This is a genomic window from Streptomyces sp. NPDC050418, assembly GCF_044458745.1.
Taxonomy (GTDB): domain Bacteria; phylum Actinomycetota; class Actinomycetes; order Streptomycetales; family Streptomycetaceae; genus Streptomyces.
The window spans coordinates 1-115343 of record NZ_JBITIG010000011.1 but is presented as its reverse complement, the minus strand read 5'-3'; the positions used below and the strand labels follow the sequence as shown (position 1 = coordinate 115343).

At 71.3% G+C, this 115343-nt stretch carries 95 protein-coding genes, 4 tRNA genes and 4 pseudogenes (1 of these 103 running past the window's edge); 27 read left to right on the top strand and 76 right to left on the bottom strand.

What is annotated here, in order from left to right; all coding sequences use genetic code 11:
* Positions 1–508, bottom strand: the 5' end (the start) of a protein-coding gene (locus ACIBI4_RS26180) for an AMP-dependent synthetase/ligase (RefSeq protein ID WP_399206487.1). 1382 nt of this gene lie to the left of the window's left edge; the window shows 508 of its 1890 coding nt (coding positions 1–508); its start codon is at positions 506–508; the stop codon falls past the left edge of the window.
* A 269-nt stretch (positions 509–777) separates the two neighbouring features.
* Positions 778–2640 (bottom strand): translation elongation factor 4, encoded by a 1863-nt coding sequence (gene lepA, locus ACIBI4_RS26175; RefSeq protein WP_399206485.1) that lies wholly within the window; start codon positions 2638–2640, stop codon positions 778–780.
* Positions 2641–2905: 265 nt separating this feature from the next.
* On the opposite strand from lepA, the gene rpsT reads away from it, so the two are divergent.
* A complete protein-coding gene (rpsT, locus tag ACIBI4_RS26170) occupies positions 2906–3172 on the top strand; it encodes a 30S ribosomal protein S20 (protein ID WP_399206484.1) in 267 nt (88 codons plus the stop codon).
* A 200-nt stretch (positions 3173–3372) separates the two neighbouring features.
* Here rpsT and holA read toward each other — a convergent pair whose 3' ends face one another.
* A complete protein-coding gene (holA, locus tag ACIBI4_RS26165; protein WP_399206483.1) occupies positions 3373–4362 on the bottom strand; it encodes a DNA polymerase III subunit delta in 990 nt (329 codons plus the stop codon).
* 161 nt (positions 4363–4523) lie between these two features.
* On the opposite strand from holA, the gene ACIBI4_RS26160 reads away from it, so the two are divergent.
* Both ACIBI4_RS26160 and ACIBI4_RS26155 read left to right on the top strand, forming a co-directional pair.
* A complete protein-coding gene (locus tag ACIBI4_RS26160) occupies positions 4524–5360 on the top strand; it encodes an alpha/beta fold hydrolase (protein WP_399206482.1) in 837 nt (278 codons plus the stop codon).
* A 9-nt stretch (positions 5361–5369) separates the two neighbouring features.
* Positions 5370–6155: pseudogene (locus ACIBI4_RS26155) on the top strand (helix-turn-helix domain-containing protein); the annotation flags it as partial.
* 125 nt (positions 6156–6280) lie between these two features.
* Here ACIBI4_RS26155 and ACIBI4_RS26150 read toward each other — a convergent pair.
* The 8 genes and pseudogenes from ACIBI4_RS26150 to leuS all read right to left on the bottom strand — a co-directional run bounded on the left by ACIBI4_RS26150 (position 6281) and on the right by leuS (position 17920).
* Positions 6281–6526 (bottom strand): hypothetical protein, encoded by a 246-nt coding sequence (locus ACIBI4_RS26150; RefSeq protein WP_399206481.1) that lies wholly within the window; start codon positions 6524–6526, stop codon positions 6281–6283.
* A 43-nt stretch (positions 6527–6569) separates the two neighbouring features.
* Complete coding sequence (locus ACIBI4_RS26145) at positions 6570–7475, bottom strand: YceI family protein (protein ID WP_399206480.1); 906 nt, start codon at positions 7473–7475, stop codon at positions 6570–6572.
* A 258-nt stretch (positions 7476–7733) separates the two neighbouring features.
* A pseudogene (locus ACIBI4_RS26140) lies at positions 7734–8387 on the bottom strand (arylamine N-acetyltransferase); the annotation flags it as partial.
* Between the two features lie 351 nt (positions 8388–8738).
* Positions 8739–11327 (bottom strand): annotated as a pseudogene (locus ACIBI4_RS26135) (ComEC/Rec2 family competence protein); the annotation flags it as partial.
* Positions 11328–11509: 182 nt separating this feature from the next.
* Positions 11510–12667, bottom strand: coding sequence for a helix-hairpin-helix domain-containing protein (locus ACIBI4_RS26130; protein WP_399206479.1), 1158 nt, complete (start codon positions 12665–12667; stop codon positions 11510–11512).
* Between the two features lie 405 nt (positions 12668–13072).
* Entirely contained in the window at positions 13073–13918 is an 846-nt protein-coding gene (locus ACIBI4_RS26125; protein WP_399206478.1) for a DegV family protein, read from the bottom strand.
* A 130-nt stretch (positions 13919–14048) separates the two neighbouring features.
* The gene (locus tag ACIBI4_RS26120; RefSeq protein ID WP_399206476.1) at positions 14049–14906 is read right to left on the bottom strand and encodes a hypothetical protein; all 858 of its coding nucleotides are present in this window, start codon (positions 14904–14906) and stop codon (positions 14049–14051) included.
* Between the two features lie 140 nt (positions 14907–15046).
* Positions 15047–17920: a leucine--tRNA ligase gene (gene leuS / locus ACIBI4_RS26115; RefSeq protein WP_399206475.1), complete on the bottom strand. Its 2874-nt coding sequence runs from the start codon at positions 17918–17920 to the stop codon at positions 15047–15049.
* A 387-nt stretch (positions 17921–18307) separates the two neighbouring features.
* Between leuS and ACIBI4_RS26110 the strand changes: the two genes are divergently transcribed.
* Together ACIBI4_RS26110 and ACIBI4_RS26105 are read left to right on the top strand one after the other, a co-directional pair.
* Entirely contained in the window at positions 18308–19807 is a 1500-nt protein-coding gene (locus tag ACIBI4_RS26110; protein ID WP_399206474.1) for a hypothetical protein, read from the top strand.
* Complete coding sequence (locus ACIBI4_RS26105) at positions 19804–21396, top strand: NADH-ubiquinone oxidoreductase-F iron-sulfur binding region domain-containing protein (RefSeq protein WP_399206473.1); 1593 nt, start codon at positions 19804–19806, stop codon at positions 21394–21396. The genes ACIBI4_RS26110 and ACIBI4_RS26105 overlap by 4 nt, the downstream gene beginning before the upstream one ends.
* A gap of 37 nt (positions 21397–21433) precedes the next feature.
* On the opposite strand, the gene ACIBI4_RS26100 is transcribed toward ACIBI4_RS26105, so the two are convergent.
* Positions 21434–22636 carry a sensor histidine kinase gene (locus ACIBI4_RS26100; protein ID WP_399206472.1) on the bottom strand — a complete coding sequence of 401 codons (1203 nt, stop codon included), beginning with the start codon at positions 22634–22636 and terminating at the stop codon, positions 21434–21436.
* Positions 22627–23289: a response regulator transcription factor gene (locus ACIBI4_RS26095; RefSeq protein ID WP_399206471.1), complete on the bottom strand. Its 663-nt coding sequence runs from the start codon at positions 23287–23289 to the stop codon at positions 22627–22629. Before ACIBI4_RS26095 ends, ACIBI4_RS26100 begins: the two co-directional genes overlap by 10 nt.
* A gap of 121 nt (positions 23290–23410) precedes the next feature.
* Between ACIBI4_RS26095 and ACIBI4_RS26090 the strand changes: the two genes are divergently transcribed.
* From ACIBI4_RS26090 to ACIBI4_RS26080, 3 genes are read left to right on the top strand one after another with little or no spacing between them, the layout of a single operon-like run.
* Entirely contained in the window at positions 23411–24637 is a 1227-nt protein-coding gene (locus ACIBI4_RS26090) for an ABC transporter permease (protein WP_399206470.1), read from the top strand.
* Positions 24638–24652: 15 nt separating this feature from the next.
* Complete coding sequence (locus ACIBI4_RS26085) at positions 24653–26041, top strand: ABC transporter permease (protein WP_399206469.1); 1389 nt, start codon at positions 24653–24655, stop codon at positions 26039–26041.
* A gap of 2 nt (positions 26042–26043) precedes the next feature.
* Positions 26044–26727 (top strand): ABC transporter ATP-binding protein, encoded by a 684-nt coding sequence (locus ACIBI4_RS26080; RefSeq protein WP_399206468.1) that lies wholly within the window; start codon positions 26044–26046, stop codon positions 26725–26727.
* Positions 26728–26759: 32 nt separating this feature from the next.
* Here ACIBI4_RS26080 and ACIBI4_RS26075 read toward each other — a convergent pair whose 3' ends face one another.
* The 4 genes from ACIBI4_RS26075 to ACIBI4_RS26060 form a co-directional block, all read right to left on the bottom strand.
* Positions 26760–27422 (bottom strand): hypothetical protein, encoded by a 663-nt coding sequence (locus ACIBI4_RS26075; RefSeq protein ID WP_399206467.1) that lies wholly within the window; start codon positions 27420–27422, stop codon positions 26760–26762.
* An 80-nt stretch (positions 27423–27502) separates the two neighbouring features.
* Positions 27503–28240: a rod shape-determining protein gene (locus tag ACIBI4_RS26070; RefSeq protein WP_399206645.1), complete on the bottom strand. Its 738-nt coding sequence runs from the start codon at positions 28238–28240 to the stop codon at positions 27503–27505.
* Positions 28241–28401: 161 nt separating this feature from the next.
* Positions 28402–28773: a TraR/DksA family transcriptional regulator gene (locus tag ACIBI4_RS26065; protein ID WP_399206466.1), complete on the bottom strand. Its 372-nt coding sequence runs from the start codon at positions 28771–28773 to the stop codon at positions 28402–28404.
* Between the two features lie 127 nt (positions 28774–28900).
* Positions 28901–29242 (bottom strand): TraR/DksA C4-type zinc finger protein, encoded by a 342-nt coding sequence (locus ACIBI4_RS26060; protein ID WP_399206465.1) that lies wholly within the window; start codon positions 29240–29242, stop codon positions 28901–28903.
* A 310-nt stretch (positions 29243–29552) separates the two neighbouring features.
* On the opposite strand from ACIBI4_RS26060, the gene ACIBI4_RS26055 reads away from it, so the two are divergent.
* From ACIBI4_RS26055 to secD, 3 genes are all read left to right on the top strand, one after another.
* Entirely contained in the window at positions 29553–30515 is a 963-nt protein-coding gene (locus ACIBI4_RS26055; RefSeq protein ID WP_399206644.1) for a sensor histidine kinase, read from the top strand.
* A 2-nt stretch (positions 30516–30517) separates the two neighbouring features.
* Positions 30518–31201, top strand: a complete 684-nt coding sequence (locus tag ACIBI4_RS26050; protein WP_399206464.1) for a response regulator — start codon at positions 30518–30520, stop codon at positions 31199–31201.
* Between the two features lie 780 nt (positions 31202–31981).
* Positions 31982–34174, top strand: coding sequence for a protein translocase subunit SecD (gene secD / locus ACIBI4_RS26045; protein WP_399206643.1), 2193 nt, complete (start codon positions 31982–31984; stop codon positions 34172–34174).
* 73 nt (positions 34175–34247) lie between these two features.
* Here secD and ACIBI4_RS26040 read toward each other — a convergent pair.
* A tRNA-Ala gene (locus tag ACIBI4_RS26040) sits at positions 34248–34320 on the bottom strand.
* A gap of 134 nt (positions 34321–34454) precedes the next feature.
* Between ACIBI4_RS26040 and ACIBI4_RS26035 the strand changes: the two genes are divergently transcribed.
* On the top strand, positions 34455–35756 hold the full coding sequence (locus tag ACIBI4_RS26035) for a glycosyltransferase 87 family protein (protein ID WP_399206463.1): 1302 nt from the start codon (positions 34455–34457) through the stop codon (positions 35754–35756).
* Here the strand turns inward: ACIBI4_RS26035 and ACIBI4_RS26030 are convergent.
* The 3 genes from ACIBI4_RS26030 to ACIBI4_RS26020 all read right to left on the bottom strand — a co-directional run bounded on the left by ACIBI4_RS26030 (position 35735) and on the right by ACIBI4_RS26020 (position 37669).
* On the bottom strand, positions 35735–35968 hold the full coding sequence (locus tag ACIBI4_RS26030) for a hypothetical protein (RefSeq protein ID WP_016643127.1): 234 nt from the start codon (positions 35966–35968) through the stop codon (positions 35735–35737). The genes ACIBI4_RS26035 and ACIBI4_RS26030 overlap by 22 nt on opposite strands.
* A gap of 9 nt (positions 35969–35977) precedes the next feature.
* The gene (locus ACIBI4_RS26025; protein ID WP_399206462.1) at positions 35978–36160 is read right to left on the bottom strand and encodes a hypothetical protein; all 183 of its coding nucleotides are present in this window, start codon (positions 36158–36160) and stop codon (positions 35978–35980) included.
* Between the two features lie 78 nt (positions 36161–36238).
* On the bottom strand, positions 36239–37669 hold the full coding sequence (locus ACIBI4_RS26020) for an MFS transporter (RefSeq protein ID WP_399206461.1): 1431 nt from the start codon (positions 37667–37669) through the stop codon (positions 36239–36241).
* Between the two features lie 103 nt (positions 37670–37772).
* Between ACIBI4_RS26020 and ACIBI4_RS26015 the strand changes: the two genes are divergently transcribed.
* The gene (locus tag ACIBI4_RS26015; RefSeq protein ID WP_399206460.1) at positions 37773–38642 is read left to right on the top strand and encodes a helix-turn-helix transcriptional regulator; all 870 of its coding nucleotides are present in this window, start codon (positions 37773–37775) and stop codon (positions 38640–38642) included.
* A gap of 74 nt (positions 38643–38716) precedes the next feature.
* Here ACIBI4_RS26015 and ACIBI4_RS26010 read toward each other — a convergent pair.
* From ACIBI4_RS26010 to ACIBI4_RS25980, 7 genes are all read right to left on the bottom strand, one after another.
* Positions 38717–38789, bottom strand: a tRNA-Ala gene (locus ACIBI4_RS26010).
* Positions 38790–38884: 95 nt separating this feature from the next.
* Positions 38885–39553 carry a histidine phosphatase family protein gene (locus ACIBI4_RS26005; protein WP_399206459.1) on the bottom strand — a complete coding sequence of 223 codons (669 nt, stop codon included), beginning with the start codon at positions 39551–39553 and terminating at the stop codon, positions 38885–38887.
* Positions 39550–39978: a ribosome silencing factor gene (gene rsfS / locus ACIBI4_RS26000; protein WP_399206458.1), complete on the bottom strand. Its 429-nt coding sequence runs from the start codon at positions 39976–39978 to the stop codon at positions 39550–39552. Before rsfS ends, ACIBI4_RS26005 begins: the two co-directional genes overlap by 4 nt.
* A 164-nt stretch (positions 39979–40142) precedes the next feature.
* Complete coding sequence (locus tag ACIBI4_RS25995) at positions 40143–41849, bottom strand: LytR C-terminal domain-containing protein (protein WP_399206456.1); 1707 nt, start codon at positions 41847–41849, stop codon at positions 40143–40145.
* A 17-nt stretch (positions 41850–41866) separates the two neighbouring features.
* Positions 41867–42508, bottom strand: coding sequence for a nicotinate-nucleotide adenylyltransferase (gene nadD / locus ACIBI4_RS25990; protein WP_399206455.1), 642 nt, complete (start codon positions 42506–42508; stop codon positions 41867–41869).
* 46 nt (positions 42509–42554) lie between these two features.
* Entirely contained in the window at positions 42555–42719 is a 165-nt protein-coding gene (locus tag ACIBI4_RS25985) for a hypothetical protein (RefSeq protein WP_399206454.1), read from the bottom strand.
* A gap of 129 nt (positions 42720–42848) precedes the next feature.
* Positions 42849–43001, bottom strand: a complete 153-nt coding sequence (locus tag ACIBI4_RS25980; protein WP_399206453.1) for a hypothetical protein — start codon at positions 42999–43001, stop codon at positions 42849–42851.
* A 172-nt stretch (positions 43002–43173) separates the two neighbouring features.
* Between ACIBI4_RS25980 and ACIBI4_RS25975 the strand changes: the two genes are divergently transcribed.
* Entirely contained in the window at positions 43174–44304 is a 1131-nt protein-coding gene (locus tag ACIBI4_RS25975; protein ID WP_399206452.1) for a M48 family metallopeptidase, read from the top strand.
* Between the two features lie 23 nt (positions 44305–44327).
* On the opposite strand, the gene ACIBI4_RS25970 is transcribed toward ACIBI4_RS25975, so the two are convergent.
* The 6 genes and pseudogenes from ACIBI4_RS25970 to ACIBI4_RS25945 form a co-directional block, all read right to left on the bottom strand.
* Positions 44328–45752: a glycosyltransferase family 39 protein gene (locus ACIBI4_RS25970; protein ID WP_399206451.1), complete on the bottom strand. Its 1425-nt coding sequence runs from the start codon at positions 45750–45752 to the stop codon at positions 44328–44330.
* 137 nt (positions 45753–45889) lie between these two features.
* Positions 45890–46579 carry a hypothetical protein gene (locus ACIBI4_RS25965; protein WP_399206450.1) on the bottom strand — a complete coding sequence of 230 codons (690 nt, stop codon included), beginning with the start codon at positions 46577–46579 and terminating at the stop codon, positions 45890–45892.
* Positions 46564–48162 (bottom strand): ABC transporter permease, encoded by a 1599-nt coding sequence (locus tag ACIBI4_RS25960; protein WP_399206449.1) that lies wholly within the window; start codon positions 48160–48162, stop codon positions 46564–46566. The genes ACIBI4_RS25965 and ACIBI4_RS25960 overlap by 16 nt, the downstream gene beginning before the upstream one ends.
* Positions 48159–49112, bottom strand: coding sequence for an ABC transporter ATP-binding protein (locus tag ACIBI4_RS25955; RefSeq protein WP_399206448.1), 954 nt, complete (start codon positions 49110–49112; stop codon positions 48159–48161). Before ACIBI4_RS25955 ends, ACIBI4_RS25960 begins: the two co-directional genes overlap by 4 nt.
* Positions 49109–49945, bottom strand: a complete 837-nt coding sequence (locus ACIBI4_RS25950) for an anti-sigma factor family protein (RefSeq protein WP_399206447.1) — start codon at positions 49943–49945, stop codon at positions 49109–49111. Before ACIBI4_RS25950 ends, ACIBI4_RS25955 begins: the two co-directional genes overlap by 4 nt.
* Positions 49946–50070: 125 nt before the next feature.
* Positions 50071–50652: pseudogene (locus ACIBI4_RS25945) on the bottom strand (RNA polymerase sigma factor); the annotation flags it as partial.
* Positions 50653–50978: 326 nt separating this feature from the next.
* Here ACIBI4_RS25945 and ACIBI4_RS25940 point away from each other — a divergent pair.
* Positions 50979–51350: a hypothetical protein gene (locus ACIBI4_RS25940; RefSeq protein ID WP_399206446.1), complete on the top strand. Its 372-nt coding sequence runs from the start codon at positions 50979–50981 to the stop codon at positions 51348–51350.
* Positions 51351–51520: 170 nt separating this feature from the next.
* Here the strand turns inward: ACIBI4_RS25940 and ACIBI4_RS25935 are convergent, their stop codons facing one another.
* The 5 genes from ACIBI4_RS25935 to proB form a co-directional block, all read right to left on the bottom strand.
* Complete coding sequence (locus tag ACIBI4_RS25935; RefSeq protein WP_399206445.1) at positions 51521–52603, bottom strand: hypothetical protein; 1083 nt, start codon at positions 52601–52603, stop codon at positions 51521–51523.
* A gap of 150 nt (positions 52604–52753) precedes the next feature.
* A complete protein-coding gene (locus ACIBI4_RS25930) occupies positions 52754–53386 on the bottom strand; it encodes a hypothetical protein (protein ID WP_399206444.1) in 633 nt (210 codons plus the stop codon).
* A 70-nt stretch (positions 53387–53456) separates the two neighbouring features.
* On the bottom strand, positions 53457–54749 hold the full coding sequence (locus ACIBI4_RS25925; RefSeq protein WP_399206443.1) for a glutamate-5-semialdehyde dehydrogenase: 1293 nt from the start codon (positions 54747–54749) through the stop codon (positions 53457–53459).
* A 61-nt stretch (positions 54750–54810) separates the two neighbouring features.
* Positions 54811–55212 carry a hypothetical protein gene (locus tag ACIBI4_RS25920; protein ID WP_399206442.1) on the bottom strand — a complete coding sequence of 134 codons (402 nt, stop codon included), beginning with the start codon at positions 55210–55212 and terminating at the stop codon, positions 54811–54813.
* Positions 55213–55474: 262 nt separating this feature from the next.
* The gene (gene proB, locus ACIBI4_RS25915; RefSeq protein ID WP_399206441.1) at positions 55475–56581 is read right to left on the bottom strand and encodes a glutamate 5-kinase; all 1107 of its coding nucleotides are present in this window, start codon (positions 56579–56581) and stop codon (positions 55475–55477) included.
* A 287-nt stretch (positions 56582–56868) separates the two neighbouring features.
* Between proB and ACIBI4_RS25910 the strand changes: the two genes are divergently transcribed.
* Positions 56869–58950 (top strand): hypothetical protein, encoded by a 2082-nt coding sequence (locus ACIBI4_RS25910; RefSeq protein WP_399206440.1) that lies wholly within the window; start codon positions 56869–56871, stop codon positions 58948–58950.
* A 118-nt stretch (positions 58951–59068) separates the two neighbouring features.
* Here the strand turns inward: ACIBI4_RS25910 and obgE are convergent, their stop codons facing one another.
* The 8 genes from obgE to ACIBI4_RS25870 all read right to left on the bottom strand — a co-directional run bounded on the left by obgE (position 59069) and on the right by ACIBI4_RS25870 (position 70839).
* Positions 59069–60514 (bottom strand): GTPase ObgE, encoded by a 1446-nt coding sequence (gene obgE / locus ACIBI4_RS25905; protein WP_399206438.1) that lies wholly within the window; start codon positions 60512–60514, stop codon positions 59069–59071.
* 145 nt (positions 60515–60659) lie between these two features.
* A complete protein-coding gene (gene rpmA, locus ACIBI4_RS25900) occupies positions 60660–60914 on the bottom strand; it encodes a 50S ribosomal protein L27 (protein ID WP_093613107.1) in 255 nt (84 codons plus the stop codon).
* A gap of 14 nt (positions 60915–60928) precedes the next feature.
* The gene (gene rplU, locus ACIBI4_RS25895; RefSeq protein ID WP_399206437.1) at positions 60929–61249 is read right to left on the bottom strand and encodes a 50S ribosomal protein L21; all 321 of its coding nucleotides are present in this window, start codon (positions 61247–61249) and stop codon (positions 60929–60931) included.
* 224 nt (positions 61250–61473) lie between these two features.
* Positions 61474–62850, bottom strand: coding sequence for a phospholipase D-like domain-containing protein (locus ACIBI4_RS25890; protein WP_399206436.1), 1377 nt, complete (start codon positions 62848–62850; stop codon positions 61474–61476).
* A 349-nt stretch (positions 62851–63199) separates the two neighbouring features.
* Entirely contained in the window at positions 63200–67174 is a 3975-nt protein-coding gene (locus ACIBI4_RS25885; RefSeq protein WP_399206435.1) for an Rne/Rng family ribonuclease, read from the bottom strand.
* Positions 67175–67442: 268 nt separating this feature from the next.
* A complete protein-coding gene (locus tag ACIBI4_RS25880) occupies positions 67443–68210 on the bottom strand; it encodes a TIGR03936 family radical SAM-associated protein (protein ID WP_399206434.1) in 768 nt (255 codons plus the stop codon).
* A 48-nt stretch (positions 68211–68258) separates the two neighbouring features.
* Entirely contained in the window at positions 68259–69566 is a 1308-nt protein-coding gene (locus tag ACIBI4_RS25875) for a hypothetical protein (RefSeq protein ID WP_399206433.1), read from the bottom strand.
* Between the two features lie 232 nt (positions 69567–69798).
* A complete protein-coding gene (locus tag ACIBI4_RS25870; protein WP_399206432.1) occupies positions 69799–70839 on the bottom strand; it encodes an amidohydrolase family protein in 1041 nt (346 codons plus the stop codon).
* A gap of 122 nt (positions 70840–70961) precedes the next feature.
* On the opposite strand from ACIBI4_RS25870, the gene ACIBI4_RS25865 reads away from it, so the two are divergent.
* A complete protein-coding gene (locus tag ACIBI4_RS25865) occupies positions 70962–71615 on the top strand; it encodes a LysE family translocator (protein WP_399206431.1) in 654 nt (217 codons plus the stop codon).
* Between the two features lie 61 nt (positions 71616–71676).
* Here ACIBI4_RS25865 and ACIBI4_RS25860 read toward each other — a convergent pair whose 3' ends face one another.
* The 11 genes from ACIBI4_RS25860 to ACIBI4_RS25810 form a co-directional block, all read right to left on the bottom strand.
* Positions 71677–72600: a hypothetical protein gene (locus ACIBI4_RS25860; RefSeq protein ID WP_399206430.1), complete on the bottom strand. Its 924-nt coding sequence runs from the start codon at positions 72598–72600 to the stop codon at positions 71677–71679.
* A 57-nt stretch (positions 72601–72657) separates the two neighbouring features.
* Positions 72658–74583 carry a TIGR03960 family B12-binding radical SAM protein gene (locus tag ACIBI4_RS25855; protein WP_399206429.1) on the bottom strand — a complete coding sequence of 642 codons (1926 nt, stop codon included), beginning with the start codon at positions 74581–74583 and terminating at the stop codon, positions 72658–72660.
* 59 nt (positions 74584–74642) lie between these two features.
* A complete protein-coding gene (locus tag ACIBI4_RS25850; protein WP_399206428.1) occupies positions 74643–76166 on the bottom strand; it encodes a CHAD domain-containing protein in 1524 nt (507 codons plus the stop codon).
* Positions 76167–76292: 126 nt separating this feature from the next.
* Entirely contained in the window at positions 76293–77480 is a 1188-nt protein-coding gene (rodA, locus tag ACIBI4_RS25845; protein WP_399206427.1) for a rod shape-determining protein RodA, read from the bottom strand.
* Positions 77480–79651 carry a penicillin-binding protein 2 gene (mrdA, locus tag ACIBI4_RS25840; protein ID WP_399206426.1) on the bottom strand — a complete coding sequence of 724 codons (2172 nt, stop codon included), beginning with the start codon at positions 79649–79651 and terminating at the stop codon, positions 77480–77482. The genes rodA and mrdA overlap by 1 nt, the downstream gene beginning before the upstream one ends.
* A complete protein-coding gene (gene mreD / locus ACIBI4_RS25835; protein ID WP_399206425.1) occupies positions 79648–80322 on the bottom strand; it encodes a rod shape-determining protein MreD in 675 nt (224 codons plus the stop codon). Before mreD ends, mrdA begins: the two co-directional genes overlap by 4 nt.
* A 5-nt stretch (positions 80323–80327) precedes the next feature.
* Positions 80328–81371 (bottom strand): rod shape-determining protein MreC, encoded by a 1044-nt coding sequence (gene mreC / locus ACIBI4_RS25830; RefSeq protein ID WP_399206424.1) that lies wholly within the window; start codon positions 81369–81371, stop codon positions 80328–80330.
* Positions 81372–81502: 131 nt separating this feature from the next.
* Entirely contained in the window at positions 81503–82522 is a 1020-nt protein-coding gene (locus ACIBI4_RS25825) for a rod shape-determining protein (protein ID WP_399206642.1), read from the bottom strand.
* A gap of 280 nt (positions 82523–82802) precedes the next feature.
* Complete coding sequence (ndk, locus tag ACIBI4_RS25820) at positions 82803–83216, bottom strand: nucleoside-diphosphate kinase (RefSeq protein ID WP_399206423.1); 414 nt, start codon at positions 83214–83216, stop codon at positions 82803–82805.
* 106 nt (positions 83217–83322) lie between these two features.
* Entirely contained in the window at positions 83323–83676 is a 354-nt protein-coding gene (locus ACIBI4_RS25815) for a DUF4233 domain-containing protein (protein WP_399206422.1), read from the bottom strand.
* Positions 83677–83681: 5 nt separating this feature from the next.
* Positions 83682–85214 (bottom strand): bifunctional folylpolyglutamate synthase/dihydrofolate synthase, encoded by a 1533-nt coding sequence (locus ACIBI4_RS25810; RefSeq protein WP_399206421.1) that lies wholly within the window; start codon positions 85212–85214, stop codon positions 83682–83684.
* A gap of 156 nt (positions 85215–85370) precedes the next feature.
* Between ACIBI4_RS25810 and ACIBI4_RS25805 the strand changes: the two genes are divergently transcribed.
* Positions 85371–86375: a rod shape-determining protein gene (locus tag ACIBI4_RS25805; RefSeq protein ID WP_399206420.1), complete on the top strand. Its 1005-nt coding sequence runs from the start codon at positions 85371–85373 to the stop codon at positions 86373–86375.
* Here the strand turns inward: ACIBI4_RS25805 and ACIBI4_RS25800 are convergent.
* Positions 86356–87534 carry a sensor histidine kinase gene (locus ACIBI4_RS25800; RefSeq protein ID WP_399206419.1) on the bottom strand — a complete coding sequence of 393 codons (1179 nt, stop codon included), beginning with the start codon at positions 87532–87534 and terminating at the stop codon, positions 86356–86358. The genes ACIBI4_RS25805 and ACIBI4_RS25800 overlap by 20 nt on opposite strands.
* A 193-nt stretch (positions 87535–87727) precedes the next feature.
* Here ACIBI4_RS25800 and ACIBI4_RS25795 point away from each other — a divergent pair, with 193 nt between their 5' ends.
* From ACIBI4_RS25795 to ACIBI4_RS25775, 5 genes are all read left to right on the top strand, one after another.
* The gene (locus ACIBI4_RS25795; RefSeq protein WP_399206418.1) at positions 87728–88372 is read left to right on the top strand and encodes a vitamin K epoxide reductase family protein; all 645 of its coding nucleotides are present in this window, start codon (positions 87728–87730) and stop codon (positions 88370–88372) included.
* Between the two features lie 50 nt (positions 88373–88422).
* Entirely contained in the window at positions 88423–89046 is a 624-nt protein-coding gene (locus ACIBI4_RS25790; protein ID WP_399206417.1) for a hypothetical protein, read from the top strand.
* Complete coding sequence (locus ACIBI4_RS25785; protein ID WP_399206416.1) at positions 89043–89762, top strand: response regulator transcription factor; 720 nt, start codon at positions 89043–89045, stop codon at positions 89760–89762. Before ACIBI4_RS25790 ends, ACIBI4_RS25785 begins: the two co-directional genes overlap by 4 nt.
* A 193-nt stretch (positions 89763–89955) precedes the next feature.
* Positions 89956–90999, top strand: coding sequence for a glycosyltransferase (locus tag ACIBI4_RS25780; RefSeq protein ID WP_399206415.1), 1044 nt, complete (start codon positions 89956–89958; stop codon positions 90997–90999).
* A 45-nt stretch (positions 91000–91044) separates the two neighbouring features.
* On the top strand, positions 91045–91209 hold the full coding sequence (locus tag ACIBI4_RS25775; RefSeq protein WP_399206414.1) for a hypothetical protein: 165 nt from the start codon (positions 91045–91047) through the stop codon (positions 91207–91209).
* 104 nt (positions 91210–91313) lie between these two features.
* Here the strand turns inward: ACIBI4_RS25775 and ACIBI4_RS25770 are convergent, their stop codons facing one another.
* Entirely contained in the window at positions 91314–93941 is a 2628-nt protein-coding gene (locus ACIBI4_RS25770) for a valine--tRNA ligase (RefSeq protein ID WP_399206413.1), read from the bottom strand.
* Positions 93942–94080: 139 nt separating this feature from the next.
* On the opposite strand from ACIBI4_RS25770, the gene ACIBI4_RS25765 reads away from it, so the two are divergent.
* Together ACIBI4_RS25765 and ACIBI4_RS25760 are read left to right on the top strand one after the other, a co-directional pair.
* Positions 94081–95067, top strand: coding sequence for a hypothetical protein (locus ACIBI4_RS25765; RefSeq protein WP_399206412.1), 987 nt, complete (start codon positions 94081–94083; stop codon positions 95065–95067).
* Between the two features lie 53 nt (positions 95068–95120).
* On the top strand, positions 95121–96134 hold the full coding sequence (locus tag ACIBI4_RS25760) for a hypothetical protein (protein WP_399206410.1): 1014 nt from the start codon (positions 95121–95123) through the stop codon (positions 96132–96134).
* Between the two features lie 86 nt (positions 96135–96220).
* On the opposite strand, the gene clpX is transcribed toward ACIBI4_RS25760, so the two are convergent.
* From clpX to ACIBI4_RS25735, 5 genes are all read right to left on the bottom strand, one after another.
* Positions 96221–97504 (bottom strand): ATP-dependent Clp protease ATP-binding subunit ClpX, encoded by a 1284-nt coding sequence (clpX, locus tag ACIBI4_RS25755; protein ID WP_399206409.1) that lies wholly within the window; start codon positions 97502–97504, stop codon positions 96221–96223.
* Positions 97505–97737: 233 nt separating this feature from the next.
* The gene (locus tag ACIBI4_RS25750) at positions 97738–98418 is read right to left on the bottom strand and encodes an ATP-dependent Clp protease proteolytic subunit (protein ID WP_399206408.1); all 681 of its coding nucleotides are present in this window, start codon (positions 98416–98418) and stop codon (positions 97738–97740) included.
* Between the two features lie 58 nt (positions 98419–98476).
* On the bottom strand, positions 98477–99094 hold the full coding sequence (locus tag ACIBI4_RS25745; protein ID WP_399206407.1) for an ATP-dependent Clp protease proteolytic subunit: 618 nt from the start codon (positions 99092–99094) through the stop codon (positions 98477–98479).
* 257 nt (positions 99095–99351) lie between these two features.
* Positions 99352–100749 carry a trigger factor gene (tig, locus tag ACIBI4_RS25740; RefSeq protein WP_399206406.1) on the bottom strand — a complete coding sequence of 466 codons (1398 nt, stop codon included), beginning with the start codon at positions 100747–100749 and terminating at the stop codon, positions 99352–99354.
* A 248-nt stretch (positions 100750–100997) separates the two neighbouring features.
* Positions 100998–101074, bottom strand: a tRNA-Pro gene (locus ACIBI4_RS25735).
* Positions 101075–101227: 153 nt separating this feature from the next.
* Between ACIBI4_RS25735 and ACIBI4_RS25730 the strand changes: the two genes are divergently transcribed.
* Positions 101228–101301: transfer RNA gene (locus ACIBI4_RS25730), tRNA-Gly, on the top strand.
* Between the two features lie 54 nt (positions 101302–101355).
* Here the strand turns inward: ACIBI4_RS25730 and ACIBI4_RS25725 are convergent.
* Both ACIBI4_RS25725 and ACIBI4_RS25720 read right to left on the bottom strand, forming a co-directional pair.
* Positions 101356–101598: a hypothetical protein gene (locus tag ACIBI4_RS25725; RefSeq protein ID WP_399206405.1), complete on the bottom strand. Its 243-nt coding sequence runs from the start codon at positions 101596–101598 to the stop codon at positions 101356–101358.
* Between the two features lie 65 nt (positions 101599–101663).
* Positions 101664–101858 (bottom strand): hypothetical protein, encoded by a 195-nt coding sequence (locus tag ACIBI4_RS25720; protein ID WP_399206404.1) that lies wholly within the window; start codon positions 101856–101858, stop codon positions 101664–101666.
* Between the two features lie 721 nt (positions 101859–102579).
* Between ACIBI4_RS25720 and ACIBI4_RS25715 the strand changes: the two genes are divergently transcribed.
* Positions 102580–103692: an acyltransferase family protein gene (locus tag ACIBI4_RS25715; RefSeq protein WP_399206403.1), complete on the top strand. Its 1113-nt coding sequence runs from the start codon at positions 102580–102582 to the stop codon at positions 103690–103692.
* Positions 103693–103792: 100 nt separating this feature from the next.
* Here the strand turns inward: ACIBI4_RS25715 and ACIBI4_RS25710 are convergent, their stop codons facing one another.
* The 9 genes from ACIBI4_RS25710 to ACIBI4_RS25670 all read right to left on the bottom strand — a co-directional run.
* Positions 103793–105181: a DUF6177 family protein gene (locus ACIBI4_RS25710; RefSeq protein WP_399206402.1), complete on the bottom strand. Its 1389-nt coding sequence runs from the start codon at positions 105179–105181 to the stop codon at positions 103793–103795.
* A 37-nt stretch (positions 105182–105218) separates the two neighbouring features.
* The gene (gene eccCa / locus ACIBI4_RS25705) at positions 105219–109202 is read right to left on the bottom strand and encodes a type VII secretion protein EccCa (RefSeq protein WP_399206400.1); all 3984 of its coding nucleotides are present in this window, start codon (positions 109200–109202) and stop codon (positions 105219–105221) included.
* A gap of 52 nt (positions 109203–109254) precedes the next feature.
* Entirely contained in the window at positions 109255–110460 is a 1206-nt protein-coding gene (locus ACIBI4_RS25700; RefSeq protein ID WP_399206641.1) for a MinD/ParA family protein, read from the bottom strand.
* 66 nt (positions 110461–110526) lie between these two features.
* Positions 110527–111879 (bottom strand): type VII secretion integral membrane protein EccD, encoded by a 1353-nt coding sequence (eccD, locus tag ACIBI4_RS25695; RefSeq protein WP_399206399.1) that lies wholly within the window; start codon positions 111877–111879, stop codon positions 110527–110529.
* A 13-nt stretch (positions 111880–111892) separates the two neighbouring features.
* Entirely contained in the window at positions 111893–112225 is a 333-nt protein-coding gene (locus tag ACIBI4_RS25690) for a hypothetical protein (RefSeq protein ID WP_399206398.1), read from the bottom strand.
* A gap of 68 nt (positions 112226–112293) precedes the next feature.
* Complete coding sequence (locus tag ACIBI4_RS25685) at positions 112294–112737, bottom strand: HD domain-containing protein (RefSeq protein ID WP_399206640.1); 444 nt, start codon at positions 112735–112737, stop codon at positions 112294–112296.
* A 137-nt stretch (positions 112738–112874) separates the two neighbouring features.
* Positions 112875–113402 (bottom strand): hypothetical protein, encoded by a 528-nt coding sequence (locus ACIBI4_RS25680; protein ID WP_399206397.1) that lies wholly within the window; start codon positions 113400–113402, stop codon positions 112875–112877.
* Between the two features lie 71 nt (positions 113403–113473).
* A complete protein-coding gene (locus ACIBI4_RS25675; protein WP_399206396.1) occupies positions 113474–113872 on the bottom strand; it encodes a hypothetical protein in 399 nt (132 codons plus the stop codon).
* 11 nt (positions 113873–113883) lie between these two features.
* On the bottom strand, positions 113884–115343 hold a 1460-nt coding region (locus ACIBI4_RS25670; protein WP_399206395.1), incomplete at its 5' end, for an ADP-ribosyltransferase.

The window sequence follows — 115343 nt, the reverse complement described above, 5'->3', positions numbered from 1 at the left end:
AGAGCACCCAGCCCTCCGGGTCGCCCTCGGCGGGCTGCGCGTCGGCGGCCTCGATCACCACGACGTGCTTGAGGTCGGGCAGTTCGGCCCGGCGCTCACGCGCCTTCGCCAGCTGCGCGGCGTCCTCGGCGATCAGCACCTGGCTCTCGGAGTCGCTCAGGATGTACGCGGCCTCCTCGGCGTTCGTCGAGGCGTAGACCGTGGTCGTGGCCGCGCCGGCGCAGAGAATGCCCAGGTCGGTGAGGATCCACTCGACGCGGGTGTTGGCGGCGAGCGCGACCCGCTGCTCCGGCTGTACGCCGAGGTCGAGCAGACCGGCGGCGACCGCGAAGACGCGCTCCGCGGCCTCGGCCCAGCTCAGGGACTTCCAGTCGTCGGGGCCCTGGCCGGAGGCCGGCGGCACCGGGTAGCGGTAGGCCTCCCCGTCCGGGGTCTGGGCCACGCGCTCAAGGAAGAGGTTCGCCACGGAAGGCGGGCGGTTCTCGATCAAGTTCTGTGTGTCGCTCACGACATCCTCCGGGCCCGCGACAGTGCGTGCGACTGATGCGACTGAGTGGCTGCTGGTGCGTACTGTGGTGTGCGTTGTTTAACTTGCGAGTAACTAACGAGCAGTGATCAGAGTAGAGGGCCCGGGCCCGGCGCGTAAGGGGCCTTGAGCTGTCAGTTCCTCACAGAACGGCAACGGGCCCGCGGCGCGGGTGCGCTGCGGGCCCGTGACGGGCGGGCGGTGTCCGGATGCCGGACCGCGAAGTCCGGAACGCCCGGTTCCGGGGCGCCCTACTTCTTCTTCGGGCTCTCGTCGCTGGAGAGCACCGCGATGAAGGCTTCCTGCGGCACCTCGACGGAGCCGACCATCTTCATCCGCTTCTTGCCTTCCTTCTGCTTCTCGAGGAGCTTCCGCTTACGGGAGATGTCACCGCCGTAGCACTTGGCGAGGACGTCCTTGCGGATGGCGCGGATGGTCTCGCGGGCGATGACCCGCGACCCGATGGCGGCCTGGATCGGCACCTCGAAGGCCTGCCGCGGGATGAGCTCGCGCAGCTTGGCGACGAGCCGCACGCCGTACGCGTACGCCGCGTCCTTGTGCGTGACGGCCGAGAAGGCGTCGACCTTGTCGCCGTGCAGCAGGATGTCCACCTTGACCAGGCTGGAGGCCTGCTCGCCGGTGGGCTCGTAGTCGAGCGAGGCATAGCCGCGGGTCTTGGACTTCAGCTGGTCGAAGAAGTCGAAGACGATCTCGGCGAGGGGCAGCGTGTAGCGGATCTCGACGCGGTCCTCGGAGAGGTAGTCCATGCCCAGCAGGGTGCCGCGGCGGGTCTGGCAGAGCTCCATGATCGAGCCGATGAACTCGCTCGGCGCGAGGATCGTGGCCCGTACGACCGGCTCGAAGACCTTGTCGATCTTGCCCTCGGGGAACTCGCTCGGGTTGGTGACCGTGTGCTCCGTGCCGTCCTCCATGATCACGCGGTAGACCACGTTGGGGGCGGTGGCGATCAGGTCGAGGCCGAACTCGCGCTCCAGGCGCTCGCGGATCACGTCCAGGTGCAGCAGACCGAGGAAGCCGACACGGAAGCCGAAGCCGAGGGCCGCGGAGGTCTCCGGCTCGTAGACGAGGGCGGCGTCGTTGAGCTGCAGCTTGTCGAGGGCCTCGCGCAGGTCCGGGTACTCGGAGCCGTCCAGCGGATACAGACCCGAGAAGACCATCGGCTTCGGGTCCTTGTAGCCGCCGAGGGCCTCCGTGGCGCCCTTCTGGAAGGAGGTGATCGTGTCACCGACCTTCGACTGGCGGACGTCCTTCACACCGGTGATCAGGTAGCCCACCTCGCCGACGCCGAGACCGTCGGAGGGCGTCATCTCGGGCGAGGAGACACCGATCTCCAGGAGCTCGTGGGTGGCGCCCGTCGACATCATGCGGATGCGCTCGCGCTTGTTGAGCTGGCCGTCCACGACACGGACGTACGTGACCACACCGCGGTACGAGTCGTAGACCGAGTCGAAGATCATCGCGCGGGCCGGGGCGTCCTTGACGCCGACCGGGGCCGGGACGTCACGGACGACGCGGTCGAGCAGCGCGTCCACGCCGACGCCGGTCTTCGCGGAGACCTTCAGAACGTCCTCGGGCTGGCAGCCGATGAGGTTCGCCAGCTCCTCGGAGAACTTCTCGGGCTGCGCGGCCGGCAGGTCGATCTTGTTGAGCACCGGGACGATGGTGAGGTCGTTCTCCATCGCCAGATACAGGTTGGCGAGGGTCTGCGCCTCGATGCCCTGCGCGGCGTCGACCAGGAGGATCGTGCCCTCACAGGCCGCGAGGGAGCGCGACACCTCGTACGTGAAGTCCACGTGGCCCGGGGTGTCGATCATGTTGAGGATGTGGGTCTTCCCCTGGTCCTCGCCCTCGGTGGGGGCCCAGGGCAGCCGGACCGCCTGGGACTTGATGGTGATGCCGCGCTCGCGCTCGATGTCCATGCGGTCGAGGTACTGAGCACGCATCTGCCGCTGCTCGACCACGCCCGTCAACTGGAGCATGCGGTCGGCGAGCGTGGACTTGCCGTGGTCGATGTGCGCGATGATGCAGAAATTGCGGATCAGCGCCGGGTCGGTACGGCTCGGCTCGGGCACATTCACAGGGGTCGCGGGCACGCAGGGTCCTGATTCTTGAGACGTCCGCAGCTCTGTGCGGCCTCGGGTCGGATCGATACGTAGCCTCCATCGTCCCACGAGCGCGGGGATGAGCCCGGCGGGGCCGGTCCGCGAGGGCCGGGAAGGCCCGGTTTGGGCCGGTCAGGGGACGGCTGGTACCGTGGGCAGCTGTGTCTTACTGCCCTCTCAGCAACGAGGCACGTCATCTAGAACCAGTCCTTCGGGGGTCTCTCCCGGGGACTACGAACCTGTAAAGGCTCTTTTCGTGGCGAACATCAAGTCCCAGATCAAGCGGAACAAGACGAACGAGAAGGCGCGCCTGCGCAACAAGGCCGTCAAGTCCTCGCTCAAGACCGCGATCCGCAAGACCCGTGAGGCGACCGCCGCCGGTGACGTCGAGAAGGCCACCACGGCCCTCCGCGAGGCCACCCGCAAGCTGGACAAGGCCGTCTCCAAGGGTGTCATCCACAAGAACCAGGCCGCCAACAAGAAGTCGGCGCTTGCTTCGAAGGTTGCCTCCCTCCAGGGCTGAGCTTCCGCTCAGGGGACGGGCTGAGGCCCGGCCCCACACCGCAAGACCTCGCGAACAACTTCGAGCCCTCTACCTCGAATCGCACAGATGACGCGGTCGCCACGCCGCGCGTATGCCCCCGGACCCACTCCGGGGGCATTGCTGTGTCCAGGGGCGGTCATCCGGCTGCGGGGCGAACGGCTCGCCCTTCCGGCTGTGGGTCAGCGGCCGCCGCGGGAGCGGGCCGCGCGGGCGATCGTGACGACCGCCTTCTCCAGCGCGTACTCCGGGTCGTCGCCGCCGCCCTTCACGCCCGCGTCCGCCTCGGCGACCGCGCGCAGGGCGACCGCGACGCCGTCCGGGGTCCAGCCGCGCATCTGCTGACGGACCCGGTCGATCTTCCAGGGCGGCATGCCCAGCTCACGGGCCAGGTCGGCGGGGCGGCCTCCGCGGGCCGAGGAGAGCTTGCCGATCGCCCGTACGCCCTGGGCCAGGGCGCTCGTGATCATCACCGGGGCGACGCCCGTGGACAGCGACCAGCGCAGGGCCTCCAGCGCCTCGGCCGCCCGGCCCTCCACCGCACGGTCGGCGACCGTGAAGCTCGACGCCTCGGCGCGGCCCGTGTAGTAGCGCCCGACGACCGCCTCGTCGATGGTGCCCTCGACATCCGCGACAAGCTGCGAGACCGCGCTCGCCAGCTCCCGCAGATCGCTGCCGATCGCGTCGACCAGGGACTGGCAGGCCTCCGGGGTGGCCGAGCGGCCGAGGGTGCGGAACTCGCTCCGTACGAACGAGAGCCGGTCCGCGGGCTTGGTCATCTTCGGGCAGGCAACCTCACGGGCACCGGCCTTGCGGGCCGCGTCGAGCAGCCCCTTTCCCTTGGCTCCGCCCGCGTGCAGCAGGACCAGGGTGATCTCCTCGGCGGGCGCCGCGAGGTAGGTCTTCACATCCTTGACCGTGTCCGCGGACAGGTCCTGCGCATTGCGTACGACGACGACCTTGCGCTCGGCGAACAGCGAGGGGCTCGTCAGCTCGGCGAGCGTGCCCGGCTGGAGCTGGTCGGGGGTGAGATCGCGGACGTCCGTGTCCGCGTCGACCGCGCGGGCCGCGGCGACGATCTGCTGCACGGCACGGTCGAGCAGCAGGTCCTCCTGGCCCACGGCGAGGGTGAAGGGCGCGAGCGGGTCGTCTTGAGCAGCGTTCCTGGCCATTGCGGTCAAGGATCCCACGGGGGACTGACAGTGCCGCACGACGGCGGGGCGGGCGGGCCTGGCGGGCCGGGTCCGGGGGCGGGTGGGTCTCGCGGGCGGGGTCTCACGGGCGGGGACATTTGTACAAGACCCGGTGCCCGGCGGGCGCGCACGCTCTCCGTATGACTGCTGACGAAGCCCGCATCCGGTGCGGGATGTACGTGACCCAGGACGGGCCGCGCGAGGCGGCGCCGCTGGTACTCCTGCACGGCTCCGGCGCGAGTGGCGCCTGCTGGGAGCCGATGGTCGCGCCGCTCGCGCAGCGGCGCCGTGTCGTACGGGTCGATCTGCCGGGCTGCGGCAGGTCGCCGTCCGCCCCGTCCTATGACGTTCCGCTCCAGGCCGGACGGGTGGCGGCGCTCCTCGACGAGCTCGGGCTCGCCGGTGCCGCGGTCGCCGGGCACTCCAGCGGCGGGTACGTGGCCACCGCGCTGGCCGAGCAGCGGCCCGATCTGGTCGGCTCGCTGACGCTGATCAGCAGCGGGCCCGCCCTCGACGCCCTGCTGCCCGAACCGCTCATTCTGCGGGTCCTGCTCGGGCCGCCGTTCGGTCCGCTGGTGTGGGGGCTGCGGACGGACGCCGTGATCCGCAAAGGGCTGCTCGCGACGACGGTGCGGCCCGCGGAGGTGCCGGCCGAGCTGGTCGCGGGGGTCAAGGGGATCTCGTACCGCACGTTCCGCAAGGTCCTGAAGGCGAACGGGGCGTACATCTCCGCACAGGACGTCCCCACGCGGCTCGCGGCGCTGGACGTTCCGGTGTACGTGATCTTCGGGAGCGCCGATCCGCGCTGGGACCCGGCGTCCGCGCTGCGGTACGGGAGCGTGCCAGGGGTGCGGATCGAGATGCTGCCCGGCGTCGGCCATCTGGCGCCGCTCGAAGCACCCCAGGAGACGGCCGAGCTGCTGCTCGCGTTCACCGCGTCCGGTTCCGGGATTCCGCCTGGTACGCGGGGAACCTAGGCTTGACGTATGGCCGCGGCAGTTGCGGTGGCGGGTGAGCCATCCATCGACTGGGCGTTGTGCGATGTCGTCGCACCGCGTCCCGCGGCGCGGTTGCCGGGCGTCGAGATGGCCGGGTTCTCGCTGCGGGTGCCCACGCCCGTCGACATCGCGATGGTGGCGCATCCCGCCGTCACACTGCTCGTCGATCTGAACGTCTCGGGTGACGGACTCATCATCGACGGCGCCGGGCACTCGCGGCACGGAAGCGTCGTGGTCGGGATGCTGCCCGGGGAAGTCCGGGTGAGCGGGCACCGTGGCGACTGTCTGCAGATCCGGCTCGAACCGGCCGTGGCCGCCGCGGTCTTCCGGGACGCCGACGGGCTGCTCGGCTCGGTGGTGTCCCTGGACGACCTGTGGGGCCGGGGCGCCGGCGACCGGGCCGAGGAGCGGTTGCGCGCGGCCGGGTCGTGGGAGGAACGGTTCGCGCTCGCGCGGCAGTTGCTCGTCGCACGGCTCGCCGGCGGGCGTACGGTCGATCCGGAGGTCGCGCACATCTGGGGGCGTACGCGCACCAGTTGCGGACAGGTCCGGGTCGACGGGCTCGCGGACGAGGTCGGCTGGAGCCGCAAACGGCTCTCGGCGCGCTTCCGGTCGCAGCTGGGCATCACGCCCAAGCTCGCGGCGCGTCTGGTGCGCTTCGACCGTGCCGTGCATCTGCTGGCGGCGGGGCGGACCGCGGCGGCGGTCGCGGCCGAGAGCGGGTACACCGACCAGTCGCATCTGCACCGCGAGGTCAGGGAGTTCTCGGGCCTCACACCGACGCGCGCGGCGGCGTCGCCCTGGCTGGAGATCGACGACGTGGCGTGGCCGGGGGCGTCGGCGGTGCGGGCTTCCGGCGCGCGGGGTCCGGGGGCGGAGGTGCCCGTGGCGCGGGCCGGTTACGGCTCCTCGCGCCAGCCCTCGAACTCGGCGGCGAACGCGTCGAGTTCCGCCGCGTCGAGTGCCTCGTCCTCGTCGACGAGGACCACCAGCCACTGGGCGTCCTCGGCGTCGTCCTCACCGGCGAGGGCATCCCGCACGAGCTGAGGCTCCTCCGCGCTGCCGAAGCGGGCGGGCAGGGCCTCGATCAGCTCTTCCGCGGTATCACGGTCCGGCAGCACCAGGACATGTCGTACGTCGCTCACCTGCCCATTCTCGCGCATCACCGGACCGTGGGCGGGGTGAGGGTCAGGACTTGGGGACGATCTGGACGTCGAGGTCGATCGTGATGCTGGGGCCGACCACCGCGATGCCGCGGGCGAGCATGGTCTGCCAGCTGACCGTGAAGTCGTCGCGGTGCAGCTCGGTGGTGGCGCGGCAGGCGGCGCGGGTCTCGCCCTCCATCCCGTTGCCGATGCCCAGGTACTCCGTGTCGAGGGTGACCGTGCGCGTCACGCCGTGCAGCGAGAGCGCGCCGGTGACGGCCCAGCGGGTGCCGCCGCGGTGCAGGAAGCGGTCGCTGTAGAACTCGAGCGTCGGATAGCGGTCGACGTCCAGGAAGTCGGCCGAGCGCAGATGGTCGTCGCGCATCTTGACGTTGGTGTCGATGGAGGAGGCGTCGATCACCACGTGCATCGCGGACTGCTCCATGCGGTCGGCTATACGGATCGCGCCGGCGAATGTGTTGAACCGGCCGTGGATCCGGGCGAGCCCGATGTGCCGCGCCGTGAACGCGATCGAGGAATGCGTCGGCTCCATCTCCCAGTCGCCCGGGTCGGGGAGCGCAGGGGGCGGCGAGACCTGGAGCATCACATCGCCCAGCGCCGCGTGACCGCTCGGCTCGACGGTGGCGCCGGAGCGGAAGGGCGCATAGCCGTCGGCGGAGACCGCGAGCCGGTACTCGCCCGCGGGGACGGAGGCCACGAACGAGCCGTACGGGTCCGCCTCACCGGAGACGACCTTGCGGCCCATGGCGTCGGTCACGGCGAACTCGGCGCCGCGCACCGGCTCGCTGACCGGGTCGAGCACGCGGCAGCTGAGCAGGCCTCCGTTGGACGGCACGGTGAGCGCGCCGGCGGGGGCGAGTCCGCCCTGGTGGACACGTGCCCTGCGACGGCCCATGCGGTCCGAACGGTTGCCGAGGCGGCCGAACATCGTGTGTCCCCCTGAACGACTTGTCAGTCTGCTGTGTTCCGTCGGCGTGTGCGGGTGCCCGAGCGGATGCCCGAGCGGGTGCCGACGATGCATTCGACCATCTGTGCGGCTTTCGGGGCAACACGGGGTCACATCGCGGGAATGTGCGGGTGGGGCGGCACTGGGGGTTACTGGTGAGTTCGGGTGAATTTGCCGTTCCGGTTGTGGCGGGGCCAAGCGGGGTCGCGTGCGGGCGCGTGAGGTCGGTCTGGTGGTCGGTCAGGTGGTCGTGGGGTCCTTCGGCAGGTGGTCGAGGGGCATGCCGAAGTGGTCGCGGTAGGCCGCCAACACCTCGGCGTCGGTGGCCAGTTCGGCCGTACGGCGCCGGCCGTCCTCCGTGACGGTCAGCTTCCTGCCGCTGAGGGTGGTGCGTCCCCGGTCCGTACGGAGGGAGCACACCAGCGAGCGCGTGAAGTGCGAGTCGGGCGACGTGCGGTGGTACCAGGCGCCGGCCGTGAAGTCGCGCAGCGCACGCGGCCGCGGGTCGAGCACGAACTGCGCCTTGCCGTCCTGGAACAGATCGAGATCGCCCCCGGCAGCCTCGGCGATCCGGAACACCCCGTCCGGGTCGCGCTGCTCACCCCGCTCGCCGTAGACGAGCGGATGCAGGCTGTGCGCGCCGAAGCCGACGTCGGCCAGCCACACACCGCCGTCCACGTCACACACCCGCAGCGCCAGGTGGTCGTACGGGATGCCGGGACGTCCCTGACCGTCGTACACCCGTGCCTGCAGCAGCGTCACGTCGAAGCCGAGCGCGGTGAGCAGGGCGGCGAAGGCGCCGTTGAGTTCGTAGCAGAAGCCGCCGCGACGGGCGTCGACGATCTTCGCGACCAGTGCCTCGGACTCCAGCCGGATCTCCTCTCCCAGATGGATCGACAGGTTCTCGAAGGGGACGCTGCGCAGATGCCGCTCCTGCAGCAACCGCAGCGCCTCGGCGTCGGGCCGGCGCGGGCGGTCGGCCCCGATGCGGCGCAGATACGCCTCGACGCGGTCGTCGCCGAGACGGCTCTCGCCATGGCGGTCCTCGCCGCCGCGGCCCCGGCTCCTGTGGTCCTCACCGTTGCTGTCCTCGATGGAGCGGTGATCCAAGGTCATGCGTCCAGTGTGACGCGCGGCGGGCTGGGGCGAGCGGCTGGTCGGGGGCGGAGGTGGGGTGGTGGCCGCTGAGGTAGAGGACTGTGGGGTGGAGGCCGCTGGTGTCGTGGGGGTGCCGTTGGTGGTGTGGACGTGGAGGGTTCTGCCGTTGCCGGTCACCGCCACCGCTCCGTCCATGTCCGTGCGCGCGACCGTCGTGCCGAAGGAACGCAGCGCCGTGAGGACCGCGGGTGACGGGTGGCCGTAACCGTTGTCCTGTCCCACACCGATCACGGCGAGGCGGGGCCGGGTGCGCTGCAGAAAGCGTGGGTCCTGATGGGGCGACCCGTGATGCGGGACCTTGAGGACGTCCACCGGCGGAAGCCCGGGATACGCCTTCAACAGGGCCTGCTGGGAAGGGGGTTCGAGGTCGCCGGGGAGCAGCAGCGTCAGACCGGCCGTACGGACGAGGAGGGTGACGCTGGCGTCGTTCGCCTCCTGCGGCGGGACCACGCCCGGCGGGTGCACGGCTCCCGGACGGTCGGCCGGCGGCCACAGGACCTGCCAGCGGACCGGTCCCGCCCGCCGCCGCTCCCCCGCCCGCGCGGCCACCACGGGAACGCCCTGCTTCTCCGCCTCGGCCCGCACGAACGCGGCCTGTCCGGGCGGGTCCTGCAAACCGGTCGTCTGGATCGCCCCGACGGAGCGACCCTTCAGTACGCCGGGAAGGCCGGCGACGTGATCCGCGTGGAAGTGTGTGAGGAGGACGAGCGGGATACGGGTCACGCCGAGCGCGTGCAGACAGCGGTCCACGAGCCGCGGATCGGGCCCGGCGTCGACGACCACGGCCGTACCGGGCCCCGTGGCGAGCACGGACGCGTCGCCCTGACCGACATCGCACATCACGAACCGCCAGTCGGGCGGCGGCCAGCCGGTCAGGACCCGGGTGAGCGGGGCGGGCCGCAGGACGGCGAGCACCAGGAGCGAGGCGCACACGATCAGTGCGGCGGGGTGGCGCAGGACGCGCCGTGCCAGGGGCAGCAGTGCGAGCACCAGTGCGGCGAGGAGCAGTCCGCCGGTCCAGCCGTCGGGCCAGTCCGCCTGTGCGCCGGGTTGCTCGGCGCCCGTACGGGCCACCGACGCGACCCATTCCGTGGGCCAACCCGCGCACCAGGCCAGGGCTTTGGCGGCGGGCATCGCGAACGGGGCGAGCGCGAGCGTGGCGAAGCCGAGCACGGTGGCGGGGGCCACCGCGAGTTCGGCCAGGAGATTGCAGGGGATCGCGACGAGGCTGACGCGGGAGGAGATCACGACGACCACGGGCGCGCAAACGGCCTGCGCCGATCCGGCGGCGGCGAGCGCCTCCGCGAGCCGGGGCGGGACGCCACGGCGTTGCAGCGCGGCGCTCCAGCCCGGCGCGATGACCAGGAGCGCCCCGGTGGCGAGCACCGAGAGAAGGAAGCCGTAACTGTGCGACAGCCAGGGGTCGTAGAGGAGCAGGAGCAAGGCGGCCGCGGCGAGGGCGGGCAGGAGGGAGCGGCGGCGGCCGGTCGCGATGGCGAGGAGGGCGATCGCCCCGCAGGCCGCCGCGCGCAGCACGCTGGGGTCGGGGCGGCAGACGACGACGAACGCCAGCGTCAGCACTCCGCCGCATACCGCCGTGGTCCGCAGCGACAGGCCGAGCCGGGGTGCGAGGCCACGGCGTTCGGCGCGCATCGCCAACGCGGGCGGTCCGATGAGGAGTACGAGGACGATGGTGAGGTTGCTGCCCGAGACGGCGAGCAGATGAGTGAGGTCCGTGGCCCGGAAGGCGTCCTCCAGGTCGGGCGGCACTCGGGTCGTGTCGCCCACGACGAGACCCGGGAGCAGGGCGCGGGCGTCGGCGGAGAGCGGGTCGGTGGCCTCACGCAGCCCTGCCCGCAACTCGCCCGCGGTCCGCTGCAGGGCACTGGGCGGCTCGATGACACGGGGCGGCTGCGCGCCGGGCACCCGCAGAACGGCCGCGATGCGGTCCGCTCCGCCGGGCAGTGGGGGTGAGAGAGGTGCGCGGAGGTGGACGCGAGTGGACGGGAGCAGGGACAACCACGGGGAGGTGATCGGTGGTTGGGCCGATGTCGTGCGGCCTCCGCCGGCGGCGGCGGGATCATGGCGGGCGATGACGAGGACAGGGGTGCGGGTGGTGACCGTGCCGCTCTCGGCGAAGGTCACGCGGCGGACGTCGGCGTCGAACACGATGCTGGGCGGCGCTTGCCGGTCGCCGTTGACTCGTGGCCGCGCGACGCGGGGATCCGAGGTGACCGTCAGCTCGACGGTCACCGTGGTGTAGCTGCCCGCGAGCTCCGGAATCGGCCCCTGATACAGACCGGCCGAATGCAGTCCGGCGGAGAGCGCACCGCCCGCCGCGCAGAGCAGTGCGGCGGCGGTGGCGAGCAGGGTGGGGGTACGGAGGTGGGTGCGGGTCTCGGGCTCGCGTGTCCGCGGGCGCCGAAGCTCCGCTTGCGTCCGCGGACCCTCCTTCGCCCGTGCCACCTGGCGCCGCCGCCTCAACTCCCAGCCCAGCAACGCCAGCCCAGCCACAAGAGCGACCACCGCCGCGGGCCAGATCGCGTCCATCGGGCGCCCGACCGCAAGGGCCGACGCGCCCCAGGTCGCGAGGGCGGGTGGGATCAGGCGGAGGTCCGCGGGGCCCTCCTGCCGCGGATGGGACGCGCCCAAGCGGTGCCCCGACTCGGCGTGCACCGCAGGGCGAGGCGTCACCGCGCCGCCATCCCGATCCGCCCCGATGGGGGGCACTCCCCCAACAGACCCTGCCCCGTTGCCCGCGCCGAGACGGTGCCCCGACGCAGCACGCACCACGGAACGTGGCGTCACCGCGCCGCCGTCCGGGTCCGCCCCACCACGAGGCACCGCACCCCACCGGCTCACGGCCGCACCGCGTCCTTGAGGTCCGCGAAGCGGCGATCTCCGATGCCGTTGACCTCTCTGAGTTCGTCCACCGAGCGGAAACCGCCGTTCTGCGTGCGGTAGTCGATGATGTGCTGGGCCAGGACCGGGCCGACGCCAGGCAGGGTGTCGAGCTGGTCCGCCGTCGCCGAGTTGAGGCTCACGGGGCCGGCGGGCGCCGCTCCCCCAGGTACCGCGGTGGAACCCGCGCCCTGCGCTCCGGGCGGTGCGCCGACCACGACCTGCTCACCGTCGACGAGCAGTCGCGCCCGGTTGAGACCCGACAGATCCGTCCCGGGTTTCGCGCCGCCCGCGGCACGCAGCGCATCCGCGACCCGGGAACCCAGGGGCAGACGATGCACACCCGGTTCCCGCACCTTGCCGCCGATGTCGACAACGAGCAGGCCACCGGCGCCCGTTGGATCTGCCGATCGATCCCCCGCCGCACCGCCGGGACCGTCCGCAGCACCCGCATCCCCACCCGTGTCCACATCCGCGGACACCGCCGGAGCCGCCCGGACGACATCCGGTGCGCCGACCGGCTGCGGCCGCCCCAGCCAGAAGTGCTGCACGGCGAACGCGGCGCCGGCGACCAGGAGCACCATGAGCACGATGACACTGCGCCGCTCCAGACCGCACCGGGTCTGCAGCCACAGCGGCAGCCGCTCCCGCACGGCCGAACGCCACCGCTCGGGGCGCCCGTTGTCCACGTCGGGTTCACCCCACGTGTCATCAGCCGCCGGGGCCGCCACCCAATCGGCGCCCTCCGCAGCCTGAGCACCAACACCAGCCCCCGCACCGGCACCCACACCCACACCCACCGAATCCAGCTCGCCGACCGCGGACGACGACGACCCCCGTACGCCTTCGTCCGCGGCCGTCCCCCGGCGGCGTACCACCGTGGTCGCACCCCGGCGGCGTACCACCGTGGTCGTGAGGTCCGAGCGCTCGCGGGTCCGGGCCGCGAAGGCTTCCGCGGCGCTCCGGTCGACGGCCCAGCGCGGAACGGCCGGACCGTCCCACCGCGGCAGGGAGGCCGCATCCACCGCAGAGTCCGGCGGCTGGTCGAAGAGGCGGGCCGCCCGGCGGCGCACCCGCTCGGCCGCCACGTGCTCGCGCCGCCGCCGGCGCCGCACACGGCGATGCCCCGCCCGGCCATCGGAGCCCACGCCACGGCCAGGACCGCTGGTGGGAGCTCCACCCGAAGCCACGAACGACGCGCGCGCAGAAGCCGAGGCGGGAGAGGGAGAGGGAGAGGGAGAGGCGAAGAAGGGCGAGGAGGAAGAGGGAGGCAGTGACGAAGAGGGAGGCCGTGACGAAGAGGGAGGCCGTGACGAAGAAGGAGGCCGTGACGAAGAAGGAGGCCGTGACGAAGAAGGAGGCCGTGACGAAGAAGGAGGCATGCCGACGACCGTAGGCATCGCCGCCACCACAAGTGGATCTTGCTCAATTCCCGTGGACAACCCACCGGTTGTGGAAAACTCCGCCACCCATGTGGGTGACCGCGACGGCGGCCAACGCCGAGCCGGACCAGACCCGGCTCACCGAGCCGAAATCACCACACCCAGCAACCCGGGCCCCGTATGCGCCCCGATCACGGCCCCCACCTCACTGACATGCAGCTCCCCGAGCCCGGGCAACCGCGTCCGCAGCCGCTCGGCCAGTGCCGCCGCCCGTTCGGGGGCGGCGAGGTGGTGCACCGCGAGGTCCACGTGTGCGGCGCCCGCGCGGTCCGCGGCGATCTCCTCCAGGCGCGCGATGGCCTTGGACGCCGTCCGTACCTTCTCGAGCAACTCGATCCGTCCGCCGTCGAGTTGGAGCAGCGGCTTGACCGCGAGCGCCGAGCCGAGCAGTGCCTGGGCGGCGCCGATGCGGCCGCCGCGGCGCAGGTAGTCGAGCGTGTCGACGTAGAAGTAGGCCGACGTGGCCGCGGCGCGTTTCTGCGCGGCGGCCACCGCCTCGTCGAGCGTGCCGCCCGCCTCGGCCGCCTCCGCCGCCGACAGCGCGCAGAAGCCCAGCGCCATCGCGACCATGCCGGTGTCCACGACGCGTACGGGCACGGGCGCGTCCTTCGCGGCGACGACGGCCGCGTCGTACGTACCGGAGAACTCGGAGGACAGGTGCAGCGAGACGATGCCCTGCGCTCCGCTCGCGGCGACCTTGCGGTACGTCTGCGCGAACGTCTCCGGGCTCGGGCGCGAGGTCGTGACCGGGCGGCGCTTCTGCAGGGCCTGGGCCAGGGAGCGGGCGGAGATCTCCGTGCCCTCTTCGAGGGCCTGGTCGCCGAGGACGACGGTCAGCGGGACCGCCGTGATGCCGTGCCGTTCCATCGCCGGGGGCGGCAGGTAGGCCGTTGAATCCGTGACGATCGCGACATGGCGGGACATGAGCTGGAGATTACCTGGCGGGGTGTGAGTGGGCGCCCCCAGGGTCGGTGGGACCGCGAGGGCTTCGCCCTTGCACCCCGCATCCGGACTTCGTTCGGATCTGCTCAAGCGCCGCAGGGCTGATTGCGCCTTAAGGGCGCTCGTCCTCAAACGCCGGACGGGCTGAGTGGGGCTGCTTCTGCCAGGGGTACGTGGGCTGTGGTGCCGGGGGCTCGATCGCCTGCGGGCCGCCGTCGCCCTCGCCGGCCCGGTCCGGCCAGGTCTGCTCGGACGCGTCGCCCAGGCCGTCGACCAGCGTCGGCTCGGGCCACGCCCGCGGCGCCGGGGCGGGTGTGGGTGTGGGTGTGGGTGTGGGTGTGGGTGTGGGTGTGGGTGTGGGTGTGGGCTCACCCGCCGCGGGTGACGGGACCGAAGCGGCCGGAGCCGCCGAGCCCTCCGTCTCCCCACGATCCCAGTGCCGAAGCGCCCCCGACTCCACATCGATCTGCGTCCGCAGCGCCTCGAAGTCGTCGTCGGCGAACTTGCGCGCGCGGTCCTGCGCCGCGAAGCGCAGGGAGTCCGCCGCCTCGGTGATCCGTCCCGTGCGCTCGCGCAACTCCGGGAGCTGGGCGGACAGTCGCGCCTTGTCCGGCTCGCGCTCCAGGCGCTTGAGGTCCGCGTCGAGCTCCCAGCCGTGGACGCTGAGGCGCTCGAAGAGGCCGACCGATTCCTGCAGCGACGCGTCCTCGCCGACCGCCGCCTGCAGCGCATCCTGCGTGGCGCGCATCGAGGTGCGCAGCTTGAGCCGGAGCTGGGCGAGCTCGCCCGCCGGGCCGATCTGCGCGAAGGTACGCGCCCGGAGCTGGGTGTCCTCGACCTGTCGCCGGGCCTGCGTGATCGTGCGGTCCACTCCGCGCTTGGCGGCCTTCACGACCTTGACCGTGACGAACACGCCCAGCGCCACGAACAGCACGAAGAGCACCGCCAGTACGGCAAGTACTTCACCCATGAGGGGCTCCTAAGCAGCGGGACGACGCAACGGATGGGGCTACTTCCCACCGTAAACGCCCGAGGGCAGGCCGAGGGTTCCGCAGAACCCCCAACCTGCCCGTAGGGGATATCCCTAAAACCGGAGGAAATCCGGATCAATCACGCCGGAACGATGTTCACCAGCTTCGGCGCCCGCACGATCACCTTGCGGATCCCGGCACCGCCCAGCGCGGCCACGACCTTCTCGTCCGCCAGCGCCAGCGTCTCCAGCTCGCTGTCGGAGATCGACGGGGCGACCTCCAGGCGCGCCTTGACCTTGCCCTTGATCTGGACGACGCAGGTCACCGTCTCGTCGACCACGTACGCGGGGTCGGCGACCGGGAACTCGGCGTACACGACGGAGGCGTCGTGGCCCAGCTTGCGCCACAGCTCCTCGCCGACGTGCGGGGCCAGCGGCGCGACCATGCGCACCAGCTGGTCCGCCACGGAACGCGAGACGGGCGCGCCGGTCTTCGTCAGGTGGTTGTTCAGCTCCGTGATCTTGGCGATCGCGGTGTTGAAGCGCAGGCCCTCCAGGTCCTGGCGGACCCCGTCGATGGCCTTGTGCAGGGCGCGCAGCGTGGCCTCGTCCGGCTCGGTGTCCACGACGGTCACGGCGCCCGTGTCCTCGTCGACCACATTGCGCCACAGGCGCTGCAGCAGCCGGAACTGGCCGACGACGGCACGCGTGTCCCAGGGGCGCGAGACGTCCAGGGGGCCCATCGCCATCTCGTACAGGCGCAGGGTGTCCGCACCGTATTCGGCGCAGATGTCTTCCGGAGTCACCGAGTTCTTCAGGGACTTGCCCATCTTGCCCAGCTCGCGCTTGACCTGCTCGCCCTCGTAGTAGAAGGCGCCGTCGCGCTCCTCGACCTCGGTGGCCGGCACCGGGAAACCGCGGTCGTCGCGGTACACGTACGCCTGGATCATGCCCTGGTTGAACAGCCGGTGGAACGGCTCGGCGGCCGAGACGTGGCCCAGGTCGAACAGGACCTTGGACCAGAACCGCGCGTACAGCAGGTGCAGGACGGCGTGCTCCTGGCCGCCCACGTACAGGTCCACGCCGCCGTGCGGCTTCGTGTCGCGCGGGCCCATCCAGTAGCGCTCGACGTCGGGGTCGACCAGCTGCTCGCTGTTGTGCGGGTCCAGGTAGCGCATCTCGTACCAGCACGAACCGGCCCAGTTGGGCATGGTGTTGGTCTCGCGGCGGTACGTCTTCACACCGGCGCCGTCGCCCAGGTCCAGCTGGACGTTGACCCACTCCTCGTTGCGCGACAGCGGCGTCTCCGGGGAGGTGTCGGCGTCGTCCGGGTCGAAGGTGCGCGGCGAGTAGTCCTCGACCTCGGGCAGCTCCAGGGGCAGCATCGACTCGGGCAGCGGGTGGGCGATGCCGTCCTCGTCGTAGACGATCGGGAAGGGCTCGCCCCAGTAGCGCTGGCGGCTGAACAGCCAGTCGCGCAGCCGGAAGTTGACGGTGCCCTCGCCGACCCCCTTGCTCTCCATCCACTCGGTGATCTTCGCCTTGGCCTCGACGACGCCCAGGCCGTCCAGCGAGATCTCGTCGTTCGAGGAGTTGATGATCTTCGCCTCGTACGAGCCGAACGCGTCCTCCCACGTGGAGGTGTCCGTGCCGCGGCCGTCGGTGGGCTCGACGATGCACTGGATGGGCAGCTCGAAGGCGCGGGCGAACTCGAAGTCGCGCTGGTCACCGGCCGGTACGGCCATGATCGCGCCGGTGCCGTAGCCCATCAGGACATAGTCGGCGATGAAGACGGGGACCTGCTCGCCGTTGACCGGGTTGGTCGCGTAGGCGCCGATGAAGACACCGGTCTTGTCCTTGGCCTCGGCCTGCCGCTCGACGTCGGACTTGGACGCGGCCTGCTTGCGGTACGCGGCGACGGCCTCGGCGGGCGTGGCGTGGCCGCCGGTCCACACGTCGTGGGTGCCCTCGGGCCAGGCGGCCGGCGTGAACTTCTCGACCAGCGGGTGCTCGGGGGCCAGCACCATGTAGGTGGCGCCGAACAGGGTGTCGGGGCGCGTGGTGAAGACGGTGATGCGCTCGCCGTCGATCGGGAAGTCGACGCGCGCGCCCTCGGAGCGGCCGATCCAGTTGCGCTGCTGCAGCTTGATCGCCTCGGGCCAGTCCAGCTGGTCCAGGTCGTCGATCAGCCGGTCCGCGTACGCGGTGATCCGCATGTTCCACTGGCGCAGCTTGGCCTTGAACACCGGGAAGTTGCCGCGCTCGGAGCGGCCGTCGGCGGTGACCTCTTCGTTGGCCAGGACGGTGCCCAGGCCCGGGCACCAGTTGACGGGCGCGTCGGAGGCGTAGGCCAGGCGGAAGCCGCTCAGGACGTCGGCGCGCTCGGCGGCGCTCAGCTCACCCCACGCGCGGTCGGTGCCGGGCACGGCGCGCGTGCCGGCCTCGAACTGCGCGACCAGCTCGGCGATCGGCCGGGCCTTGCCGGCCTCCGTGTCGTACCAGGAGTTGAAGATCTGCAGGAAGATCCACTGGGTCCACTTGTAGTAGTCCGGGTCGATCGTGGCGATCGAGCGGCGCTTGTCGTGGCCCAGGCCCAGCCGGCGCAGCTGGGACTTCATGTTCTCCATGGCCGCTTCGGTGGACACCCGCGGGTGCGTGCCGGTGGCGACGGCGTGCTGCTCGGCGGGCAGGCCGAAGGCGTCGAAGCCCAGGGTGTGCAACACGTTGAACCCGGTCATGCGGTGGTACCGGGCGTAGACGTCGGTCGCGATGTAGCCCAGCGGGTGACCGACGTGCAGGCCCGCACCCGAGGGGTACGGGAACATGTCCATGATGAACTTCTCGGGCCGCGCGGCGATCTCGGCGTCGCCGGCCAGTTCACCCTTGGGGTTGGGCGCCTCGTACGTGCCGTTCGCATCCCAGAAGTCCTGCCAGCGCGCCTCGATGTCCGCGGCCATGGCCGCGGTGTAGCGGTGCGGGGCTGCGACTTCGGCAGCCGAATTCGTCTCGCTCATGATCCTTAGGGCTCCATCGATCGTCTCTGCAGCGGTTTCATCTGGCTTCGGCTGCGACGTACAGCCGAAATGAAAAAACCCCTCGCACAGGAGGGGACGCCGCGCTGATGCCGGTCCACGAATCGTCAGTGGCCGGTACTGATCAGCGCGGCTCGCTAAGCAGAAGGCGTACGGCACGCATGGCGTCAGGGTACCGCAGGGCCCGTGGCGCCCGCACCGGGCTTCCGGACGACGTGGTTACTCGGCGTACCGGTCTCTATCAGGACAGCGGGACGAGACCCTCGCCACTAGATAACAACCTAATAACTCAAACCTCGTACCACCCGGTATGAGGCGACCTAGCATGCGGCAGCGGGACTCGCTTTCGAACCGTTCGGAGTCATCCCCATGAACCCTCTCACCCCCCATATGCGTGGAGCGTTTTCCGGCGCCGCACTGCTCCTGATACCCCTCGTCGTGGTCGTCGGCAGCGACGGATTCCGTGCCGCGCTCGACTTCACCACCGGCGTGCTCAGCCTCGTCTCCCTGACCTGCAGCATCGCGTGGGGCCTGGTCGCCTCCGACCGGCTCTTCCTCTCGCCCCGGCAGCGGCTGATCGCACAGGGCGTGCACCGGGCGACCGCCATGGCCGCGCTCGGCTTCCTGCTGCTGCACGGCACCGTGAAGCTGGTGCTCGGCCATGTGTCCGCGGTCGGCGCCCTGATCCCGTTCGGCCTCGGCGTGACCGGCACGGACGGTCTGATCGGCTTCGGCTCGCTCGCCGGACTGCTGATGATCACCACCGGTGTCACGGGCGTGCTGCGCAGCTCCTTCGCCTCCCCCGCCAGAATCGCCGGACGCTGGCGCGCCCTGCACATGCTGGCCTACCCCGCGTGGTGCGCGGCCCTGGTGCACGGCCTGTACGCAGGCCGTGCACCCAAGCCGTGGGTCCTGGCGCTGTACTGCCTGTGCCTGGCCGGCGTCACCGGCGCGCTCGCGCTGCGCGCGGCGCCGCTGCCGGTCAAGCGCAAGGTCGCTGCACGCGTCCTCGCCCTCCTCGACGCGCAGACAGCACCCGTGCGCGGTGAACCCGTCGGGACACCGCGCAGAGAAGGCCCGCTGCCCGGCATGGACGCGCTGCCGCCGTCCGCCGAACCCGCGGCTTCCCGCCCTCAACTCCCCTCCCAGCCACGACGGTTGCCTCCCGCGTACGAGGGGCCGCAACGCGTGGCGGCGGAGGAACCCCGCAGGTACGCGGAGGAGTCGCTCCTCGGCGAGGAGCGGTCCCGGGCCGGTGACAGCATGGCGGCCGCGTACCGCGCGGTCTCCACGGCGCCCGGCGCGCGCCCCGTCCCGCTCCCGGACACCGCGTTCCGGGACACCGGGCTCCCGGAGTTCCCCGAGGAGCACGGCGGCCGCTGGCCCACTCCGTCCCCGCCGCCGCCCGGCGAGGCGGCCCGTCCGCCCGTCGCCGCGCCGCAGTACGGGACCGGGCCCCAGCCCGTCGTGAACGGCGAGCCCGTCCCCGGCTCGTACGGCACGGGCCCGATCCCCGCTTACGACACCGAGGTGACCGCACCCTCCGTCCCCACCCCCGTCCCGAGCAGCGAGGCACCCTTCTACGTGACCAGTGACCCCTACGACACGGGCTCGATGCCGCCGTACGGCGTGGGCCCGATCTCTCCGTACGACACCGGCGTGGGCCCGATCTCTCCGTACGACACGGGCGCGGACCGGACGCCGCTGCACGAGGCGCCGACCGAGACGTTCGCGAGCCCGGTCACGGGCCCGGTGGTGAGCCCGCTCGCGAGCCCCGTTCCGAACCCTGTCGCGAGCCCCTTCGAGGCGCCCTCCGCGGGTGAGCCGTGGTCCGCACCCGGTGCGCCGTCGACGGGGGGCCGTCGTTGAGCGCACCCCTGCCCGACGTGCCCGAGGTGCGGGTCGTCGGACTGCCGCAGCTCACCTCGGGGTTCGACCTCGTGGAGCGGCTCGATCTTGCGATGCATCTGAAGGTGCACGGGCCGCTGGAACCGATGGGCGGCGAGCGGCTCGCGCAGCTCGCCGACGACGTGGTGCTGCGCGGGCGCGGCGGCGCTGGCTTCCCGTTCGCCCGCAAGCTGCGGGCCGTCGCCGACGCGGCGATCCGGCGGGGCGTCCGTCCGGTCGTCGTCGTCAACGGCAGCGAGGACGAACCGGCCTGCCGCAAGGACACCGTCCTGATCAACCGCGCGCCGCATCTGATCCTCGACGGCGCCCTGCTCGCCGCCGAGGCGCTCGGCGCCCGCACGCTCGTCGTGGGCGTGACCCGCGACTCGACCGAGGCGTCGATGACCACCGCGCTGGCGGAGCGCGGCCTGTCCAACCGCCGCGGCTCCGCCCTGCGCGCCCGCGTGCAGCGCAATCCGGAACGCATGGTCACCGGCGAGGCCTCGGCCCTGGTCCGGTCCGCGGACGGCGGGCCGGCGCTGCCGCCGGGCCGCAAGGTACGGGCCGCGGAGTCCGGGGTCGGCGGCGCGCCGACGCTCCTGTCCAACGCCGAGACCTTCGCCCAGCTCGCGGTCGCCGCCCGCATCGGCCCGTCGCGCTACCGCGGCACGGGCCTGTACGACGAGCCCGGCACCGTACTCCTGACGCTGTCCGGCGCCGTCGCGCGTCCCATGGTCATCGAGGTGCCGACCGGTGTCCCGCTGCGGTACGTGCTGCAGCTGGCCGGGGCGCCACCGCTCCCCCAGGGCGTGCTGACCGGCGGCTACCACGGCAGCTGGCTCGACGCGATCGCCGCGCATGACGCGGTGGTCTCGCGCGCGTCCCTCGAAGCGCTCGGCGGGGCGCTCGGTGCGGGTGCGGTGCTGCCGATCGGGCCGGAGACGTGCGCGCTCGGCGAAGGGCTCAGAGTCGCGCAGTGGCTGGCGGACGAGAGCTCGGGCCAGTGCGGTCCGTGCCGGCTCGGCCTGCCCGCGGCGGCCGGCGGACTCGCGGACGTCCTCAACGGCGGCGGTCCCGCGGCGCTCGAAGCGCTGCGGGAGATCACCCGCGCGGTGAAGGGCCGCGGGGCGTGCAAGCACCCGGACGGTTCGGCGCGCTTCATCGCGTCCACGCTCTCGGCGTTCAAGGACGACCTCGCGATGCACGTCCTGAGCGGCGGCTGCGGCCGCGAGACCCGCGGCGTGCTGCCGCTGCCGCGCCCCGGCCAGGTCGACGCCGGAACACCGAGCGGTGAACGGCTCGTCGTGGACTGGACGTTGTGCCAGGGCCACGGCCTGTGCGCGGACGTCGTCCCCGAGCTGATCACGCTCGGCCCCGACGGCTTCCCCACGGTCGCCGACGCGGGCGTCCCGCTGGCCCTGCGCGGCCGCGCCCAGCGCGCGGTCCGCCGCTGCCCCGCGCTGGCGCTGCGCCTGGAACGCTCCGAGGCACGGCCCGCCTCACCACCGTCCCCGCGTGCTGCTCTTCCCAGTGCTCCGGGGCGCAGAGCGTTGGAGAGCGGCTGGAGTTGAGTCCGGGCAACCCGAGGCCCGTACCGCGAACGAAGCCTCAGCCCTCGAACACGACAGCGATCCGGAGACCGCCCCCGGCGCGCGCCGACGCCTCGGTCCGCGCGCCGTGGGCGTCGGCGATCGAGCGGACGATGGAGAGACCGAGGCCGTGACCGCTCGTGTGGGTCATCCGGTCCTGGGCCAGGCGCCGGAACGGTTCGAAGAGGTCGTCCACGCGGTCCGCGGGTACCTGCGGACCGGTGTTGGCGACGGTCAGCGACCGGCCGTCGAGCGTGACGTCCACACTGCCGCCCGCGTGGTTGTAGCGGATCGCGTTGCCGAGCAGGTTGGTGAGGAGGTGGCGCAGCAGCACCGGGTCGCCGGGCACGACGAGCGGCGGGCCCGTGACCGTCACGGTGATGTTCTTCTCGCGCGCGGGGGCGGCCAGTTCGGCGGCCGCCTGCCGGGCGAGGTCCGCGAGGTCGACGGGTGCGGTGTCCTCCAGGCCGCGGTCGCTGCGGGCGAGCAGGAGCAGGGCCGCGATCAGCTTCTCCGCGTCCCGGTTGGCGGCGAGCAGATCGTCCCGTACCTCCTCCAGACCCTCCGGGAGCGGGTCGGCGAGACCTACTTCGAGGCTCGTGCGCTGCACGGCGAGCGGGGTGCGCAGCTCGTGCGAGGCGTTGGCGACGAAGCGGCGCTGACTGTCGAAGGCCTTCTCCAGGCGGTCCAGCATGGTGTCGAAGGTGTCGGCGAGGCGGTGCAGTTCGTCGTCGGGGCCGGTCAGGGCGAGCCGTTCGTGCAGGTTCTGGTCGCTGATCCGGCGGGCGGACTCGGTCATCGCGGTGATCGGCCGCAGCGCACGCCCGGCCAGCCACCAGCCGAGCAGGCCCGCGAGCAGCGCCATGACGAGCAGACCGACCGCCGACCACAGCAGCATCTGCTGGAGTGCGGCGTCCTGCACGGCCTGGACGGTCTGCTCGGTCTTGCGGATCGCGATGCCGTCACCGGTGGCCGGGCCCCAGGGCGCCGTCGTGGCCCCCTGATCCGTCGGCCGCGGCCGGCCGGTGACCGGGCCGTCCATCGGCAGGATCTCCATGCCCTGCACCTTCTGCGCGGTGCCGTACCGGGCGAGCAGCACCACGAAGGCCAGGAGCGCGATCCCGGCCAGGAGGAACAGGCCGCCGAAGGCGACGGCGAGCCGCGCGCGGAAGGGGAGGCGGCGCAGGGTCAGGTGCCGGAACGGTCCGCGGGTCAGCCGCACAGCCGGTAGCCCTGTCCGGTGTCGGTGAGGATCAGACCGGGGTCGCCGAGCTTGCCGCGCAGCCGGCTGATGGTGGCGCGGACCGCGGTGGTGCGCGGGTCGAGGTGCTCGTCCCAGACGGTCCGTACGAGCTCGTCGTGCGCCACCGCGTCGCCGCCCGCCTCCATGAGGAGTTGCAGCACGGCGAACTCCTTGGGGGTCAGCTCCACGGTCCGCCCGCGCGCGGTCACCTCGCGCCGGTCGCGGTCGAGGGTGATGCCCGCGTGCCGCAGCACGTCCGGCGGCGGTTTGGGGACGCGGCGGCCGAGGGCGCGGATCCGGGCGACCAGCTCGGCGAAGTCGAAGGGCTTGGCCAAGTAGTCGTCGGCGCCGAGCCGTTCGAGCCCGTACACCTTGTCCTCCAGGGCGGCCGCCGAGGTCAGCATGAGGATGCGCGGCGGGTCGACGAGCTCCCGCAGCTTCCGGCAGACCTCGTCCCCGGTCATCACCGGCAGGTCCCGGTCGAGTACGAGGACGTCGTACTCGGTCAGCAGACACATCCGCTCGGCCTCGTCACCGGACCCGGCAACATCCACGGCCATGGCCTGCCGCCGCAGCCCGGCCGCGATCGTACGGGCGAGCACACGATGATCTTCGGCCACGAGAACCCTCATGTGCTCATGCAAGCAAGGGGGACGTTGCAGAGATATAAGCGGCTGGGCCATTCAGCCCGCCCTTATCCCTCCGTAACACCGCTTACGCCCCTGCAAACCCGCCCCTGGTCTGCTCGGGGCCATGAACTTCGTGAAACGGGCCGGGCTCAGTCTGGTGGCCCGCAAAGGGAAGACCGTGCTGATGCTCGGGGTCTTTCTCGTCGTGTGTGTGCTGCTGCTCGGCGGGTTTCTGCTGCAGGGCGCCATGGCCCGGCAGGAGGCGGCGGCGCAGCGGCTGATCGGGGTCGACGCCACCGTGCGCGCGGACGGTCTGACCGCCGCGCAGGCCGAACGGCTGGCCCGCACCCCGGGCGTCCAGCGCCACAACCCGCTGCTGCGGGGCGGCGCGCGTCTGCCGGACCGCAGGCTCGTCGAGTCCGGCGCACCGCGCCCGCCGGACAGCCGTCCGCAGCGGGACGGGCCGCGGCTTGTCGGGCTGCGGGACTCCGAGATGCTGCTCGACTTCGCCACCGGCCACAGCAAGGTCGTCGACGGACGGCCGCTCACACCGAGGGACACCGGCCGCAAGGTGGTGCTGATCAGTGAGCAACTGGCCGAGCTGAACGGCCTGTCCACCGGCGACCGCCTCACCCTGACCTCACCGGACGGAAAGCAGCGCGGGGCGTACGACGTCGTCGGCGTCTACCGCGACGACCGGGCCCGTATCCCCGACGCGTGGGTCGAGCCGTCCGAGATCGCGGCCAACCAGATCTACGCCCCGCTCGGCACCCTGCACCTGGACGGTCCGCTCGACGAGGCCGTCTTCAAGCTGGGCTCGCCCGAGCAGTCCGAACGGCTGCACGCGGCGGCCCGGCGGCTCCTGGGCGACGCCGGCTTCCGTTTCGACGTCAACGACAAGGCGTACCGCGACCAGGTCCAGCCGCTGCGACGCGTCGGTGCCTTCGCCGGTGCGCTGGTCCGGCTGATCGCCGGCGCGGGCACGGTGATCCTCGGCCTGATCGTCTCGCTCACGATCCGCGAACGCCGCGACGAGCTGGGGATGCTCCTGTCCCTGGGCGAGAAGAAGTGGAAGCTCGTCGGCCAGCACACGGTCGAGGCCGTCGCGGTCGCCCTTCCCGCGCTCGCGCTCGCCGCACTGGCCGGGACCGCGCTCGCCGGACCCGTATCGACGTATCTGCCGGGCCATACGGCGAACGCGCTGCTGCCACCCGCCGAGCTGCACCTCCGGGCAGCCGACCTCGGCCGGACCGCCGCGCTCGGGCTCGGCATCGCGCTGGTGGCCACGGCGGTCCCCGGCCTCGGCATCCTCCGCCTGCACCCCCGCTCGATCCTCACCGACACCGACTAGCCCGGAGAACCCCCTGTGAACTCCCTCAACTCCCTCAACTTCCTCAAACGCGCGGCCCTGAGCCTGTGGTCCCGCAGGACGAGAACCCTCACCACCTTCGGCGCCTTCGTCGTCATCTCCGTGATGGTGCTCGCGGGCGTGCTCATCAAGGACGCCACCGCCCGGGCCGCGGAGGCCGCGCAGCGGAAGATCGGCGCGGAGGTCACCCTCGGCGTCGACATGGACGCGCTCGCGTCGTCCGGACAGCTCCAGGCACCTCGCATAGGTACGGAGGTCATCGACCGGATCGGCCGGTCGCCACTGGTCGAGAAGTACACGTACCAATCGTTCAACGGCACGTCATTGCAAGGCGGCCTGAAGCTGCCCGGCACCCCGCTGTATCCCGAAGTACCGACCTCCACGCTGGCGTTCGGTGTACGGGACTCCTCGTTGCATCCGGACTTCGCGAGCGGCAAGTGGAAGCTCCTGTCAGGGAAGCCGGTCACCGCGGCGGACGAGAACAAGAAGGCCGTCCTCATCGAGGAACGTCTGGCCCGCAAGAACAAGCTCAAGGCCGGCGACACGATCACGCTCGGCGAGAACGACCCCGAGGGCAGGCGGACCGCCGAGTTCACCGTCCAGGGGATCTACCGCGACCCGTCGTCCGAGCCCGACCCCGAGTTCCAACTCGACCCGGGCAACCGCCTGTTCGTCACCCCGGGCGCCCTCGCGGCCCTGAACGGCGAGAAGAGCACGACGGTCGGCTCGGCCACGTTCCGGCTCAAGGACCCCGCCACGTACGAGCAGTTCGAGAAGGAGGCGGAAGACGCGGCGGGTGCCGCGTTCAAGGGCTTCGAGCTCGGCATCAACGACAAGGCGCTGCGCCAGATGACCGGCCCGCTCTCCTCGGTCTCCGGCACGGCGACCGCCGCGATGTGGCTGATCGGCGTCGCGGGCGCCGCGGTCCTCGCCCTGCTCGCGACGCTCGCGGTCAAGCAGCGCCGTACCGAGTTCGGTGTGCTGCTCTCGCTCGGTGAGCGCAAGGGGAAGCTGATCGCGCAACAGGCGGCGGAGACCCTCGTGGTGGCGGTGCTGGCGATCGGCCTCAGCTCGCTGTTCGCGCAGAGTCTGACCGAGCGGGCCGGTAACGCGCTCGTACGGGACGAGGCGAGCGCGGCGCAGCAGAAGCTGGACTCCTGGAAGCCGCCGCCGCCCGGCTCCACCGGCCTCGACCAGGGCATCGAACCCGGCGACGAGCCCGTCGCGGGCGCCGACCCGATCGACCGGATCACCGTACGGCTCGACGACGGCGCCCTCGCCACCGTCGCGGGCATCGGCCTCGCCATCGGTCTGCTCGCCACCGCTCTGCCCGCCGCCTCCGTTCTGCGGCTCTCTCCCCGCTCCATCCTGTCGAAGGGCAAGTGACCATGACCGCGACCACCCCGCCCGCCCTGGAACTCACCGGGATCGGCCATACGTACACCGGGCAGCGCCGCCGCACGACGGTGCTCAAGCAGATCGACTACCGCTTCGAACGCGGCGTCTTCTACACGATCCTGGGCCCCTCCGGCAGCGGGAAGACCACGCTCCTGTCGCTGGCCTCCGGCCTCGACGCGCCCACCACGGGCCGGATCGCCTTCGACGGCGTGGACCTGACGTCCATCGGCCTGGGCCGCTACCGCAACCGGCACGCGGCCACGATCTTCCAGCAGTACAACCTGCTCACCTATATGAACGCGGTGCAGAACGTCACCACCGCCATGGAGATCACCGGCGTACGCACCCGCCACAAGAAGGCGCGTGCCCTGGAGATCCTGGAGCGCCTCGGGATCGACCGGCAGCACGCCACCCGCAAGGTCCTGCAGCTCTCCGGCGGCCAGCAGCAGCGCGTCGCCATCGCCCGCGCGCTCGCCTGCGACGTGGACCTCCTCTTCGCGGACGAACCGACCGGCAACCTCGACGAGGACACCGCCGAGGGCATCATCCGTATCTTCCGCGAACTGGCCCACGAGCAGAACAAGTGCGTCGTGGTCGTCACGCACTCCCAGCAGCTGGCGTCGCGCTCGGACCGTACGCTCCGGTTGCGCCGCGGGAAGATCAGCTCCGACTGAGAGGCTGTTGGCAAACCCCGGCTGGGGCCGTCCTACGGCGAGATGCTCCACCGCGGCGCCGTCTCCGCCCAGGCTGCCTCCCATGCCCGGAGGTTGCGGCGTCGGATGCCGCGGCGCACGAGGCCGTACGCGGCGGCCGCGGTGAGCGGGACGGCGAGGGCGGCGATGATCGCCCAGCCCAGGGAGCGGCTGCGGATCTCGGCGGCGTTCAAGGGGTGTGCGGTGAGTGTTCCGTCCGCGGCGGTCCAGACGCGGACGGTGCTGCCCTCGGGCCGCCCCGGCGGCACCTCGGCCGTGGCCGTACGGGTGCGGCCCTGGGGGTCGGTGAAGCGGACCGCGACCGGGTAGCGGGCGTGTTCGGCCTCGGCGGAGCCGGGTTCGGGATGGCGTCGCGCGTCCTCGACGAGGACGGCGGTGGTGTACCGGCCGCCCATGGCCTGGATCCGCGCGGTCCGCGTGTAGTGGTCGTGCGCGGTGTCCGCCGCCAGGAGCACGGCGGACGGGGTGACCGCCGCCGCGGCCAGCACCAGGGCCGACCCGATCCACGCCTGCACCCGGTCGCTGCGGCGGCGCAGGGGGTTACCGCGCTTGCCGCACGCGCTGCCCACGCCACCCGCACCGCCGAGCCGCCGCCACCACCTCCGCAGGCGCCCCGGCTCACGGGACGTCGGGGGTGGCGGGATGTGGGCGGGCATGGGTCGTCCTCCTTACGGATGTGGGGAGGGAGGGCAGAGGGCGGGCATCGGCGGGCGTACGGGTACAGCGGAGCCGCGCCCTAGTGCGGATGCGCTCCCGCGCGAAGGGGTCCCGCGACACAGGGATGCGCGTGCGCGGACGCCAGGAGCTGCGCCGCGCCCCGTACGGCCGCGGTGTGCGGGGCCGGGACCACCCTCGGCGGCGCGTGCAGAAGGCCGTCGAACGGGCGGATGATCTCGGGGCGCAGGGCGCCGCCGCCGGCCAGGAGGACACCGCGGTGCAGCGCGTCGAGCGTGAGCGGGCTGCGGTCCTGGCGGAGCATCGCGGTCAGCATCTCGGCCACCGCCTCGGCGATCCGCCCGGGCGGGGTGGCGGCGTCCAGGTCCCCGGTGCCCAGGGGCGTACGGCGGGCGTCGACGATCGCGCCGTCGCCGAGCAGGACCGCCTCCGTGAGCTGCGCGCCGAGGTCCACGACCATCAGCGGCCGGGACAGGTCGGCGCCCGCGGCCACGGCGACGGCCCGCGCTGCGGGCACCGTCAGGACGCTGCGCGGCCGCAGCACGTCGAGGGCGGTGCGGATGTGGGCGCGGAAGGCGACACCGTCCAGGACCGGGGTCGTGACGATGACCATCGGGCGTACGCCGCGCGGCACCCGCGGCGTCAGGACCTGCTCCAGCATCCGGGCGCACGCGGGCGGGTCGACGATGGTGCCGCGCCGGACCGGCTGCGCGGCACCGGCGACGGTGGGTACGTCGAGCACCGCACCCGTTCCGGAGAGCCAGGCGCGGGTGCGCGCGCTGCCGGGGTCGAGCGCGATGCCGAAGCAGGTGGGGCACGCGGGCCAGTTCCGGTGCGACGCGGCGTCCGAAGCCGCGTACGGCCCGGCGGTGGTTGCCGCGTCCGGCCTCGCGGTGGTTCCCGCGGTGGTTCCCCCGGCGGTTCCCGTATACGGCCCGCCCCCGGACCGGCTGCGGCCGCTCACGAAGCCGCCCTCCCGACCCGCTGGCAGCGCCCGCAGTAGCGGGCCTGCGGCACGATCGCGAGGCGGTCCCGGTCGATCCCGCGCCCGCACAGGTGGCAGGCACCGTACGTGCCGTCGTCCATGCGCGCCAGGGCGGCCTCGACATCGGCGAGGACCATGCGCGCGGACGCGGCGAGCCGGACATGCACCTCCGCCTGCCCGGCCGTCTCCTGCCGCCCTTCGTCGCTGCGGGAGGCGAACGGCCCGGCGAGCTGCCGCAGTTGCTCGCGGCGGAACAGCCGCTGCTCCAGGAGGTTCTCGCGCAGCCGCGCGAGGTCGTCGGCGGCGAGGCGGGCCGTGGCCCGGTGGATGATCTGCTGGTTCACCACTTCACCCCTCAAGGCAGGGCGTCGGACGGTCGGTACGAAGGCCGGCCGGTACGCGGCCGGATGCGGCTGCGTACGGCGGCACACCGAGGGCATTCGGCGGGACGAGGAGGGCGTACGGCCACGGCGGTCACCCGGCCCGTCGCTGGCAGGCGACGCAGAGGCGGCTGTACGGGAGGATCTCCAGGCGCTCCGCGGGGATCGGCCTGGCGCAGTCCAGGCACGTTCCGTACGTCCCGTTCCCGATCCGAGCGAAGGCCTCGTCGATCTCCTTCAACGAGCGCCGCATCGCCTCGATCTGCTCGGACTGCAGCCGGTCGCCCGCTGTCTGTTCCATCTCGGTCAGCGCCTGCAGCTGCGCGAGCCGCGAGCCGCGGGCGTGGTCGAGCCGCCGCCGCGCCTCGACCAGCTGCGCCTCGGTGCGCGGGGTATCGGGCGACGGCGCCGCGGCGCGGGGGGTATCGAGCGACATGACCTGTCCCTTTCTGAAGGACGTGACCTGACGTCTGCGACGGACGTGAGGGGGTGAGCCGATGGACCCAACCCTGGCCGGGCGGCCCGCGGATACCTATCGGTCCCGGGCCCCATTTACGCTGGGCCGCAGGCTCCATACCCAGGCGCCATGGGTCTCGCGTACCCCGGGAAATGGGGCATGGAGCCCATCGACGGGCCCCGGGGAGCGGTCCACGCTGGCCGTAGGCTCACGTCGTACCCCCGCGTCAGGAACGTGCTGGGCTGCAAAGTGACAGGAAGCGAGAAGGAAAGGCGTGGGGGCGGTGGCGCTGTCCTTGTTCTGGCGGATCTTCGCCCTGAACGCCGTCGTGCTCGGCACCGCGACGGCCCTGCTGCTGTGGGCCCCGGTGACCGTCTCCGTCCCGGTGCTGCTCACCGAGGCGGTGATCCTCGTGGCCGGGCTCGGCGTGATGCTGGTCGCCAACGCCGCGCTCCTGCGGCTCGGGCTGGCCCCGCTGGGCCGCCTCACGCGCCTGATGACCACCGTGGACCTGCTGCGCCCCGGCCAGCGGCTGCCCGCGGCCGGCGGCGGTGAGGTCGCCGAGGTGATCCGCTCGTTCAACGCGATGCTGGAACGCCTGGAGCAGGAGCGGGCCGCCAGCAGCGCGCGGGCACTGCTCGCGCAGGAGAACGAACGCCGCCGTATCGCGCAGGAACTGCACGACGAGATCGGTCAGACGATGACTGCGGTCCTGCTGGTGCTCAAGCGCTCCGCGGACGTGGCTCCCGACCCGCTGCGCAAGGAGCTCCACGAGGCGCAGGAGTTCACCCGCGACAGCCTCGACGAGGTACGGCGCCTGGTGCGGCGGCTGCGTCCCGGTGTCCTGGACGACCTGGGACTCGTCAGCGCGATGACCTCGCTCACCGAGGACTTCGCCCTGCACACCGGGCTGCGGATCACGCGCCGGTTCGGCACGGGCCACGGCGCGCTGCCCGCCCTCGCCCCGGAGACCGAGCTGGTCCTGTACCGCGTCGCCCAGGAGTCGCTCACCAACGCGGCCCGGCACGCGGACGCCCGCGAGGTCACGGTCGCCCTGGAGCACGTGGGCGACAGCGTCGTCCTGACCGTCACCGACGACGGCACCGGCATCAAGGTCCCGCGCGAAGGCGCCGGCATCCGCGGTATGCGCGAGCGGGCCCTGCTGATCGCGGGCCGCCTCGACATCACCCCCGCGCCCGGCACCGGGACCCGGGTCCGGCTCAGCACCCCCGTTTCCAGGAAGCAGCCCTGACCATGTCCGATCTGACCCCGCCCGCGAGGGCGGACGTGCGCACCATCCGCATCCTGCTCGCCGACGACCACGCGCTGGTACGGCGCGGGGTGCGGCTCATCCTCGACCAGGAGCCCGACCTCGAAGTGGTCGCCGAGGCCGGTGACGGCGCCGAGGCGATCGAGCTCGCCCGCACCACCGACCTCGACCTGGCCGTCCTCGACATCGCGATGCCGCGTCTGACGGGTCTGCAGGCGGTACGGGAGCTGACGGCGCTCAAGCCGGGGCTGCGGGTCCTGATGCTCACGATGCACGACAACGAGCAGTACTTCTTCCAGGCCCTCAAGGCCGGCGCCAGCGGGTACGTCCTGAAGTCGGTGGCCGACCGGGACCTCGTCGCCGCCTGCCGGGCCGCGATGCGCGACGAGCCGTTCCTGTACCCGGGCGCGGTCACGGCCCTGATCCGCAACTACCTCGACCACGCGCGCCGCGGCAACGAGGCCCCGGACCAGATCCTCACCCCGCGCGAGGAGGAGGTGCTCAAGCTCGTGGCCGAGGGGCACTCCTCGAAGGAGATCGCCGATCTGCTCTTCATCAGCATCAAGACCGTCCAGCGCCACCGCGGCAACCTGCTGCAGAAGCTCGGCCTGCGCGACCGCCTGGAACTGACGCGGTACGCGATCCGGGTGGGCCTGATCGAGGCCTGACCCTCGCGCGGATCACGGATCGCATACGGCATCGATCGGCACGACTCACCGGAAGGGGGGCGGGACATGCACACCATCACGCGTACGACCCCCGGTCCCCGCGTCGCCGGCGCCACGCCACGATCCGCGCCTCACGCTGTCCTCCCGCTCCTGACCGCTCTCCTCCTGGCGCTGCTCACCGCCCTCGGACCGCTCTCCACGACAGCGACAGCTACAGCGGCAGCGACAACGACAACGGCAGGCCCCACCGACACCCGTACAACCGTGGCGGCCCAGGCCCCACCCCCCACCACCCCCCACGCCGCCGACGCCTGCGTCGCCGACCCCGAGTGCGGGATCCGGGCCGCGGCACGCCACGAGTCCCCCGGTGAACCTCCGCCCTCCCGCGGCCACTTCACCGCGGGCGGCAGGCACACCGCGCTCCCCGCACCCCGGCCCTTCCGGCTCACCACACCGGCCGCAGCCCTCCCGTGCCCGGACCCGCACGCCCCGCGCGCGGACCGGGGGCGAGCGCCTCCGGTGCCCTCCGGCACCTGACACCCCCAATCCAGAGCACCCCACAGCACCCCACCGGGCTCGCGCCGCCGTGCGCCGAGTCCCGCCGAGGTGCGCCCGCCGGAGGCCCCGTTGAACCGCCACGACGCCGTGGACGACCCACCGTTCACGCAACCCGAGATCCGCGAGAGCGCCGAACGCCGTCCGCGCGGCAAGCAGCGCAGAACCCCGACACCCCGCCGCGCCCTGCGCGCCAGGGCGCTGCTCGCCCTCGCCGTGCTCGCCATGTCCCTGTACATCGCCGTCACCACCCCCGTCCGCCTCGGACTCGATCTGCGCGGCGGCACCCAGATCGTCCTGGAGACCCGCTCGACCCCGGACACCGAAGCGGGCCCCGAGGCCACCGACCGCACCCTGGAGGTGCTGCGCGGCCGGATCGACGCGCTCGGCGTGGCCGAACCCACGCTCGTCCGCTCCGGCGAGCGGCGGATCATCGTCGAACTGCCGGGCGTCCAGGACCCGAAGCAGGCCGCCGAGGTGCTCGGCCGCACCGCCCAGCTCACGTTCCACCCCGTGCTCGGCACCGCCGACGGCCCCGACGACACCGCCCGCCCGCTGCCGAAGCGGCCCAAGGAACGCGTCCTGCCCGACGAGGACGGCACGCCGCTGCGCCTCGGCGGCGCTCAACTCACCGGCGAGCAGGTGAAGGAGGCCGAGGCCCTGATCGACCAGCAGGGCACCGGCGGCTGGCTGGTCACGGTCGACTTCGCGGGCGCCGGCACGACCGGCTGGTCCCGGCTGACGGGTGCGGCCGCCTGCCACCCGGCCGGGGATCCGCAGCGCCGGGTCGCGATCGTCCTCGACGGCAAGGTGATCTCCTCACCCCAGGTCGACCCGTCCGTCACCTGCGGCAAGGGCATCCCCGGCGGCTCCACGCAGATCACCGGCTCCTTCGCCGCGGACGAGGCCCGTGAGCTCGCGCTGCTCGTCAACGGGGGCGCCCTGCCCGTCCCCGTCGAGACCGTCGAACAGCGCACGGTCGGTGCGACCCTCGGCGCGGAGGCGATCACGGCCAGCGCGTGGGCGGCCGTCATCGGCACCGCGCTGACCGCGGTCTTCCTCACGGTCGTCTACCGGCTCCTGGGCGCCCTGGCGACAACGGCCCTGGCCTGCTACGGACTTGTCTCCTACGCCGCGCTGGCGGCCCTCGGCGCCACCCTGACCCTGCCGGGCCTCGCCGGCTTCGTCCTGGCGATCGGGATGGCCGTGGACGCCAACGTGCTCGTCTTCGAGCGGGCCCGCGAGGAGTACGCGGCCCGCCGCCGCCCCACCCCGCGCTCGGCCCTCTCCGCCGGGTTCCGCAAGGCGCTCAGCGCGATCACCGACTCCAACGTCACCACCCTGATCGCGGCCGCCCTGCTCTTCTTCCTCGCCTCGGGCCCCGTGAAGGGCTTCGGCGTCACTCTCGCCGTCGGTGTGCTCGCCTCGATGTTCAGCGCCCTGGTGATCACGCGGGTTCTCGCCGAGTACGCGGCGGCCACCCCGCTCGTCCGCCGGCGCCCCCGCCTCAGCGGCCTCGCGACCACGGGCGCGGTGCGCGACCGGATCACGCGCCGCGACCCGCAGCTGATGCGCCGCCCACGCCGCTGGCTGGCGGGCTCCGCCGTCCTGCTCGTCCTGGCGAGTGCGGGTCTCGTGGTGCGGGGCGTCGAGCTGGGGGTGGAGTTCACGGGCGGCCGCCTCATCGCGTACGCGACCGAAGGACCGGCCGACGCCGACCGCGTCCGCGCCTCGCTCGCGGACGCCGGGTTCCCGCACACGGTCGTGCAGGTCTCCGGCGACTCGGGTCTCACCGTGCGCGCCGGCACCCTGACCGACACGGAGGCGGACGAGGTCACGGCCGCCGTACGGGAGGCCGCCGACGGGGCGGACAAGGTGCGCGACGAACTGATCGGCCCGAGCCTCGGCCAGGAACTGCGCCAGGGTGCCCTGATCGCGCTCGCCGTCGCACTGGGTGCGCAACTCGTCTATCTGGCGGCGCGGTTCCGCCGGCAGTGGGGCACATCCGCCGTCGCGGCCCTCGCGCACGACGTGGTGATCCTCGTCGGGGTGTTCGCCTGGCTGGGGAAGCCGGTCGACGGCACGTTCGTGGCGGCGCTGCTCACGGTGATCGGCTACTCGGTCAACGACTCGGTGGTGCTCTTCGACCGGCTGCGGGAACTGGTCCGCGCGTCCCCGAAGGCTCCGCTGCCCGCACTGGCGAACCGGGCGATCCTGCAGACCCTGCCCCGGACCGTGAACACGGGCATGGGCGCGGCCTTCATCCTCACGGCCCTCGCGGTGCTCGGCGGCTCCTCGCTCACCGACTTCGCACTGGCCCTCCTCATCGGCCTCGCCGTCGGCACGTACTCCTCGGTCTTCGTCGCCACGCCGGTGGCGCTGGAGCTGGACGGGCGCCGTTCACGCGGGCGCCGCTGACGGCCGGCGCGGGATTCGGCTGAAACGCGAAGATCCCGTCCGATCGGATCGATCGGACGGGATCTTCGTGACGTGGAGCTAAGGAGAATTGAACTCCTGACCTCCTGCATGCCATGCAGGCGCTCTACCAACTGAGCTATAGCCCCTTGCTTTCGCCGCCCGGTTTCCCGCGGCGACTTCGACAACAGTACACGGTCCCCCCGGTGCTCCACCAAATCGTTTGGCGGGGCCATGATCACCGGCCGGGGCACGGTCCGCACAGCCGGTACTGTCGGGCGGCGTGACCTTCCTCGGACCCTCCGCCCCGCGCCGACTGCGGCTCGCGGCACTCGTGTGCCTGGTCTCGTTCACGGCGTTCTGGATCACCCAGCGCCTGGCGGGTGTGACGCTCCTCGACGTGATGGTCTACCGGGCCGAGGGCTGGACGGTCCGCAACGGCGGCGATCTGTACGCGATGGAGGCCACGGTCTCCAACCTCCCCACCACGTACCCGCCGTTCGCCGCTCTCCTGTTCACCCCGCTCACCCTGCTCGGCGTCCCGGAGATGCGGACGTTCGCGACGGGGTTCAACCTCGTCCTCGTCCTGGCCCTCGTGTACCTCTCGCTCCGCCTCATCGGGATCGAGGAGCGCGCGAAGCGCCTGGTCCCGGCGCTGTTCACCGCCGCGGGCCTCGTGTGGTGCGAGCCGGTGTGGACGACGCTGCGGTACGGGCAGATCAATCTGCTGCTCGCGGTCTTCGTGCTCTGGGACCTCACGCGCCGCGAGGGCAACCGCTGGGCGGGCGTCGGGACCGGGCTCGCCGCCGCGATCAAGCTGACGCCCGCGCTGTTCGCCGTCCTGCTCGCGCTCGCGGGCCTTGTCACCGCCGTGCGGCGGGTCCGGGCCGGGGAGCCGTGGTGGAACGGTCATCTGCGCCGCGCGGTCACGGCCACCGGCACGTTCGTCGCGGTCACCGTGGCCTCCGCGGTCGTGCTGCCGTACGACTCGAAGCGGTTCTGGACGGAGATGGTGTTCTCCGCGAGCCGCCCGGGCCAGGCCGAGGACACCGCGAACCAGTCCCTGCGCGGCGTCCTCGCGCGGCTGCTGCACACCGCCGACCCGGGCCTGTGGTGGGCGGCCGCGGCGGCCGTGGTGGCGGTGCTCGGCCTCACGGTGGCGGTGCGTTCGCTGCTCGCCGGGCGGGACGCGTGGGCGGTCACCGCCTGCGCCGTGACCGCCCTGCTGATCAGCCCGGTGTCCTGGTCGCACCACTGGGTGTGGGCGGTCCCGGTCCTGATGCTGCTCGCCACGGAGGCGCGGCGCCTGGGCAGCCGCGCCCTCAAGGCGGCGACCGCCGCGACGGCCCTGGTCTTCTTCTCGTACTCGCTGTGGTGGGTCCCGCACGCCGGCACCAGCACCACCGTGCGCCCCGAACTCGACCAGAACGCGGGCGAGTTCCTGCTCTCGGCCGGTTACGCGCTGGCCGGTCTGGGCTTCCTCGTGTTCGTGGCGCTACGGGACCGGCGCACCGCGTCCCGTACGGCGAAGGTGCCCGCGCAGAGCACGTCCGGGAGCGGGGCTCAGGCCGTCGCGAAGGAGTAGAAGCGCTTCAGGGTGCAGTGCTCGTCGAGCAGCCGGCCGTAGATCGGCTCGCCCTCCAGCTCACGGTACGTCTCGATCGGGTCGCCTTTTATGATCAGCGCCCGCGCGCATTCCTCGCACCAGTACTGGTAGTCGGGGTTGACCGGTTCCATGTCCCGGACGATCGGCGTGCCGCTGCCGCACCAGTCGCACTTCCTCCTGTGGGCGCCCATGTGCTTCGCTCAGCTCCAGCTGTGGCCGCAGGCCGTGCAGACGTAGGAGATCCCGCCGTTGTCCCCGAGCATCTGGGCGACATGGGCGGAACCGCAGGACGGACAGATCAGCGTGGTGCGGGTGGAGGGAAGGACCTGGGGCTCGCCCGTGTCGAGGAGGGTCACGACCCCCTCGATGACGCTCCCAGGCATGGTGCCACTCCCTCCCGTGGGACCGCCGACGTCCCCCGATCCCAGCCCGCTCGATTGTGCCACGGTCGCCCGGATGGGTCAGCGACGTACGCGTACCAGTCCGGACACGGCGCCCAGAAGCGCGGCCCCGGCCAGCGCGAATGCGGTCACGAGCGCGGCATCGGCGGATTCCGGGGCGCCGCCGGACGGCCCGGCGAGGAAGATCGTCCCGAACACGGCCACGCCGGAGAGCTGACCGAGCTGCAGCACGGTGGTCAGCAGTCCGCTGGCGTCGCCGGCATCCTCGGGCCGTACGGCGGCGAGGGTCCGTGTGAACGTCGGGCTGTACGCGAGCGACATCCCCGCACCGCCGGCCGCGAAGGCCACCGGGAGCCAGACACCGCCCGTGCCGCCGTCCCGCAGCAGGAGCCCGACGACGAGCGTCGAGGCGGCCGTGAGCACGAACCCGGCGGGGACCAGGGCGCGTTGCAGCGGCCCGGGCCACTTGCGCCAGGTCAGCCCGACCACCCCGAAGACGATCGCGCCGGGCGCGAACGTGAGCCCCGTGCGCAGCGCGCTCTGCCCGAGACCGCCCTGCAGATGCAGCGCGAGCACGAACATCAGGCCCGCGTTGCCCGCCATCACCAGGACGATCCGGGTCACCGCCGTCCCCATGCCCGGCACCCGCAGCACACGCGGCGCGATCAGCGGCGCGCCTCCGCGCAGGGCCAGCCTCCTCTCGTACGCGAGGAACAGCGCGAGCAGGACGGCGCTCGCGGCGAGCGAGAGCCAGGACCACAGCGGCCAGTCCTGCTCCTGCCCGAGCACGAGCGGCACGGTGAACAAGGAGACGGCACCCGCGAGCAGCAGCAGTCCGGGCAGGTCGAAGCCACGGGTGCGCGAGGGGGCGGAGTCGGCCGGCAGGATGCGCGGGCCGAGCACCAACAGGGCCAGTCCGACGGGCACGTTGACCAGGAACACGGGCCGCCAGCCCGCCCCGAACAGGTCGGCGCTCACCAGCACCCCGCCGAGCACCTGCCCGGCCGCCGCGCCACCGGCCAGGACGGCCGCGTACACCCCGAGGGCCCGTACCCGAGCCTCACCGGCGAAGTTCCGCTGGATCAGGCTGAGCACCTGCGGGATCATCACCGCCGCGCCCGCGCCCTGCGCGAGCCGGAAGGCGATCAGCTGCCCGGTGTCCTGCGCGAGGCCGCAGGCCAGCGAGGCGGCCGTGAACAGCGCGAGACCGGTCAGATACATCCGCCGGTGCCCGAACCGGTCGCCGAGCCGCGCCCCGGTGATCAGGAGCACGGCGTACGCGATGGTGTACCCGGCCACGACGAGCTGCAGCCCGGCGCCGCTCGCACCGAGCTCCTCGCGGATGGTGGTGGCGGCGACATTGACGATGAAGACGTCGAGCAGGGCCATGAACTGGGCCGCGAGCACGACCGCGAGCAGCCGCCCCGGGCGGACGGCCCGGTGATGGTCGGTGCTCCCGGCTTTACTGGGTGGTGCGGTGGTCGTCGTCATGACACCGAGCGTGACGACGTTGCGGTACGGGTAACGAGTGCCCGTCGATACGGGTACTGACAGCACCTGGCAAGGCGGGCGGAGCGGCCCGACCATAGGGGGCGTGACGATTGTGGCGACGGAACACGGGACGGGACGGCGGCGCCCGGAACTGGCGGCTTTCCTGCGCGGCCGACGGGCACGGGTGACCCCGGCCGACGTAGGCATGCCCGGCGGGCTGCGCCGCCGCACCCCGGGCCTGCGCCGCGAGGAGGTCGCGCAGCTCTCCGGGGTGGGCGTGACCTGGTACACGTGGCTGGAGCAGGGCCGCCCCATCAACGCGTCGGGGCAGGTGCTCGACGCGGTCGCCCGCACCCTGCGCCTCGACCGTTCCGAGCGGGAGCATCTGTACCACCTGGCGGAGGTCCCGCTGCCGCCCTCCGCCGAGGACGGCCCGGCGGACCTGCCCGAGGTGGGCGCCGAGATCCAGGGCATCCTCGACGCGCTCGACCCGCGTCCCGCGGTGGTCTACAACGCGCGGTACGACATCTTGGCGACCAACGCCGCGTATCGCGCGCTCTTCGCCTCACCGGCGATGCGGGCCACCGGCCGGCCGAACGTCCTGTGGTCGCTCTTCGTCGGCGCCGAGGAGGACTGCCCGGTGGTGTTCCGGGAGACCGAACTGCCGCTGATGGTCGCCCAGTTGCGCGGCGGCTACGGGCGGCACGTGGGCGAGCCCGCGTGGGAGTCCTTCATCCGCGATCTGTCGGCCGCCAGCCCGTACTTCACGAGCCTGTGGGCCAGCGGGGACGTGGTGACGCCGGGCCCCCGCGTGAAGACCTTCCGGCATCCCGCCGTGGGCGAACTGCGCCTGACGTCCGTGTCCCTCTCCATCAACGGCATGCCGGACTGCCGCATCGTGACGTACACCACGGCGGACGAGGCGAGCGCGGCCGCGCTCGCGACCATACGCAGCCTGCCCGGTGGCCCGTGAGCCGGCCGTCCGTACTCCGGCTTCCCGTAACGCAGAAATCCCGCCCTCCGAGGAGGACGGGATTTCCCGGGATGTGGAGCTAAGGAGAATTGAACTCCTGACCTCCTGCATGCCATGCAGGCGCTCTACCAACTGAGCTATAGCCCCTTGTGTTCTCCCGCTCGGCGGGCGAACAAGAAGAACTTTAGCCTGCCACCCGGCAGAAAGTGAAATCCGGGTCATGGGCCTCTGACCAGCAGGTCTCAGGTGTCGTCGCCGAGGACCGGCTCCGGCAGCGTGCCCGCGTTGTGCTCCAGGAGCCGCCAGCCGCGGGCGCCCTCGCCGAGGACCGACCAGCAGCAGTTGGACAGGCCGCCGAGGCCCTCCCACAGGTGCGCTTCGAGACCGAGCAGCCGCCCGATCGTGGTGCGGATCGTGCCGCCGTGGCTGACCACCACGAGGGTGCCGTTGTCGGGCAGCTTGTCCGCGTACTGCAGCACGACGGGTGCGGCCCGGTCGGCGACCTCGGTCTCCAGCTCACCGCCGCCGCGGCGCACGGGCTCGCCGCGCTTCCACGCCGCGTACTCCTCGCCGTACCGCTCGACGATCTCCTCGTGCGTGAGGCCCTGCCAGGCGCCGGCGAAGGTCTCGCGGAGCCCTTCCTCGTGCGTCACCTCGTGACCGGTCAGCGCGGCGAGCTCCGCGGCCGTGGCGGCGGCGCGGCTGAGGTCGGAGGCGACGATCGCGTCGGGCTTGAGGGAGGCGAGCAGCCGGGCGGCGCGCGCCGCCTGGGCGACGCCCTCCTCGGTCAGGTCGATGTCCGTGGTGCCCTGGAAGCGGCGCTCCAGGTTCCAGGCCGTCTGACCGTGCCGCCAGAGGATGACGCGGCGGTTGCGGCCGGCGGGCTGGTTGAGGACCGAGGGGACGGTCATCGCAGGTCCCCGGCGCTCTCCTCGGCCTGTGCGTGCTCCGCGCCCTTGCCGCGGGTCGCCTTGGCGTCCTCGGGCAGGTCGAGCTCGGGGCAGTCCTTCCAGAGGCGCTCCAGAGCGTAGAAGACCCGCTCCTCGCTGTGCTGGATGTGCACGACGATGTCGACGTAGTCGAGCAGGATCCAGCGCGCGTCGCGGTCGCCCTCGCGGCGGACCGGCTTGGCGCCCAGCTCCTTGCTCAGCTTCTCCTCGATCTCGTCGGAGATCGACTTGACCTGGCGGTCGTTGGGCGCGGAGGCCAGCAGGAAGGCGTCCGTGATCGACAGCACGTCGCTGACGTCGTAGGCGATGATGTCGTGCGCGAGCTTGTCGGCGGCCGCCTGGGCTGCCACGTTGATGAGCTCGATGGAACGGTCTGTCGCGGTCACTGCTCGGCTTTCCGGTCGGTGGTCAGGGCTGCGTTGCTGCAAGACCCGGAATCCGGGCGTGTTGCCCCTCCAGGATCGCACGACCCGTGGACCTCACCCCAGCCGATTGGTGCGGCGGCGTCCGGACCGGGCCGCCGTGGCGGTCCGGTCCAGTGCCCGCTGCCCTACTCCCCCTTGTAATCCGCTCCCAGGACCACACCGATGTCCGCGTTCCCTGCGACCTTGCCCTTCTTGACCGCGCCCGCGGGCAGCCCCAGGGTCTTGGCGACCTCCGCGGCCTCCGCCTTGCGGCTCGCGTCGGCGTAGGTGACCTGCGAGGCGGAGCCCGCCTTCGTGGTGCCGGAGACGACGGTCCAGCCGCCGTTGACGAGGTCGACCCGGGCGTTCTGCACGGCCTGCTGGTCACCGGAGAGGTTGATCCGGACCGCGGCGCCGGCGTCGGGGCTCTTCACGGAGCCGCCGAGCAGCTTGCCGACCACCTCGTCGGTGGCCTTCTCGCTGACGGTGCCGTCCTGCTGCACGGGCAGCACTTCGCTGTCGTAGTCGCCGCCCTTGGCGCGCTCGGAGAGCCGGGCCAGGAAGGCGCCCAGGTCCTTCTCGGTGAGCGGCGGCTCGATGATCTGGCCGAGCGTCTCGACGGTCGTGGTGGCCGCCTTCGGGTCGCTCGACATCTTGCGCAGAACGCCCTTCAGGACGGCGCCGAAGCGGTTGAGCTGCGCGGTCTCGTTCTCGCCGGGGGCGCGGTAGGTGGCGTACGCGACGGCCATCGGGCCGCTGAGCGTCTGCTCCTCGCCCTTGGTGACCAGCGGCGTCTGGCCCTTCTTCTTGGCCTTGGGGTCGGGCACGTCGGTGTTCGTGTCGATGTCGATGTTGCCGACGCTCTCCACGAGGTTGTTGAGGAACGGGGTGTCGAGGCGCCAGCTGCCCTCGATCTTGGTGCCGAGCAGCCCGTCCATCGCGTCGCGTGTCCCGCTGGAGCCGTCCTCGTCGACGGACTTGCCGAGCGTGGTGGCCTGGCCGTCCTCGTCGGTCACGGCGAGGGAGTTGGGCAGCAGAACCGTTGCGCCGCGTTCCGTGGTGGTGTTGTCGACGAGCAGTGCGGTGGAGGTGCCCTTGCCGTTGGTGTTGTGCAGGTGCACGACGATGACGTCGCGCTTCTGCGGCCCGTCCGCGGCCGCGTCGTCCTCGGACGAGGACATGAACGGCAGCTTGCCCTCGTACCAGAGGTAGCCGACCCCGCCGACGAGCGTGAGCGCCAGCACGACCATCAGCGCGACCATGCGGTTGCGGCCGCGGCGCTTGGCCTCCTCGCGGCGCTCGGTGCGCGACTCCGTGAACTTCAGCCAGTCGATGACGTCCTCGGAGTCGTCGTCCGGCTCCTCGATGAACGAGAACTGCTCGGTCCGGTAGTCGGGCGCCGAGGGCTCGACGGTCTCCTGCTGAGGCGTGTGCTGCTGAGGCGTGTGCTGCTGCGGCACCCAGGGTGCGGGCTCCTCGACGGAGACCCGGGGCTGCTCGCCGGTGCCGCTCGTTTGGCCGTACGGGTCGTACGGGTCGTACGCGGAGGGGATGCCGTTGCCGTACGAGGTGTTCGCGTCGTAACTTTCGGGCTGGTACGGGGAGTTGGCGCCCGTTTGGTCCGGATACCCGCCGCCGTAGCCGCCGGTGTCGTATCCGTACCCCTGTCCGCCCTGCTGGCCCTGCTGAGGGATCCCGGTCTGTGTGCCGTACGCGTCGTACCCGCCCTGGGGACTCTGCTGGGGCGCGACAGACTGATAGACCGGCTGGCCGTACTCGTCGTAGCCGACGATCTCGTACTGCTGACCCCCGTGCTGCTGGCTCGCATAAGGGTCGTACTGTCGGTCGTTCACCGGGTGCCCCTCTTAGCTCATTCGCTTCGGTAGAGCTCGCGCTTGTCGATGTACCGCACCACCCCGTCGGGCACCAGATACCAGACGGGATCCCCCTTGGCGACCCGCTCTCGGCAGTCCGTCGAGGAGATGGCCAGAGCGGGCACCTCCACGAGGGAGACCGAGCCATCCGGAAGGCCGGGGTCCGCCAGGGTATGCCCTGGACGTGTGACCCCGATGAAGTGGGCCAGGGAGAAGGTCTCCTCGGCGTTCTGCCAGGTCAGAATCTGGCTCAGCGCGTCGGCGCCGGTGATGAAGAACAGATCCGCGTCGGGATTGAGCTCACGCAGATCGCGCAGCGTGTCCTTGGTGAAGGTGGGACCGCCGCGGTCGATGTCGATCCGGCTCACCGAGAACTGCGGGTTCTCGGCCGTGGCGATGACCGTCATCAGATAGCGGTCCTCGGCCGGCGAGACGGTCTTGTGGCTCTTCTGCCACGGCTCGCCCGTCGGGACGAAGACGACCTCGTCCAGCTCGAACTGCGCCGCCACCTCGCTGGCTGCCACCAAGTGCCCGTGGTGGATCGGGTCGAAGGTGCCGCCCATGACGCCGAGACGACGCTTGCCGCCGCGGTCACCCGCACGGCGGGCGGGGCCGGTAGGCCTGTCCTGCTCTCCCATGCGAGCAGACCCTACCGGCCCGTCACGCGGACCCGTTCCCTTGCTTCTAGCGGTCGCGGTTGAAGCGCGTGGTGATGAAGAGCAGGAGCAGCAGCACGAACAGCGCGCCGCCGCCGATGAGGTAGGCGTTGAGGCTCTCGTGGTTGCCGCCGTGCTCGCCGCCCTCGGAGGCGAGGGTGGCCAGCTGGGCTGCGGTGGCGGTAAGGCTCATTCTCGACAGGACCTATCCGGGTGGGAACGGGGCTTGGTACAGCGATTCCGCGCACATCGTACGGGTGCACCTCACCGGCGATCACGCCGACTCAGGCGTACGGGGTCACCCGCGAGGTCATCCGACGGGTCAGTCGTCGTCGCCGCGCCGGTAGCCGCGCAGCAGGAACCAGGCGAGGAGTACCGCGCCGACGAGCGAGCCGGCGAGCACGATCCGCACGGTGTTGCCGGGACCCTGGTCCGCGGCGTGGGTGACGGCGAGCAGGGTGGTCGCGGGGTCCATGGGCGCATTGCTCCTTACGTGGCGATACGCCGTCCAAGCTAGACCCCGGGCCGCGCGGGGCCTCGTCCGGGTCGGGTGCGCGATGGAACCCTGACCGTACGCTGAGCGTTCACAAGGGGGACGAGAGAACTCGCACCGTGCATACCGCGCGCGGAACTTATGGGGGCCGTGAATGCCTGAGAGCACTGACAACGGAAATCACGAGAGCGGACATCACGAGAGCGGCGAGAATCTGCCGGGCCGCAACCGCCGGCGCTTCGCCGGGATCTCGTCCCGTGCGTATGAGCACCCGGCGGACCGCTCGGCCCTGGTTGCCCTGCGCAAGCTGAGCGGTTTCGACACCGTCTTCAAGGCCCTGAGCGCGCTGCTGCCGGAGCGCAGCCTGCGGCTGCTCTTCCTGTCGGACTCGGTCCGGGTGAGCGATGCCCAGTTCGCGCATCTCAATGTGATGCTGCGCGACGCCTGCTACATCCTGGACCTGGAGAAGGTCCCGCCGATGTATGTCACGCAGAACCCGGTGCCCAACGCGATGTGCATCGGTCTCGATGAGCCGATCATCGTCGTGACCACCGGCCTCGTGGAGCTGCTCGACGAGGAGGAGATGCGCGCGGTCGTGGGCCACGAGGTGGGCCACGCGCTGTCCGGGCACGCGGTGTACCGCACGATCCTGCTGTTCCTGACGAACCTCGCCCTGAAGGTCGCGTGGATCCCGCTGGGCAATGTCGCGATCATGGCGATCGTGACGGCGCTGCGCGAGTGGTTCCGCAAGTCGGAGCTGTCCGCGGACCGCGCGGGTCTGCTGGTCGGCCAGGACCTCCAGGCGTCGATGCGCGGTCTGATGAAGATCGCGGGCGGCAACCACCTGCACGAGATGAACGTGGACGCGTTCCTGGAGCAGGCCGAGGAGTACGAGGCGGGCGGCGACCTGCGCGACTCGGTGCTCAAGATCATGAACGTGCTGCCGCGCACCCACCCCTTCACCACCGTGCGCGCGGCCGAGCTGAAGAGGTGGGCGGAGTCCCGGGACTACCAGCGGATCATGGACGGCCACTACCCGCGGCGTGACGAGGACAAGGACACCTCGGTCTCCGACTCGTTCCGCCAGTCCGCCTCGTCGTACGCGAGCGATGTGAAGAGCTCGAAGGACCCGCTGATGAAGCTGGTCTCGGACATCGCGGGCGGCGCGGGCGACCTGGGCAGCCGGGTCCGCAGCAAGTTCGGCGGGGGCTCGGGCGGCTCGGGCGGCTCGGGCGAGAGCAACTCCGGTGACGGGGGCGGGAGTTCGGACAGCGACGGGAAGTAGCGGGTGACGTGGCCGGTGCCCGCTCAGCGCGGCACCGGCCTCGCCTGCCCGTCCCTCCGCTCGTACACACTCACCCTGCGCCCGCGCTCCACCGTGTCCGAGCGGCGGACGAAGTCCCCTTCGAGGGTGTGCCACTTGGCGCGGTCGCGGGCCGAGCACAGGGAGCGCGGCCCGGGGTCGGAGATCACCACGATGCGCCGGGCGCCCTTCATCGCCCGCGTGATGGCGTGCGGTGCGGCCTCGATTCCCTTCAACGTGCCGGAGTCCACGGGCCCTTGGGCCATCGCCAGATCCGTCATGCCGTCGAACGCTCCGGGTGAGACGAGCGAGGTGTCGCGGCGGGCCGCTGGTATGTAGAGCACCCCGTCCGCCCCGGCCCCGGCCCGGGCCACATGGTCCGCCGCGCTCAGAACGTCGTCGACCCGGCTGTCCGCCGTCCGCAGCGCGACCTCGTACGGCAGCAGCGCCAGGAGCGCCGCGCACGCGGTGAGGCCGGTGACGGTGCCGGGGTGCGCCCGGAGGCGGGCCGCGAAGGTCACGGTCAGAGCGCCGAGGAGCAGGGCGAGACCGGCGTACGAGAAGAGGACGTAGCGCGTCACGTACAGGGGCTTGAAGAGGGAGATGCCGAGCAGGCCGAGCTGCGGCACCGCGCACAGGGGCAGCGCGAGGGCGCCGAGCCCGAGCGGCACGTCCCGTCCGTCGCCGCGGGGGCCCGCGGCGGCCCGGGTGAGCGGCAGCAGCGCGCAGAGCGCGGCGACGCCCACCGTGCCGCCGGCGGCGAGGACGGTGGGCCAGGCGACCGGGTCTATCCAGGCGACCTGGGCCGCCTGCTCCCGGCTGAGGAGCACGAGCGGCAGCGCGCCGGCGAGGACGGCCCCGGCGGCCCGCGCCCATCCCGTAAGGCGGCGTCGGTCGGCGCGGATCCAGACGAGCGTGACGGCGTGGGCGGCCAGGGTGAAGAGCGCCATCCAGTTGAGGAGGGCGGCGACCAGGACGGCGGCCGCGTAGGCGGTCCAGCGCCGCCGCCCCGGCCGCTGGACCGCGCTCACCAGCAGGGATGTCGAGAGCACGACGAAGAAGAGGACGAAGGCGTACGGGCGGCCTTCCTGCGCGTGCTCCTGGACCGCGGGCATGAGCGCGAGCGCAAGGCCGGCCGCCCTCCCCACCCAGCGCCCGGCCAGCCGGGCGGCAAGCAGTGCGGTGAGCCCGCAGGCGCCCGCGGCCGCGAGGACCGACGGCAGGCGCAAGGTGACCAGACTGTCCCCGAAGAGCGCGAAGTTGACGTGCATCACCGCGTAGTAGAGGCCGTGGACGAGGTCCACCTGCCCGATCATGTGGAGGATCTCGCCCATCGAGCGGTGCGCCGCCTGCCAGGTCGCGGCCTCGTCCCGCCACATGCTGTGCTCGCGCTCGATACCCCAGAGCCCGAGGAAGAGGGCGAGGAGCACGGGCGGCAGGACAACTTTTCGGCGCGCCAGAACCGCACCTACGGCAGCAGACACAGCAGGGTTCCGTAACTGTCGGAGGTGAGGGGTCGTGAAGGAAGGGGGTGAACTGCCTTGTTACGAGTGCCGGTTGGGTGCCGCTAGCGGCGGCGTCCCGGCGCCCGGGGCAGCAGCAGCGCCGCCGTGATCAGCGCGACCGCGGCCGTCACGCGCCAGCGCCCGGCGGCGGCGTCCCACAGCGCCCCGTCCTCGGGCGTCGCGAAGAACGCCGCCTCCTGGGGCAGGAAGGTCAGCGCGACCACGACGACGAGGAGCCCGGCGGCCGCCACGAGTCCGCCGCCCTGCCCGAGCGTGAACCGCAGACCCACGAGGCCGAGCGCCACGGCGACCAGGGTCAGGGCCAGGGCCTCCACCGTCAGATCGCCGACGGGGAAGGCGGGGCGCAGTTCCGCCGTCACCGCGTGCCGTACGAGGAGGGCGTCGAGGAGCCAGAAGACCGCGAGCGCCGGAAGGACGACGGCAAGACGCACGGACCGGCGCAGCCACCACGGCGAGGGGCACGCCGTGGTGGTGGCCGACGCCGGGTCGTCCAGGGCGAAGGCCACCGCCAACGCCGTGAGCACCGCGGCGAGCTGGAGCAGGACCGATCCTGCGGCGAGGTCCAGGTCGAGCGAGAAGGCGGCCGGTACCGCGCACATCACCGTGGCGAGCGCCGCTGCGCACACGAGGGGGAGGATGCGCGCGGCCCGGAGTTCGTGGCGGGCCAGGTCCGCGGTGGGCCGTGCGGGGCGGCCCGGTACGACGGCCTCGGGAGTCACCTGGAGCCGCACATCGAGTCCTCTCCGTAGCCGTCCGTCTGGCCCTTGACGTCGAGACCGAGCAGCCGCGCGGCCTCCGTGGACGAGGTGTCCGCGGACGTGAGCTCGCTCCAGTGGGCCTTGGCCTTGCCGCCGACCTCGGCGGCCGGCAGGTCGAGCAGCCGGAACGCGAGGTCGACATCGGACTGTTCGGCCTCGACGGTGGTGACGGTGCCGAAGCCGACGAGGCCGCCGAAGCTGCGGTCGAGCCGGGACCGCAGGGCCGGTGCGGTCTGCGGGGTGGCCTGGGCCGCGAGCCACAGCGTGAGGACACTCCGGCCGCCGCACAGCAGGGCGTCCTGCGGACCCGAGCCGGCCGGTTCGCCGGTCACGACGCGGGCCGCGAAGGCCGTGGCGAAGCCGCCCGTGACGTCGTTCGCGAGGTCGGATCCGTCGCCCCACGCCGTACCGACCGCGATGGCGCCGGGCGTGCCGGCCTTGCGGTCGTCCTCGGTCCAGGCGTCGATCGGCGCGGTCGTCTGGCCGAGGCTCGACTCGGATACGGGGCTGATGTGCTGGCGCACCGTATAGCGCGGATCGCGGACGTCACCGGGCACGCGGCGCAGGATGCCTTCGGAGACGCGCGCCCACTCCGTGTGCCGGTCGAGGAACTCGGGGAAGGCGCAATAGGTCAGCTCCCCCTTCTTGACGCAGGACTGCTCGCCCGACGGCGCTTCGAGCGCCTGCTGCCGTGCGGTGGCGAGCGAGCCGGGCGCGGGCCGGGCGTTGAGCGTCCCCGTCACGACGGCGCCCGCGAGGCCCGCCACGAGGACGACGCGCACGAGCGGGGTCCTGAGTCCGGCGCGCAGGAGCGCTCCGGTCGCGAAGGTCAGGCCGAGCAGGAGCAGATAGAGGAGGTGCTGTCCGGCCGGGCGGTGCAACAGGCCCGAGGGCAGGGCGGCGTGCAGTTCGTCCTCGACGGCGATGAAGCCCCACCAGCGCCAGGACTCGAAGGGGAAGAGCGCTCCGACGACCGTGATGATCGCGAGGCAGGCGAGCGTGATGGGTCCGGCGGCCACCGACTTGGTGAGCAGTCCGAGCAGGACGGCGAGCGCTCCCGCGACGAGCACCACGGCGGGCCCGGCCGCGAGTTCGGCGAGCGAGGGGCTGCCCGCCGCGCCGGGCTGCAGGGCCAGCCAGATGATGCGGGCCGCGGCGAGCACCGCAGTGAGCAGCACGGCGGGGAGCATGGCGAGCAGCAACGCGGCGGCCCGCTGCCACGGCAGCAGCACCAGGGAGAGGAACCAGCCCTCGGTGCCGTCGCGGGCCGGGCGGATCGCCGCCAGGTGCACGGCGAGGAAGGTGCCCGCGGCCATCAGGAGCAGCTGGTTCTGCACCATCCGGTCCTCGTCGTGCAGGACCGGGAAGCCGGAGCTGCCCGCCACCACCGTCTCGTAGACCCACAGGCCCACGCAGAGCAGCAGCGTGCCGAGGAAGACGGGGTGCCGCAGGAGCCGGCGGCCCTCCGTGACGGCGAGGGCCTTCACGCCGGCGGCGGGTCCGGGCGGCGCGGAGGCGTCCGTCCCGGCCCGCTCCGACCGCTGTGCCACGCTCATCGCGTACCGCCTTCCGAGCGCTGGGCGCCTGGGGCGCCGTCCGTCCACATGCCGTCCGCCGACCCGGAGTTGAGCAGCAGATAGCCGTCCTCGAGGGTCGGGTCCGCGAGCTCCGCCCCGTCCGGCGGTGTCCCGATGTTCCGGAAGAGCCCCGTGCCCGTACGCCAGCCGGCCACCGCGCGCGGGTCGCGCTCCGGGCTGAACCAGACGCGTCCGCGCGCCAGTTCACCGAGCCCCTGCGCGGACCCGTCGAACTGCACACGGCCGGCGGCGAGGGCGACGACGCGGTGGCACAGGGCGCTGACGTCCTCGGTCTGGTGGGTGGAGAGCAGCACGGTGCGGCCCTCGCCGAGCTCGGCGACCAGTTCGCGGAAGCGCAGCCGCTGCTCGGGGTCGAGGCCGACCGTGGGTTCGTCGAGGATCAGCAGCTCGGGGTCCCCGATCAGCGCAGAGGCGAGGGCCACGCGCTGGCGCATGCCGCCGGACAGCGACTTCAGCTTCTTGCCGCGGACGTCGCCGAGCCCGACCGCGTCGAGCACCCGGCGCACCTCGTCGTGGCGTGCGGCGCGGTCGGTGTGCTCCTTGAGGATCGCCACGTAGTCGACGAACTCGAAGGCGGTGAAGTGCCGGTGGAAGCCCGGCGCCTGCGGCAGATAGCCCATCCTGCGGCGGATCTCCTGGCGCGGACGCGGGTCGAGCGGATCGCGGCCGAGGACGCTGAGGCCGCCTTCGGAGGGCACGAGGACCGTGGCGAGCGCGCGCAGCAGCGTGGTCTTGCCCGCGCCGTTGGGGCCGAGCAGACCCGTGACGCCCTTGCCGAGCCGGATCGTCACGGCGTCGAGGGCGAGGGTCTTGCGGTAGCGCACGGTCAGGCCCGTGACCTCGACCGTCGTGGCCCCGGTGACGGCGGGCTGCACAGGCACGGTCGCGGCAGTCGTCTCGGGATTCATGCCTGGATTCCCTTCTGGAAGTCGAAGCCGGCCCGCTGGAACACCAGGGCCGGAACGGCCGCGAGCAGCAGCACCGCGAGGACGGTCTGTCCGGCGGCGGAGAACAGCACCTCGGAGCGGTACGTGAGCACCATCGCCGCGAGCCATGCCGCGCCCGCGGCCGCGGGCGCGGTGACGGGACCGAGGCGCGGCATGAGCACGAGGCTCAGCGCGGTCGTCAGCGCCATCGGCAGCAGCCAGCCGAAGGCGGCGAGGCCCAGGCGCGGCAGGACGAGCGAGGCGAGCGCCGCGAGCACGGCGCTGCTGGCCAGGACAGCGCACGCACGCAGCAGCACGGGCCGGAACGCGCTGGGCGCGGCCACCTGCCCGATCTCGTACGCGGGGTCGAAGCGCCGGCTCGAGGAGATCGCCACCCCGACCGCGGGCAGCAGCGGCGCGAGCGCGAGGAAGGTGAACGGCGACTGCGCGTCCGGCTCGAGGAGCCGGGCCGTGAGCGCGGTGCACAGCAGGGTGAGCAGGACGCCGACGAGCCACGTGGTGCGCAGCGCGGGCGTCGCGGACAGGATCCGCGCCATGTGGTCCGGCAGGCGCAGGGCGAGCAGGAACCGTTCGAGCCGGCCCGGTACGGGCAGGTCGAGCGCGTGGTCGAGGCGCTCCCACAGCCGGTCGACGCGTTCGGGGGCGGTGAGCCCGGCGAGGTGCGCGCGGCAGGGGGAGCAGGTGTCGAGATGCGGTTCGAGGTGCTGTCGTTCGTCCGGCGGCAGGCTGCCCTGCGCGTACCGGCCGAGGACCTCCACCGTGGCGTGCTGCCGGTCGTTCACGATTCCTGCCACCCCCTTCCTTGCTGGGCCGGGTGTCCCCGGTGAGTCGTCGGCCGGCCGGGCGGGTCCGCCCGGTCCGGTTGCGGGGCGGTAGCCGCCGCCCGGTCCGCTTGCGGGGCGGGTGCGTCCGCCCGGTCCAGTTCCTCGCGCAGCCGTCTGCGGGCCCGCATGGCCCGGGTCTTGACGGTGCCCTCGGGCAACCGCAGCCGCTGTGCGGCCTGTTGGGTGGTCAGGCCGTCGAGCACGGTGGCCTGGACCACGTCACGCAGGTCCGGCGGAAGCCGGTCGAGCGCGGCGTGCACCCCGCCGAACTCGCCCTCGTCGAGGACCTGTTCCTCGGCGGAGCGGCGCGGCAGGATCCGCAGGCCGGCGAGGGCCTGCCAGAGCCGGTTCTGTGCCGCCCGGCTCCGTGCGGCGTCCGCCTGCCGGCGCGACGCGATCCGCCAGAGCCAGCCGGCGAAGTCCCGTACCTCGGGCTGGCGCCCTTCGCTGCAGGCGCGCCACACCGCGAGGAACGACTCCTGGACGATGTCGTCGAGCTGGGCGGAGTCCGCGCAGCGGTACCGCAGCCGTGCGACGAGCCAGGGCGCGTAGCGCCGGTAGAGGCACTCGAACGCGAAGCGGTCGCGTTCGCACAGCGCGGCCAGCAGCGCGGCGTCGGAACGACCCGATGGGTCCTCCCCCGCCCGCTCCACGTCCGCGGGTTCCTCCCCCGCCATCTGGCTCACACCTCTTCGTCGGATCGGACCCCGCCCTCGGTTCACGGACCGCATGTGATCTGCCTCACTTCACTGCAGCCCCGAAAGCGGAGCCGGGAAACTCCGCTTCCTCTTACGCGGTCCCGCATCTCTGCACCCGCGAACATCGCACCACCACAGGTGGATCACCAGACCACACCGGTAGTTGAAATGACCACGGACGGATACCGGACGGCTCCGTTCAGTGGCTCGACGTCCCTTTTATTCGGATTTGAAACCCCTATCCAGCGTGATGCCCTCCCCATAGCCTGACCGAGCCATGTCAGGAACTCCTCAAGGAGATTGATTTGCGAACCATTACACGCGGCCTTGCCGTGGCCGGCGCCGTGGCGGCTCTCGGAATGGGCACGATAGGGACCGCGTCCGCGAGCAGCTCGGCCGGTGCGCCCGGTGCGCCCGCCCGCGGCTCCCTGCCCGCGCCGAACGCGACCGCCCCGGACAGCGGAGTCGGCGTCCTCGCCGCACCCCCGAGCTGTGTGCGGTCCTGGACCACCACCAACTACGCATACGCGAAGAGCAGCTGTACGGCCTCGTACACGATCAAGTTCGTCTGGTCGTACGGCCGCGACAGCGACTGCTTCACGATCCGCCCGGGCCAGCAGTGGCACCACGCGCGTCCGAGCTCGATCTCCGGCTTCGACGGGCTGCGCAAGTGCTGATGACCGGCCGGTGACACCCGGTCCGCCGCCCCGCGGCGACCACTGAGGAAAACGTGCGGCTTCCCGAACTCGACCTCCGGGAAGCCGCACTTTCCTCAGGGTAGTGCGGCGGGGAACAGCGCTGTAGCCCGCAGGCACCCGCAATGCGTCACAGGCCACCCTGCGCGGGGCTACCGCGGCGGTGAAGGCTGCGCCGAAGGCGCCAGTGCGCCGCACAGCGCCGTCGGTCCCGTCGTCGCATACGGGTCCGTGCCCGCCGGGGCGCCCGACTTCGCGCTCTGGCCCGCGAGCAGCGGACGCAGCCGGTCCGCGGAGTCCGCGCCGCAGGACAGCGGGCCCGCCTGCAGATACGAGACGGCCAACTCGGCCTGTCCCAGGCGGAGGTTGTCGCCGTCGAAGCGGAAGTGCAGCTCGCGCCGGACGGTGAACAGGGACGCCCGCGCGTCGTCGCCGCCGACCGGACGCAGCGCGTAGACGAAGGTGTGGTGCGAGGTCACCTCCAGCGCGTCCGGACTCGCCTGCGCCGCCTTGAACGAACCGTGCACCCGCACTTCGTCGCTCGCGAGCGCGACCTTGGCCGGATCGAAGCGCACCAGCCAGCCGCTGGGCGCGTGCCGCCCGTCCGCGGCCGGCCGGTCGATGCCCGCGTCGAACTGGTGGTACTGGTCGGGGTCGATGAGCCGGCGCACCGGCCGGATCTCGTCACCGGTCAGCACGGCCGGATCGAGCGAGGACGCCACCAGGTAGTTCCGCGCCACATCGAGCGCCGCCCTGACCTGGTCCGCCGTGAAGTCCGCCGTGCGGTACACCGGCGGGTACGGCATCCCGGCGGCCCCCGACTCGAACTCGGCGGCCGGACTGTGCTCGAACAGCGTCTCCGCCTTCGGCGCCCCGGGCACGGGCCCCTGCGGCACCAGGGGTATCACCGTCATCCGCAGCGGTTCGGCGGTCCTGGACTCGGAGGTGCCGGACGGGGTCCGTACCCCCATGTAGACCGCCACGGCGAACGCGATGGCGATGAGCACGACCATCACCAGCGCCTGCAGCGAGAGCCGCCGGTGCGCCGCGGCATGGGTCGCCACGCGTTTGCGCACCGCCGGTGAGTGGTCGGTGATCCGCTCCTGCGCCGAGTACTCCTGCAGGCGGGCAGCGCGGATGAACGACTCGTCGAAGACTACGGAACGGAACTCTTCCTCGCTCCCACCGGGAACGCCCTCGGGGGTGCCGTCAGGTGGGTCTCCAGGCCCGGCCATACCTTCAGAGTAGGTTTCCGGAGCCTCACGTAAACGCCCTGGTACGGGTCAACTTTCCACCTGCGCAAGGGGGTTGACGCCCAGACGGCCGAGGACGGAGGATCCGCGCCGCACCCGGCACACCCGCCTCACAACACAGGACGACGGGCTCTAAGGAGTGCGCGGTTCGGCCGACACCGGCGGTGCGGAGTAGTCCGCCGACGCGGAAGGGGCGAGCCCCACCTCCGGCGTCTGGTCGACGCCGGTCGTCGCGGGCGGCGGTGTGCGGTCCTGGCGCCCGGGCGAGGAGGCCCCGCGGTAGACCGCGCTGAACGCGAGCGCGACCATGCCGATGCCCATCAGGAGCGCGAGCAGCCAGGCCACGGGACGGTGCCAGCGCGAGTGGGAGCGGCGCGCGAAGCGGTCCTCGACCAACTCCGGTTCATACGCGGCGAGTCGGTCCTCGCCATGGTCGTACGTGACCTCGTCCGCATAGCGCCCGCGGCGGGCCCGCCCTTCGTAGCCGTCGTAGAACTCGTCCCCGTCGTCCTCGGCCGCGGCGCCTCTGCCGCGCGCCCGGTGGGCCTCGGCCTCGGCGCGCGCCTGCGCGGCGGCGAGGAGCCGCTCCACCGCGGTCGGTTCATGGATCTGCGCGGCCCGTACGAAGTCCTCGTCGAAGACCACGGAGGCGAACTCTTCGTCCGCACCCCCGTGGTCGTGGTCGTCGTCGGGCTCCCTGCCGTCCGGAAACGGCATGCCCCCCACGTCCTCCGGCACGGATCCAGGGTAGACCTGGGGGGTCATTTTGGGCAGACGGTAAGGAAATTCATCCGTGACGGGAAGCGGAGGACCCAGCCCCGCGCCCCGGCCGCGCTCAGCCGCGCGTGTGTCCGTCGCCCGTGACGATGTACTTCGTGGACGTGAGCTCCGGCAGGCCCATCGGGCCGCGGGCGTGCAACTTCTGCGTGGAGATGCCGATTTCGGCGCCGAAGCCGAACTGGCCGCCGTCGGTGAAGCGCGTCGAGGCGTTCACCGCGACCGTCGTGGAGTCCACGAGCTGCGTGAAGCGGCGGGCGGCCTGCTGCGAGGTGGTGACGATGGCCTCGGTGTGACCGGAGGTCCACAGGCGGATGTGCTCGACGGCCTTGTCGAGCGAGTCGACGACGGCGGCGGCGATGTCGTACGAGAGGTACTCGGTCTCCCAGTCCTCGGCGGTGGCGGGCACCACGGTGGCCTTGGTCCCCTCGGCGTACGCGGCGATCCGCTCGTCGGCGTGCACGGTCACGCCGGCCTCCGCGAGGGCGTCGAGGGCGCGCGGCACGAAGGCGTCGGCGATGTCCTGGTGGACGAGGAGGGTCTCGGCGGCGTTGCAGACGCTGGGCCGCTGGGCCTTGGAGTTGACGAGGATCTCGACGGCCATGTCGAGGTCGGCCTCGGCGTCCACGTAGACGTGGCAGTTGCCGGTGCCGGTCTCGATCACCGGGACGGTGGACTGCTCGACGACGGTCTTGATCAGCGAGGCGCCGCCGCGCGGGATCAGCACGTCGACGAGTCCGCGGGCGCGCATCAGCTCCTGCACGGAGTCGCGGGACTCGCCCGGCACGAGCTGGACGGCGTCGGCGGGCAGGCCCGCGCCGCCGACCGCGTCGCGCAGGACCCGTACGAGCGCGGTGTTGGAGGCGTACGCGGAGGACGAGCCGCGCAGCAGGACCGCGTTGCCGGACTTGAGGCACAGGGCGGCCGCGTCGACCGTCACGTTGGGCCGGGCCTCGTAGATGATCCCGACGACGCCGAGCGGGACGCGGACCTGGCGCAGGTCGATCCCGTTGGGCAGCGTGGAGCCGCGGACGACCTCGCCGACGGGGTCGGGCAGGGCCACGACGTCACGGACGTCGGAGGCGATGGCGCGCACCCGCTCGGGGGTGAGGGTGAGGCGGTCCACGATGGACTCGCTGGTGCCGGCCGCGCGGGCCTTGGCGATGTCCTCGGCGTTGGCCTCGACGACCTCCTTGGTGCGCACTTCGAGTGCGTCCGCGATCGCGAGCAGCGCGTCGTCCTTGACGGAACGCGGCAGCGGCGCGATCTCGGCGGCCGCGGCGCGGGCGCGGTAGGCGGCCTGGACGACCGGCGAGAGGTTGTCGTACGGGGCGGAGAGCGGCGAGGTCATGGGGTGCAGCGTAATGCGGCCGGTCCGCGCGTCCACGGCGTATCCCAGTACGCGAGACGGCTCAAAACGGATGGACTCCGACAGGGGTGGCCGGCGGCGGACCGTAGCCCTCCGCGATGCGCTGGTGGTACGTGTCGCGGTCGATGACCTCCAGACCGACGATCTCCCACGGCGGCAGTTGCGCGCTCTGGCGGTGCTCGCCCCACAGGCGCAGGGCGACGGCCGCCGCGTCGTGCAGGTCGCGGGCCTCCTCCCAGTACCGGATCTCGGCGTGGTCGGCGGCATAGCGGCTCGTCAGGAGGAACGGGTGGTCGTGGGCCAGCTGCTCGAGTGCGCGCCGGATGTCGGCGAGGGGGGCGTCGGGCCCCGAGACGCTGAGCGTGACGTGCCACAGACGGGGCTGGTCCTCGGGCTCCTGGTGGGTGTCCCCGGCCACGACACTTGTCAGTGCCACTCGTCTCACCGGACGGCCTCCTGTCAAGCGTCACGCGTGTGCGGTGCGGAACCGGGCCCCCGCCGGGCCCTGGACCAGAGCTCTGAAAGAAAGCCCTGCAACAAAGTTGACCAGGCAAAGCGATGCCGCGTGGCGGTTTTACGGAAGGTCCCTCACCAAGGGCAACCGGTTTCGGCCGGTTCGAGCCGTCGTTCGTACGGTTTACGCAGCCACAAGCGCTCGCCCCGGACGGTTTCGGCGCTGCGCGGCGCCTCGGACGACGCAACCCGGATCAGTGACCCAGGAGCACCAGATCGTCGCGGTGGACAACCTCGCGCTCGTACGCCGGGCCGAGCTCCTTGGCCAGCTCGCGGGTCGAGCGGCCGAGCAGCTGCGGGATCTCCTTGGCGTCGAAGTTGACGAGACCGCGGGCGACCGCGCGCCCCTCGGTGTCCTTGAGCTCCACGGGGTCACCGGCCGAGAACTCGCCCTCGACGTCCTTGATCCCGGCGGGCAGCAGCGACTTGCGGCCCGCGGTGACGGCGTGCACCGCGCCGTCGTCGAGGATCAGCGCGCCCTGCGGGGTCGAGGCGTGCTGCAGCCACAGGAGCCGGTCGGCGCTGCGCCGGCCGGTGCGGTGGAACAGGGTGCCGGTGTCGCGGCCCGCCAGCGCGTCCGCCGCGTGCACGGTCGAGGTGAGGACGACGGGGATGCCCGCGGCCGCGGCGATCGAGGCGGCCTCCACCTTGGTGGCCATGCCGCCGGTGCCGACCCCGGCCTTGCCCGCGCTGCCGATCTTCACGTGCGCGATGTCCTCGGGCCCGCGGACCTCGGCGACGCGCGAGGTGCCGGGCTTGCTGGGGTCGCCGTCGTAGAGGCCGTCCACGTCCGACAGGAGGACCAGGAGGTCCGCGCGTACGAGATGGGCGACGAGGGCCGCGAGCCGGTCGTTGTCGCCGAAGCGGATCTCGTCCGTGGCGACCGTGTCGTTCTCGTTCACGATCGGCAGCGCGCCCATCGTGAGCAGCTGGTCGAGGGTGCGCGAGGCGTTGCGGTGGTGGGCCCGGCGCGCCATGTCGTCGCTGGTGAGCAGGACCTGTCCGGCCCGTACGCCGTAGCGCGCGAAGGAGGCGGTGTAGCGGGCCATCAGGAGGCCCTGGCCGACGCTGGCGGCGGCCTGCTGGCGGGCCAGGTCGCGCGGGCGGCGGCGCAGCCCCAGCGGCGCGAGCCCGGCGGCGATGGCGCCGGACGAGACGAGGACGATCTCCTTCTCACCGCCGCTGCGCACCTTGGCGAGGACGTCGACGAGCGCGTCCACCCGGTCCGCGTCGAGCCCGCCGGAGGCCGTGGTCAGCGACGAGGAGCCGACCTTGACCACGATCCGGTGCGCCTGTGCCACCAGCTTCCTTGCGCCTGCTGCGCCCACGTTCGTACGACCCCATCGTGTTGAACCCTTTTGCCCGTCCGCAATGTACGCGAGGGCTCCGTACGGCCGCCCGTGCGTTTCAGTGGGCGGACGGTGAAACACCTCCCCTGGTTCATGGCCTTTGTCCATTTATGCGGTGATTGATGTCACGGAAGATTGCTAGCGACCCGCCGGAAGTCTTACGGTCAGGGGTCAGCCTTCATCCTTACGGCCCCCCGCCTGCCCCCCACCCTCATCCGAACCGCCAGGAGCTCAAGCCCGTGCCCTCCGCCGGACTCGCCCCCCGCCGCATCGTGCAGCTCTCCGCGCTGTGCGCGATGTTCGCGCTCTTCACGGCCCAGTTGATCAGCGCTCTCATCCCCGCCGTGCCGGTGTTCGTCGCCGTGTCCGCCGCCGGGCTCGCGCTCGACCTGTACCTCCAGTACAAGCAGCCCGGGCTGCTCGCGCTGCTGAGCAAGATCCGCTTCGATGTGCCGGTCCGTCAGCTCCTGCGGGACATGCTCGTCCTGGTCGGCCTGCTGCGCATCGACGGCATCGAGCCGCTCAAGGAGCAGTCGCCGCTGACCATCGCGCTGCTCGCCTTCTACGTGCTGCACTTCGCGTGCCAGGCCGCCGCGGTGCTCGTACGGCGCACGCGCACGCTGCCGTTCGTCACGCGCAACATCGACGCGTCCAAGCTCGGTCTCACCGCCGCGCCGCCGCGGATCCTCACACGCCGCCAGGGCCACCGTCTGATGACGTTCTCGGTGCCCACCACGGCCGGTCTGCTGCTCACGGCGATCACCACGGACGCGTACTGGGGCGGTATCGGTCTGGGCATCTCGCTGGCGCTCATGGGCGGCGGCACCGGCTACCTCGCCACCTGGCTGCTGCCGAAGAAGCGCGCCGTGAACGAGCAGAAGGCGCTCGCGTGGCTGGACAAGTGGCTGGCCACGTACAAGCCGGACGTCGCCATGTACTTCTCGGGCGGCGCGACCTCCGCGTACCAGGCGAACATGTGGCTCTCCACGCTCGCCGAGACCGACGGCAAGCCGCTCATCGTGCTGCGTGAGCGCTTCATGGTGCAGAAGATCGACGCCACCGACGTGCCGATCATCTGCATCCCCAAGGTGGCGCACCTGTTCGCGCTCGAGAACTCGACGCTGAAGATGATGCTGCACCCGGCGAACGCCGCGAAGACCTCGCAGGTCCTGCGCATCCCGTCGATCAAGCACGCGTTCATCAACCACGGCGAGTCCGACAAGCTCTCGTCCTGCAACCCCTACGCCAAGGCCTACGACGAGGTCTGGGTCGCGGGCCCGGCCGCGCGCGAGCGCTACCAGCTCGCCGACGTCGGCGTCGAGGACAAGGACGTCGTCGAGGTCGGCCGCCCGCAGCTGGCGCCGATCCGCAAGGACGCGCCCAAGGGCGAGTACACCTCGGTCCTGTACGCCCCCACCTGGGAGGGCTGGGACGGCAACCCGGGCAACACCTCGGTGGTCCTGGCCGGCGAGAACATCGTGCGCGAGCTGCTCGCCGACCCCAAGGTCCGGCTGCTCTACAAGCCGCACCCGATGACCGGCTCGGTCGACCCGCGCGCGGGCGCCGCCAACGAGCGCATCATGGCGCTGATCCGCGAGGCGAACACGAAGCGCTCCGGCGAGCGCCCCGGCGCCGAGGCCGCACAGCGGCTCGCGCAGAGCACCGCCGCGCTGGACAAGCTCACCTCCACGGACTTCCGGACCAGCGCGGACGAACTGGAGCGCATGATGCTCCAGTCCACGCCCGACGGCGGCAACTCCGCGGCGGTCGAGCAGGCCACGGCCGCCTGGGAAGAGGCGTACTGGGCGTCGTTCCCCGCGTGGGAGCACCAGATCATCACCGACGCGCGGCCCGGCATCTTCGCCTGCTTCAACGCCTCCGAGGTGCTGATCAGCGATGTCTCCAGCGTCGTGTCGGACTGGCTGAGCAGCGAGAAGCCGTACGCGGTCGCAAACACGGCGGGCCTGTCCGAGGCCGAGTTCCGCGAGAGCTTCCCGACGGTCAGCGCCGCGACGATCCTCACGCCTCAGGCCGACGGCATCGCCGCGCTGCTCGACACGGCGCGCCACCCGGAGAAGGACCCGTACATCGAGGCCCGTGTGGAGCTCAAGGAGCACCTGCTCGGCCCGTCGGACCCGCCGTCCCTGGTCCGCTTCAACCACGCCATCGAGGCCCTGTCGGCGAAGGCCGACGAGCGCCGGGTGCGCATGGCGGACCGCCTGGCCGCGGAGATCCCCTCGCAGCGCAGCGAGGGCTTCGACGACGTGGCCGCGTCGGACGACGGCGACCGCGCACCGGCCGACGACTCGGTCGACGCGTAACACCCGCACCACACACGGCGAAGGCCCCCGGGACGTGTCCCGGGGGCCTTCGCATGTCGTCTCTTGTCTCGCCGGGCTTACGGCCGGCAGTCCGGTGCCGGACCGCCGGCCGCAGGGCCTACAGCGCCTCGAAGTCGTCGAACTCCTGCTGCGCCTCGTCGCGGGCGGCCTGCTTGTCCGAGCGCCGCTGGGCCGCGGGACGCGGGGCGTCGAAGCGGTGGTCCTCGCCGCGGCGGCCGAGCATCTCCGCACCGGACATCATCGACGGCTCGAAGTCGAAGACGACAGCGTTCTCCTCGGGGCCGATCGCGACCGCGTCGCCCTGGCGGGCACCGGCCTTCATCAGCTGGTCCTCGACACCGAGGCGGTTGAGGCGGTCGGCGAGGTAGCCGACGGCCTCGTCGTTGTTGAAGTCGGTCTGGCGCACCCAGCGCTCCGGCTTCTCGCCGCGTACACGGAAGACCGTCTCGCCCTCGACCTCCTCGGGCGTCACGGTGAAGCCCGACTCGTCCACGGCCTTGGGACGGATCACGATCCGCGTGGCCTCCTCGACGGGCTTGGCGGCACGCGCGGTGGCCACCACGTCGGCGAGCGCGAACGACAGCTCCTTGAGGCCCGTACGCGCGACGGCGGACACCTCGAAGACCTTGTAGCCGCGGGCCTCCAGGTCCGGGCGGACCATGTCGGCGAGGTCCTTGCCGTCCGGGATGTCGATCTTGTTGAGGACGACCATGCGCGGCCGCTCGTCGAGCCCGCCGTACTGCTTGAGCTCCTCCTCGATGATGTCGAGGTCGGAGAGCGGGTCACGGTCGGACTCCAGCGTGGCGGTGTCCAGGACGTGCACCAGGACGCTGCAGCGCTCGACGTGCCGCAGGAACTCCAGGCCCAGGCCCTTGCCCTGGCTGGCGCCCGGGATCAGACCGGGGACGTCGGCGATGGTGTAGACGGTCGAACCGGCCGTCACCACACCGAGGTTGGGCACCAGGGTCGTGAAGGGGTAGTCGGCGATCTTCGGCTTGGCGGCGCTCAGGACGGAGATCAGCGAGGACTTGCCGGCGCTCGGGTAGCCGACGAGCGCGACGTCCGCGACCGTCTTGAGCTCCAGGACGACGTCGCCGAAGTCCCCGGGCTCGCCGAGCAGCGCGAAGCCGGGCGCCTTGCGGCGCGCGGAGGACAGCGCGGCGTTGCCGAGCCCGCCGCGGCCGCCCTCTGCGGCGATGTACGTGGTGCCGTGCCCGACCAGGTCGGCCAGGACGTTGCCCTGCTTGTCGAGGACGACGGTGCCGTCCGGCACGGGCAGGACGAGGTCCTGGCCCTCCTTGCCGGTCCGGTGGTCACCCGCGCCGGGCTGACCGTTGGTCGCCTTGCGGTGCGGGCTGTGGTGGTACTCGAGCAGCGTGGTCACGGACTGGTCGACGGTGAGGATCACATCGCCGCCGCGCCCGCCGTTGCCGCCGTCGGGTCCGCCGAGCGGCTTGAACTTCTCCCGGTGAACGGAGGCACAGCCGTGACCTCCGCTACCCGCGGCGATGTGCAGCTCGACGCGGTCCACGAAGGTGGTCATGGTTCGGTGCCTCCAGATACGTACGGAATGTCTTAGCTCTAACACGACGAAGGCGGACCTGCTTCCCGCCAGGGGAAGGAGGCCCGCCTTCGACAGTCGCTCTATGAGTCCTGATCGCTCAGGCGCTCAACGGTGCTCTGATTGCTCAGGCAGCCGGAACGATGTTCACGACCTTGCGGCCACGGTGGGTGCCGAACTGCACCGCACCGGCCTGCAGGGCGAACAGGGTGTCGTCGCCACCGCGACCGACGCCCGTGCCCGGGTGGAAGTGGGTGCCGCGCTGGCGGACCAGGATCTCACCGGCGTTGACGACCTGACCGCCGAAGCGCTTCACGCCGAGCCGCTGAGCATTGGAATCGCGACCGTTCCGAGTGGACGATGCGCCCTTCTTGTGTGCCATCTCTCCTCAGTCCCTTACTTCGCAGCCGTGGGGATGCCGGTGACCTTGATCGCCGTGTACTGCTGGCGGTGACCCTGGCGACGGCGGTAGCCGGTCTTGTTCTTGTAGCGAAGGATGTCGATCTTCGCGCCCTTGTGGTGGTCCACGACCTCGGCCTGGACCTTGATGCCGGCCAGCACCCACGGGTCGCTGGTCACGGACTCGCCGTCGACCAGCAGCAGGGTCGAGAGCTCGACCGTGTCGCCGACCTTGGCGGTGGAAATCTTGTCAACCTCAACGATGTCGCCCACAGCAACCTTGTGCTGGCGACCACCGCTGCGCACGATGGCGTACACGCGGATCTCACTCTCTCTGACTCGAATCGGGTCCTCGCAGTCCAGCCACGCGCCGGGCGCGCGGCCTCTCCTGGTAACCGAGACCGGGAGGCTTCCGGGCCGAACCTTGCAGAAGGCCGGAAGGAAAAAGGTTTACGAGGTGATGGCGCGCAAAGGAACACGCCGACGGTCAAGATTACGGGGCCCGCCCTGATGGGTCAAACCGGGCCCCGCGTCCGTCAAACCTACTGCTTGGGCTCGCCGTCCTCGGGCAGGGGCTTGGCACCCTTGCACAGGATCGAGGTGTCGGCGCTGCCCGGGTACGCGATGGTGCGCAGCCCGTCGAAGTGGCGCACGTACGTGTCATGCACGGACACGTCGTCGACCTTGATGATCGACTCGTCGTTCTCGCGCAGCGACGGGTCCGTCATGTTCTGCGAGCCCGTGAAGGTGATCTTCTTGTTCTTGGCGCCGTCGTACATGCCGTCGATGAGGATGTACTTGTTGTGCACGATGTACGGCGTCGTGAGCGGCTTGCTCGGGTTCGCCGCGTTGCGGTCGTCGTTGTAGCACTTGACGTTCGACTCGCCGATCTGCTGCAGCTTCTCCCAGGTGCCGGGCTTGCCCTTCTGCGAGGGGGTGGCCGCGCTGTCGGACTCCGCGTACGTCACGTACACGCTGCAGCCCTTGTTCTTCAGGTCGAGCAGCTTGTCGGCCATCCGCTGGCGCGTGATCTTGAAGATCGAGACCCGGACCTTGGTGGCCCGCGCCTTGCCCGTGACGGGGTCCGTGTACTTGCACGTGACGTTGTTGAGCACGCTGTGCATCGTGTCCGTCGTGCTGCTCGGACCCGGACGCGGGAAGAAGTACGCCTTGTACAGGCCGTTGCTGACCGTGCGGTAACGCCAGGACTCCCAGTCCTGCTGGACCATCTTGCGGAAGTAGCCGGAGAACGCGTCGTACATCGTCGGGTTGTCCGGGAGCAGCAGCGCGTCGTTGGCGAACTTCGTGTGCGCCGACGGCGTCATGTTGCTGGTGGACTGCACGACCACGTCCGTGGCGCCCTCGACCTCCGAGAACAGCCAGAACTTGTTGTGCATGATCGACGTGCCCGGCTCGGCGGGATTGCCCAGGCAGGACTCGTTGGTCCGGCACAGCGTCACGAACGAGCTGCTCGCGGGGTTCGTGCCGAGCGCCGCGGCGAGCCGCCCGTAGTTCGGGTCGGTGGGACGCGCGTTCTTGCTCGTGGAGTCGAGCACGATCTGCACGTCGACCCCGCGCGCCTTCGCGGCGAGCAGCGCGTCCGTGACCGGGGCCTCCCACAGGTGGTAGATCGCCACCTTGATCGACGAACCCGGCACCGCGGCATCGACCAGCTCGATGATCCGCGTACGGATCGCGTGCTGCTCCTCGTAGGTGCCCTTGGGGTTGTTGAAGACCGGCCCCTCGGTCCACTCGGGGACCTCGTCGGGGGCGTCCACGGCGGTCGCGGTGCCGCCCGTGGCGACGGCCTGGACCCCCGCGGCCGTCAGGACGGTGGCGAGTGCCGCGGCCTGCCGTCCACCTCGCATCGGCTTGACCGCGCGGTGTCTGCCCGTGCCCTTGAGGCGCGCGAGCGCCATGGCGTCCCCTCCCCTGCCGCGAGGTCCGTGTCTCCCCAACCCGGAGGCCTCACGTGTGCGTACGCGTGTGATGGTGTTGCTGTGCTGTCGTTGTCACCTGTTCAACCGTGTGACTGCATGAGTCTTACAGGTGTTGTCGTGTGCACCAAGAGGCGGGGTGCAGGATGTGATGCGGTCGTTGCCGCGCGAGCTGGGCGTTTGACGGCAAAACGGACCAACGAGCGCCTGGTGCAGCGCACTTGGCGCCCGGTGCTTCGAAGAAGCCGCCTCACCGGCCCTCCATGTGATACGCCCCCTGTGCGGAAGCTTCCGCACAGGGGGCGTATCAGGTCGTGCTCCTGACGTCCTGTCAGTCGTCGGTCGAGGCCGAGACGGACGGCAGCGTCTGCTGCTCGGCCGCCGCGGTCTTCTTCGCCGCCGCCTTCTTGGTCGTCGCCTTCTTCGCGGTCGTCTTCTTGGCCGCCGTCTTCTTGGCCGCGGTCTTCTTCGTCGCGGCCTTCTTGGCGGTGGCCTTCTTGGCCGACTTGCGCGCTGCCTTCTTGGCCGGCGCCGCGTCCTCGGCGTCCGCCTCGGCGGTCTGCGGCGCGTCACCGGCGGCCGAGGACACGACCAGGACGGCCGCCTCCTCGGAGGTGGAGGTGGCGGGCGCGGAGACCTTGCGCACGGCACGGCGGCGCGTGCGGGCGGGAGCCGCGCTCACGGCCTGCTCGCCGTCCGCCTGCTCGGCGACCGGGGTCTCGTCCGCGGCCTTCGCCGCGACGGGCTCGGCGACCGGCTCCGCGACGACCACGGGCTCGACCACCGGGGCGGCCTCCTCCGCGGCCTTCGGCGACCCGGCGGGCGCGGACGCCTTCCGGGTGGCACGGCGGCGCGTACGGCCCTTGGGCGCGGCGTCCTCGGTGACCTCGGCGGTCACGTCGGCGGCCTCGGCTTTCGGCTGCTCCGCCTTCGGCTCCTCGGCCCTGGGCTCGACGACCTCGGCCTTCGGCTCCTCGGGCGTGCGCTCCTCGGCCCTGGGCTCCTCGGCCTTCACCTTCGGCGACCCGCTCGGCGCGGACGCCTTGCGCGTGGCACGGCGCCGCGAACGGCCCCGGGACGCGGCGGCCTCGGCCTCGGCGGGGCTGGAGTACAGCTCCTCGTCCGGCTTGACCCTGTCCATCAGCGGCTCCGCCGCGGGCGGTTCGTCCAGCTTCGCGGGCGCCGCCACCTCGGCGGCGACCTCCGCCTCGGTCTCGACAGCCGGCTCGACGGCCTTCTCGGCCTGCTCCTCCACGTGCGTGTGCTCGTGGTGGTCGGCGCCGCCCTTGCCGCGCTTCTTGGAACGCTTGCCGCCGCCACCGCCGGCGGAGGTGGCCTGCTCCATGTGCACGATGACGCCACGGCCGTTGCAGTGCACACAGGTCTCGGAGAAGGACTCCAGAAGACCCTGGCCCACGCGCTTGCGCGTCATCTGCACCAGACCCAGCGAGGTGACCTCGGCGACCTGGTGCTTCGTACGGTCGCGGCCCAGACATTCGAGCAGGCGCCGCAGCACGAGGTCGCGGTTGGACTCCAGGACCATGTCGATGAAGTCGATGACGACGATGCCGCCGAGGTCGCGCAGCCGCAGCTGGCGCACGATCTCCTCGGCCGCTTCGAGGTTGTTCCTCGTCACGGTCTCTTCGAGATTGCCGCCCTGACCGGTGAACTTGCCGGTGTTGACGTCGACGACGATCATCGCCTCGGTCTTGTCGATCACCAGCGAGCCGCCGGACGGCAGCCAGACCTTGCGGTCGAGCGCCTTGGCGAGCTGCTCGTCGATCCGGTACGTGGCGAAGACGTCGACCTCGGAAGTCCACTTCGAGAGGCGGTCCGCCAGGTCGGGCGCGACGTGCGAGACGTATCCGTGGATGGTCTCCCAGGCCTCGTCACCGCTGACGATGACCTTCGAGAAGTCCTCGTTGAAGATGTCGCGCACGACGCGGACGGTCATGTCCGGCTCGCCGTAGAGCAGGCTCGGCGACGAGGTCGAGATCTGCTTGGACTTCTTCTGGATGTCGGACCACTGCGCCTGCAGGCGCTCGACGTCACGGCGCAGCTCGTCCTCGCTCGCGCCCTCGGCGGCGGTGCGCACGATGACGCCCGCGTCCTCGGGGACGATCTTCTTGAGGATGGTCTTCAGACGCGCCCGCTCGGTGTCGGGGAGCTTGCGGCTGATGCCGGTCATCGAGCCCTCGGGCACGTACACGAGGTAGCGGCCCGGCAGCGAGACCTGGCTGGTCAGACGGGCACCCTTGTGACCGATCGGGTCCTTGGTGACCTGCACGAGCACCGACTGGCCGGACTTCAGGGCGGACTCGATCCGGCGCGGCCCGTTGGCCATGCCGAGCGCCTCGAAGTTGACCTCACCGGCGTACAGGACCGCGTTGCGGCCCTTGCCGATGTCGATGAACGCGGCCTCCATCGACGGCAGCACGTTCTGGACCTTGCCCAGGTAGACGTTGCCGACGTACGAAGTGGCCTGCTCCTTGTTGACGTAGTGCTCGACGAGCACGTTGTCCTCGAGGACGCCGATCTGGGTGCGCTCGCCCTGCTGACGCACCACCATGACGCGCTCGACGGCCTCGCGGCGCGCCAGGAACTCGGCCTCCGTGATGATCGGCACACGGCGGCGGCCCTGCTCACGGCCCTCGCGGCGGCGCTGCTTCTTCGCCTCCAGACGCGTGGAGCCCTTGATGGACTGCACCGCATCGTGGAAGTCGGTCTGCTCGGCCTCCTTCTTGGCGCGCGGCTCGCGCACCTTCACGACCGTGCGCTCCGGGTCGCCCTCGCCCGGCTCGCCGTCGGAGGAGCTGTCGCCCGCGCGACGGCGGCGGCGCCGGCGGCGCCGGCTGCTGCTCGAACCGCCATCGCGGTCGCCCGCGTCCCGCGCCTCGTCCTCGTCGGACTCGTCGGAGGCCTCGGCCTCGCCGGCCTCGTCCTCGTCGTCCGCGGAGTCCTCGGCGCCGTCCTGGTCGGAGGCCTCACCGCGACGGCGGCGGCGGCCGCCCCGGCGGCGCCGGCGGCCCGAACGGCCACCCTGGTCCTCGCTGTCCTCGCCGTCGGCGGCCTCGCCATCCGACTCGGCATCGGCCTCGGCGGACTCGGCGTCGACGGCCTCGGCACTGTCCTGCTCGTCGGCGGCCCCGGCCTCGGTGTCCTCGACGGGCTCGGCGACGGCCTCGGTCTGCTCGGCCGGCTCACCGCGGCGACGGCGGCGGCGACGCGAAGCGGCGGGAGCCTCGACGGGCGCCTCGGCCTGCTCCTCCGTCTCGTCCTCGTCGGCCTCCGCGGCCTCGGCGGCAGCGGCCGCGGCGGCGCGCTCGGGCGTCTGGAACATCGGCTCGGTGAACACCGGCGCCTGGAACACCGCGACGGCAGGACGGCGCGCGGACTTCACGGGCGCCTCCTCCTCGTCCTGCGCGGCGGCGGCACCGGCGGCGGGCTCGGAGAAGAGCCCGGCGGACTTACGGGTCGCGCGGCGACGGCCCCGACGGGGCGCCTCCTCGTCCTTCGCGGGGGCCTCCGCCTTCGCGGGGGCCTCCTCGGCGACGGTCTTCTTCGCGACGGCCTGCTCGGCGGCGGGCTGCTCCGCGGCGGCGGGCGCCTCGGCCCCGGCCACCACCGGCTCCTCGCTCACGGCGGGAGCACCGGACGGCGCGGTCGCCTTGCGCGTGGCACGACGGCGCGTACGGCCGGCCTTGGCGGGGGCTTCCTCGGCGGCGGGCTCGGCCACGGGGGCTGCCTCGGCCACAGGGGCTGCCTCGGGAGCGGTCTGCTCCTCGACGACAGCGGTGGTCTCGGCCGCGGCGGTGGTCTCTGCGGCGGTCTCAGCGGCTTCGGGCGCGGAGACCTTACGGGTGGCACGACGGCGCGTACGGGCGCGCGGCGCGGCCTCCTCGACGACCGGCTCGGCGACGGCGGCGGTCTCCTCGACCACCTCGGCCGCAGCCTCGTCCTCGGGCTCCTCGGCGGGAGCGCTCGCGGGCTGCTCGGCCTTCGGCGCACCGGCGGGCGCGGACGCCCGGCGCGTGGCACGGCGGCGGGTGCGCCCGGCGGGCGCGGGGGTCTCCTCGGCGGGAGCCTCGGTCACCTCGGCGGCGACGGGCTCGGCGGGAGCGGTGGTGGCATCGACCGTTGCGGCCGGGGCATCGGCCGCGTCCGCGGCGGTGGCGGCGACCGGCGGTCCCGCCGGGCGGGACGCGGCGCGGCGCCGGCGGCGCGGCGGCAGCTTGTCACCAGGAGCGTTGTTGTTCTCGGCGTCTCCGGACGTGCCGGATTCGTCGACGTTCTTCGGCTCGGGCATGCGGGCGGTTCTCCCGTCACGCTCCCGGGCGCCGCGCCGGTGCCGTTGACGTCCACGGACCGGGTGAGAACCGGGCCGCTCGTCCGGCAGGCGCGGGCGCCGCACGGGAGCTGTATGTGTCTGTCTCGCCGGTTCCGGTACGCGGCTGCGCACGGCCTGGCGAAAGTCTGGTGGTCGGTGCGCTGCCCGACCCAGGTGGCTCCCGAGTACAAGGGCTGCGCTTCGACGACCGTCCCTGCGCGGGACCTTCCCTCTAGGGCCTGTGGCCCTAGCTCTGCGCTGCCGCGGCGGTCGGCTCTGCGTCCTCTTGGGTGGAGGACGCGGCCGCCTCGCGGTCGGGCGCGAGCGGGTCGGTGACCGTGCCGGACTCCTCATCGAAAGGCCCCTGGGCCAGCCTGGTCACCGCTGCGGGGACCGGCGGCACCAAGTCGGCTACGGCTCGGAGACCGGACAGGACGTCGTCGGGTCGTACGGCAGGCGTTGCATGCCTTACAACCAGCCGCAGTATCGCACAGGGCCCGGCCCCCGGCCTATCAGCCCGGGAGTCGAGTGCCTGCAGGGCGGCCACGGCGCCGCGGGCGTCGAAGGTGCGCATGCCGTTCTTCGTGAGCCGTCCGACCTCGACGGTCTCGGCTTCGAGGAACGCCTTCACGGCGGCCTCGGCCTGCGCTGCCTCCACGCCGTCGAGCCGGAGCTCCCAGACCGAGGCCTGCAGCCGGTCCGCGAGACCCGAGGTACGGGCCTCGACCGCCTCGGTGATGTCGAGCCCGTCGGGCAGCGACTCGTCGAGGAGGGCACGGAGCTGCGCGGGGTCGCGCTTCTCCGTCAGAGCGATCTCCAGATACTCGGCCTCGCTGCCCGTGCCGGTGGGTGCGGCATTGGCGTAGGACACCTTGGGGTGCGGAGTGAAGCCCGCCGAATACGCCATGGGGACCTCGGCGCGACGCAGGGCACGCTCGAAAGCGCGCTGGAAGTCGCGGTGGCTGGTGAACCGGAGGCGGCCGCGCTTGGTGTAGCGCAGTCGGATGCGCTGCACCGCGGGTGCGGGCGGCGGGCCTTCGGGCTGTCGCTTGCCCAGTTGTCCTCAGTCCTTCGTGAACTTCACCGCCGCCGCGTTCGGCAGCGGCTGATGGTGAGCAGGTGCGGTCGTACTGCTACCTAGAGTACGTGCCCGGGCCGCCCGCGGTTCCCGCCGGGCCTTTTGTACGGGGATCGGCTCGGGCTCCTGCCGGGGCGCCCCGAACAGCATCCGCCGGAAATCCGCCCGCGCCTGCCGGGCGCTCTCGCGGGCCGCGGTCAGCGCCTTCCGCGCGGTGCGCCCCGCTTCGCGTACGGCCCCGGCGACGGGCCGCCAGACCGCGTCCCGTACGAAATGCCCGACCGGTGTGAAGACGTTCCGGTACGCCCAGCGCACCGGCTCCACGAAGATCCACCGCAGGAGTGTCCCGAGGGCCCGTCCGACGGCGCGTGAGATCCGTCCGGCGATCCGCCAGGCGTGCCCCAGCGCGTCCCCGATCTCACGCGCGACCACGGCGATGCCCTTGCCGAGGGGCACGAACACCCAGCGCCACAGGGCGACGAGGGGTACGACGAAGACCCAGCGCAGCAAGGTCAGGACGCCTCGCCCGAGCCAGAGGATCCCGTGCCCGACCGGGGTGAGGACGTACGTGTACAGCCACACGGCGGGGACCACGACCAGCACCCGCCCCAGCCACGCGAGCCCGGTCATGAGCGCGGCCCCGAGCCACAGCAGCCCTCGCCCGACGGGCGCGAGCACGTACTGCCACAGCGCCACCCAGGGCCACACGAACAAGGCCTTGCCGAGCCAGCCGAGACCGGCCCCGAGCATCCGCCCGAGCCAGGCGAACCCGGCTCCGATCGTCCGCCCCAGCCAGGCGAGTCCGTGGCCGACCGGGGTGAGGACATTCACGTACAGCCAGACCGCCGGCACCACGAACACCTTGTGCAGCAGCCACCCGACGCCTAGCGCCACGGGCACTACGACGTACGTCCACAGCGCGACCCACGGCCAGACGAACAGCGCCTTGCCGAGCCAGCCGAGTCCGATCCCGGCCATCCGCCCCAGCCAGACGATCCCGTGCCCGATGGGGGTGAGGACGTTCCCGTACAGCCAGATCGCGGGCACGACGAACAGCACCCGCCCGAGCCAGGCGATCCCCCGCCCGACCGGCAGCAGCACCGTCCGCTGCAGGAACTTCCCGGCCACGACCAGCGCGTCCCACGCGATGCGTACGGGTACGACGAGCACCAGCACGACGATCCGTACGGGAATACGTACCGCCGCGGCGATACAGCCCTCGGGCTCACGCGGGGGCGGCGGCGCCGGGGTCGCCCGGGACGGGGACGCCTGGGGCGCCTTCTCAAGGTCCATGCCTGACAGGACGCATCAGAGCCCGCCCCGGATCCCCTCCAGTGTTGCGACCCAATAACGCAGCTTGCCGCCGTGCCCGATCTCGGACCCCCGCCGTTCGCCGCGCACCCGATGTTCCCGCCGCGGGCACGGAGTTGGGGCGCGAAGCGTGGGACCCCCGACCGCGAGATCCGCCTCCTGGGCGGCTGGGAAGGACGCGCGCGGCCGCGCATCGGGCGGATCAACCGCAGTATCAGCGCACGACCTGCCCTCGCACCACGATCCGCCGCGGATGCGCCAGCACCGCCGGCTCACGCCGCGGATCCGCCTCGTACACCGTCAGATCGGCGAGGCCGCCCTCCTCGATCCCCGGCAGCCCGAGAAACTCCCGCGCGCGCCAACTCGCCGCCCCCACCGCCACATCGGCCGGAAGCCCGGCGGCGACCAGATGCCCGACCTCGCTCGCCACGTTCCCGAACGGCGCCGAATCCGTCCCCGCGAGCACCGTCACCCCGGCGTCGTGCGCTTCTCCTACCCGCCGGATCATCGTGTCGTGCCCGGCCAGCCAGACCCGGGAGCGGGCGGTGCCACGCGCGGCGACCTCGGCACGACTGCCCGCGAAAGCAGTCAACGTCGGAACGTACGCAGCCCCGTTGGCGGCCATGAACCCCAGACTCTCCTCCGGCATCCCCATCCCGTGCTCGATGGAGTCGATCCCGGCCCGCGCGGCGTTCAGCACCCCGTCCGCCGACTGACAGTGCGCGGCCACCCGCCCACCCACGGCATGCACCGCCTCGACGACGGCCCGCATCACGTCGTACGGCACGGGCGGAGCCTCGAAGTCCCAGTCCCCCATGATCTTGCACCAGCCGTCATGGGCCACCGCCTCCGCAGCGGCGGCCTGCGCCAACTCCTCGGTGACGGTGTGGAATTCGGCCTTCCGCGACAGCCCGGCCCAGGCCAGCCACCGTCCGGCGGTGATCATCCTCGGCGCGCCCACCGCCTCCCGCACGGCATCCGGCACAGTCCCGCTCAACCCAGGAAACCGCAGCAGAGCGGTCCCGGCCTCCCGGTGCGCGGCCACCTGCTCGCCGAACAACTCCCCGTCGAAGCCACCGTCTTCGGCGGCACCGGGATGCGTATGCACATCCACCAGCCCGGGCAGCACGAACCCGCCACGGGCCACCGTCTCCGATTCCACCCGAGGCCGCTCAAAGGTGATCCGGTCGCCCAGCACCCACAGATCCCGGGTCACACCGTCGGGCAAGATGGTCCCGCGTACGTGGAGGTTCATGACCCCGCAGTCTGCCTGCCCTGCCGCATCCGAAGCCACCACCTTTCCCGAGCCGTTGGCAGTGCCCGATACCGGGCAGATTTCTGGAGTTGCGCGCCGGCCCGGCCATAGAATCACCCCACATGATCGACCTCTCCGCTCTGTGGGGCTTCACCCTGATCGTCGGCCTGCTGACCCTCACACCCGGCCTCGACACCCTGCTCATCCTGCGGACGGCGGCGCTCGGCCAACGGCGCGGCGCCTGGGGTGTGATGCTCGGCATCCAGACCGGAACCCTCGCCTGGGGCATGCTCAGCTCCCTCGGCGTGACCGCGCTCCTGACCGCATCCCACTTCGCGTACACGCTCCTGCGCTGGGCCGGCGCCGCCTACCTGGTGTGGATGGCGGCCCGAATGCTCTGGGCGGCCCGCCGCCCGTCCGTGAACGGCCGTGCACCGCACGGGAACGCGAACCCACAAGCCCCGGACACCACCCCGGACTCACTCCTGCGGGGCTGGCGTCAGGGCGCGCTGACCAATGTCCTCAATCCCAAGGTGGGCGCCTTCTACGTCGCCGTGCTGCCGCAGTTCATCCCCACGGACGCCTCCCCGCTCGGCATGGGCATCCTGCTGGCGGGCGTCCACTGCGTGCTCGGCATCCTCTGGTCCTGCGTCCTCATCGGATTCGCCCGCGTGCTGCGGGACTGGCTTCGCCGGGACGTCGCACGCCGGTGGCTCGACCGCATCGCGGGAATGGCCATCGGCGCCTTCGGCGTCCGGCTCGCCCTGAGCGACTGAGCCACCAAACGACCGAAGGGCAGTGGCAGATGAATGGCGCCGAACGACGTCCAACCGGAGATCAAGGCCATCGCCCTGCAGTCGCTTCGCGTGCGATGCCACGCCATCTCTCTTCGCCACCGGGCAGGGGCCAGGCCCAGGTCGGCCGAAGCGCAGTCCTCAGGTCGTGGAGGCGGCGCGCGAGCTGCGGGCCGGCCGTGGCGGCACCGTCCGGGACCGAGGGACCATGCACGGCCCGAAGTTCCGCGAAACGCTCGAGTTCGCGCTCGTACGAGCTCACGGCTTCGTCGGTCCCCGCGGCCACGTCGTCATTTGGCGCCGTACGGTGCAACTGCAGCAGTGGAGGCTCGACGGACTCGGCGATCGCCGCGGCGAGCCGCGCGTGACCGTCCAGGATCAGATGGCAGTCCAGGCCACTGACCCACCACAGCAGAACGGGCGCAAGCGTGCCTTCACGAGCCTGTTTGCGATACGCCTTGACCCGGCTGTCCTCCGCATCGGGCATCGGCCGCAACGGGAGGACCTGCCACGCGTAGGAATGGATGTGCCAGTCGAGGTATCCGTCCGGGTGGCAGTCGACGAGCAGTGAACTCCAGTGTTCTGCATGCGAATCGTCGGGGTGGCGACCTCTCAGAAGCCGGCTCTCGCACGAGAGCAGCCACCGGCCCTCGTGCAGAGGGCTGCCCGGGGAGCCCGCGAGATCCTGCGCAAAGCGGTGAGCCCAGCGTTGCGCGCTGCCCGCCAACGCGCGTCCTGCGTCAGCGCGCAGCGGCGGGACGAAAGAGCGATAGTCATCGGTGCGCCAGAAGTCCACGCCCTGAAGCTGCTCGTCGACGACGGCGAGCAGAACCGGGCTCCCCGACTGGGAGACCAAGAGGTGCTTCCCGGCACTGAACACGCACAGCCCCGGCTGGTGGGTGCCCTGCGCGCTCAGGGACAGTCCCACCCACGTGCCGTCGTCCCGCGTGACGTTGCTGCGCCGCATTCCGCGATCCATGCCATGGTCTCGAAGTCGCGGTCGTAGCACAGTGATCCGGTCCGGCTACTTCACCACCGACAGCGGCAGCAGCTTCTTCCCGGTCGGCCCGACCTGGATGTGTGTATCCATCTGCGGACACACCCCGCAGTCGAAGCAAGGAGTCCAGCGGCAGTCCTCGACCTCCGTCTCGTCGAGGGCGTCCTGCCAGTCCTCCCAGAGCCAGTCCTTGTCGAGGCCCGAGTCCAGGTGGTCCCAGGGCAGGACCTCCTCGTAGGTGCGCTCGCGGGTCGTGTACCAGTCGACGTCGACGCCGTACGGGGCCAGGGCCTGGTCGGCGCAGCGCATCCAGCGGTCGTACGAGAAGTGTTCGCGCCAGCCGTCGAAGCGGCCGCCGTCCTCGTAGACCGCGCGGATGACGTCGCCGATGCGGCGGTCGCCGCGGGACAGGAGGCCCTCGACGATGCCGGGCTTGCCGTCGTGGTAGCGGAAGCCGATGGAGCGGCCGTACTTCTTGTCGCCGCGGATCTTGTCGCGGAGCTTGCCGAGGCGCTCGTCCGTCTCCTGCGCGCTGAGCTGCGGGGCCCACTGGAACGGGGTGTGGGGCTTGGGGACGAAGCCGCCGATGGAGACCGTGGCGCGGATGTCGTTCTTGCCGGAGACCTCGCGGCCCTTGCCGATCACGGACGTGGCCATGTCGGCGATCTGGAGGACGTCCTCGTCGGTCTCGGTGGGCAGGCCGCACATGAAGTAGAGCTTCACCTGACGCCAGCCGTTGCCGTACGCGGTCGCGACCGTACGGATCAGGTCCTCTTCCGAGACCATCTTGTTGATGACCTTGCGCATGCGCTCACTGCCGCCCTCGGGGGCGAAGGTGAGGCCCGAGCGGCGCCCGTTGCGGGTCAGCTCGTTGGCGAGGTCCACGTTGAAGGCGTCCACGCGGGTGGAGGGAAGGGAGAGGCCGATCTTGTCTTCCTCGTAGCGGTCCGCGAGGCCCTTGGCGATGTCGCCGATCTCCGAGTGGTCCGCGGAGGAGAGCGAGAGCAGGCCGACCTCCTCGAAGCCCGTGGCCTTGAGGCCCTTGTCCACCATTTCGCCGATGCCGGTGATGCTTCGCTCCCGCACGGGGCGCGTGATCATGCCTGCCTGGCAGAAGCGGCAGCCGCGGGTGCAGCCGCGGAAGATCTCGACGGACATGCGCTCGTGGACGGTCTCGGCGAGCGGTACGAGGGGCTGCTTGGGGTAGGGCCACTCGTCGAGGTCCATCACCGTGTGCTTCGAGACGCGCCACGGCACGCCCGAGCGGTTGGGCACGACGCGGCCGATGCGGCCGTCGGGCAGATACTCGACGTCGTAGAACGCCGGGATGTAGACGCTGCCGGTCTTGGCGAGGCGGAGGAGGACCTCCTCGCGGCCGCCGGGCCGGCCCTCGGCCTTCCAGGCGCGGATGATCTCGGTCATGTCGAGCACGGCCTGCTCGCCGTCGCCGATGATCGCCGCGTCGATGAAGTCCGCGATCGGCTCGGGGTTGAAGGCCGCGTGGCCGCCCGCGAGGACGATCGGGTCGTCGAGGCCACGCTCGCGCGACAGGAGCGGGATGCCCGCCAGGTCGAGGGCCGTGAGCATGTTGGTGTAGCCCAGCTCCGTGGAGAAGGACAGGCCGAACACGTCGAAGGCCTTCACCGGGCGGTGCGAGTCCACGGTGAACTGCGGCACGTCGTGCTTGCGCATCAGCTCTTCGAGGTCGGGCCACACGCTGTAGGTGCGCTCGGCGAGGACACCCTCGCGCTCGTTCAGTACCTCGTAGAGGATCATGACGCCCTGGTTGGGCAGACCGACCTCGTATGCGTCCGGGTACATCAGCGCCCAGCGGACGTCGCACTCTTCCCACGGCTTGACGGTGGAGTTCAGCTCTCCACCCACGTACTGGATGGGCTTCTGCACATGCGGCAGCAGCGCCTCAAGCTGAGGGAAGACGGACTCGACAGACATCAGGGAGACCTTCGATGAGCTGGCAGGGGTGACCCTCCAGCCTAACCCGTCCCGTGCGGTTACTTGACTTCCTCCAGGTCGGAGGCGTATTCGGGGTGCTCGTCGGGGCTCAGCGCGGGCAGATCGCGCTCGCAGTCGGCCGCGATCCGCTCTTCGCGCCCGTAGAGCAGGCCGTACGTGAAGGAGCTCTCGCCGGCCGCCTGGGCCTGGGCCGCGATCTCGCGCAGGGCCTGGCGGCACATCACGCTGTCCTGGTGTTCGCCGAGGAGGGTCTGCAGGGACTTCGCGTAGCCGGCCATCCGCTTGGCGGGCTTCCCGAGCGCGGGGGTCGCGGCCTCGGCGGCGTACCGGGTGCGCTTGGCCTTCTTGCGGGCCTCGTGCATCGCGAGGTCGCGTTCGGCCGGCGCGGCCTCGCCGAGGGCTTCGTGCACGAAGCCGGTGAGCTTGCGGTAGTCGTTCAGGACCGCGCGGGGCAGGACGTCGGCGGGTGCCTTGCCGGCGGCGGGCCGCAGCGGCGGGCCGGCGAGCAGCGCGTCGAGGGTGTCGAGCAGCGCGAGGTAGCGCCGGCCGTCGAGCACGGCGGTGACATGCCGCTTGGTGCCGCTGCGGCGGGCCGTGGACCAGGTGCGCAGCCGGGTGCGGACGGGTCCGGCGGTGAGCTGGCGCGGCAGTTCGGCGACGGCGGCGTGGATGCGTTCGGTGAGCACCTCACGGTCCCGGTCGAGGCCCAACTCGCCTGCCAGCCACTTGAGTTCCTCACCGATCGGGTCGGTGACGGTCCGGTCGAGGATCTTCCCGTACGAGCGGAAGGCGCTGCGCATACGGCGGGTGGCGACGCGCATCTGGTGAACGGAGTCGGGCTGGTCCTGGCGTACGGCGGGGTCGAGCGCGACGAGGGCGTCGCGCTGTTCGCGGACGTAGGCGAGGACGTGGTCGCCGGCGGTGACGGGGGCGGCGGGCGCGGGCGTGACGGGGACGGCGGGCAGGCCGGTCTCGGCGAGGGCGCGGGCCAGCTTGGAGGCGGCCGCGGCGGGCTCGATGCCCGCCTTGCGCAGGCGCTTCTCGACCTTGTCGAGGACGGCGGGGTCGGCGCCTTCGGCCAGTTCGACCTCGATCTCCGTCCAGGTCGTGCTGCCGCCGCCTTCGGTGAGCCGGTCGGCCTGTACGGCGTCGACACTGACTTCGGCGAGCAGGGTGCCGTCGGCGTCGACGAGGTGGCGGATGGCGCGGTCGGAGCGCAGCCGGACGACCGGTATCAGGTCCTGGCCGCGGACCCGGGAGCGGACGAGACCGGCGAGGGCGCGCGGCACGGCGGCGGAGAGGGGTGCGTGGACCTCGTCGCGGATGCCTTCCGCGACGGGCAGTTTCAGATGCCAGCCGGCGTCGTCGCCGCCGGTGCGGCGGCGCAGGGTGCGGGAGGCGGCGGCGAGGCGGAGGTCGGCGGTGTCGTAGTACGTGGCGTCGAGCGCGGTGAGCCCTTTGTCGATGACGGACGAGACGCCCTTGACCTTCGACAGGTCGGGCAGCTTTCCGCCCGGTCCGGCTTCGTACTTCCGCTCGATCTCGCGCTTCGTCTCCGCCATTCCCTGAATCTAGACGCGAATCGTGACGCAAACCAGAGGCCGTTTGCGCCTGCGTGAACGGAAGGTGTCTTCCGCGGGGAGGTTCTCGGCAGCAGGCCGCCACGGTGAACCTCCCCCGCGGCGGGGTCAGGCCGACATCGGCTTCTGCACCCGGATCGACTGCAGCAGCCCGATCGCGATCCACACCGCGAACATCGACGTACCGCCGTACGACACGAACGGCAGCGGCAGACCGGCGACCGGCATGATGCCGAGGGTCATCCCGATGTTCTCGAAGGCCTGGAAAGCGAACCAGGCGATGATCCCCGCGGCCACGATCGTCCCGTACAGCTCGGTGGTCTCGCGGGCGATGCGGCAGGCGCGCCACAGCACGACACCGAGCAGCAGGATGATCAGGCCCGCACCGAGGAAGCCGAGCTCCTCACCGGCGACCGTGAAGATGAAGTCGGTCTGCTGCTCGGGCACGAACTGGCCGGTGGTCTGCGAGCCGTTGCCGAGCCCGGAGCCGGTGAGGCCGCCGGAACCGATGGCGATACGGGCCTGGTTGGTGTTGTAGCCGACGCCCGCGGGGTCGAGTGCGGGGTTGGCGAAGGCCGCGAAGCGGGCGATCTGGTAGTCGTCGAGGACTCCGAGCTGCCAGACGGCGAGGGCGCCGGCCGCGCCCGCGCCGAGCAGTCCGGCGATCCAGCGGTTGGAGGCGCCGGAGGCGAGCAGCACCCCGAGGACGATCATCGCCATCACCATGACCGAGCCGAGGTCCGGCATCAGCATCGTGATCATTATCGGGACGGCGGCCAGGCCGAGGGCCTGCACGACCGTGCGGTGGTCGGGGTGCTCGCGGTCGCCGGCGTCCACGCGCGCGGCGAGCAGCATCGCCATCCCGAGGATGATCGTGATCTTCACGAACTCCGAGGGCTGCAGCGAGAGCCCGCCGAGGTCCAGCCACGCGTGCGCCCCGTTGATGGTGGTGCCGAGCGGGGTGAGGACCAGGAGGACGAGGAACACCGAGACGCCGTACAGGATCGGGACGGCGGTGCGCAGGGTGCGGTGGCCGAGCCAGATGGTGCCGATCATCAGGCCGATGCCGATACCGACGTTCATCACATGCTTGAGCACGTACGCGTACGGGTCGTCGCCGACGAGTTCGGTGCGGTTGCGCGTGGCCGAGTAGACCAGCGCGGAGCCGATCACCGAGAGGGCGAGCGTGGCGAGCAGTATCGGCCAGTCGAGCCGGCGCGCGAGGGAGTCACGCGCGAACAGCTTCGACATGGTGCCGCGCTCGGGCCCGTATCCGGAGACGGAGAAGCCGCCCATCAGTCGCGCCTCCCCGGGGTGAGCGCCGCCGCGAGCTCCTGCTCGTCCGGCTTGTCCGGCTTGTTGGGCTGGTAGGGCTTCACCTTGGGCGCGTCGATGGAGCCGTCGGTCTCGATCTTCGGCAGGGTCTTCTGCGGCTTGGGCAGCAGGGCCTTCTTGAGGTCCTGGTTGCCGTCGGCGTCGAGCCCGTACATCGCGTCGTAGATCTTGCGCACGGCGGGGCCCGAGGCACCGGAGCCCGTACCGCCCTGCGCGATGGTCATCACGATCGTGTAGTCCTCGGTGTACGTGGCGAACCAGGAGGTCGTCTGCTTGCCGTAGACCTCGGCGGTACCCGTCTTGGCGTGCATCGGGATCTTGTCCTGCGGCCAGCCGCCGAACCTCCAGGCGGCGGTACCGCGGGTGGCGACTCCCGCGAGGGCATCGTTTATCAAGTCCTGCGTCTTCGCGTTCATCGGCAGCTTGCCGTGCGACTCGGGCTTGATCTCCTCGATCTGCTTGCCGTCGGGGCTGATGACCGCCTTGCCGACCGAGGGGTCGTAGAGCGTGCCGCCGTTGGAGATGGCCGCGTAGATGGTGGCCATCTGGATCGGCGTGACGAGGGTGTCGCCCTGGCCGATCGAGTAGTTGACGGAGTCACCGGCGCGCATCTTCATGCCTTCGAGGCAGTTCTCGTACGCGATGCGCTCGGTGTAGTCGCCGGACTTCTTGCCCTGCTTGCACCAGGCGTCCTTGTTGGCCGCCCAGTAGTCCTTCTTCCACTGGCGGTCGGGGACGCGGCCGGTGACCTCGTTGGGCAGGTCGATGCCGGTCTCCTTGCCGAGGCCGAACTGGTGGGCGGTCTTGTAGAACCAGTCCTTGGCGTTCTTCCTCGGCTTGTTGCCGCCGTCCTTCTGCCACTGCTGGTGGGAGAGCGCGTAGTAGACGGTGTCGCAGGAGACCTCGAGGGCCTGGCCGAGGGTGATGCTGCCGTGGCCCTGGGACTCGAAGTTCTTGAAGACCTGGCCGCCGATCGAGTACGAGCTCGGGCAGGGGTAGCGCCCGTTGAAGTCGTACCCGGCGTTGACCGCCGCGGTGGTCGGGATGACCTTGAAGATCGAGCCGGGGGCCGCCTGGCCCTGGATGGCCCGGTTCAGCAGCGGGAAGTTGGACTTCTTGCTGGTGAGCTTCGTGTAGTCCTTGCCGGAGATGCCGCCGACCCAGGCGTTCGGGTCGTAGTCCGGGTTGGAGGCCATGGCGACGATCCGGCCGGTCTTGGACTCCATCACGACGACAGCGCCCGAGTCGGCCTTGTAGTTCATGCTCGTGTTGTCGTCGTACTCCTTGCGGGCGGCCTTCATCGCCTCGTTGAGCTCGTACTCGGCGACGCGCTGCACGCGTGCGTCGATGCTGGTGACGACGTTCGCGCCGGGCACCGCGGGCTCGGCCTGCGTCTGGCGCATGACCCGGCCCAGCTTGTCGACCTCGTACGCGGTGACGCCGGCCTTGCCGCGCAACTGCTTGTCGTAGGTGCGCTCCAGGCCCGAGCGGCCGACCTGGTCGCTGCGCAGATACGGCGAGTCGGAGTCCTTGGCGCCCTGGATCTCCTCGTCCGTGACGGGCGAGAGATAGCCGAGGACCTGCGAGGTCTTCGCGCTGCCGGGCGCGGTGTAGCGGCGCACTGCGGTCGGTTCGGCGGTGATGCCGGGGAAGTCCTCGGCGCGCTCGCGGATCTGCAGCGCCTGCTTGGGCGTGGCCTCGTCGGTGATCGGGATGGGCTGGTACGGCGAACCGTTCCAGCAGGGCTGCGGGGTCTCGGAGTCGCAGAGCCTGACCTTGTCGGCGACTTCCTTGGGCGCCATGCCGAGGACGTCGGCGAGGCGCGTGAGCACCGCGTCGCCGTCGTCCTTCATCTTCATCAGCTCGGTGCGCGAGGCGGAGACCACGAGCCGGGTCTGGTTGTCGGCGAGCGGCACTCCGCGCGCGTCGAGGATCGAGCCGCGCACGGCGGGCTGGACGACGCGCTGGACGTGGTTGCCGTTGGCCTCGTCGGCGTACTCGTCGCCGTTGCGCACCTGGAGGTACCAGAGGCGGCCGCCGAGGGTGAGGAGGAGGGAGAGTACGAGGATCTGCAGGATGATCAGGCGGATCTGGACCCGGGGTGTCCTGCCTGTCTCCGGAATGTTCGTCACAGGCGCTTGACCCCCTTGATCTTCCCGGCCCTGGCGACCCGGGCCTTGCCCGCCTTCATACGGAATCCACCGCGCTGGCTGCCGATCCGCAGCCCCGTGCCGGAGGAGAGCCAGCCGGAGGCGACGTTGCCCGCCTTGGCGGAGCCGCCGCCGGTCTCGGCCAGCGGATCGTTCTCCGCGCGTCTGGCGAGCCACATCACGCCCGGCACGACGAACGGGGCGAGCAGCAGGTCGTAGAGCGTGGCGCTGAACAGCAGGCCGCCGAGGCCGACATGGCGGGCGGCGGTGTCGCCGACGAGGGCGCCGACGCCCGCGTACAGCAGCGTGGAGCCGATGGCCGCGCCGACCACGACCGCCATGGGTCCGGTGGCGGTACGGACCTGGCCGCTCTCGGGCCGTACGAGACCGGCGAGGTAGCCGATGACGCAGAGGACCAGGGCGTAGCGGCCGGCCGCGTGGTCGGCGGGCGGTGCGAGGTCGGCGAGCAGGCCCGCGCCGAAGCCGACGAGGCAGCCGCCGACGTGCCCGTACACGAGCGCGAGACCGAGGACGGTGAGCAGCAGCAGGTCCGGGACGGCGCCCGGGAGATGGAGCCGGGCCAGCACGCTGACCTGGACGACGAGGGCGACGACCACGAGGGTGACCGACAGGAGCATCCGGTTGAAGCGCATGGCAGTTACTCCTGGTCGTTCCGTCGTGCGTCGGGCGCCTGGCTCTCGCCGACGGCGGGTTCGTCGCCGCCTGCGGCGTCCTCGGCGTCCGCGTTCTCACCGGCGGCCGCTTCCTCGCCGTCGGCCGGGAGTTCACCGTTCGCGTTCGGGGTCACGGTGACCGTCACGGTCGGGGTCGGCTTGGGCTTGACCGGCTCGGGGAGCACCTTGTCGCGCGGGTCGGTGCGCGGGGCCTCGACGACGACGCCGACGATGTCGAGCTGGGTGAAGCCGACGTACGGCTTCAGGTGCACGGTCCGGGTGAGACCGCCGTCGGACGGGTCGATCTTGACGACCTCGCCGATCGGTACGCCCGGCACGAAGGGCTTGTCGGACTGCGAGCCGAAGGTGACCATACGGTCGCCCTTCTTGACCTTGGCCTTGCCGTTGAGCATCTGCACCGACAGCGGGCGGTCGCCCTGGCCGGTGGCGAAGCCGAGCTCGTCACTGGACTCCAGGCGCGTGCCGACCGTGAAGTCCGGGTCGCTGGCGAGGAGCACCGTGGAGGTGCTGGGGCCGACGGTGGTGACGCGGCCGACGAGACCGTCGCCGTTGAGCACCGTCATGTCGCGCTTGATGCCGTCGCCCGCGCCGGCGTCGATGGTCACGGTCCAGGAGAAGCCCTGGGCCGCTCCTATGCCGATGACCTGCGCGCCCTTGATCCCGTACTGTCCCGCGCCGGCCGTCTTCAGCATCTTGTCGAGCTGGCGGACGCGGCTGCGGTTGCGGTCGTCGCTGCCGAGCTTCGTCTTCAGCGCCGCGTTCTCGCGCTCCAGCGCGCTGATCCGGTCGTGGCGGTCGCCGGACTCCCGGATGGCCTTTATGGCGTTGCCGACCGGGTCGACCGCGGCCGATACCCCGTTCTCCACCGGACCGAAGACGGTCGCGGCGGCCTGCCGGGCACCGTCGACCGGAGACTCCTCGCCCCCTCTGATGTCCACCGTGATCAGTGCGAACGCGATGGCGATCAGCAGCACCAGGAGCAGCCGGCTCTCTCGTGTGTCCCTCACGTGCGGCGGCCGTGCCTTCCTCATTGGAATGGTCTGTCTTGCCGTTTTCTATTGGTTTGTAGTCTTGCGTCTATATCAACGATCCGCCGCCCGAAGTGGCAGCCTCGGACGGCGGATCGGCGAAATTTACGTCATCTGCGCGGCGAGGCGTCGAGCACCTGCTGCAGTGCCTCGAACTCCTCGACGCACTTTCCGGAGCCGAGCGCCACCGAGTCCAGCGGGTCCTCGGCGATGTGGATCGGCATGCCCGTCTCGCGGCGGAGCCGCTCGTCGAGGCCGCGGAGCATGGCGCCGCCGCCGGTGAGGACGATGCCGCGGTCCATCACGTCGCCGGAGAGCTCCGGCGGGCACTTGTCGAGGGTGGTCTTGACCGCGTCCACGATCGAGTTGACCGGCTCCTCGATGGCCTTGCGCACCTCGGCCGCGGAGATCACCACGGTCTTGGGCAGGCCCGAGACCAGGTCACGGCCGCGGATCTCGGTGTGCTCGTCCTTGTCCATGTCGTAGGCCGAACCGATCGTGATCTTGATCTGCTCGGCGGTGCGCTCACCGAGAAGGAGGCTGTACTCCTTCTTGATGTGCTGGATGATCGCGTTGTCCAGCTCGTCGCCGGCGACCCGGATCGACTGTGCCGTGACGATTCCTCCCAGGGAGATCACGGCGACTTCGGTGGTGCCGCCGCCGATGTCGACCACCATGTTGCCGGTGGCCTCGTGGACCGGGAGGCCCGAGCCGATGGCCGCGGCCATGGGCTCCTCGATGATGTGCACCTGGCGGGCGCCGGCCTGCGTCGACGCCTCGATGACCGCACGGCGCTCGACGCCCGTGATACCGCTCGGCACACAGACGACCACGCGCGGGCGGGCCAGGTAACGGCGCTTGTGGACCTTGAGGATGAAGTAGCGGAGCATCCGCTCGGTGATCTCGAAGTCGGCGATGACGCCGTCCTTGAGCGGGCGGACCGCGACGATGTTGCCAGGGGTGCGGCCGATCATCTTCTTCGCCTCGGCGCCGACCGCGAGGATCCCGCCGGTGTTCGTGTTGATCGCGACCACGGACGGCTCGTTGAGTACGATCCCTCGGCCCCTGACGTACACCAGCGTGTTGGCGGTCCCGAGGTCGACAGCCATGTCACGGCCGATGAACGACATATTGGTTCCCATCAGGAGCGTCTGGCCTTCCCAAAATGGTGCATTGATGGCTTGTCAGGTCGGCACGGTGGGCACTGCGGCGTGGAGGCTCCATCGTAGTCTCGCCTGCACGGACACGGTGCGGGGGTCTTCGCCATTGTCAGCAGACGATGCGCCGCCCCGCTAATGGGGACGAGCCGACGGAAGGATGCGTTCCCCCAATCGGCTTGCATATGCCAAAGGGGCGACCGCCTGCTGAGCGGCCGCCCCCTGGCAACAAAGCCGGTACTTGCCCGGAAGGTTACGCCAGACCCGGGAAGAAGATCTTGAGCTCGCGCTCGGCGGAGTCCTCGGAGTCCGAGGCGTGGATCAGGTTCTCGCGCACGATGCTGCCGAAGTCGCCGCGGATCGAACCCGGGGCGGCGGCGATCGGGTCGGTGGGGCCGGCCAGGGCGCGGACGCCCTCGATGACCCGCTCGCCCTCGACGACGAGCGCGACGACCGGGCCCGAGGACATGAACGCGACGAGCGGCTCGTAGAACGGCTTGCCCTTGTGCTCGCCGTAGTGCTGCTCCAGGACGTCCTGGCTCAGCGAACGCAGCTCCAGCGCGGTGATCTGCCAGCCGGCCTTGCGCTCGATACGGCTGAGGATCTCGCCCACCAGCGAACGGCGGACGGCGTCCGGCTTCAGCAGGACGAGGGTGCGCTGGGTCATGGTGTGCGGCTCCTTGGCTTCACGGCGGCGTGCGGACCTTTGAGACTACTAGGAGTCACGGGGAGGCCATGGCCGGGGCGCCTGCGGGCCCGCCTGCGCTCCCCTGTCAGGCCGGGTCCGCCCCTGCCGCCTGCTGGGCCGCGAACCGTGCCTTCGCCTCGTCGACCTTGCGGCCGAAGTGCACCGACACACCCCACAGCGCCGCGAAGCACGCGCCGAGGAAGAACATCGTCGGCACGATGAAGCCCGAGGCGATCAGCGCGATCTGCAGCGCCCAGCCGAGCTGGACGCCGCCGGGCCGCGTGATCATTCCGCACAGCAGCACGGACAGGACCATCGCGATACCGCAGACGGTCCACACCGTGCCCTGCGACAGGTCAGGGTCCTTCATGGCGACAAGGCCCGCGAAACCGATGATGAAGAACTCACCGATCAGAGTGGAAGCACAGAGCGTACGCATCGGGGTCAGCCCCTCCCCAGGAGCAGTCGGGCCTCGCCGACCGTGATGACGGAACCTGTCACGAGCACGCCGCCGCCGGAGTACTCGCCCTCCTCCTCGGCGAGCGTGATCGCCGCCTCGAGCGCGTCGTCGAGCCGGGGCTCGACCTGGACGCGGTCCTCGCCGAAGACCTCGACGGCGACGGCCGCGAGCGCGTCGGCGTCCAGCGCGCGGTGCGAGGAGTTCTGCGTGATGACGATCTCCGCGAAGACCGGCTCGAAGGCCTCCAGGAATCCGCGGACGTCCTTGTCACCGCTCGCGCCCACCACACCGATGAGCCGGCTGAAGTCGAAGACCTCGCCGATCGCCTCGGCGGTGACACGGGCACCGGCCGGGTTGTGCGCGGCGTCGAGGATCACGGTCGGCGAGGTGCGCACGATCTCAAGGCGGCCGGGCGAGGACACCTGCGAGAACGCCTTGCGCACGGCGTCGATGTCGAGCGGCTGACTGCGGGCGGCGCCCACACCGAAGAAGGCCTCGACGGCCGCGAGCGCCACCGCCGCGTTGTGCGCCTGGTGGGCGCCGTGCAGCGGCAGGAAGATCTCCTCGTACTCGCCGCCGAGCCCGCGCAGCGTCAGCATCTGGCCGCCGACCGCGAGGCTGCGCGCGGCGACACCGAACTCCAGGCCCTCGCGGGCGACGGTGGCATCGACCTCGACGGACTTCTTCAGGAGCACCTGGGCGGCGTCGACGGGCTGCTGGGCGAGGATGACCGTGGCGCCCTGCTTGATGATCCCGGCCTTCTCGCCGGCGATCTCGCCGGGCGTCTCGCCGAGCCGGTCGGTGTGGTCGAGGTCGATGGGCGTCACGACGGCGACATCGCCGTCGATCACGTTCGTGGCATCCCAGCTGCCGCCCATGCCGACCTCGACGACGGCCACGTCGACCGGGGCGTCCGCGAAGGCCGCGTACGCCATGCCGGTCAGGACCTCGAAGAACGAGAGCCGGTACTCCTGCTGCGAGTCGACCATCTCCACGTACGGCTTGATGTCGTCGTACGTCTCGATGAAGCGCTCGGCCGAGATCGGGGCCTGGTCGAGCGAGATGCGCTCGGTGACGGACTGGACGTGCGGTGACGTGTACCGGCCCGTGCGCAGCTCGAAGCCCGCGAGGAGGGCCTCGATCATGCGGGCCGTCGACGTCTTGCCGTTGGTGCCCGTCAGGTGGATCGAGGGATACGAGCGCTGCGGGTCGCCGAGCACGTCCATCAGCGCCTTGATGCGGCTGACCGACGGCTCCAGCTTCGTCTCGCCCCAGCGGGACGCGAGCTCCGTCTCGACCGCGCGCAGGGCGCGGTCGACCTCGGGGTCCTCGGGGCGGGCCGGGACGTCGGACGCGGGCGGTCCGGCCTGGGTGCGCAGCGTGCGGCTGCCCGCCTCGATCACTGCCAGGTCGGGGTCACGGTCCGTCTCGGACGCGACGATCTCGTCGAATTCGTCGGGGAGACCCTCGGAGAGGCCGTCGAAAGGGTCGCTGTCGTGCGGGGGGAGCTCACTCACGTACGCCAGTCTACGGAGGACCACCGACAGCTCGCCGCGCGCCACCGGCAGGACCGCCGGCCGGACCGCCTCGGGTCACCACCGGGACCTTCGGCCCGGCCGGGTCGGGACCTTCGCCGGTCCGGTCCACAGGGGAGCCGGGCAGACTTGGCGATCATGGACATAGGCATCGATCTCGGCACCGCCAACACCCTGCTCTACGCCCGCGGCCAGGGCATCGTGCTCAACGAACCGTCCGTCGTCGCCATCAAGGAGGGCACGCGGGGCGCGCTCGCGGTCGGCTCCGAGGCGAAGGAGACGATCGGCCGGACGCCCGGTTCGATCACGGCGATCCGTCCGCTGAAGGACGGGGTGATCAGCGACTTCGAGGCCGCCGAGGAGATGATCCGGGCGTTCGTACGCCGCGCGGTCCCGGGCCGCCGGCCCCGTACCCGCATGGTCGTATGCGTGCCGAGCGGGGTGACGCCGGTCGAGCGGCGGGCCATCGTGCAGGCGGCGCAGCGGGCCGGGGCGCGGCAGGTGCAGCTGATCGAGGAGCCGATGGCGGCGGCGATCGGGGCCGGGCTCCCGGTGGCGGAGGCGCGCGGGTCGATGGTCGTGGACATCGGCGGCGGCACCGCGGAGGTCGCGGTGATCTCGCTCGGCGGGATCGTCACGTCGCAATCGCTGCGGGTCGGCGGCGACCGCTTCGACGCGGCGGTCACCGACCATGTGCGCAGGGCGCACTCGCTGCTCATCGGGGAGCGGACCGCCGAGGACATCAAGGTGGCGATCGGTTCGGCCGGGCCGGTCGGCGACGGCTTCGAGGCGCGGACGTTCACGGTGCGGGGCCGCGAGAAGGTCGGCGGTCTGCCGAAGACGGTGGAGCTGACGGTCGCGGAGATCCGTACGGCCCTCGACGAGCCGGTCGAGGCCGTCATCTCGGCGGTACGGGCCACGCTGGAGGAGTGCCCGCCGGAGCTCTCCGGCGACGTGATGGAGCACGGAATCGTCCTGACGGGCGGCGGCGCGCTGCTGCCGGGCCTCGCGGCCCGGATGTCCGAGGCGACGGGCATCCCGGTGCGGATCGCGGACGATCCGCTGGACTCGGTGGCGCTGGGCTGCGGCAAGTGCGTCGACGACTTCGACGCCTTGGAGCGGCTCAGTCCTTCCGGTGTCTGACCTGCCCGGCCGGCAGCTCCGCCACCACCTCGTACGTCCCGTCCCGCCGCCCCGCAGCGAACGTCCCGCCGACGCTGCGCACCCGCTCCGCCATCCCGGCCGTCCCCGTCCCGGTGCTCACCGGGGTGCGGGCCGGGGGCGCCGACGGCAGGGGGTTCGTGACGTGGACGCGGACGCAGGTGTCGTCCACCGCTATGCGGACCCGCACCTTCTCGCCCGGCGCGTGCTTCGCCGCGTTCGTCAGGCACTCCTGCGCGACCCGGTACACCGCGGCCTGCCGCAGCGGCGACAGCCGGCCGGCGCGCTCGTCAACGTCGAGGAGCACGGGCGTACCGGCCCGCTCGCTCTGCTCGACCAGCCCGGGCAGCACGTCGAGGCCCGGCGACGGCGTGGAGTCGTCCGCGCGGCGCACGATGATCTCGTTGAGCAGGGTGTGGGCGCGGCGCCCGGTGTCACCGAGCTCCTCGAACTGCCCGGCGTACGCCTCGTCGCCGGCCGCTCGGGCCCGGCGCGCGAGCACGTCCGAGCGCACGCACAGGAGCGTCAGCTCGCGCCCCACGAAGTCGTGGACGTCGCCCGCGACCTCGGCGCGCTCCCCTTGGACCGCGTGCAGCACGGCGGTCTCGGCCCGCTGCTCCTGCAGCGCGCGGACCAGGTCCTGGCGGTTGGCCGCGATCCCGACCCCGGCCGCGAGCACCCCGATCGGCACGACGAGGCTGAGGAATTCGGAGAGGGTGTCCGCGCGGTGCACGGGCCAGCCCGGCAGCTGGAACAGGACATAGGACACGGCCACGTATCCGAGGATGCCGAGCACACCGGCCCGCCGGCCCCGGTAGCGGCCGAGCGAGTAGAGCGCGAACTGCACGAGGGTCAGCTCATGCAGCCAGCCGATCAGGAGCAGCGCGACCGCGTACGTCAGCCACGGGAACCGGCGCCGCAGCAGCAGCGTGGCCGAACCGGCCGCGAGCACGGCGGTGGCGGCCCAGCCGTTGAGCGAGTTGTCGGCGGCGGCCAGGCCCGGGATGTCCAGGGACATCAGCGCGAAACAGCCCAGCACGGCCAGTGCGTCGAGCACCCGCGGGATACCCGCCCAGCGCTCCACGCGGCGGCGGCCCGCGGCCGCCACCTGGCGGTACGCGTGCGCTGCCCGGTCGTGCATCTCTCCATCATCCGGGGTCTTTAGACCCGATTTGACGGACCTAGTGCCCGAATTGAGTGATTTACGCCACCTCGGGACGGGCTCGCCCGAAGCCGCCGCCCGGCCTGCCCGGCCGAAAGTACGGCGCCCGCCCGGGCCCTCTCGGGACCACCGGACCTACAACCGGCCACCCCGCCCCGAGGACGCTGGACCCATGACCTCAGGACCGAGCAGCCCCACGTCCCCGGCCCCGTCCCCGGCCCCGGAGAACCCCGCCCCGGCGAGCCTCATCCCGGCGAGCCCCGCCCTGAGCCGCCTGATCGTCCTCGCCGGCGCGCTCGGCACCCTGGCCTCGGCGGTCCTCACGTACGACCGCATCGAGACGCTCGCGAACCCGGCCTTCGTACCGGCCTGTTCCGTGAGCCCGGTCGTCAGCTGCACCGACGTCATGGACACCTGGCAGGGCAACCTCCTCGGCGTCCCGAACATGCTGCTGGGCCTCCCCGCCTTCGCCGTCCTGCTCGGCCTCGGCCTCGCGCTCCTGTCCGGCGCCGCGCTCCCCCGCCGCCTGTGGCTCGCCGTCCAGGCCGGTGCCACGGCCGCGTTCGTCCTCGTCATCTGGCTGCTCACGCAGTCCCTGTACGTGATCGGCGCGCTCTGCCCCTGGTGCCTGCTCGTCTGGGCGGTGGTCCTGCCGCTCTTCTGGTACGTGACGGCGCACTGTCTGCGCACCGGCGTCCTGCCCGCACCGGCGGGACTCGTCCGCGCAGTCACGGCGCACGCGTGGGCGGGACCCGTCGTCCTGTACGGCACCGTCGCGGTGCTCCTGCTGACCCGTTTCGGCGACCGGCTCCTCTAGCCCCGGCGCGGTTCGTACGATCGCACCGGCCGGGGAGGTCCAATCGGATCATGTGGTACGCCCAGAACCCCGGCCGTCGGACGCGGCAGATGATCGGCGACGGCGCGGTCCTCCTGTGGACCCTGCTGTGGGCCGCCGTCGCGCTCCTCACCTTCCGCCTCGTCCAACTGCTGTCCGGACCCGCCGACGGCGGTCCCGCGGGCCGGCGCTTCAGCGACGGGCTGACCACCGCGGGCAGCACCGCCTCCAAGGTGCCGCTCGTCGGCGGCCGCATCGACCGGGCGTTCCGTGACGTCGCGGGCGCGGGCGACCGGCTCGCGAGCACCGGCGACGACGGCGGGACCGCCGTGGACGTCCTCGCGGCGACCGGTTCGCTCGCCCTTTTCCTGCTGCCCGTCGGACTGGTCCTCGCACTGTGGCTGCCGCGCCGACTGCGCTGGTCGCGCCAGGCGGTCGCGGCCCAGGAGCTGGCCGCGTCCGACGACGGCCGCGAACTCCTCGCCCTGCGCGCCCTGCTCCGCCCGCTCGACGACGTCTCCTACCTGGCCCGCACGGCAGGACACCCCGACACCACCCCGGGCAGCCTCGCCGAGGGCTGGCGCAGCGGCGACCCGCACACGCTGGACCTCCTCGCGGAGGCCGAACTCGAACGGCTCGGGCTGCGCACCGCGTGAGCGGGGCACCCTCGCGGCGGGCCCTGCCCCTGCTCCTGGTCGCCGTTCCTCCTGACACCGGTGAGCACATCTATGCGCTCACCGACGACCCGCGCGTGAGCCACCACTACGTGCACACCGGCCGCCACGCCCTGCGCGAACTCCACCGTCTGCGGCCCGATCTGCTCCTGCTGAGCACACGGCTGCGCGACCCCGGCCCCTGGGACACCCTCGAACGCGTCCGCCAGCTCACCGACGAGCTGCGGGTGATCGCGCTGGACCGTACGTACCGCGAGAAGGTGGCCCTGCGTGCGCTGGAGGCCGGCGCCGACGACTACATGTGGCCCGGCCTCAGCGACGCCTTCACCCGGGCTCTCGTCCTGGCCCGCCTCCGCCGAGCCTTCCCCGTCACCCCGCCGCCGGGTCTCCTCGTCGACCCCTACCTGACCCTCGACGTCGCCCACCACGAGGCAACGGCCGCCGGGCTCCATCTGCCGCTGACCCCGCTGGAGTTCAACGTCCTGCTGGCTCTCGTACGCAATCCGCGCCAGGTCCTCACACCGGAGCAGCTGATGGGGCTGGCCTGGAAGAACCTGGCCGAGGACGACGACCCGGCGAAGGTCCGCTATGTCGTACGGCGGCTGCGCCGGCGCTTCGAGGAGACCACCGGCGGGCCCGCGCCCATCGAGACGGTCCGCGGGGTCGGCTACCGCTACCGGCCACCGTCCCCGGCCTGACTCCCCGACTCGTCCATTCGGCCCGGGCACGAGGGCCCGCGGCCCACAGGTCCAAGGTCCTGACTTCCCCAGCCGTCGCCGCTGCCACGTTCCTGCCACCGGGCCACCACACGCACGCCACGAGGCGGTTCCAGAGTCGACGGCGCCGTCCGAACTCCCTCGCACGGTCTCGACGACCGGGAGGGCGGACACGATGGCACTGGTCGCGGTGATCCCCGCACACAACGAACAGGACCAGATCGGCACGGCCCTGGCAGGACTCCACCGGCAGACGCTGCCCCCGGACCGGATCGTCGTGGTGGCCGACAACTGCACCGACGCCACGGCCGGCACGGCCCGTGCGAACGGCGCCGAGGTGTTCGTCACGGAAGGCAACCGGCACAAGAAGGCCGGCGCCCTCAACCAGGCCCTCGCCACCCTGCTGCCGACCCTGGCCGAGGACGACGCGGTCCTTGTCACCGACGCCGACTGCTCGCTCGACCCGGAGTTCCTCGCCGTGGCCCTCGCGCACGTCGCCGAGGGATACGGCGGCGTCGGCGGCGTCTTCCGCGGCGACGAGGGCGGCGGCTTCGTCGGGCATCTCCAGCGCAACGAGTACGCCCGCTACGCCCGCGACGTCGCCCGCCTCAACGGCAAGTGCCTGGTCCTCACCGGCACCGCCGCCGTCTTCCCCGTGCGCGTACTGCGCCGCATCGGAGCGGCCCGGATCGCCGGCACCCTGCCCTCGGGCGACGCGCGCGGCGGCGTCTACGACACGACGGTGCTCACCGAGGACAACGAACTCACCTTCGCCATCAAGCACTTGGGGTACGAGGTGATATCCCCGGCCGCCTGCACCCTTGTCACCGAGGTCATGCCGACCTGGCGCGACCTGTGGCGCCAGCGGCTGCGCTGGAAGCGCGGCGCCGTCGAGAACTGCTTCCAGTACGGCTTCACCAAGGTCACCTGGCGCTACTGGGGCCGCCAGCTCCTGACGTTCCTGGGCGTCCTGGTGACCTTCGTCTACCTCGGCACGATCGCCTGGGCGCTCTCCACCGACGGCATGCATCTGCACCCGTTCTGGCTCGCGGTGACCGGGATCTTCGTCCTCGAACGCGTCGTGACGGTCCGCCTGCGGGGCTGGCGCCAGATGCTCGTCTCCGCCTCGATGTACGAACTCGTCCTCGACTTCTTCCTCCAGGCCTGCCACGGCAAGGCGTACGCGGACGCACTGCTGCGCCGCCGCCGCGCCTGGTGAGCCGCCCCTCCCCCTGGTGACCCCACCCCTCCCAAGGAGCACAGCATGTACAACAACGTCTCGTCCGCGGCCGGCACCGGAGCCGCGGCCTCGGGCGGCGCACTCGCCGTGACCGGGTTCTCCGTGCTCTGGCTGCTGCTCGGCGCGTTCGCGCTGATCGCCGTCGGCACGGCCATCGCCCGCATAGTGCCGCGCCGCCGCTCACGCTGACCGCCCCGGCCCGCAGCGGCCGCGGCCGCGCACGACGAAGGCCCCGGAACCCTTGCGGATTCCGGGGCCTTCACCCGTATACGAGAAGCGTCATGCCGTACGCATTACGCCTCGGGCAGCCGCTCCAGCTGGCCCTTGATGCGCTCGATGTCCGCCTCGGCCTTGGTCAGACGGCCGCGGATCTTGTCGACCACGTGGTCGGGGGCCTTGGCCAGGAACGCCTCGTTGCCGAGCTTGCCGTTCGCCGCCGCGACCTCCTTCTCGGCCGCCGCGAGGTCCTTGGCGAGGCGCTTGCGCTCCGCCGCGACGTCGATGGTGCCGGAGAGGTCGAGCGCGACCGTGGCACCCGCGACGGGCAGGGTGGCGGTGGCCGCGAAGCCCTCGCCCTCCGGCTGCAGACGCAGGAGCTGACGGATCGCCGGCTCGTGCGCGTCGAGGCCGGTGCCGGTCAGGTCCAGGCGGGCCGGGACCTTCTGGCCGGGCTGCAGACCCTGGTCCGTACGGAAGCGGCGGACCTCGGTGATCAGCGACTGGACGGTCTCGATCTCCTTCTCGGCCGCGGCGTCACGGAAGCCGGAGTCGGCGGGCCAGTCGGCGACGACCAACGTCTCGCCACCGGTCAGCGTCGTCCACAGCGTCTCCGTGACGAACGGGACGACCGGGTGCAGCAGCTTCAGCGTGACGTCGAGGACCTCACCGAGGACGCGCTTGGTGTCCTCGGCCTCCTGGCCGCCGGCCATGAACGTGGTCTTCGTCAGCTCGACGTACCAGTCGAAGACCTCGTCCCACGCGAAGTGGTAGAGCGCCTCGCTGAGCTTGGCGAACTGGTAGTCGTCGTAGAGCCGGTCGACCTCGGCCACGACCTCGTTGAGACGCGAGAGGATCCACCGGTTCGTCGCCGACAGGCGCTCGGCGGGCGGCAGTTCACCCTCGACCGTGGCACCGTTCATGAGCGCGAAGCGGGTCGCGTTCCAGATCTTGTTCGCGAAGTTGCGGGAGGCCTGGACCCAGTCCTCGCCGATCGGGACGTCGACTCCCGGGTTGGCGCCGCGCGCGAGCGTGAAGCGCAGCGCGTCGGAGCCGTACTTGTCCATCCAGTCCAGCGGATTGACGACGTTCCCGAACGACTTCGACATCTTCTTGCCGTTCTCGTCCCGGACCATGCCGTGGAAGGCGATGGTGCGGAACGGGACCTCGCCGTCCATGGCGTACAGGCCGAACATCATCATCCGCGCGACCCAGAAGAACATCAGGTCGTAGCCGGTGACCAGGACCGAGTTCGGATAGAACTTCGCCAGGTCCTCGGTCCGCTCCGGCCAGCCCATCGTCGAGAACGGCCACAGGCCGGACGAGAACCAGGTGTCGAGGACGTCCGTGTCCTGCTCCCAGCCCTCACCCGTCGGCGGCTGCTCGTCCGGACCGACGCAGACCGTCTCACCGTTCGGACCGTGCCAGACCGGGATGCGGTGACCCCACCACAACTGCCGCGAGATGCACCAGTCGTTGAGGTTGTCGACCCAGTCGAAGTAGCGCTGCGTCAGGTCGGCCGGGTGGATGTTGGTACGCCCGTCGCGGACCGCGTCACCGGCGGCCTTCGCGAGCGGCTCGACCTTGACCCACCACTGCAGCGAAAGGCGCGGCTCCAGCGTGGTCTTGCACCGCGAGCAGTGTCCGACCGAGTGGACGTACGGACGCTTCTCGGCGACGATCCGGCCGTCGGCGCGCAGCGCGGCGACGATCGCCGAGCGCGCCTCGAAGCGGTCGAGCCCCTCGAAGGGACCGTGCGCGGTGATGATGCCGCGCTCGTCGAGGACCTCGATCGACTCCAGGCCGTGCCGCTGGCCGATGGCGAAGTCGTTGGGGTCGTGCGCCGGGGTCACCTTGACGGCACCGGTGCCGAACTCCGGGTCGACGTGCGTGTCCGCGACGACCGGGATGGAGCGGTCGGTGAGCGGCAGCTTGATCTTCTTGCCGATGAGGTGCGCGTACCGCTCGTCGTCCGGGTGGACGGCGACGGCGGTGTCACCGAGCATCGTCTCGGCACGCGTGGTGGCGACGACGATGGTCTCGTCCCCGTCGCCGTACTTCATGGAGACGAGCTCGCCGTCGTCGTCCTGGTAGTCGACCTCGATGTCCGAAATGGCCGTCAGACAGCGCGGGCACCAGTTGATGATGCGCTCGGCGCGGTAGATCAGACCGTCGTCGTACATCTTCTTGAAGACCGTCTGGACGGCGCGCGAGAGCCCCTCGTCCATGGTGAAGCGGTCGCGGTCCCAGGCGACACCGGTACCGAGGCGGCGCATCTGCCCGGCGATCTGGCCGCCGGACTCTTCCTTCCACTGCCAGACCCGCTCGACGAAGGCCTCACGGCCCAGGTCGTGCCGGGACTTGCCCTCCTTGGCCAGCTCGCGCTCGACGACGTTCTGCGTGGCGATGCCCGCGTGGTCCATGCCGGGCTGCCACAGCGTCTCGTAGCCCTGCATGCGCTTGCGGCGCGTGAGGGCGTCGATCAGCGTGTGCTCGAACGCGTGCCCCAGATGCAGCGACCCCGTGACGTTCGGCGGCGGGATGACGATCGTGTACGGCGGCTTCTCGCTCTTGGCGTCGGCGGTGAAGTAACCGCGCTCTACCCAGCGCTCGTACAGCTTCCCCTCCACCTCGGCCGGCGCGTACGTCTTCGGCAGTTCGGGCTCGGGCATGCTGGCGTGCTGCTGCTGAGTGTTCTCGGTCACGACGGACAGTTTAGAGGTGTCACAGCCCCGTCCCGAAACCGGAATTCTCGGTAACGGTGTGACCCCCGCCGCCCCGCTCGGCGACCGCTTCCGCCAGGATGTTCGGAACGCATAAGCATCACGAGGGGGAACCCACCGCATGAGCTACCAGCAGCCGGGCCCGTACGGCGGTCAGCCGGGGCCGCAGGGCGGTCAGCCGCAGCAGCCCGGACCGTACGGCCAGCAGGGCGGCTACCCGCAGCAGCCGGCGCCCGGCTACGGGTACCCGCAGCAGCCTCAGCAGCCGCAGCAACAGCCCGGATACGGCGTCCCCCAGCAGTCCCCGTACGGCCAGCAGGACGGCGGCTACGGCCAGCCCCAGCAGCCCGGGCCCTACGGTCAGCAGCCCCAGGCCCCGTACGGCCAGCAGCCGTACGGCCAGGTCCCGCCTCCTCCGCCCGTGGGCGGCGGCAACAAGAAGACCGGCATCATCATCGGCGCCGTCGTCGCGCTCGCGGCGATCGCCGGCGGGCTCTGGTACTTCATGGGTTCCGGCGGCGGTTCGGAGATCGCGGACGACGGCCCGCACCAGCTGACCGCCCCGGAGACCGTGCTCGACGGCAAGTTCAAGAAGTCCGACTCGGGCGCGGGCATGTTCGACTCGGACGACCTCGACGACGCCGAGAAGTGGGGCGTGAAGAACGCCAAGGACGTCGACGCCGAGTACGAGGCCGGCGACAAGGAGACCAACCCGTTGGGGATGGAGAACCTGGCGTTCGGCGGGGTGTACGGCGAGATCGAGGACCCGGAGAAGGTCGTCGACGCCGCGTTCGCCGAGATGAAGAAGGAGGCGGCCAAGGACTCCGACTCCGAGGCCGAACTGGTCGGCGAGCCCAAGTCGTACGACCTGGAGGGCGCCGTCCTGAAGTGCCAGGAGGCCAAGTTCACCAACTCCTCCGGCGACGGCACTCCGACCAAGGGTCCCAAGGAGTTCACCCTGCCCATCTGCATCTGGGGCGACTACAGCACCCTCGCCGTGGTGTCCCACATCAGCGTGGGGAAGGCGCTCACCGGCGCGGGGACCACGCCGGAGGAAGCCGCGGAGATCGTCGGCAAGCTCCGCAAGGAAATCCGCGTCAAGCTCTGACGCCCCCTCCTCGCCCCGCCTCAGTCGTCATCGACACCTAAGGAATTCACGCAATGAGCTACAACCAGCCCGGCCCCTACGACGGCCAGCAGCCGCAGGGTCCCTACGGCCAGCAGCCCCAGCAGCCGGGTCCGTACGGCCAGCAGCCCCAGCAGCCGCAGCCCGGCTACGGCTACCCGCAGACGACCCCCGGCCAGCCGCAGGCCGGCTACCCGCAGACCACGCCGGGCCAGCCCGCGTACGGCCAGCAGCCGTACGGGCAGGACCAGTACGGCCAGCAGCCGTACGGCGCCCCGCAGCCGCCGGCCCCGCAGGGCGGTGGCGGCAAGAAGACGGCGCTGATCATCGGCGCCGCGGTGCTCGTGGCCGCGATCGGTGTCGGCGGCTACTTCGTCTTCGCCGGCGGTGACGACGACAAGGGCGGCAGCTCCGGTGGTTCGAGCAGCGCGGGCGGCGCGGGCGGCGGCTCGGTCGACGGCGAGGGCACCCTCAAGGACGACGGTCCGCATGTGCTCGAGGCGCCGCAGACGGTGATCGGCGGCGAGTACAAGCAGATGAAGATCATCCCGTCCGCGCCCGACCCGGAGCCGGTCGCACCCACCGTCGGCATGCCGAAGATCATCGCCGACAGCTCCAAGATGTCCGACCCGATGTCGCTCACGGTCGTCTACGCCAACCGCTCGGCGGAGGAGCTGCAGGACCCGTCCAAGGTGATCGGCTCGAAGGCGATCACGTTCGTCGGTCTGTACGGCAAGGTCGAGGACCCGAAGCAGTCGCTCGACGATGTCTTCACCGGGCTCAAGAACGACAAGTCGACGGGCCTGAAGATGCTCGGCTCGCCGGAGTCGGTAGCGCCGGACAGCCTCGAAGGCGCCCTGATGAAGTGCCAGCAGGCGCAGGCCAAGAACCCGGCGACCGGCAACATCGACACGCAGTACATCTGCGTCTGGAGCGACCACTCCACGATCGGTGTGGGCATCCCGGCCAAGGACGGCAAGGGCACGCCGCTCGACTACTCGGCCAACCTCACCGCCGACCTCCGCAAGGACGTCCGCGTCAAGGGCTGACCGACCGCACACAGAAGGGCGCCCGGCCAACTCACTGGCCGGGCGCCCTTCTTGTACGGCAGATACTCAGGTTGTACGGCAGATACTCAGGCGCTCTTCTCGCGCGGCCCGTCGTTCTTGCCCACGATGCGGGGGACCAGCGTCGGGTTGACGTTGGAGTGGACGACGTCCGCCGTGATGACGACGCGGGCCACATCCTTGCGGGACGGGACCTCGTACATCACCGACTGCAGGACCTCCTCCATGATGGCGCGCAGTCCGCGCGCGCCGGTCTGGCGGAGGATGGCCTGGTCGGCGATGGCTTCGAGGGCCTCGCGCTCGAAGTCCAGCTCCACGCCGTCGAGTTCGAAGAGGCGCTGGTACTGCTTGACCAGGGCATTGCGCGGCTCGACGAGGATCTGGAGGAGCGCCTCACGGTCGAGGTTGTGCACGCTCGTGATCACGGGGAGGCGGCCGATGAACTCGGGGATCATGCCGAACTTGACCAGGTCCTCGGGCATGACGTCCTCGAACTGGTCCTTCTCCTCGAGCTCGCGCTTGGAGCGGATGGTCGCCCCGAAGCCGATGCCCTTGGCGCCCGCGCGGCCTTCGATGATCTTCTCCAGACCGGCGAACGCGCCGCCCACGATGAACAGCACGTTCGTCGTGTCGATCTGGATGAACTCCTGGTGCGGGTGCTTGCGCCCGCCCTGCGGCGGTACGGAGGCGGTGGTGCCCTCGAGGATCTTGAGGAGGGCCTGCTGCACGCCTTCGCCGGAGACGTCACGCGTGATCGACGGGTTCTCGCTCTTGCGGGCGACCTTGTCGATCTCGTCGATGTAGATGATCCCGGTCTCGGCCTTCTTGACGTCGTAGTCGGCGGCCTGGATCAGCTTGAGCAGGATGTTCTCGACGTCCTCGCCGACATAGCCGGCCTCGGTGAGGGCGGTGGCGTCGGCGATCGCGAACGGCACGTTCAGCATCCGGGCGAGGGTCTGCGCGAGCAGGGTCTTGCCGGAGCCGGTCGGGCCGAGCAGCAGGATGTTGGACTTGGCCAACTCGATGGCGTCGTCCCGCCCTTGGGCGCCGGCCTCACCGGCCTGGACGCGCTTGTAGTGGTTGTAGACCGCGACGGAGAGCGCCTTCTTGGCCGACTCCTGGCCGACCACGTATCCCTCGAGGAACTCGTAGATCTCGCGGGGCTTGGGAAGCTCTTCCCAGCGCACCTCGCTCGTCTCGGCGAGCTCTTCCTCGATGATCTCGTTGCAGAGGTCGATGCACTCGTCGCAGATGTACACACCGGGCCCTGCGATGAGCTTCTTGACCTGCTTCTGACTCTTTCCGCAGAAAGAACACTTGAGCAGATCGCCGCCGTCACCGATGCGTGCCACGAGGTGCTTCCCCTTCGCCTGGGAGTCGCTCTGGCGAGCGGCTCCTGGTGCCTCATATCCGACGGTACCTTGCCTGGCCCCCCGTTCGGGCCCCCCTTGGCGCGGTTCGCTGATGGCGAGCACGCCGCACGCCGTGGCGTACCGGCCACGGCGGCGGCGTGCTGCTGCGCGATGCGGGCGCCGAGGGGGCGCAAGAAACGCTGTCGTCGGTCACTGGACCGAGGTCTGCGACCTCAGGCGAGCGACGCGTTGTTCATCTTCCGGGTGGAGACGATCTGGTCGACGAGGCCGTACGCGAGCGCGTCCTCGGCGGTCAGGATCTTGTCGCGCTCGATGTCCTCGCGGATCTTCTCGATCGGCGTCGTGGAGTGCTTGGCCAGCATCTCCTCGAGCTGCGAGCGCATCCGCAGGATTTCGTTGGCGGCGATCTCCAGGTCGGAGACCTGGCCGCGGCCCGTCTCCGAGTACGGCTGGTGGATCAGGACGCGGGCGTTCGGCAGCGCCATGCGCTTGCCCGCCGTACCGGCGGCGAGCAGGACCGCGGCGGCCGAGGCGGCCTGGCCCATGCAGACCGTCTGGATGTCCGGCTTCACGAACTGCATCGTGTCGTAGATCGCCGTCAGCGCGGTGAAGGAGCCGCCGGGGCTGTTGATGTAGATCGAGATGTCACGGTCCGGGTCCATCGACTCCAGGCACAGGAGCTGCGCCATGACGTCGTTGGCGGAGGTGTCGTCGATCTGCACGCCGAGGAAGATCACCCGCTCCTCGAAGAGCTTCGAGTACGGGTTGTGCTCCCGAATGCCCTGCGAGGTGCGCTCGACGAAGTTCGGGATGACATAGCGGGACTCGGCGCGCGGGCCGGTGTACTCGGCCTCAGTGCGCGTGTAGAGACCGCTGCCGGGGAAGTCGTTCACTGGGTTCTCCTGAAGGGGGCTGAGGGTCGGCTGCGGGGCTTTACGAGACCTGGGGGTCTCAGGCCCCGGTGCCGCCGCCGCCCGGCATGCCGGCGGCCGTGGTGATGACCTCGTCGATCAGGCCGTAGTCCTTGGCCTCCTGCGGGTCGAACCAGCGGTCGCGGTCCGAGTCGCGGGTGACCTGGTCCACGGTCTGGCCGGTGTGGAACGCGGTGAGCTCGGCCATCTTCTTCTTCGTGAGAAGGAGGCGCTCGGCGTGGATCTTGATGTCCGACGCGGAGCCCGCGAGGCCCGCGGAAGGCTGGTGGATCAGGATCTCGGCGTTCGGCAGCGCGAAGCGCTTGCCGGGGGTGCCGGCGCTCAGCAGGAACTGGCCCATCGAGGCGGCCATGCCCATGGCGATCGTCACGACGTCGTTCTTGATGTACTGCATCGTGTCGTAGATCGCCATGCCCGCGGTGATCGAGCCGCCGGGGCTGTTGATGTAGAGGTAGATGTCCTTGTCCGGGTCGGAGGCAAGGAGCAGCAGCTGTGCGGTGATCTTGTTTGCGATGTCGTCGTCGACCGCCTGGCCGAGGAAGATGATCCGCTCGCCGAGCAGTCGGTTGTAGACCTGGTCGCCGAGGCCACCGCCGATGGAAGGGTCGCCGGCGGCTGAGGGCATCAGATTCGTCACGTATCCACCTGCTCGTCTTACGACGGTGTTGGGCCGTCTCACGTCTTCGTTGGGGCGTGGGGCCCCTCGTCGCCGGCCGATCATGGCGGCTTCGGGGACTCCCCTGCCCTCGTATTCATGGACCCTAACGCGCGGGCCGTCGCGGGGAATCCCGGTTGGGGAGCTGTTCGCTGTGAGCGCAGGTCGCCCCGGCCGGGAATGCGTACGGGCCCCCGGACGCGGCAAGCGTCCGAGGGCCCGTACGGGAACCTTCAGGCTCAGGCGTCGGCCTTGGCCTCGTCCTCGGTGGACTCGGTGGAGCCGGTGGCCTCGGCGGCGACCTCGGTGGCCTCCTCGACCTCGTCCTCGTCGCTCAGGTCGACGATCTCACCGTTGGTGTCCTTGACCGTGGCGGCCTCGACGACGACCGCGAGGGCCTTGCCGCGGGCGACCTCGCCGACCAGCATCGGCACCTGGCCGCCCTCGACGACGGCCTGGGCGAACTGGTCGGGGGACATGCCGGAGGAGGCGGCGCGGCGCATGAGGTGCTCGGTGAGCTCCTCCTGGCTGACGTTCAGCTTCTCCTTGTTGACGAGCTCGTCGAGGACGAACTGCGTCTTGATGCCCTTGACCGCCTGCTCCTTGGTCTCGGCGTCGAACTCCTCGACCGTCTTGCCCTGGATCTGCAGGTACTGCTCCAGGTCCAGACCCATCTGGCCGAGCTGGTGGTGCTCCAGGTTGTGCTTGCGGGTGCCCACCTCGTCCTCGAGCAGCTTCTCGGGAACGGGGACCTCGACCAGCTCGAGCAGCTTCTCCAGGACGCGCTCCTGGGCCTGCGTGGCCTGGTCGTACTCCTTCATGTTCGCGAGGCGCTTGCGGCTGTCCGCCTTGAGCTCCTCGAGGGTGTCGAACTCGGAGGCGAGCTGCGCGAAGTCGTCGTCGAGCTCCGGCAGTTCGCGCGCGGCGACCTGCGAGACCTTGACGGTGACCTCGGCGTCCTTGCCCTCGGCCGAGCCGCCCTTGAGCTGCGAGGTGAAGGTGGCCTCGCCGCCGGCCTCGAGACCGGTGACGGCCTCGTCGATGCCGTCGAGGAGCTCACCGGAGCCGATGGTGTACGAGACGTCGGAGGCGACGCCGTCCTCGAGGACCTCGCCGTCGACCTTGGCCTCGAGGTCGAGGGTCACGACGTCGCCCTCGGCGGCGGCGCGCTCGACCGGGGAGGTGGAGGCGAAGCGCTCACGGAGCTGCTCGACGGACTTGTCGACGTCCTCGTCGGTGACCTCGATGGCGTCGACCTCGACCTCGATGCCGGAGTAGTCCGGGATCTCGATCTCGGGGCGGACGTCGACCTCGGCGGTGAAGTTGAGGGTCTCGTTGTCCTTCAGCTCGGTGATGTCCACCTCGGGCTGGCCCAGGACGTTCAGCTCGGCCTCGTTCACGGCCTGCGTGTAGAACTTCGGAAGCGCGTCGTTGACGGCCTCCTCCAGCACGGCGCCACGACCGAAGCGCTGGTCGATCACGCGGGCGGGGATCTTGCCCTTGCGGAAGCCCTTCACCGTGATCTGCTGGTTGATCTTCTTGTACGCCGCGTCGAGGCTGTCCTTGAGCTCCTCGAAGGGCACCTCGACAGTGAGCCGAACCCGGGTCGGGTTCAGGGTCTCCACGGCGCTCTTCACGGTTCGGTCTCCTTGTGGCTGACTGCTTTGGTTTCTGCTGAGCCAGACAGCTGCAGCGGATGCGCGTCGCCGGGACCGTTTCGTGGGACCGTTCGCTGGTTTCACGGGAGGTGGCACACGGGCGCGCAGCTTGCATAGTAACCGCAGCGGGTACGCGCCCCAAAAGGCGATCTTGACAGAGGGCCCTCAGGGCCGGGTGTCAGCGGAATCGCGCAGGTGGCGCCGGTGGATCGCGCAGGTGACGCTGGTGGTCGGGGTGGCGGGATTTGAACCCACGGCCTTCCGCTCCCAAAGCGGACGCGCTACCAAGCTGCGCCACACCCCGTCGGTGCGACACGTAGGGTACATGCCCGCCGCCACCGCGACCGCCGCATTTCCGGGGCCTCCACGGGGCCCGCATATGGGGTGTGCGCCGCACACCCGCGACCCGCTACGATGCAGGGGCGCCGCGGTCCTCGTGACCTGCGGTGCGGTGCTTGCGGGCGTAGCTCAATGGTAGAGCCCTAGTCTTCCAAACTAGCTACGCGGGTTCGATTCCCGTCGCCCGCTCCAGCTTGTGAAAGGCCCAGGTCACGGAGGTTCTCCGCGGCCTGGGCCTTTTGCGGTTCAGGCGCTCGCCGGGGCGGTCAGCCCAAGCTGCCGACGGTCTGTGAAGAGTTCCAGGCGGGAGCACTGGGCGCACTGGATGCCCGTGGCCGAGTCATTGGCCCAGTCGAGCCGCATGAACGTCATGCCGGCCGTGTTGAGCTGGACCTCCCGCTCCCAGAACAGCGCGCCGCGGCACACCGGGCAGTGCATCTGGTGCTGCCCGACCGTGACCAGCCAAGGCCCCCTGTAGCGCTTCGCCATGTTTCCCCGTCCCCCGTATCCGCCGCCCACGCGCTGGGCGGATCCGGGGACAGGATGTCATCCGGCTAGAACTGGATGTCGTTGAGCGTGCGCGCTATGGAGTCCAGGAAGCGCTGGATGTCGTCGGCCATTCCTGTGGACGCGAGGAAGAAGCCGAAGAGGACCGCGATCACGGCCGGGCCCGCCTTGAGCGAACCCCCGCGGATCAGCACCACAAGGATGATCGCCAACACGAGTACCGCTGAAAGCGAGAAGACCACAACTGATCACACCCTAGGTCGGTCCGCATTACCGCCCGGAGGCACGCCGTCACACCCCCGCCAGAACCATCGTGCCACCAACGGGCCCTGCCTATGCGGCGGGTGACGCATCGTCGGCCATCCCGCCTGCGGTCCCGCGGAGGCTCGCACGGGTCCCGTGGCGGCCACGGCGCGGGTACGGAGCGGGCACGGGGCGCACACACGATGGTTACGCGCCCTCATTACGCGGGCACATGCCGCATTCAATTCGGCTTGATCGTTGCCCTACGCACGCGGTCTGTTCGCAGGGAATTCGAATTGTTGCCGCGCGCACAGTACTTGGGGCGCACACGGGGAGGGAACCGTCGGCTCCGCTCACGTATTCACCTCGAATGAACATGAGGAGTTTGGTGAGTAAAGGCCAATGAAGCGGACATATCACCAGAGTCGCCTGCGGATGCTATGCCCGGATATAGCGGGATTGATAGGCCCATGCCGTAAGGAGAGTTGAGTCACTATTAGGTGGCGGGATCTCTAAGTCGACTTACGCGTAAGCGTGTACGCAGGCAGAACTCGCCATACATGGCGCTCATCACGTCCGATATTCACCGGAGGGGTTTTACGGGAACGCTCCGCCGCCACTAGGGTGCCTCAAATGTTCCACGCTGCCACTACCCCCGAAGGCGCAGTGCGGTCACAGCACCGGACCCCGCTCCCCCCCGTCCAGGAACCGGCATCCGGTGTGCCGAGTCCGCGCTCCCCCCACAACGTCACGGACCGTTCCCCCGCGGCCTCCGGTGAGCAGAAGTCCGGCAAGCAACGCGACGCGTTCTTCGACAACGCGAAGTACCTGGCGATCGTCCTCGTCGCGATGGGACACGCCTGGGAGCCCCTGACCGACCACTCCCGCGCCGCCGAGGCGCTGTACATGGTCGTCTACACGTTCCACATGCCGGCCTTCATCCTGATCTCCGGATATTTCTCGCGCAGCTTCGACATGCGCCCGGACCGGCTGCGCCGCCTCGTCACCGGGGTGCTCGTGCCGTTCGTGGTCTTCGAGGTCGCGTACACCCTCTTCAAGCGCTGGGCGGACGACGACCCCACGCAGCCGATCAGCCTGCTCGACCCGTGGTACCTGACGTGGTTCCTCGTCGCCCTCTTCGTATGGCGTCTGACGACCCCGCTGTGGAAGGCGATCCGCTGGCCCGTTCCGGTCTCGCTGGCCATCGCCGCGCTCGCCACCGTCTCGCCCGACATCGGTGACGACCTCGATCTGCAGCGCGTCCTGCAGTTCCTGCCGTTCTTCGTGGTCGGTCTCGTCCTCAAGCCCGAGCACTTCCAGATGGTGCGCCGCCGCGAGGTGCGGATCCTGTCCGTGCCGCTGTTCGCGTTCGCGCTGCTCTTCGCGTACTGGGCGGGCCCGCGGATGACGTCCGCGTGGTTCTACCACCGCGACAGCGCCCAGGAGCTCGGTGCTCCGTGGTGGGCCGGCATCGTGATGACGCTGGCTCTGTTCGTTTGCTCGATGGTGATGGTGGCGTGCTTCCTCGCCTGGGTGCCGCGACGCCACATGTGGTTCACGATCCTCGGTGCGGGCACGCTGTACGGCTACCTGCTGCACGGCTTCCTCGCCAAGGGCTCGCGCTTCTGGGGCTGGTACGAGGACTACGCATGGCTGCACAAGCCGCTCGGCGAGATCTTCGTGACCCTGGTCGCGGCGACCGTCGTGACGCTGCTGTGCACGCCGCCGGTGCAGCGGATGTTCCGCATCGTGATGGAGCCCGACATGAAGTGGGCCTTCAAGCGGGACGCGGCGGAGCTCGCCCGGGAGCGGGGTCGGCACAAGGCCGGCTGAGGCTTGGCTTGTTGTCTTGCATACGTGAGGGGCGCCTGCGACGGATCGCAGGCGCCCCTCACGTATGCAAGGAGAAGTACCGCCCCCCTTGGAGAAGTGACTACTCCCCCTTGAGGTGCCGCATCAGCTTCTCGAAGTCCGTCCAGGCCGTGAGGTCCGACGGGTCGCCCGGCAGCGGGTAGTAGAGGGCGGGGCGGGTCTTCGGGCCGAGTTCCAGCGGGGCCGTGCCGAGCGGGGTGCGGCGGGCGCGGTCCCCGGGCATCGAGCGGACCTCGTCGGCGCCGAGCGCGAAGCCCGCGGGCACGCCGGGCGCCTCGAAGCGCGGGAGCACGGCGAGGTCGCGGCGGGCCTTGCGCACCTGGACCAGGAGCGACTGGAGGCGGTGGCGCGTCGCGAGGGTCTCGGCGATGCCGGGGAGCGCGTCGAGCGGGAGCGGTGCGCCCTCCCCGTATCCCGCGATGACGGTGATGTCCTCCTCGACGCCCGCCTTCGTACGGCTGACGCGCAGGGTCGCGAAGAGGTCCTCGCCGACCGCGTAGAGGAGCGTGGGCTCGGGGGCCCGCTCGTGCGCGAGGTCGGTCAACTGCCGCAGGGACCACGGGAGGTTGACGGGTTCGGCGGTGCCCCAGCCGATGGGCGGTGCGCCGCGCAACGCGTGGCAGACGGATTCCAGGGCGCCGCCGAGCACCAGGCGGTCGTCGGCGGGATGGACCGTGCGGAACTGCAGTGTGAGCTGACGTTCGCCGGTGTCCGTGACGTCCTTGAAGACCTCGGGCACGGGTGTGGTGCCGTCCGCGTCGGGCACCGGCTGGAACAGTCCGCCCTGCCAGGCGAGCACCGCGCCGGACAGCCCGTCGTAGTATCCGCACTCCTCGTCCCGTACGACCCAGCGCGAGGGCCAGCCGTCGAGCGCGGCGCGGACGGCCGGGGTGAGGCGGGCGCCGGGCGGCGTCACGATCTGCAGGCCGATGCCGGCGGCCGCTGCCGCGGAGACCGCTGTGGAGAGCCAGGCCGTCATGGGGACGACCGGGCGGTCCTGGATGACGACGGCCGCCTTGTCGGTGAGCACGTCCACGGAGCCGCCGCCGCCCTCCGCGTTCACCTGGACGCCCTCGGACTTGATCACGTCGAGCGTGCGGGCGGCCTCGGGCGGCCAGACCGCGCCGCCCGCGAGGGAGGCGATCCGGGACACGTAGCCGCTCGCGAGCTGTTCGGCCGCGGCGACGCCCGTGGTGGCGCGGGCCTCGGTCCACCAGTACGGAAGGTCCGGTTCGCGCACGCCGAGCAGCCGGGTGGCCTCGCCGGGGACCTGGACGAGCAGCGGGGCCTCGACGGAGACGAGGGGGCGGCCCTGCTCGTCGCAGAGCTGCACCACGGCGCCTTCGCCGGCCGCCTGCAGCTGCTGGTCGGGGCCGCCCGCGAGGAGGCTCGCGAGGATGGTCAGGGGGTCGGGCATCCGCTCCGTGAGGGCGATGACGTCCTTGGTCATGAGGGGCTCCCTGCGCGCACGGTCCGGATCACCTCGGTCATGAGTGGCTCCCCGCATGCACCGTCTGAATCAGCCGCGAGGGCTCGCCCCGCCGCACGAACGTTCCGCGCCCCGAGGGCTGCGCGGACGCGTACACCCCGGGGAAGAGCTGGCCCTCGCTGCGGTCGCCGGTCATCACCAGCGCCGACGAGCCGGACTCGCGCAGACCCTGCACCATCGGCTCGTACAGGCCGCGCGAGGCGCCCGCGACGCGCCTCGTCAGCACGAAGTGCAGGCCGATGTCGGCGGCCGAGGGGATGTAGGGCAGGAAGGGCGCGAGGGGCTGCTGGCCCGCCGTCGTCAGGACGTCGTAGTCGTCGACGAGGACCACGATCCGCGGGCCCGAACCCCAACTGCCGGGCTCCAGGTCCTCGGTGTCCTGACTGTCGTCCGGCAGGCGCTTCTCCAGCTCGGTGGCGATACCGGCCGAGAGTCCGGCGGCGAGCTTCGTGTTGTACGCGTAGCCGCCGCGGTACTCCTCGGGGATCGCGCCACGCAGCCCGCGCCGCGGGTCGAACACGGCGAAGACCAGCTCGTCCTCGCTGTAGCGCTCCATGAGGCCCTCGGCGACCACGCGGAGCAGGTTCGTCTTGCCGCACTCGCTGTCGCCCATCACAAGGAGATGCTGGTCGTGGTGGAACAGGTCGAGCAGCACCGGCTTGAGCGCGGACTGGTCGAGCGCGATCGGCACCCGCTTCGGCTCGGCGGCCGGCCCCGGCAGCAGCTCCTTGTCGAGGACGTGCGGCAACACCCGTACGGGCTGGGCGACTTCGCCGGTCCACGTGGCACGGACCGTGCGGGCGGTGCGCTCGAGGACCGTGCCGAGTTCGGCCGTGTCGGACGAGGAGTCGGTACGGGGCAGGGCGACCTGCGCGAAGAGCTTGCCGTCCGTGAGGATGCGGCCGGGCTCGTCCGGCGAGAGGGTCTCGGCGAGCTTGCGGTCGACGCTGGACTCGGTGGGGTCGTTGAGGCGCAGCTCGACGCGGGTGCCGAAGGTGGTCTGGGTGGCGATGCGGACGTCGTTCCAGCGGAGCATGCCGGCGACGATGTGGATGCCGTAGCCGCCGCCTCGCTTGAGCAGGTCGGTGACCGCGTCGTCGAGGTTCTCGAAGTCGTCGCGCAACGCGCCGAAACCGTCGATGAGCAGCACGATCTCGGTGGAGGCGAGTTCGGGCAGCCGGCCCGCGGCGCGCAGGTCGCGCAGCTGCTCCACGGAGTCGATGCCATGCGCGCGGAACAGCTCCTCGCGCTGCTCCAGCATCGAGCGCACCTCGTCGACGGTACGGGCGGCCCGCTCGCGGTCGGCGCGGCCCGCGATCCCGCCGACGTGCGGAAGGCCGGAGAGCGCCTGCAGTCCGCCGCCCACCAGGTCGAGGCCGTAGATGCCGACTTCCTGCGGGGTGTGGGTGAGTGCGAGGGACAGGGCGAGGGTGCGCAGGAGCGTGGTCTTGCCGGACTGCGGGCCGCCGATGACGGCCGCGTGGCCGCCCGCGACGGTGAGGTCGAGGATCCACTGGCCCTGCCACTGCTTGGCCGGGTCGTCGAGCAGCCCGAGCGGTACCTGCAGCGGTCCGCGCCGCCCGCGCAGCTGCATGCCGCGCGCGCCCACGTCGACCGGGCCCGCCACCTTGTCGAGAGCGATGGCCTCGGGCAGCGGCGGGAGCCAGATCTGGCGTACGGGGTCGGTGGGCGCGTTCTCCAACTGGGAGACCAGGACGCCGAGTTCGGTGGGTCCGGTCTCGCGGCGGCGCATCTGCGGCTCGGCCGGGCCGCGGGCGTCCGGTTCGGCGAGCGTGTTGTACGCGTCGTAGGCGAGGGCGAGCGGTCCGCTGTCCTCCTCGTCGCGGGCGACGGGTCCGCGGTAGGCGCCGGAGACGTACGAGGCCTTGAAACGCTCGTAGACCGACATATCGACCTTCAGATAGCCGAAGCCGGGCAGCGGCGGCAGATGGAAGGCGTCGGTGGTGTCGAGGACGGTCCGTGACTCGTCGGCGGAGAAGGTGCGCAGGCCCAGGCGGTACGAGAGGTAGGTGTCCAGGCCCTTGAGCTTGCCGCCCTCGATGCGCTGACTCGACAGCAGAAGATGCACTCCGATGGAACGGCCGATACGGCCGATCGAGAGGAACAGATCGATGAAGTCCGGCTTGGCGGTGAGGAGTTCACCGAACTCGTCGATGACGACGAAGAGGTGCGGCAGCGGGTCGAGGTCGGGGCGCTTGGAAGCGCGCAGGGCCGCGTAGTCGCCGATGTCGGCGACGTTGCCCGCGTCCTTGAGGACCTGCTGGCGGCGCTTGACCTCACCGGCGAGGGAGGCGTGGACACGCTCGACCAGACCGGCCTGGTTCTCCAGGTTGGTGATCACGCCCGCGACGTGCGGCAGGTTCGCGAAGGGCGCGAAGGTCGCGCCGCCCTTGTAGTCGACGAGGACCAGCGAGAGGTCCTCGGGCGGGTGCGTGGCGACGAGCGCGAGGACGAGGGTGCGGAGCAGTTCGGACTTGCCGGAGCCGGTGGCGCCGACGCACAGGCCGTGCGGTCCCATGCCCAGCTCGGAGGACTCCTTGAGGTCGAGCAGGACGGGCTCGTGGGAGTCGCCGATGCCGATCGGGACGCGCAGGAAGGACCGTTCGCCGCGTGGCGCCCAGAGTTCCTCCAGGTCCAGGTGGGCCACGTCGTCGATGCCGAGGAGCTCGGCGAAGTCGACCGGTCCGGAGAGCGGGGCGTCGGCCATGGACTCGGCGGAGAGCCGCAGCGGCGCGAGCATCCGCGCGATGCCCTCGGCGCCCGGCACGGTCACCTCGTCGACGGTGCCGTGGGCGCTGATCGGCTCCCGCTCGCGCAGGTCCTCGATCACGACGCGGTCGCCGTCCACCGTGATCCGTACGGACACCTGGCCGGGCTCCTGCACGCGCTCGGCGAGCAGGTGGAGCACGGAGACGCCCATGTCGCGCAGGCCCACCGCGTCGTCGGGGCGCGGCAGTTCGGCCGCGTCCTCGCCGTAGCCGTCGGAGACGACGAGGAGGCGCGACGACATGGCGAGCGCGGCCTTGTCCGACAGACCGCGGCGCACCTCGGCCGCGTACGAGGCACGGCGGCGCAGCTCATGGCCGATCTGGCGGGCGAGCTGGGCGGGCGACGGGGCGATACGGCGGGCGGCGACGGGGCCGTCGAACTGCTCGGAGTCGAGCAGATGCGGCAGCCACTTCGCCCACTCCCAGTCCTTGAGCCGCTCCCCCGGCACCGCGAGCGCCATCGCCACGTCGTCCGGGGCATGGGTCGCGGCGGCCTGGACGAGCAGGGCGCGGGCCACGCGCAGGGTGTCCTCGCGCGGGCCGACGACGCTGATGTTGCCGACGCGGTCCAGCGGGACGGTGAGCGGGAGTTCGGTGCCGGTGCGGAAGCGGTCCATCAGGGCGGACGCCTCGTTCAGCATGAACTTGTCGGGCGGCGTGAGCACCGAGGAGCCCTGCTGCTGGAGCTTGAGGTCCCGAACCGGCATCTCGCCCGTGCCGACCCGCACCCGCAGGAAGTCCCCGTCCATCCTGCGCCGCTCCCACAGCCGGGCCGGGTCGCGCACGATGTCGTACAGCGCGGACGGCGGCGGGTTGAGGATCCCGGCGCGCTCGCGGCGCTGCTTCTCCTCACCGGAGAGCTCCTCGCGCAGCTCCTCCAGGTATTCGAGGTACGCCTCGCGCTGGGTGCGGCGGGCGCGGCCCGCCTTGCCCTTCTGCGAGAAGACGAGGACGACCGAGCCGATGATGGTGACGATCAGGATGAGCGCGCCGATCGCCGCGAACGCGCCGTTGCTGCGCAGCACCGTCATCATCACGACCGAGGACATCACGCCCGCGACCGGCAGCAGCGAGGTCGCGATGTTGCCGCCCTTGCCGTCGGGCAGGTTCGGCGGCGCCTCGATGACACGGGCCTCGGAGGCGGCGGCGGGCCGCGTGGTGCGGGCCGGGCGGTGGATCAGTCGGGTGCTCATCTTTTCCCTGTACGTGTCCTTTTTCCTGTACGTGGGGTCTGCTGTACGCGGGTCAGCGGCGCTGCTGCGAGAGCTGGAAGACCTCGGCGGCGAGCCGGGTCGCGGCCGTGCGGGTCGGCTGCGCGAGCAGTTCGGTGCGGATCGCCCCGCCGGAAGCCAGGTGCCGGTCGTATGGCAGGAGCTGGACCTTCACCCCGGTCGCCTTGAGCTTCGCGGTCGCCTTGCCGAGGTCGAGTCCGCTGTGCGGCACCGTCTCGGTGAGCACGACGACCGTGCCCTCGATCATGTGCGGCGGAAGCTGCCGCATCCACTGCAGGACGGAATACGTGGACGTGACGCCCTCCAGCGTCGCGGGCGCGACGAGGACCCTGGCCTGGGCGGCGGACAGCGCGGTCCGCGCGACCTCGGCGGGCAGCGTCTCGCAGTCCACGACCGTGATCCCGAAGTAGCGGCGCAGCGAGACCATGACCTTCTCGTACGCCTTGAGGTCCAGCATCGCGCCGATCTGGCCCTGGCTGCCGGGCAGCAGCCAGGCGTTGTCGGGGAGCTGCACGAGATAGCCGGTCACATCGAGCAGCGACATCTGCGGCACGACGATCGAGGCGAGATCCCCGGTCGTCCAGCGCAGCGCCTCGGCGCCGACGCGCAGCGGCAGCGTGCCGAGCGCCGGGTCGGCCTCGACGAGCAGGACGGGGTCGTGGCGGTAGTGCGCGTAGGTGGTGCCGAGCAGCGCGGAGACCGTGGACTTGCCCGCGCCGCCGCGGATCGAGGTGACGGCGATCTGCCGGCCGGTGGTGACCGGGGCCTGCAGCAGCTCGCCGAGCCGCTTCGCGTCGGCGACCTCGCGGGCGGCGCTCGACGAGACGGTTCTGCGGACGGCACGCAGCGCCCGGGTCACGAAGGCTTCACCGTGCCGCGCCTTGCGCCGCGCGGCGGCCAGCTCCCCGTCGAGCACCTGCCGGGAGTCCGGGGTGCGGGGCGCGGGCTGGGCGTAGGGAGAGGCGGGGGGCTGCTGCTGCTCGTAGGGCTGCGGGGGTACGGGGTGTGGGGCGGGTGCCTGCACAGGGGCGGGCTGGGCGGGGGCGGGGGCGGATGCCTGCGTGGGCACGGGTGCCGGTCCAGGTGCCGGTGCCTGTGCGGGGACGGGCGTCTGTCCGGGCACCGGTACCGGTGCCTGTCCGGGAACCGGCGCCTGACCTCCCGTACCCCTGAGGTCGCGCAGCACATCGCCCTGCCAGTTGCCGCCGCCGTTCGGCATGTCCGTGCTCACTTCCCTGCGCCCCGTTCCCTGTTCCCTGTCACCCGGCAAAGATCTGCGCTCCGCTCAGAACTTGTCGAGCAGCTGCCCGTACACACCGAACGCCCCGACCGCGAGCGGGAAGAGCCCGATGACGCCGATCGACTCGATCAGATCGGCGAGCCTGCGCAGCCGCACCACCACATGCTCGGGCGGCTGTACCGCGAGCACCAGGAGCGGCAGCACCGCCGCCACGGCCAGGACCGCCAGCGGCCCGACGCCTTCGGCGTGCTGCATCCACAGCGTCACCAGGCGTACGGCGAGGAAACCGGCCGCCGCGAACAGCGCCACGACCTCGGCGACCAGCGGGAAGGCCCGCGCCCGCGACAGCAGCACCACCGCGGTGAGCGAGGTGAGCAGCACGGTCCACACGGTGGGCCGGGCCGACGTCAGCAGGAAACCGGCGGCCGCTGCCGAGATCGCGGTGGCGATCGTGGCGAGCGCGAGCCCGCGGTGCGTGGCGGCCAGCGCGCCGGCGACCTGGTGGCGGCTGACGGAGGCGCCGCCGGAGCGGCGGTCGTCGAGGCCGGTGAGGCCCGAGGCCATCAGCGCGAGGCGCGGCAGCATGCCGAGCAGCACCACGGAGACCACGGCCATCACGGCGCCGAGCCGCGCCGGGTCGTCCTGGACGGCGGCGGCCGCTTCCCAGATCAGCGTGAACGCCGCGGTCGCGGCGGCCCCGACGAGCCCGCCCCGGCCGAGCGGCGAGAAGAACCCGAGGAGCAGTTGCGTGAGGACCAGCGCACCGCCGACCGCTGCCGTGCGGACCTCGCCGGACCAGGCGTGCGCGTCGGCGGCGGTCCACGCGGCGAGCAGGCCGAGGACCCCGGAGGTGACGAGGAGCGCGGTGGCCAGGCCCCGGTTGCCCGCGCCGAGCCTGGCGACGAGCGCACCGGCGGCGGCGAGGACGAGCGTGACCGCGATGAGTCCGGTCGCGACGGACGCGAGGCCGAACTCGCCTCGGGCGAGCAGCGCCGCGATCGAGGCGAGGAGCACGGTGGCGACGCCGGCGCCGGCCCGGCGCGCGGCGGGCCGCCACCGCCAGGCGCGCAGATCGAGATCGTCGGCGACCTCGTCGGTCACGTCGTGCACGATGGGTGCGGGGGGCGCCGCGTGGGCCCGTACGAGGCGGAGCACCGCGCCGTCCGCCACCTCGGCGGAGGACAGGGTGCTCTCGTGCGGCAGTACGGCGCCGTCGGAGGTGATCAGCTGCCGGGTCATCGGCCGTGCGGCGGCCCGGTCGTCGAGCAACTGGAGGATGTCGGGCAGCAGTTGCCCTATGGGTGTGTCCGACGGCAGAACGATGTCCGCCCGCCGGCGCTCACCGACGAGGGTCACTCGGCTGAGTTGCGCTCGGGAACTCGTTGCAGTGCTCACCACTTACCGGAACCTATCATCGCGAAGTCGGGGCGGACGCTGGGCCGTTGGCGCCGAATTGACCGGAATGCCAGCTCTGTTCCAGGGGCTCGGCGCCGAGCAGTTTCTCCTGCTTCTGCTCCTGCTTGCGCTGCTCGTCCTTCTGCTTCTCGAGCATGCTCTGCACGAAGGACCAGCCGACACAGCCGGCGCACAGGACGGCGGCGATGGCGATCCCCGCGAAGACCTTGCCGAGCCGTTCATCGGCGGTGCGGCGCGCGCGCTGCGCACCGAAGAGCAGGGCGTCGCGCAGCCGTCGGCGGCGTACCGACACCGACTCCAGCAGCTGACTGTCGTAATCCCGCGCCATTCCTCAGCGTCCCCAGTCGTCCACGGTCATCCTCAGCAGTCCCGGCCGTCCTCGGCCCTCAGGCGTCGTCAGGCGTCCTCGGCGAGGCCGAGGAGTTCGCGCATCCGCGCGTACTTGCGCGCGAGCCGTTCCTGCGTGGGCGGGTCCAGCTCGGCCCGCCGTACCGGATCGGAATTGTGCGCGAGGTCGGCCGTCTTGACGAGCAGTGCCCCCGGCGTCGCGAGGATACGCGCCGCGTACGCCTCCGGTTCCTCGCCCTCGCGCTTGGTCAGCGCGAGCACGATGGCCTTGGTGGCGGGGGTCAGCGCGGCGGCCTCCAGCCACTCGGCGCTCAGGGCGTCGTCCTCGATCGCGTCGTGCAGCCAGGCCGCGGCGATCTGCTCGTCGCTGCCGCCACGGGCCCGGGTCCCTTCGGCGACGGCCTGCAGATGCCCGGTGTACGGGCGGCCGGCCTTGTCGGTCTGCGTGGCGTGCGCGCGGCGGGCGACGGCCTCGACGTCGGCGAGGCTCATCGGCTGCGGCTGCGGCTTCTGCTCATCGGACACGATCGGTCTCCCCCTCGGCTTTGCCTCCGCAACATAAGGCATCGACAAGGGGGAGGTACAGCTCGAAGGAGGACGGGTGGGACGACTCACGCGCCCCGCCCGCCTCAGCTGCCCAACGGGTCACCGAAGAACACGCCGGAAATCACCAGGAAACCGAACCAAAGCGGCGGAATCAGCGCGACATACGACAATGGCCGCTTGTGCAGCGGCACCCCGGCCGGCACCTGAGCCCCGTGCTGCCCCGGCACGGGCGGCTGCAGCGCCCGGACCCTGCGGCGCGCGAACAGGTTCGACAGCAGCGCGAACGGCGTGAAGAACACCAGCGAGAACGGGCTCCACCACCCCTGCCACAACGTCTTCCCGCTCATCTCGCGATAGACGCCCTCACCGCAGGCCGCGCACATGGAGCCGTCGAGCTTCTGGAACCGCATGGCGATGAGCAGCCCCTGATGAGCCCGGAACGTGACCCTCTCGGCGGGCATCCCACCACAGAACCGGCAACCGACGGGCCCCGTAGCGGGGTTGTGCCACCCGGCGCCCCACCGGGGCTGGCCCTGGGCGGGGATGGGCTGCTGATCGGCGTACGGGTTCTGCCGGCCGTACGGATTCTGCTGCTGCGGCGAAGTGCTCACCGGGGTCCCCCTGTTTGGTTCTTGGTGCTTTTGCGTGCGCAACGCCTACGTTGCGCGGAGCGCAGCGGTCATCAGGAGTGACCCGCACGCTCCTTGAGCGCGGCGAGAGTGGCGGACTCCTGCGGCCCGTCGGTCCGGACGTGACTCAGGTCGTCACCGCCGTACGCGATCAGCTCGCGCAGGGCCTCGGTCGGCCGGAGCCCGTTCGCCTTGGCCTCGCGCAGACGGCGTGACCACTCGGTGCTCTTGCGGTACGCGGCCGGGCCGCCCGCCTTGCGGTACAGGAACCCGCCCGCGTCGTCCTCGTCGTTGGCGAAGGCGTAGCCGACGATCCCGCCCTCGCTGTCGACGACGGTCAGATACTGGACCGGCTTGTCCGTGTCGGGCCGGTAGAGCGGCGGACCGCCGGGCGCGGCGTCGAACCGCAGGTCCTCGTCAAGGCGCGGATTGGGCCGCTGTTCCCTGCTCATCAAGTCGTTCCTCACTGGCGCGGCAGGACTTCACCGTAGACCTGCACCTGCCCCTTGTCGTCCATGAAGACCCGGGTGACCCGGTAGCTGGAGCCGCGTCCGAGGAGCAGCTCCCGCTCCGTCACGTCGTACTTGCTGACCTTCTCGACCCACAGCGCGGGCGTGCCCTCGGGCACCCGCAGGTGCAGGACGGCTTCCTTGCCGGAGAAGCTGGCCACCGGGTTGTTGCCGAGAGAGGTCGAGAAGTATCCCTTGTCCGGGTACGTCTTGCCGATCATGTCGTCGTACGAGGACAGGTTCAGGTGACCGAGACCGGTACCGCGGACCACCATGATGTCCTCGGGCACCGGCTTCCCGGCCATGACCTTGTCGATCTCGGCGATGTCGGCCCGCACCGCGGGGGTGTCGTACGCCGCGTCGCCGCGCAGGTAGCCGTTCATGTCGATGTACGACGGCGGGGTGTCGCCCGTGTAGTCCCACAGGGCCTGCTTCGCGGCCGGGTCGAGATCGTCCACGTACTGGTTCCAGTGGTCGCGGCCGTAGGCGATGGCCGCGTCACCGTCCGGGAACGACACCGCGCCCTCGTTGAGTTCCGCCGCCGCCACGCGGTGCTGCTCATCCGGCGTGAGCCGGTTGAACTCGGCCTCCGACATGCTCGGTTCGTAGGTGAACGTGCTGTCCGAGGCGCCGGAACCGGGGCCGTCGCCCGCCGCACCATCGGACTCGTCACCGGCGTGCGCGGCATCGTCCGCCGCGCTCGTGTGGTCCGGGTTCCCGGCGTGGGCTGCGTCGTCGCCGTGACCGGCTGCGTCGTCGCCGTGGGAGGCCGCGTCGTCGCCATGGGGGGCCGCTTCATCGCCGTGACCTGCAGCGTCGTCGCCGACGTGCGCCCCGTCGTCCGCGTGGGATCCGGGACCCGTCGGGATGTCAGGGCCGGAACCGGGGCCGTGCGGCGGCAGGTGGGAGCCGCCGGAAGTCGAGCCCGGGACCGCGTTGTCGGCCGTGCCGGACGGGACGTGACTGTCGCCCGCGTGCACCCCCACGAGGACCGGCTGCTGCACGGGCGTCTGCTCGGGGAGCTTCTCCGCCGGGATCGGGTTCGGGTCCACCGCCCCGTTCGGCGAGATCAGCGAGCCGTCGGGCTCCAGGACCCGGCCGTCCGGCAGCGCGACCGAGTCGTGCGAGACGGTCGTCCATCCCTCGGGCAGCTTGAGCGCCCCGGTGGGCGTGGTGACCGCACCCTCGGGGATGGCCGCGCCCTCGGGAAGCGTGAAGGAACCGTCGGGCATACGGAGCGAGCCCTCGGGCAGCCGGACCATCGTGTCGGGCAGCGGCGGGATCTCGATCGTGCCGACGCCTTTGAGTCCGGCCATGATGTCGCCGAGTTTGGACAGGCCGGCGCCGCCGGCCTTGGTGATGTAGGTCATCGGGTCGATGGCCTTACCGGCCTTCGACAACGCGGACAGCGTCT

Coding starts and splice junctions, on each gene's coding strand:
- ACIBI4_RS25800 (WP_399206419.1), bottom strand. CDS start 87,534: ATGCACGACCGGGCAGCGCACGCGTACCGCCAGGTGGCGGCCGCGGGC.
- ACIBI4_RS25865 (WP_399206431.1), top strand. CDS start 70,962: ATGATCGACCTCTCCGCTCTGTGGGGCTTCACCCTGATCGTCGGCCTG.
- ACIBI4_RS25930 (WP_399206444.1), bottom strand. CDS start 53,386: ATGACCCCCCAGGTCTACCCTGGATCCGTGCCGGAGGACGTGGGGGGC.
- ACIBI4_RS26050 (WP_399206464.1), top strand. CDS start 30,518: ATGTCCGATCTGACCCCGCCCGCGAGGGCGGACGTGCGCACCATCCGC.
- ACIBI4_RS25890 (WP_399206436.1), bottom strand. CDS start 62,850: ATGGCGCTCGCGCGCCTCAAGGGCACGGGCAGACACCGCGCGGTCAAG.
- ACIBI4_RS25775 (WP_399206414.1), top strand. CDS start 91,045: ATGTACAACAACGTCTCGTCCGCGGCCGGCACCGGAGCCGCGGCCTCG.
- ACIBI4_RS25795 (WP_399206418.1), top strand. CDS start 87,728: ATGACCTCAGGACCGAGCAGCCCCACGTCCCCGGCCCCGTCCCCGGCC.
- ACIBI4_RS26090 (WP_399206470.1), top strand. CDS start 23,411: ATGAACTTCGTGAAACGGGCCGGGCTCAGTCTGGTGGCCCGCAAAGGG.
- ACIBI4_RS26080 (WP_399206468.1), top strand. CDS start 26,044: ATGACCGCGACCACCCCGCCCGCCCTGGAACTCACCGGGATCGGCCAT.
- ndk (WP_399206423.1), bottom strand. CDS start 83,216: ATGACCCAGCGCACCCTCGTCCTGCTGAAGCCGGACGCCGTCCGCCGT.
- ACIBI4_RS26125 (WP_399206478.1), bottom strand. CDS start 13,918: ATGTCCCGCCATGTCGCGATCGTCACGGATTCAACGGCCTACCTGCCG.
- ACIBI4_RS25985 (WP_399206454.1), bottom strand. CDS start 42,719: ATGAGCCTTACCGCCACCGCAGCCCAGCTGGCCACCCTCGCCTCCGAG.
- ACIBI4_RS25935 (WP_399206445.1), bottom strand. CDS start 52,603: ATGGCCGGGCCTGGAGACCCACCTGACGGCACCCCCGAGGGCGTTCCC.
- ACIBI4_RS26095 (WP_399206471.1), bottom strand. CDS start 23,289: ATGAGGGTTCTCGTGGCCGAAGATCATCGTGTGCTCGCCCGTACGATC.
- nadD (WP_399206455.1), bottom strand. CDS start 42,508: ATGGGAGAGCAGGACAGGCCTACCGGCCCCGCCCGCCGTGCGGGTGAC.
- ACIBI4_RS26060 (WP_399206465.1), bottom strand. CDS start 29,242: ATGTCGCTCGATACCCCCCGCGCCGCGGCGCCGTCGCCCGATACCCCG.
- ACIBI4_RS25975 (WP_399206452.1), top strand. CDS start 43,174: ATGCCTGAGAGCACTGACAACGGAAATCACGAGAGCGGACATCACGAG.
- ACIBI4_RS25805 (WP_399206420.1), top strand. CDS start 85,371: ATGGACATAGGCATCGATCTCGGCACCGCCAACACCCTGCTCTACGCC.
- ACIBI4_RS25960 (WP_399206449.1), bottom strand. CDS start 48,162: ATGAGCGTGGCACAGCGGTCGGAGCGGGCCGGGACGGACGCCTCCGCG.
- ACIBI4_RS25710 (WP_399206402.1), bottom strand. CDS start 105,181: ATGACCAAGGACGTCATCGCCCTCACGGAGCGGATGCCCGACCCCCTG.
- rpmA (WP_093613107.1), bottom strand. CDS start 60,914: ATGGCACACAAGAAGGGCGCATCGTCCACTCGGAACGGTCGCGATTCC.
- ACIBI4_RS26025 (WP_399206462.1), bottom strand. CDS start 36,160: ATGCCTGGGAGCGTCATCGAGGGGGTCGTGACCCTCCTCGACACGGGC.
- ACIBI4_RS26110 (WP_399206474.1), top strand. CDS start 18,308: ATGAACCCTCTCACCCCCCATATGCGTGGAGCGTTTTCCGGCGCCGCA.
- ACIBI4_RS26160 (WP_399206482.1), top strand. CDS start 4,524: ATGACTGCTGACGAAGCCCGCATCCGGTGCGGGATGTACGTGACCCAG.
- ACIBI4_RS25700 (WP_399206641.1), bottom strand. CDS start 110,460: ATGCCGAACGGCGGCGGCAACTGGCAGGGCGATGTGCTGCGCGACCTC.
- ACIBI4_RS26145 (WP_399206480.1), bottom strand. CDS start 7,475: ATGTTCGGCCGCCTCGGCAACCGTTCGGACCGCATGGGCCGTCGCAGG.
- ACIBI4_RS25790 (WP_399206417.1), top strand. CDS start 88,423: ATGTGGTACGCCCAGAACCCCGGCCGTCGGACGCGGCAGATGATCGGC.
- ACIBI4_RS25675 (WP_399206396.1), bottom strand. CDS start 113,872: ATGAGCAGGGAACAGCGGCCCAATCCGCGCCTTGACGAGGACCTGCGG.
- rodA (WP_399206427.1), bottom strand. CDS start 77,480: ATGGGCGGCTTCTCCGTCTCCGGATACGGGCCCGAGCGCGGCACCATG.
- ACIBI4_RS25765 (WP_399206412.1), top strand. CDS start 94,081: ATGAGCTACCAGCAGCCGGGCCCGTACGGCGGTCAGCCGGGGCCGCAG.
- ACIBI4_RS26120 (WP_399206476.1), bottom strand. CDS start 14,906: ATGGGTGAAGTACTTGCCGTACTGGCGGTGCTCTTCGTGCTGTTCGTG.
- ACIBI4_RS25980 (WP_399206453.1), bottom strand. CDS start 43,001: ATGGACCCCGCGACCACCCTGCTCGCCGTCACCCACGCCGCGGACCAG.
- secD (WP_399206643.1), top strand. CDS start 31,982: ATGTCCCTGTACATCGCCGTCACCACCCCCGTCCGCCTCGGACTCGAT.
- ACIBI4_RS25690 (WP_399206398.1), bottom strand. CDS start 112,225: ATGGCGCGGGATTACGACAGTCAGCTGCTGGAGTCGGTGTCGGTACGC.
- ACIBI4_RS25955 (WP_399206448.1), bottom strand. CDS start 49,112: ATGAATCCCGAGACGACTGCCGCGACCGTGCCTGTGCAGCCCGCCGTC.
- holA (WP_399206483.1), bottom strand. CDS start 4,362: ATGGCCAGGAACGCTGCTCAAGACGACCCGCTCGCGCCCTTCACCCTC.
- ACIBI4_RS25760 (WP_399206410.1), top strand. CDS start 95,121: ATGAGCTACAACCAGCCCGGCCCCTACGACGGCCAGCAGCCGCAGGGT.
- ACIBI4_RS25860 (WP_399206430.1), bottom strand. CDS start 72,600: ATGCGGCGCAGCAACGTCACGCGGGACGACGGCACGTGGGTGGGACTG.
- mreD (WP_399206425.1), bottom strand. CDS start 80,322: ATGCGCTTCAACCGGATGCTCCTGTCGGTCACCCTCGTGGTCGTCGCC.
- ACIBI4_RS25855 (WP_399206429.1), bottom strand. CDS start 74,583: ATGTCTGTCGAGTCCGTCTTCCCTCAGCTTGAGGCGCTGCTGCCGCAT.
- ACIBI4_RS25870 (WP_399206432.1), bottom strand. CDS start 70,839: ATGAACCTCCACGTACGCGGGACCATCTTGCCCGACGGTGTGACCCGG.
- ACIBI4_RS26020 (WP_399206461.1), bottom strand. CDS start 37,669: ATGACGACGACCACCGCACCACCCAGTAAAGCCGGGAGCACCGACCAT.
- ACIBI4_RS25780 (WP_399206415.1), top strand. CDS start 89,956: ATGGCACTGGTCGCGGTGATCCCCGCACACAACGAACAGGACCAGATC.
- ACIBI4_RS25825 (WP_399206642.1), bottom strand. CDS start 82,522: ATGTCGTTCATCGGCCGTGACATGGCTGTCGACCTCGGGACCGCCAAC.
- ACIBI4_RS25725 (WP_399206405.1), bottom strand. CDS start 101,598: ATGGCGAAGCGCTACAGGGGGCCTTGGCTGGTCACGGTCGGGCAGCAC.
- obgE (WP_399206438.1), bottom strand. CDS start 60,514: ATGACCACCTTCGTGGACCGCGTCGAGCTGCACATCGCCGCGGGTAGC.
- ACIBI4_RS25850 (WP_399206428.1), bottom strand. CDS start 76,166: ATGGCGGAGACGAAGCGCGAGATCGAGCGGAAGTACGAAGCCGGACCG.
- ACIBI4_RS25685 (WP_399206640.1), bottom strand. CDS start 112,737: ATGAGCCTCGCCGACGTCGAGGCCGTCGCCCGCCGCGCGCACGCCACG.
- ACIBI4_RS25815 (WP_399206422.1), bottom strand. CDS start 83,676: ATGCGTACGCTCTGTGCTTCCACTCTGATCGGTGAGTTCTTCATCATC.
- ACIBI4_RS25925 (WP_399206443.1), bottom strand. CDS start 54,749: ATGACCTCGCCGCTCTCCGCCCCGTACGACAACCTCTCGCCGGTCGTC.
- ACIBI4_RS26030 (WP_016643127.1), bottom strand. CDS start 35,968: ATGGGCGCCCACAGGAGGAAGTGCGACTGGTGCGGCAGCGGCACGCCG.
- eccCa (WP_399206400.1), bottom strand. CDS start 109,202: ATGAGCACCCGACTGATCCACCGCCCGGCCCGCACCACGCGGCCCGCC.
- ACIBI4_RS26075 (WP_399206467.1), bottom strand. CDS start 27,422: ATGCCCGCCCACATCCCGCCACCCCCGACGTCCCGTGAGCCGGGGCGC.
- ACIBI4_RS25875 (WP_399206433.1), bottom strand. CDS start 69,566: ATGGACCTTGAGAAGGCGCCCCAGGCGTCCCCGTCCCGGGCGACCCCG.
- leuS (WP_399206475.1), bottom strand. CDS start 17,920: ATGAGCGAGACGAATTCGGCTGCCGAAGTCGCAGCCCCGCACCGCTAC.
- ACIBI4_RS26005 (WP_399206459.1), bottom strand. CDS start 39,553: ATGACCGTCCCCTCGGTCCTCAACCAGCCCGCCGGCCGCAACCGCCGC.
- ACIBI4_RS25885 (WP_399206435.1), bottom strand. CDS start 67,174: ATGCCCGAGCCGAAGAACGTCGACGAATCCGGCACGTCCGGAGACGCC.